General features: G+C 68.1%; 108 protein-coding genes (2 of these 108 cut by a window edge). 56 read left to right on the top strand and 52 right to left on the bottom strand.

Going from position 1 to position 111,697, the window contains the following annotated elements:
• A protein-coding gene (locus tag LGM89_RS29870; RefSeq protein ID WP_226274899.1) for a GNAT family N-acetyltransferase crosses the window boundary here: on the top strand, nt 1-1,079 show its end. Its footprint begins 1,279 nt before the window's first position; 1,079 of the gene's 2,358 nt are visible here — the last part of the coding sequence; its start codon lies off the left edge, out of view; the stop codon is at nt 1,077-1,079.
• A gap of 688 nt (nt 1,080-1,767) precedes the next feature.
• Here the strand turns inward: LGM89_RS29870 and LGM89_RS29865 are convergent.
• Entirely contained in the window at nt 1,768-2,319 is a 552-nt protein-coding gene (locus tag LGM89_RS29865; RefSeq protein WP_039349620.1) for a hypothetical protein, read from the bottom strand.
• 173 nt (nt 2,320-2,492) lie between these two features.
• On the bottom strand, nt 2,493-3,314 hold the full coding sequence (locus LGM89_RS29860; protein ID WP_089496022.1) for an IclR family transcriptional regulator: 822 nt from the start codon (nt 3,312-3,314) through the stop codon (nt 2,493-2,495).
• A gap of 664 nt (nt 3,315-3,978) precedes the next feature.
• Between LGM89_RS29860 and LGM89_RS29855 the strand changes: the two genes are divergently transcribed.
• Nucleotides 3,979-4,827 carry an ureidoglycolate lyase gene (locus tag LGM89_RS29855; RefSeq protein WP_089496023.1) on the top strand — a complete coding sequence of 283 codons (849 nt, stop codon included), beginning with the start codon at nt 3,979-3,981 and terminating at the stop codon, nt 4,825-4,827.
• A 109-nt stretch (nt 4,828-4,936) separates the two neighbouring features.
• On the opposite strand, the gene LGM89_RS29850 is transcribed toward LGM89_RS29855, so the two are convergent.
• Nucleotides 4,937-5,320, bottom strand: coding sequence for a VOC family protein (locus tag LGM89_RS29850; RefSeq protein ID WP_089496024.1), 384 nt, complete (start codon nt 5,318-5,320; stop codon nt 4,937-4,939).
• Between the two features lie 276 nt (nt 5,321-5,596).
• On the opposite strand from LGM89_RS29850, the gene LGM89_RS29845 reads away from it, so the two are divergent.
• A complete protein-coding gene (locus LGM89_RS29845; protein ID WP_226207259.1) occupies nt 5,597-6,217 on the top strand; it encodes a CGNR zinc finger domain-containing protein in 621 nt (206 codons plus the stop codon).
• Nucleotides 6,218-6,252: 35 nt separating this feature from the next.
• On the opposite strand, the gene prpR is transcribed toward LGM89_RS29845, so the two are convergent.
• Nucleotides 6,253-8,235, bottom strand: coding sequence for a propionate catabolism operon regulatory protein PrpR (gene prpR, locus LGM89_RS29840; protein ID WP_089496026.1), 1,983 nt, complete (start codon nt 8,233-8,235; stop codon nt 6,253-6,255).
• 170 nt (nt 8,236-8,405) lie between these two features.
• Here prpR and prpB point away from each other — a divergent pair, with 170 nt between their 5' ends.
• From prpB to LGM89_RS29805, 7 genes are all read left to right on the top strand, one after another.
• Nucleotides 8,406-9,299 carry a methylisocitrate lyase gene (gene prpB / locus LGM89_RS29835; protein WP_039349639.1) on the top strand — a complete coding sequence of 298 codons (894 nt, stop codon included), beginning with the start codon at nt 8,406-8,408 and terminating at the stop codon, nt 9,297-9,299.
• A gap of 165 nt (nt 9,300-9,464) precedes the next feature.
• Nucleotides 9,465-10,637 carry a 2-methylcitrate synthase gene (gene prpC / locus LGM89_RS29830; protein WP_031400290.1) on the top strand — a complete coding sequence of 391 codons (1,173 nt, stop codon included), beginning with the start codon at nt 9,465-9,467 and terminating at the stop codon, nt 10,635-10,637.
• Nucleotides 10,638-10,715: 78 nt separating this feature from the next.
• Nucleotides 10,716-13,310, top strand: a complete 2,595-nt coding sequence (gene acnD / locus LGM89_RS29825; protein ID WP_226274824.1) for a Fe/S-dependent 2-methylisocitrate dehydratase AcnD — start codon at nt 10,716-10,718, stop codon at nt 13,308-13,310.
• Between the two features lie 26 nt (nt 13,311-13,336).
• On the top strand, nt 13,337-14,527 hold the full coding sequence (gene prpF / locus LGM89_RS29820) for a 2-methylaconitate cis-trans isomerase PrpF (protein ID WP_089496028.1): 1,191 nt from the start codon (nt 13,337-13,339) through the stop codon (nt 14,525-14,527).
• 182 nt (nt 14,528-14,709) lie between these two features.
• Nucleotides 14,710-15,762: a CaiB/BaiF CoA transferase family protein gene (locus LGM89_RS29815; RefSeq protein WP_226274823.1), complete on the top strand. Its 1,053-nt coding sequence runs from the start codon at nt 14,710-14,712 to the stop codon at nt 15,760-15,762.
• A 140-nt stretch (nt 15,763-15,902) separates the two neighbouring features.
• Nucleotides 15,903-16,151 (top strand): type II toxin-antitoxin system Phd/YefM family antitoxin, encoded by a 249-nt coding sequence (locus LGM89_RS29810; protein ID WP_226274822.1) that lies wholly within the window; start codon nt 15,903-15,905, stop codon nt 16,149-16,151.
• 22 nt (nt 16,152-16,173) lie between these two features.
• Nucleotides 16,174-16,422, top strand: coding sequence for a type II toxin-antitoxin system RelE family toxin (locus tag LGM89_RS29805; protein WP_226274898.1), 249 nt, complete (start codon nt 16,174-16,176; stop codon nt 16,420-16,422).
• Between the two features lie 116 nt (nt 16,423-16,538).
• Here LGM89_RS29805 and LGM89_RS29800 read toward each other — a convergent pair whose 3' ends face one another.
• Nucleotides 16,539-16,982 carry a PaaI family thioesterase gene (locus LGM89_RS29800; RefSeq protein WP_011353771.1) on the bottom strand — a complete coding sequence of 148 codons (444 nt, stop codon included), beginning with the start codon at nt 16,980-16,982 and terminating at the stop codon, nt 16,539-16,541.
• 270 nt (nt 16,983-17,252) lie between these two features.
• On the opposite strand from LGM89_RS29800, the gene LGM89_RS29795 reads away from it, so the two are divergent.
• A complete protein-coding gene (locus LGM89_RS29795; RefSeq protein ID WP_226274821.1) occupies nt 17,253-18,872 on the top strand; it encodes a methyl-accepting chemotaxis protein in 1,620 nt (539 codons plus the stop codon).
• Here the strand turns inward: LGM89_RS29795 and LGM89_RS29790 are convergent.
• Entirely contained in the window at nt 18,845-19,954 is a 1,110-nt protein-coding gene (locus LGM89_RS29790) for an AGE family epimerase/isomerase (RefSeq protein WP_226274820.1), read from the bottom strand. The genes LGM89_RS29795 and LGM89_RS29790 overlap by 28 nt on opposite strands.
• 114 nt (nt 19,955-20,068) lie before the next feature.
• On the opposite strand from LGM89_RS29790, the gene LGM89_RS29785 reads away from it, so the two are divergent.
• From LGM89_RS29785 to LGM89_RS29770, 4 genes are all read left to right on the top strand, one after another.
• Complete coding sequence (locus tag LGM89_RS29785) at nt 20,069-20,767, top strand: MgtC/SapB family protein (protein WP_226274819.1); 699 nt, start codon at nt 20,069-20,071, stop codon at nt 20,765-20,767.
• A 92-nt stretch (nt 20,768-20,859) separates the two neighbouring features.
• Nucleotides 20,860-22,368 (top strand): flagellar hook-length control protein FliK, encoded by a 1,509-nt coding sequence (locus LGM89_RS29780; protein ID WP_226274818.1) that lies wholly within the window; start codon nt 20,860-20,862, stop codon nt 22,366-22,368.
• A 175-nt stretch (nt 22,369-22,543) separates the two neighbouring features.
• Nucleotides 22,544-22,699 (top strand): hypothetical protein, encoded by a 156-nt coding sequence (locus LGM89_RS29775; RefSeq protein WP_006481665.1) that lies wholly within the window; start codon nt 22,544-22,546, stop codon nt 22,697-22,699.
• 117 nt (nt 22,700-22,816) lie between these two features.
• Complete coding sequence (locus tag LGM89_RS29770; protein WP_226274817.1) at nt 22,817-23,296, top strand: GNAT family N-acetyltransferase; 480 nt, start codon at nt 22,817-22,819, stop codon at nt 23,294-23,296.
• Between the two features lie 315 nt (nt 23,297-23,611).
• On the opposite strand, the gene LGM89_RS29765 is transcribed toward LGM89_RS29770, so the two are convergent.
• The 3 genes from LGM89_RS29765 to LGM89_RS29755 form a co-directional block, all read right to left on the bottom strand.
• Nucleotides 23,612-26,701, bottom strand: coding sequence for a heavy metal translocating P-type ATPase (locus tag LGM89_RS29765; protein WP_226274816.1), 3,090 nt, complete (start codon nt 26,699-26,701; stop codon nt 23,612-23,614).
• Between the two features lie 214 nt (nt 26,702-26,915).
• Nucleotides 26,916-27,239 carry a type II toxin-antitoxin system HicB family antitoxin gene (locus LGM89_RS29760; protein WP_060074480.1) on the bottom strand — a complete coding sequence of 108 codons (324 nt, stop codon included), beginning with the start codon at nt 27,237-27,239 and terminating at the stop codon, nt 26,916-26,918.
• Entirely contained in the window at nt 27,236-27,514 is a 279-nt protein-coding gene (locus tag LGM89_RS29755) for a toxin HicA (protein WP_206124945.1), read from the bottom strand. Before LGM89_RS29755 ends, LGM89_RS29760 begins: the two co-directional genes overlap by 4 nt.
• Before the next feature lie 311 nt (nt 27,515-27,825).
• On the opposite strand from LGM89_RS29755, the gene LGM89_RS29750 reads away from it, so the two are divergent.
• Complete coding sequence (locus LGM89_RS29750) at nt 27,826-29,262, top strand: DUF1254 domain-containing protein (protein ID WP_089496037.1); 1,437 nt, start codon at nt 27,826-27,828, stop codon at nt 29,260-29,262.
• A 148-nt stretch (nt 29,263-29,410) separates the two neighbouring features.
• Nucleotides 29,411-33,214, top strand: coding sequence for a DUF748 domain-containing protein (locus LGM89_RS29745; RefSeq protein ID WP_226274815.1), 3,804 nt, complete (start codon nt 29,411-29,413; stop codon nt 33,212-33,214).
• A gap of 56 nt (nt 33,215-33,270) precedes the next feature.
• Here the strand turns inward: LGM89_RS29745 and LGM89_RS29740 are convergent, their stop codons facing one another.
• Nucleotides 33,271-33,495, bottom strand: a complete 225-nt coding sequence (locus LGM89_RS29740) for a hypothetical protein (RefSeq protein WP_027790361.1) — start codon at nt 33,493-33,495, stop codon at nt 33,271-33,273.
• 316 nt (nt 33,496-33,811) lie between these two features.
• Here LGM89_RS29740 and LGM89_RS29735 point away from each other — a divergent pair, with 316 nt between their 5' ends.
• Entirely contained in the window at nt 33,812-35,488 is a 1,677-nt protein-coding gene (locus LGM89_RS29735) for an alkaline phosphatase family protein (RefSeq protein ID WP_264172691.1), read from the top strand.
• Nucleotides 35,489-35,579: 91 nt separating this feature from the next.
• On the opposite strand, the gene LGM89_RS29730 is transcribed toward LGM89_RS29735, so the two are convergent.
• A complete protein-coding gene (locus tag LGM89_RS29730) occupies nt 35,580-36,476 on the bottom strand; it encodes a LysR substrate-binding domain-containing protein (protein ID WP_226274813.1) in 897 nt (298 codons plus the stop codon).
• A gap of 161 nt (nt 36,477-36,637) precedes the next feature.
• Here LGM89_RS29730 and LGM89_RS29725 point away from each other — a divergent pair, with 161 nt between their 5' ends.
• The 7 genes from LGM89_RS29725 to LGM89_RS29695 all read left to right on the top strand — a co-directional run bounded on the left by LGM89_RS29725 (nt 36,638) and on the right by LGM89_RS29695 (nt 41,881).
• Nucleotides 36,638-37,489, top strand: coding sequence for an ABC transporter permease (locus tag LGM89_RS29725; protein ID WP_226274812.1), 852 nt, complete (start codon nt 36,638-36,640; stop codon nt 37,487-37,489).
• Nucleotides 37,490-37,496: 7 nt separating this feature from the next.
• Entirely contained in the window at nt 37,497-38,540 is a 1,044-nt protein-coding gene (locus tag LGM89_RS29720) for an ABC transporter ATP-binding protein (protein WP_226274811.1), read from the top strand.
• Between the two features lie 26 nt (nt 38,541-38,566).
• Entirely contained in the window at nt 38,567-39,655 is a 1,089-nt protein-coding gene (locus LGM89_RS29715; protein WP_226274810.1) for an extracellular solute-binding protein, read from the top strand.
• Between the two features lie 10 nt (nt 39,656-39,665).
• Nucleotides 39,666-40,499 carry an ABC transporter permease gene (locus tag LGM89_RS29710; protein ID WP_226274809.1) on the top strand — a complete coding sequence of 278 codons (834 nt, stop codon included), beginning with the start codon at nt 39,666-39,668 and terminating at the stop codon, nt 40,497-40,499.
• Nucleotides 40,492-41,025, top strand: coding sequence for a TIGR00725 family protein (locus tag LGM89_RS29705; RefSeq protein ID WP_226207275.1), 534 nt, complete (start codon nt 40,492-40,494; stop codon nt 41,023-41,025). Before LGM89_RS29710 ends, LGM89_RS29705 begins: the two co-directional genes overlap by 8 nt.
• A gap of 122 nt (nt 41,026-41,147) precedes the next feature.
• Entirely contained in the window at nt 41,148-41,342 is a 195-nt protein-coding gene (locus tag LGM89_RS29700; RefSeq protein WP_089459155.1) for a YqaE/Pmp3 family membrane protein, read from the top strand.
• 254 nt (nt 41,343-41,596) lie between these two features.
• Complete coding sequence (locus LGM89_RS29695; protein WP_089459154.1) at nt 41,597-41,881, top strand: helix-turn-helix domain-containing protein; 285 nt, start codon at nt 41,597-41,599, stop codon at nt 41,879-41,881.
• Nucleotides 41,882-41,945: 64 nt separating this feature from the next.
• On the opposite strand, the gene LGM89_RS29690 is transcribed toward LGM89_RS29695, so the two are convergent.
• Nucleotides 41,946-42,851, bottom strand: a complete 906-nt coding sequence (locus LGM89_RS29690; protein ID WP_226274808.1) for a LysR substrate-binding domain-containing protein — start codon at nt 42,849-42,851, stop codon at nt 41,946-41,948.
• A 167-nt stretch (nt 42,852-43,018) separates the two neighbouring features.
• Here LGM89_RS29690 and LGM89_RS29685 point away from each other — a divergent pair, with 167 nt between their 5' ends.
• Nucleotides 43,019-43,630, top strand: coding sequence for a hypothetical protein (locus tag LGM89_RS29685; protein WP_226207277.1), 612 nt, complete (start codon nt 43,019-43,021; stop codon nt 43,628-43,630).
• Nucleotides 43,631-43,805: 175 nt separating this feature from the next.
• On the opposite strand, the gene LGM89_RS29680 is transcribed toward LGM89_RS29685, so the two are convergent.
• The 3 genes from LGM89_RS29680 to LGM89_RS29670 are packed head-to-tail and all read right to left on the bottom strand — an operon-like array spanning nt 43,806 to nt 46,406.
• Entirely contained in the window at nt 43,806-43,985 is a 180-nt protein-coding gene (locus LGM89_RS29680; RefSeq protein ID WP_226274807.1) for a hypothetical protein, read from the bottom strand.
• Nucleotides 43,957-44,964, bottom strand: coding sequence for a cytochrome d ubiquinol oxidase subunit II (gene cydB / locus LGM89_RS29675; protein ID WP_226207278.1), 1,008 nt, complete (start codon nt 44,962-44,964; stop codon nt 43,957-43,959). The genes LGM89_RS29680 and cydB overlap by 29 nt, the downstream gene beginning before the upstream one ends.
• Nucleotides 44,965-44,993: 29 nt before the next feature.
• Nucleotides 44,994-46,406, bottom strand: coding sequence for a cytochrome ubiquinol oxidase subunit I (locus tag LGM89_RS29670; protein WP_089496050.1), 1,413 nt, complete (start codon nt 46,404-46,406; stop codon nt 44,994-44,996).
• 500 nt (nt 46,407-46,906) lie between these two features.
• Here LGM89_RS29670 and LGM89_RS29665 point away from each other — a divergent pair, with 500 nt between their 5' ends.
• From LGM89_RS29665 to ltaE, 3 genes are all read left to right on the top strand, one after another.
• Nucleotides 46,907-47,233: a hypothetical protein gene (locus LGM89_RS29665; protein WP_039364383.1), complete on the top strand. Its 327-nt coding sequence runs from the start codon at nt 46,907-46,909 to the stop codon at nt 47,231-47,233.
• A gap of 13 nt (nt 47,234-47,246) precedes the next feature.
• The gene (locus LGM89_RS29660; protein ID WP_226274806.1) at nt 47,247-47,792 is read left to right on the top strand and encodes a YMGG-like glycine zipper-containing protein; all 546 of its coding nucleotides are present in this window, start codon (nt 47,247-47,249) and stop codon (nt 47,790-47,792) included.
• A 176-nt stretch (nt 47,793-47,968) separates the two neighbouring features.
• Nucleotides 47,969-48,982 (top strand): low-specificity L-threonine aldolase, encoded by a 1,014-nt coding sequence (ltaE, locus tag LGM89_RS29655; RefSeq protein ID WP_226274805.1) that lies wholly within the window; start codon nt 47,969-47,971, stop codon nt 48,980-48,982.
• A 112-nt stretch (nt 48,983-49,094) separates the two neighbouring features.
• Here ltaE and LGM89_RS29650 read toward each other — a convergent pair whose 3' ends face one another.
• A complete protein-coding gene (locus tag LGM89_RS29650) occupies nt 49,095-49,307 on the bottom strand; it encodes a DUF1059 domain-containing protein (RefSeq protein WP_089496053.1) in 213 nt (70 codons plus the stop codon).
• Between the two features lie 150 nt (nt 49,308-49,457).
• Nucleotides 49,458-50,363: an HTH-type transcriptional regulator ArgP gene (locus tag LGM89_RS29645; RefSeq protein ID WP_089433450.1), complete on the bottom strand. Its 906-nt coding sequence runs from the start codon at nt 50,361-50,363 to the stop codon at nt 49,458-49,460.
• A gap of 293 nt (nt 50,364-50,656) precedes the next feature.
• Between LGM89_RS29645 and LGM89_RS29640 the strand changes: the two genes are divergently transcribed.
• The 3 genes from LGM89_RS29640 (at nt 50,657) to LGM89_RS29630 (ending at nt 53,307) form a co-directional block, all read left to right on the top strand.
• Nucleotides 50,657-51,310: a peroxiredoxin gene (locus LGM89_RS29640; protein ID WP_089428890.1), complete on the top strand. Its 654-nt coding sequence runs from the start codon at nt 50,657-50,659 to the stop codon at nt 51,308-51,310.
• Between the two features lie 140 nt (nt 51,311-51,450).
• Nucleotides 51,451-52,521, top strand: coding sequence for a rhodanese-like domain-containing protein (locus LGM89_RS29635; protein ID WP_226207282.1), 1,071 nt, complete (start codon nt 51,451-51,453; stop codon nt 52,519-52,521).
• Between the two features lie 126 nt (nt 52,522-52,647).
• Nucleotides 52,648-53,307, top strand: coding sequence for a glutathione S-transferase family protein (locus LGM89_RS29630; RefSeq protein WP_226274804.1), 660 nt, complete (start codon nt 52,648-52,650; stop codon nt 53,305-53,307).
• A 100-nt stretch (nt 53,308-53,407) separates the two neighbouring features.
• Here the strand turns inward: LGM89_RS29630 and LGM89_RS29625 are convergent, their stop codons facing one another.
• Nucleotides 53,408-54,100, bottom strand: a complete 693-nt coding sequence (locus LGM89_RS29625) for a phosphatase PAP2 family protein (RefSeq protein ID WP_226274803.1) — start codon at nt 54,098-54,100, stop codon at nt 53,408-53,410.
• A gap of 429 nt (nt 54,101-54,529) precedes the next feature.
• A complete protein-coding gene (locus LGM89_RS29620; RefSeq protein ID WP_226274802.1) occupies nt 54,530-55,762 on the bottom strand; it encodes an MFS transporter in 1,233 nt (410 codons plus the stop codon).
• Between the two features lie 101 nt (nt 55,763-55,863).
• Here LGM89_RS29620 and LGM89_RS29615 point away from each other — a divergent pair, with 101 nt between their 5' ends.
• Entirely contained in the window at nt 55,864-56,847 is a 984-nt protein-coding gene (locus LGM89_RS29615; protein ID WP_226274801.1) for a LysR family transcriptional regulator, read from the top strand.
• Nucleotides 56,848-56,900: 53 nt separating this feature from the next.
• Here LGM89_RS29615 and LGM89_RS29610 read toward each other — a convergent pair whose 3' ends face one another.
• Together LGM89_RS29610 and LGM89_RS29605 are read right to left on the bottom strand one after the other, a co-directional pair.
• On the bottom strand, nt 56,901-57,539 hold the full coding sequence (locus tag LGM89_RS29610) for a 2-hydroxychromene-2-carboxylate isomerase (protein ID WP_226274897.1): 639 nt from the start codon (nt 57,537-57,539) through the stop codon (nt 56,901-56,903).
• 141 nt (nt 57,540-57,680) lie between these two features.
• Entirely contained in the window at nt 57,681-58,502 is an 822-nt protein-coding gene (locus LGM89_RS29605) for an IclR family transcriptional regulator (RefSeq protein ID WP_226274800.1), read from the bottom strand.
• Nucleotides 58,503-58,674: 172 nt separating this feature from the next.
• Here LGM89_RS29605 and LGM89_RS29600 point away from each other — a divergent pair, with 172 nt between their 5' ends.
• The 4 genes from LGM89_RS29600 (at nt 58,675) to LGM89_RS29585 (ending at nt 63,460) form a co-directional block, all read left to right on the top strand.
• Nucleotides 58,675-59,661, top strand: coding sequence for a hydroxymethylglutaryl-CoA lyase (locus tag LGM89_RS29600; protein WP_226274799.1), 987 nt, complete (start codon nt 58,675-58,677; stop codon nt 59,659-59,661).
• A complete protein-coding gene (locus LGM89_RS29595; RefSeq protein WP_226274798.1) occupies nt 59,658-60,938 on the top strand; it encodes a CaiB/BaiF CoA transferase family protein in 1,281 nt (426 codons plus the stop codon). Before LGM89_RS29600 ends, LGM89_RS29595 begins: the two co-directional genes overlap by 4 nt.
• A gap of 82 nt (nt 60,939-61,020) precedes the next feature.
• Nucleotides 61,021-62,328 (top strand): MFS transporter, encoded by a 1,308-nt coding sequence (locus LGM89_RS29590; protein ID WP_226274797.1) that lies wholly within the window; start codon nt 61,021-61,023, stop codon nt 62,326-62,328.
• Between the two features lie 7 nt (nt 62,329-62,335).
• Nucleotides 62,336-63,460: an amidohydrolase family protein gene (locus tag LGM89_RS29585; RefSeq protein ID WP_226274896.1), complete on the top strand. Its 1,125-nt coding sequence runs from the start codon at nt 62,336-62,338 to the stop codon at nt 63,458-63,460.
• 28 nt (nt 63,461-63,488) lie between these two features.
• On the opposite strand, the gene LGM89_RS29580 is transcribed toward LGM89_RS29585, so the two are convergent.
• The 3 genes from LGM89_RS29580 to LGM89_RS29570 form a co-directional block, all read right to left on the bottom strand.
• Nucleotides 63,489-63,965 carry an SRPBCC family protein gene (locus tag LGM89_RS29580; protein WP_226207288.1) on the bottom strand — a complete coding sequence of 159 codons (477 nt, stop codon included), beginning with the start codon at nt 63,963-63,965 and terminating at the stop codon, nt 63,489-63,491.
• Nucleotides 63,966-64,089: 124 nt separating this feature from the next.
• Complete coding sequence (locus LGM89_RS29575) at nt 64,090-64,575, bottom strand: SRPBCC family protein (protein ID WP_089459137.1); 486 nt, start codon at nt 64,573-64,575, stop codon at nt 64,090-64,092.
• Nucleotides 64,547-64,912 (bottom strand): ArsR/SmtB family transcription factor, encoded by a 366-nt coding sequence (locus tag LGM89_RS29570; RefSeq protein ID WP_089428903.1) that lies wholly within the window; start codon nt 64,910-64,912, stop codon nt 64,547-64,549. The genes LGM89_RS29575 and LGM89_RS29570 overlap by 29 nt, the downstream gene beginning before the upstream one ends.
• Before the next feature lie 205 nt (nt 64,913-65,117).
• On the opposite strand from LGM89_RS29570, the gene LGM89_RS29565 reads away from it, so the two are divergent.
• The 3 genes from LGM89_RS29565 to LGM89_RS29555 all read left to right on the top strand — a co-directional run bounded on the left by LGM89_RS29565 (nt 65,118) and on the right by LGM89_RS29555 (nt 67,133).
• Nucleotides 65,118-65,648 (top strand): GNAT family N-acetyltransferase, encoded by a 531-nt coding sequence (locus LGM89_RS29565; RefSeq protein ID WP_226274796.1) that lies wholly within the window; start codon nt 65,118-65,120, stop codon nt 65,646-65,648.
• A gap of 11 nt (nt 65,649-65,659) precedes the next feature.
• Nucleotides 65,660-66,445 carry a YhfC family intramembrane metalloprotease gene (locus LGM89_RS29560; protein WP_226274795.1) on the top strand — a complete coding sequence of 262 codons (786 nt, stop codon included), beginning with the start codon at nt 65,660-65,662 and terminating at the stop codon, nt 66,443-66,445.
• Between the two features lie 109 nt (nt 66,446-66,554).
• Nucleotides 66,555-67,133 (top strand): hypothetical protein, encoded by a 579-nt coding sequence (locus LGM89_RS29555; RefSeq protein ID WP_226274794.1) that lies wholly within the window; start codon nt 66,555-66,557, stop codon nt 67,131-67,133.
• Nucleotides 67,134-67,209: 76 nt separating this feature from the next.
• On the opposite strand, the gene LGM89_RS29550 is transcribed toward LGM89_RS29555, so the two are convergent.
• Nucleotides 67,210-67,794 carry a TetR/AcrR family transcriptional regulator gene (locus tag LGM89_RS29550; protein WP_226207291.1) on the bottom strand — a complete coding sequence of 195 codons (585 nt, stop codon included), beginning with the start codon at nt 67,792-67,794 and terminating at the stop codon, nt 67,210-67,212.
• Between the two features lie 341 nt (nt 67,795-68,135).
• Between LGM89_RS29550 and LGM89_RS29545 the strand changes: the two genes are divergently transcribed.
• Nucleotides 68,136-68,840, top strand: coding sequence for an SDR family oxidoreductase (locus tag LGM89_RS29545; RefSeq protein WP_089428908.1), 705 nt, complete (start codon nt 68,136-68,138; stop codon nt 68,838-68,840).
• 64 nt (nt 68,841-68,904) lie between these two features.
• Here LGM89_RS29545 and fabV read toward each other — a convergent pair whose 3' ends face one another.
• Nucleotides 68,905-70,107, bottom strand: a complete 1,203-nt coding sequence (gene fabV / locus LGM89_RS29540; protein WP_226207293.1) for an enoyl-ACP reductase FabV — start codon at nt 70,105-70,107, stop codon at nt 68,905-68,907.
• Between the two features lie 164 nt (nt 70,108-70,271).
• Here fabV and LGM89_RS29535 point away from each other — a divergent pair, with 164 nt between their 5' ends.
• The 6 genes from LGM89_RS29535 to LGM89_RS29510 all read left to right on the top strand — a co-directional run bounded on the left by LGM89_RS29535 (nt 70,272) and on the right by LGM89_RS29510 (nt 75,831).
• Nucleotides 70,272-70,805: a GbsR/MarR family transcriptional regulator gene (locus LGM89_RS29535; RefSeq protein ID WP_011353812.1), complete on the top strand. Its 534-nt coding sequence runs from the start codon at nt 70,272-70,274 to the stop codon at nt 70,803-70,805.
• 87 nt (nt 70,806-70,892) lie between these two features.
• Entirely contained in the window at nt 70,893-72,200 is a 1,308-nt protein-coding gene (locus LGM89_RS29530; RefSeq protein ID WP_226274793.1) for an SDR family oxidoreductase, read from the top strand.
• Nucleotides 72,197-72,667 (top strand): DUF2269 family protein, encoded by a 471-nt coding sequence (locus LGM89_RS29525; RefSeq protein ID WP_089496068.1) that lies wholly within the window; start codon nt 72,197-72,199, stop codon nt 72,665-72,667. Before LGM89_RS29530 ends, LGM89_RS29525 begins: the two co-directional genes overlap by 4 nt.
• A 99-nt stretch (nt 72,668-72,766) precedes the next feature.
• Nucleotides 72,767-73,639, top strand: coding sequence for a thiol-disulfide oxidoreductase DCC family protein (locus tag LGM89_RS29520; RefSeq protein WP_226274792.1), 873 nt, complete (start codon nt 72,767-72,769; stop codon nt 73,637-73,639).
• Nucleotides 73,636-75,135 (top strand): TIGR01777 family oxidoreductase, encoded by a 1,500-nt coding sequence (locus LGM89_RS29515; protein ID WP_226274791.1) that lies wholly within the window; start codon nt 73,636-73,638, stop codon nt 75,133-75,135. The genes LGM89_RS29520 and LGM89_RS29515 overlap by 4 nt, the downstream gene beginning before the upstream one ends.
• Before the next feature lie 72 nt (nt 75,136-75,207).
• Entirely contained in the window at nt 75,208-75,831 is a 624-nt protein-coding gene (locus LGM89_RS29510) for a glutathione S-transferase family protein (protein ID WP_226274790.1), read from the top strand.
• Nucleotides 75,832-75,928: 97 nt separating this feature from the next.
• Here LGM89_RS29510 and LGM89_RS29505 read toward each other — a convergent pair whose 3' ends face one another.
• Together LGM89_RS29505 and LGM89_RS29500 are read right to left on the bottom strand one after the other, a co-directional pair.
• On the bottom strand, nt 75,929-77,329 hold the full coding sequence (locus LGM89_RS29505; RefSeq protein ID WP_226274789.1) for a serine hydrolase domain-containing protein: 1,401 nt from the start codon (nt 77,327-77,329) through the stop codon (nt 75,929-75,931).
• A 192-nt stretch (nt 77,330-77,521) separates the two neighbouring features.
• Nucleotides 77,522-78,697, bottom strand: coding sequence for a hypothetical protein (locus LGM89_RS29500; protein ID WP_226274788.1), 1,176 nt, complete (start codon nt 78,695-78,697; stop codon nt 77,522-77,524).
• Nucleotides 78,698-78,992: 295 nt separating this feature from the next.
• On the opposite strand from LGM89_RS29500, the gene LGM89_RS29495 reads away from it, so the two are divergent.
• From LGM89_RS29495 to LGM89_RS29485, 3 genes are all read left to right on the top strand, one after another.
• Complete coding sequence (locus LGM89_RS29495; protein ID WP_043181059.1) at nt 78,993-79,412, top strand: HIT family protein; 420 nt, start codon at nt 78,993-78,995, stop codon at nt 79,410-79,412.
• Between the two features lie 255 nt (nt 79,413-79,667).
• Complete coding sequence (locus tag LGM89_RS29490) at nt 79,668-79,832, top strand: hypothetical protein (RefSeq protein WP_011353821.1); 165 nt, start codon at nt 79,668-79,670, stop codon at nt 79,830-79,832.
• A gap of 162 nt (nt 79,833-79,994) precedes the next feature.
• On the top strand, nt 79,995-80,654 hold the full coding sequence (locus tag LGM89_RS29485; RefSeq protein WP_089496073.1) for a methyltransferase family protein: 660 nt from the start codon (nt 79,995-79,997) through the stop codon (nt 80,652-80,654).
• Between the two features lie 317 nt (nt 80,655-80,971).
• Here the strand turns inward: LGM89_RS29485 and LGM89_RS29480 are convergent, their stop codons facing one another.
• Complete coding sequence (locus LGM89_RS29480) at nt 80,972-81,112, bottom strand: hypothetical protein (protein ID WP_226207388.1); 141 nt, start codon at nt 81,110-81,112, stop codon at nt 80,972-80,974.
• On the opposite strand from LGM89_RS29480, the gene LGM89_RS29475 reads away from it, so the two are divergent.
• The gene (locus LGM89_RS29475; RefSeq protein WP_226207387.1) at nt 81,072-81,479 is read left to right on the top strand and encodes a hypothetical protein; all 408 of its coding nucleotides are present in this window, start codon (nt 81,072-81,074) and stop codon (nt 81,477-81,479) included. The genes LGM89_RS29480 and LGM89_RS29475 overlap by 41 nt on opposite strands.
• 872 nt (nt 81,480-82,351) lie before the next feature.
• Nucleotides 82,352-83,188, top strand: a complete 837-nt coding sequence (locus LGM89_RS29470) for a bifunctional allantoicase/(S)-ureidoglycine aminohydrolase (RefSeq protein ID WP_226274787.1) — start codon at nt 82,352-82,354, stop codon at nt 83,186-83,188.
• A gap of 204 nt (nt 83,189-83,392) precedes the next feature.
• Here the strand turns inward: LGM89_RS29470 and LGM89_RS29465 are convergent, their stop codons facing one another.
• Nucleotides 83,393-84,460, bottom strand: coding sequence for a zinc ribbon domain-containing protein (locus LGM89_RS29465; protein ID WP_226274895.1), 1,068 nt, complete (start codon nt 84,458-84,460; stop codon nt 83,393-83,395).
• A 157-nt stretch (nt 84,461-84,617) separates the two neighbouring features.
• Nucleotides 84,618-85,412 carry an aminoglycoside phosphotransferase family protein gene (locus tag LGM89_RS29460; RefSeq protein WP_226274786.1) on the bottom strand — a complete coding sequence of 265 codons (795 nt, stop codon included), beginning with the start codon at nt 85,410-85,412 and terminating at the stop codon, nt 84,618-84,620.
• 236 nt (nt 85,413-85,648) lie between these two features.
• Here LGM89_RS29460 and LGM89_RS29455 point away from each other — a divergent pair, with 236 nt between their 5' ends.
• Together LGM89_RS29455 and LGM89_RS29450 are read left to right on the top strand one after the other, a co-directional pair.
• Entirely contained in the window at nt 85,649-87,778 is a 2,130-nt protein-coding gene (locus tag LGM89_RS29455) for a penicillin-binding protein 1A (RefSeq protein ID WP_226274785.1), read from the top strand.
• A gap of 8 nt (nt 87,779-87,786) precedes the next feature.
• Nucleotides 87,787-88,398, top strand: a complete 612-nt coding sequence (locus LGM89_RS29450; RefSeq protein ID WP_226207302.1) for a trimeric intracellular cation channel family protein — start codon at nt 87,787-87,789, stop codon at nt 88,396-88,398.
• Nucleotides 88,399-88,481: 83 nt separating this feature from the next.
• Here the strand turns inward: LGM89_RS29450 and LGM89_RS29445 are convergent, their stop codons facing one another.
• From LGM89_RS29445 to LGM89_RS29400, 10 genes are all read right to left on the bottom strand, one after another.
• A complete protein-coding gene (locus tag LGM89_RS29445) occupies nt 88,482-88,868 on the bottom strand; it encodes a VOC family protein (RefSeq protein WP_226274784.1) in 387 nt (128 codons plus the stop codon).
• A gap of 119 nt (nt 88,869-88,987) precedes the next feature.
• A complete protein-coding gene (locus LGM89_RS29440; RefSeq protein ID WP_226274783.1) occupies nt 88,988-89,809 on the bottom strand; it encodes a heme ABC transporter ATP-binding protein in 822 nt (273 codons plus the stop codon).
• Nucleotides 89,810-89,828: 19 nt separating this feature from the next.
• Nucleotides 89,829-90,917, bottom strand: a complete 1,089-nt coding sequence (locus LGM89_RS29435) for a FecCD family ABC transporter permease (protein ID WP_226274782.1) — start codon at nt 90,915-90,917, stop codon at nt 89,829-89,831.
• A 15-nt stretch (nt 90,918-90,932) separates the two neighbouring features.
• On the bottom strand, nt 90,933-91,850 hold the full coding sequence (locus LGM89_RS29430) for a heme/hemin ABC transporter substrate-binding protein (protein ID WP_226274781.1): 918 nt from the start codon (nt 91,848-91,850) through the stop codon (nt 90,933-90,935).
• A complete protein-coding gene (locus LGM89_RS29425) occupies nt 91,847-92,938 on the bottom strand; it encodes a hemin-degrading factor (RefSeq protein WP_226274780.1) in 1,092 nt (363 codons plus the stop codon). Before LGM89_RS29425 ends, LGM89_RS29430 begins: the two co-directional genes overlap by 4 nt.
• A gap of 49 nt (nt 92,939-92,987) precedes the next feature.
• Nucleotides 92,988-95,255: a TonB-dependent hemoglobin/transferrin/lactoferrin family receptor gene (locus tag LGM89_RS29420; RefSeq protein ID WP_226274779.1), complete on the bottom strand. Its 2,268-nt coding sequence runs from the start codon at nt 95,253-95,255 to the stop codon at nt 92,988-92,990.
• 239 nt (nt 95,256-95,494) lie between these two features.
• On the bottom strand, nt 95,495-95,722 hold the full coding sequence (locus LGM89_RS29415; RefSeq protein ID WP_089429221.1) for a hypothetical protein: 228 nt from the start codon (nt 95,720-95,722) through the stop codon (nt 95,495-95,497).
• A gap of 200 nt (nt 95,723-95,922) precedes the next feature.
• Nucleotides 95,923-96,306, bottom strand: coding sequence for a DUF6232 family protein (locus tag LGM89_RS29410; protein WP_089496084.1), 384 nt, complete (start codon nt 96,304-96,306; stop codon nt 95,923-95,925).
• A gap of 124 nt (nt 96,307-96,430) precedes the next feature.
• Nucleotides 96,431-96,691 carry a DUF2866 domain-containing protein gene (locus tag LGM89_RS29405; RefSeq protein ID WP_011353838.1) on the bottom strand — a complete coding sequence of 87 codons (261 nt, stop codon included), beginning with the start codon at nt 96,689-96,691 and terminating at the stop codon, nt 96,431-96,433.
• Nucleotides 96,692-96,903: 212 nt separating this feature from the next.
• Nucleotides 96,904-98,061, bottom strand: coding sequence for a porin (locus LGM89_RS29400; RefSeq protein WP_089496085.1), 1,158 nt, complete (start codon nt 98,059-98,061; stop codon nt 96,904-96,906).
• Nucleotides 98,062-98,368: 307 nt separating this feature from the next.
• Between LGM89_RS29400 and LGM89_RS29395 the strand changes: the two genes are divergently transcribed.
• Complete coding sequence (locus tag LGM89_RS29395; RefSeq protein ID WP_089428930.1) at nt 98,369-99,175, top strand: MetQ/NlpA family ABC transporter substrate-binding protein; 807 nt, start codon at nt 98,369-98,371, stop codon at nt 99,173-99,175.
• 142 nt (nt 99,176-99,317) lie between these two features.
• On the opposite strand, the gene LGM89_RS29390 is transcribed toward LGM89_RS29395, so the two are convergent.
• The 6 genes from LGM89_RS29390 to LGM89_RS29365 all read right to left on the bottom strand — a co-directional run bounded on the left by LGM89_RS29390 (nt 99,318) and on the right by LGM89_RS29365 (nt 106,214).
• On the bottom strand, nt 99,318-100,433 hold the full coding sequence (locus tag LGM89_RS29390; RefSeq protein ID WP_089496086.1) for a succinylglutamate desuccinylase/aspartoacylase family protein: 1,116 nt from the start codon (nt 100,431-100,433) through the stop codon (nt 99,318-99,320).
• 226 nt (nt 100,434-100,659) lie between these two features.
• Entirely contained in the window at nt 100,660-101,442 is a 783-nt protein-coding gene (locus LGM89_RS29385) for an ABC transporter substrate-binding protein (protein ID WP_089428931.1), read from the bottom strand.
• A gap of 226 nt (nt 101,443-101,668) precedes the next feature.
• On the bottom strand, nt 101,669-102,589 hold the full coding sequence (locus LGM89_RS29380) for a LysR family transcriptional regulator (protein WP_226274778.1): 921 nt from the start codon (nt 102,587-102,589) through the stop codon (nt 101,669-101,671).
• A 221-nt stretch (nt 102,590-102,810) separates the two neighbouring features.
• Complete coding sequence (locus tag LGM89_RS29375; protein ID WP_089441501.1) at nt 102,811-103,404, bottom strand: hypothetical protein; 594 nt, start codon at nt 103,402-103,404, stop codon at nt 102,811-102,813.
• 214 nt (nt 103,405-103,618) lie between these two features.
• Nucleotides 103,619-105,007 carry an NCS2 family permease gene (locus LGM89_RS29370; RefSeq protein ID WP_089459114.1) on the bottom strand — a complete coding sequence of 463 codons (1,389 nt, stop codon included), beginning with the start codon at nt 105,005-105,007 and terminating at the stop codon, nt 103,619-103,621.
• A 529-nt stretch (nt 105,008-105,536) separates the two neighbouring features.
• Nucleotides 105,537-106,214: a TetR family transcriptional regulator gene (locus LGM89_RS29365; RefSeq protein ID WP_226274777.1), complete on the bottom strand. Its 678-nt coding sequence runs from the start codon at nt 106,212-106,214 to the stop codon at nt 105,537-105,539.
• A 48-nt stretch (nt 106,215-106,262) separates the two neighbouring features.
• Between LGM89_RS29365 and LGM89_RS29360 the strand changes: the two genes are divergently transcribed.
• Nucleotides 106,263-106,928, top strand: coding sequence for an O-methyltransferase (locus LGM89_RS29360; protein WP_226207312.1), 666 nt, complete (start codon nt 106,263-106,265; stop codon nt 106,926-106,928).
• Nucleotides 106,929-107,048: 120 nt separating this feature from the next.
• On the opposite strand, the gene LGM89_RS29355 is transcribed toward LGM89_RS29360, so the two are convergent.
• From LGM89_RS29355 to LGM89_RS29335, 5 genes are all read right to left on the bottom strand, one after another.
• Nucleotides 107,049-107,585 carry a DUF3455 domain-containing protein gene (locus LGM89_RS29355; protein ID WP_226274776.1) on the bottom strand — a complete coding sequence of 179 codons (537 nt, stop codon included), beginning with the start codon at nt 107,583-107,585 and terminating at the stop codon, nt 107,049-107,051.
• A 284-nt stretch (nt 107,586-107,869) separates the two neighbouring features.
• Nucleotides 107,870-108,985, bottom strand: coding sequence for an alkene reductase (locus tag LGM89_RS29350; RefSeq protein WP_226274775.1), 1,116 nt, complete (start codon nt 108,983-108,985; stop codon nt 107,870-107,872).
• A 72-nt stretch (nt 108,986-109,057) separates the two neighbouring features.
• Nucleotides 109,058-109,864, bottom strand: a complete 807-nt coding sequence (dkgB, locus tag LGM89_RS29345; protein ID WP_226274774.1) for a 2,5-didehydrogluconate reductase DkgB — start codon at nt 109,862-109,864, stop codon at nt 109,058-109,060.
• 133 nt (nt 109,865-109,997) lie between these two features.
• A complete protein-coding gene (locus tag LGM89_RS29340) occupies nt 109,998-110,957 on the bottom strand; it encodes a TIGR03571 family LLM class oxidoreductase (RefSeq protein ID WP_226274773.1) in 960 nt (319 codons plus the stop codon).
• Between the two features lie 13 nt (nt 110,958-110,970).
• Nucleotides 110,971-111,697, bottom strand: partial view of an MFS transporter gene (locus LGM89_RS29335; RefSeq protein WP_226207319.1) — the 3' portion only. Its footprint extends 476 nt past the window's final position; 727 of the gene's 1,203 nt are visible here — the last part of the coding sequence; its start codon lies beyond the right edge, outside the window; the stop codon is at nt 110,971-110,973.

The raw sequence follows: 111,697 nt of genomic DNA, 5'->3' as shown, positions 1-111,697 counted from the left end.
CGCGTCTCGTCGACTACAACCTCGGGCGGCAACTGCTGATGCAAACGCCCGAGGGTACGCCGCTGCAGCCGGCCGAGTGCGTGGCATCCGCGCAGGCCGATGCGCGCCGGAGGGTCGAAGCCGGCCAGCATGAACTGACCGGCGAAGCCGCGCTGCGCTGGCTGTCTCATTTTGGCCTGCAGGGCGAGCCTGCCGTCGAGCCGGGCGGAAAGAAAGTCGTCGATGTCACCGTCGACATGTACGACGATTCGAACTTCGGCCCGGTGTTTCGCTATGCCGTGCCGCCCGCGGACGGCGTATCGGCGCCGTTCGTCGTCTATGGCCTGCCGCCGCTGAACACCGTGCTTGCCCGCGCGGTGATGGAACGCTCGCCGTATGCGCGCAGCACACCCATCGAGCCGACGCTCGATGCGTTGACGGCGCTGTCGCAGGTCGTCTGCGACGTGCGTGAAGTTGTTGCGATGTCGGTCACGCTGCGCGTGCTGTCCGACCGCGCGCACGTGATCGCGCCGCGCATCACGCTGGCAGCGGGGCGCAGCCGGCTCGCGATCATGCCGTATCCACGCCACCTCGAGCAGACGCTCGAGTGGCGCGGCGAGACGGTGACGATCCGCCCGATCCGACCAGAAGACGAGGCCGCGCACAACGAACTGCTCGGCGCGATGACGCCGGAGGATCTGCGGATGCGTTTCTTCGGCGCGGTGCGCAGCTTCGATCATTCGCAGGTCGCGCGCATGACGCAGATCGATTACGACCGTGAGATGGCCTTCATCGTGTCGTTCACCGATGTGTCGGGCCGCGACCACACGCTCGCGGTGGTGCGCGCGGTGGCCGATCCCGACAACGAGACGGCGGAGTTCGCGATCGCGGTACGACCCGATCAGAAGGGCAAGGGGCTTGGCCGGCTGCTGATGACCCGCATCATCGATTACGCGCGCTCGCGCGGAACCGCCTGGATGATCGGCGAGGCGCTGCGCGAGAACACGGCGATGATCTCGCTGGCGAAGGCGTGCGGGTTTGCGGTGTCGACGACGGAGGAGCCTGGCGTCGTGGGCTTCAGGATGAAGTTGCAGCCGTAGCGTCTGTCGGCGGCCCGACACGCGGAGACGTTGCATGCGGTGGATGTCTCCGGCCTCCCGGCACGTTCGGCATGTTGCCGGTCAGGAATGCAGAGCATTCGAACCTGCGTCGCGATCGAAGCAACCGAGAAAGTGTCGGCGCCTGTTCGCAGCGGAAATATCGACGCGCAAATGGCACCGATCCGGCACCGCGAGACGCGTACCGCTTGCCGCGATATACGCTCCGCGCCGCTGTTTCAGACAAGGTGTCGTCACGCATTTACCGCCGCATTCCACCTTCGAAAATTCGAACTTACCCAAAAGGTGAGACTTTTCGGGAGCTGTCGGTGAGCTTCTCCGGGAAGGTTGGGGTGAGTCGATACGGGAGCGCTTGGTGAGCCGATACAGGAACACTCGGTGAGCCTTCCCGGGAAGGGCCGGTGAGCACCTGCGGGAGCCGCCGGTGAGCCTTTCCGGGGCACATGGGTGAGGATCTGCGGGAAGCGTCGGTGAGGACATCCGGGACGCTTGGGTGAGGGTCTCCAGGAGCCTGGGTGAGCTTATTCGGGAGGGTCAGGTGAGTGCTTGCGGGACGCAAAGGTGAGGCTTTTCGGGAGCGTGCGGATGCACGTCTCCCGCAAGCGCAACGCCGGCCTGGGCCGGCGTTACGCGGGGTGCGGGCACGCATGAACCGTGCCCGTGGCGACATTCAGGCAGCAAGTTTCGACGCTGCGTCGTTCACCTGATCGCGAGAAATCGCGAGTTCCTCGAGGTGCGGATCGGCATAGACGGCGCCGGTTTCGCGCTCGAGGCGGGCGATCGTCAGCGCACAGCGCGCGGTGTCCTTCGGCATTGCGATGAAGCGCTTGACCGATTCGCCGGACGTGAACGCTTCGAACAGCGCGCCGCGCACGTCGTCCGGAAGCGTCTTGGTCCACTGGTACGGCTTGCCGTTGAACGTGATCGACGGCGGCAGCGTGCGCTCCTTCTTGGTCGCCGTGATGAGCCCATAGGTGCGGGCCGCGTCGCCGATCTGTTCGGGCGAGAAGAGTTCGTCGGGCGTGATGTCGAACTGCTCGATGTAGCTCTCGATCGCCTGCATTGCAGCGGTACGATCGTCGCGCTTCTTCTGCGCGCGCGCGACGATATCGCGGAGCTCGTCCGCCTCTTCGGGCGTGATCGTGAAGCTTGCCTGCTTCTGCTGAAGTTCGGAGAAACGCTGGAATTCTTGATCGTTCAGAAGTTTGGCCATGACATCCATCGGACACGACGGCCGCGACAACCGGCCGCCGTAGTTTTTGAGAGGGCCGCTATTTTAGCGTAGCGCCGTGGGGGCACGATATGGCACCGTGCATCGCGCTCCGCAGAGGGGTCGCGCGCAACCGGGGGCAACGCGATAGCGCCGCCGCCGGTGCGCTCCGCCGAGCCTGCGCGTCAGCAGGTCTCGTCGCGGCACATCGACAGATGGGCGGCCGTCTCGCGCACCCCTTCGACGACCGTGTCGACGGACGGCGCCATGTGCGCATCGATCCGGCGCATGTACGGGCAGGTCAGCACCGCGATCGCATGGCCGGACGGCCCGAGGATCGGTGCGGTCAGGTCGGTCACGCCGTACGCCTGACGGCTGTCCTCGCGCAGGTAGCCGTCCTGCCGGATGGACTGGCACGCATACGCGAGTTCCTGCTCGTTCAATGGCGCTTCGCCCTTGACCTTGCGGTGCTCGGCGAGCATGTGCGCGCGCTGCTCGGCACCCTGGAACGCCAGCATCACGCGCCCCGATGCCGTATCGACGAGCCCGACACGCGAGCCGAGCCGGACCGACACGCCCCACGGGCCGGGCCCGTCGACCTGCGCGATCACGAGCAGGTTGCCGCGATCGTAGACGGACAGGTGACACGATTGCTCGGAGGAATCCGCGAAACGCTGCATCGGCGGCAAGGCCTCGGCGATCAGCCGGCTCATCGGCGGATGGCGGTGCGCGAGCGAGAACAGCTTGAGGCTGAGCGTGTAGCGGTCGCCGCCGGTCGAACGCATCACGTAGCGGCGCGCGACGAGGCGTTCGAGCATCCGGTAGATCTCGCTCGCGTTGCGGCCGAGTTCCTTCGTGATTTCGGTGCGGGTGAGGCCTTCTTTCTGCTCCGACAGGAGTTCGAGAATGTCGAGACCCTTGTCGAGCGCGGGTGCGCGATAGCGGTCGATTGCGCCCATCGATTCCCGTGCGTCGCAGCCGGGAAGCAGGTCGTTGGTTGTTTGCATTGTCGGTGTGAAGTTGGGGGATTACTTTCGATCGATTGGCGACGCACGCTGACCGATTCTGCAACACGCTTGTGTCGCGCCCGCGTGTGGCGACGAACGCCATCCGTTTGAGCTTAACAACAAACATTTAGTGTGCAATGCAGCGTCTTTTTACCGATCGTTACCGGATAAGAACGGATCGATTCCCGTTCGGGATGACAGGGAAGCCCCGAATACCCGGTATTCATGACAGGTGGCACCGGTTCAAGGTATTCGAAAGGAAATCGGCCGGTGGCGCTGCCCGCGATGCTGCGCCGCAGCGCCGGCGGGCGCACCAATAGTCGGTATCCGTCACGCGTCATTTCACGGCGCGCGGCCGATGGTACAAAGGCTGGCGGGCCAGCGACGGTGCGGCCGCGCGTGAAGCCGGCCGCTATGGGCCGGACCATGTCGCGGGTGCCGGGCCGTCGTCGCCGATGCGCAGACCGGCGGCCGCCCGTTCGATGCGCGCCATACTTCCGTGCGGCGCCGCGATCGCTGCGCCCGCGCGACCCTCGCGCGTCGACGGCATGCCGGATGCGGCGTCGACGCGCGCAATCGACGATCGACAATCAGTCCGGCGCGCGGCCGCGAATGGCCGCGTCGGCCGGAATCCTGTCCCATTCGACAACAGAGGTTGACCACGATGAAACTGCTTCGCTATGGCCCGTCAGGCCAGGAAAAGCCCGGGATGCTCGACGCGGACGGCCGGATTCGCGACCTGTCCGCGCAGGTGCAGGATCTGTCCGGCGATGTGCTGTCCGACGCAGGTCTCGCGCGGCTGCGCGCGATCGATCCGGCCACGTTGCCGCTGGTGTCGGGCGAGCCGCGCATCGGCGCGTGCGTCGGGCAGGTCGGCAAGTTCATCGGCATCGGCCTGAACTACGCCGATCACGCGGCCGAAGCCGGCATGCCGGTGCCGAAGGAGCCGGTCGTGTTCGGCAAGTGGACGAGCTCGATCTGCGGCCCGAACGACGGCATCGATATCCCGAAGGGCTCGGTCAAGACCGACTGGGAAGTCGAGCTGGGCGTCGTGATCGGTGCGACCTGCAAGGACGTCGACGAAGCGCGCGCGCTCGATTACGTCGCGGGCTACTGCGTCGTCAACGACGTGTCCGAGCGCGAATGGCAGATCGAACGCGGCGGCCAGTGGGACAAGGGCAAGGGCTTCGACACGTTCGGCCCGATCGGTCCGTGGCTCGTCACGCGCGACGAGGTGCCCGATCCGCAGCGTCTCGACCTGTGGCTCGAAATCGACGGACACCGCTATCAGAACGGGAACACCCGCACGATGGTGTTCACCGTCGCGCAGCTGATCGCCTATCTGTCGCGCTGCATGACGCTGCAGCCGGGCGACGTGATCACGACCGGCACGCCGCCGGGCGTCGGCATGGGCATCAAGCCGTCGCCGGTATTCCTGAAGGCCGGCCAGACGGTGCGCCTCGGTGTCGAAGGACTCGGCGAGCAACTGCAGCACACGCGCGACGCGCGATAGCCACGCACCTGGCGATTCCGTCGAACGACCGCCGCCGGCAGTTCGATAGCAAGGGCCCGATTCCGCATGGCGCGGAATCGAGCCCTTGTCTTGGGTGACGCGAGCGCGATTACACGACGTTGTCGAGTTCGCAATGTGCTTCCAGCCGATATCCGTCGGGATCGACGACGAACGCCGCGTAGTAGCCCGGCCCGTAGTGGTCGCGCTTGCCCGGCCCGCCGTTGTCCTGACCGCCGTGCTCGAGTGCGGCGCGGTAGAACGCGTCGACTTCGACGGGCGAAGCGGCCTTGAACGACAGGTGCATCCCCGAGTCGGGATCAGGGGCGACAGGGCGAGGTGCATATTGCAGCCACAACTGCGGCTCGGTTGCGCCGTACCCGATGGATTCGTCGTCGGTATGCAGCCTTTTGTAGCCGAGCGCGCCGAGCGTGCTGTCGTAGAAGGCTCGGCTGCGGCCGACGTGTGCAACGCCGAACGAAAGGTGATCGATCATTTGTGGCTCCTTGGACTGAAGAGGGACGTCAGTACGGCAAGCCTGCTTATAACCACCATGCCAGCCGCTTGTAGCGGAGTGTGCCGAGTGTGCTGTCGTAGAACGCGCGGCTGCGGTTGTTGTGGATAACGCCGGACAAAAGACGATCGATCATCTGTGGCTCCTTGAACTGAGGCGGGTGTCAGTGCAGCAAACCTTTTATAACTACCATGCTGGTTATGTTAGGAAGCGCTCGCGGGCTTGTCAACCGGCATGGTGGTTAGATACGATCCGGGCATGAGCGATACGCAACCTTCCGTCACGATGGACTGCCTGATTCCGGCGCCGCCCGAAACCCTGAGCATCGATTTCGCGAACACGCTGTACTGGCGCGGCAGCGATCCGCCGACGGAAACCTTCGGCACGATGGACGACCTGCTGGCGTGGTGTCGCGACCAGGCAGGCGTGCCGGCCGGCCTTACGCAAGCGTGTCGCGCGCACGGCGAAGAAGAAGGGGAGCCGGCGATGCTCGCGCACGCGCTCGCGTTGCGCGAGGCGCTGTATCGGCTCTTTCTTGCGCAGGCCGAACAGCGCGAGCCGCAGGTGGACGATCTCGCACTGCTCGGCGGCTTCCTGGCGGAAGCGGCGCCGCGTGTCGCGCTGGCACGCGTCGATGGCGGTTATGCGTGGCGGATCGGGGAAGGGGGTGCGACGCTGGCCGGGCTGCTGAGCCCGGTATTGTGGTCGGCGATCGACCTGCTCGGCGGCGCGCGGCTCGCAAAGGTCAAGCGTTGCGCGAACGATGCCTGCCAGTGGCTGTTCATCGACGACAGCAAGAACGGCAGCCGCCGCTGGTGCTCGATGTCGTCGTGCGGCAATCGCGCGAAGGCATACCGCCACTATCACAAGGCCGACTGACGGTCGGCCCGGTCATTGCGCGGCAGCCGCCATATTCATTTCACCGACAACTTCCGCCACAGCGTCGTCTTGCTGATGCCGAGCATCGCGCACGCGCGGTCGCGGTCGCCGCCGCATGCGTCGAGCACCGCGCGGATCTCGTCGGCTTCCGCGCGACGGCGGCGCGCGTGCAGTGTCTGCGCGTCGTCGCTGTCGGCCGCGTCGGGTGGTGCCGCGAACAGCTCGGGTGCGATCGCCTGCAGCGCGTCGGGATCGAGCGCGCCGCACGCGGCGGCCGGATCGCTTTCATCGGCTGCCTCGGCCAGCTCCACCGCGATCCGCTCGATCACGTTCTGCAGTTCGCGCACGTTGCCGGGCCACCGGTAGCGTGCGAGCGCAGCCTGCGTTACGCCGAGCACGCGCGCGGCATCGTCGGAGTCGCGCAGGCGTGCGGCGAGGCGCGGCTCGCGTCGTGCGGCCTGCACGAGCAGCGTGGCCGCGAGTGCGGGGATGTCGGCGGCGCGCTCGCGCAGCGGCGGCAGGCCGACATTCAGGATGTTGAGCCGGTAATAGAGATCCGCGCGGAACGTGCCGGCCTCGACGGCCACGAGCAGCGGACGGTGCGTCGCGGCGATCACGCGCACGTCGATGCGGATCGGCTCGGTCGAGCCGAGGCGGATCACCTCGCGCTCCTGCAGCACGCGCAGCAGCCGGCTCTGCAGCGACGGCGGCATCTCGCCGATCTCGTCGAGAAACAGCGTGCCGCGGTGGGCGGCTTCGAACAGGCCGGTCTTGCCGCCGCGCCGCGCACCGGTGAACGCGCCTTCCTCATAGCCGAACAGCTCGCTCTCGAGCAGCGCCTCCGGAAACGCGCCGCAATTGACCGCGACGAACGGGTAGCTGCGCCGCGCGGACAGCGCGTGCAGGCTTTGCGCGATCATTTCCTTGCCGGTGCCGCTTTCGCCGAGCACGAGCACGGTCGCATCGGACTTCGCGTAGCGGCGCACGAGCTCGCGCACACGCGCCATCGGTACGGATGCACCCACCACGTCGTCGAGCGCGTAGCGCGCGGCGAATTGCTGCGTGGTGGGCTGCGAGCGCAATGCGCGGTCGAGCCGTTCGACCGCGCGCGATTCCTGGAACGTCAGCACGCTGCCCGACGTGACGCCGCGATCGACGAGCGGCCCGCGATGCACGACGTAGCGTACGCCGCGCACGGTCGCGAGCGCGTCGCCGTCCTCGCCGCGCAGCGTGCGCAGCTCGGGCCGCAGGTCGACCAGCGCGCGGCCGACGGCCGCCGCGGGTTCGACCCCGAGCGCCGACGCAAGCCGTTCGTTGATCGCTTCCACGCGGCCGTGTGCGTCGAGCGCGACCACGCCGTCGCGCAGGTGCTGGAGCAGGTTGTCGAGCCGCTGGCGGCGGAACGCCTCGGCATGCGTCGCATACGCGACTTCGAGCGCCGTCTCGACGGCCTTGCGCACCGACGCGTGCGAATACAGGAACACCGCGCCCATGCCGGCGCTGGCCGCGAGGTCGGTGACGAGGCCGGGGCCGACGATCGTCTCGATGCCGCGGTCGTGCAGGTCGTGCACGCAGGCTTCCGCTTCCTGCGCGGACTGATATGACGCAAACTGCACGTCGAGGCCGTATGCGGCGACGAAGCGGCGCACTTCGGGCGGCGTTTCCCCGGCGCTGACGAGCGCGATCCGCGACGCGTCGCGCCGGGCGCGCGCGAGCGCCTGCATCACGTCGAAACCGGTCGGCGACACGACCACCACCGGCACCTGCGCACGCGTCTTCAGGAAGCCGCCGTTCGAGCCGGCCGCGACGATCACGTCGGGCCGCGCGGTGCCGGCCTCGGCGATCGCGCTGAGCGCATCCTCATAGGCGCGCGTCACGATGCGCACGTCGGCGCGTTCGTCGAATTCGCCGGCGATCTCGCGAAACAGGTCGCGCAGGCGGCTGATGCCCATCGCCCAGATGCGCGGGCGCGCCGCGCGATCGGCCGGGCCGACGGGCTTGGTCGAGGAGAGGTCCATGGCGGTCGATTATGCGCGCGCGATTTCATTTTTGAAACATGAAATTGCTAAATTGAAATCGCCGGGCACGTCGACGCCCGTGCCGGATGCTTAAGAATCAGTGGGTTAGCGACGTTGCGCGAGCTGGCCCGGTCCTTGCTGTTGATGGTCGTTCCTTCAGGAGGCCGTTCATGAGCAATACGCATCTTCAGAGCGCCGGCGCGAAATTCCGCGCGGCAGTCGCGGCGGAGCAGCCGCTGCAGGTGGTCGGCGCGATCACCGCCTACGCAGCCAAGATGGCGCAGGCCGTCGGCTTCAAGGCCGTGTACCTGTCGGGTGGCGGCGTCGCCGCGAACTCGCTCGGGATCCCCGACCTCGGCATCAGCACGATGGAAGACGTGCTGATCGACGCGAACCGGATCACCAACGCGACCGACCTGCCGCTGCTGGTCGACATCGATACCGGCTGGGGCGGTGCGTTCAACATCGCGCGCACCGTGCGCTCGTTCATCAAGGCCGGCGTCGCGGCCGTGCACCTGGAAGACCAGGTCGGCCAGAAGCGTTGCGGCCACCGTCCGGGCAAGGAAGTCGTGCCGATCGAGGAAATGGTCGATCGCGTCAAGGCAGCGGTCGATGCGCGCACCGACGACCAGTTCGTGATCATGGCACGCACCGACGCCGCCGCCGCCGAAGGGATCGACTCGGCGATCGAGCGCGCGGTGGCCTACGTCGAAGCCGGCGCGGACATGATTTTCCCGGAAGCGATGAAGACGCTCGACGACTACCGCCGCTTCAAGGCCGCCGTGAAGGTGCCGATCCTCGCGAACCTGACCGAATTCGGCTCGACGCCGCTGTTCACGGTCGACGAGCTGCGCGAGGCGAACGTCGATATCGCGCTGTACTGCTGCGGCGCGTATCGCGCGATGAACAAGGCCGCGCTGAACTTCTACGAGACGGTGCGCCGCGACGGTACGCAGAAGGAAGCCGTGCAGACGATGCAGACGCGTGCCGAGCTGTACGACTTCCTCGGTTATCACGAATACGAGCGCAAGCTCGACGAGCTGTTCGCGCAGGGCAAGAAGTAACGCACCCGCGCGCCGGGACACGATTCCGGACCGCGAAGCATGGGGCCGCACTAGGCGCTGAAGCGCCAAGTCCGGCCGACCGCGAAGCATGGGGCCGCACTAGGCGCTAAAGCGCCAAGTCCGGCCGACAGCCCATACCCCAGATACACATTGGAGAGCAGAAACATGAGCGAGACGAAAGACGCAGCAGCACCGGCCGCCGCAGGCGCATTCAAGCCGAAGAAGTCGGTGGCGCTGTCGGGCGTGACGGCCGGCAACACGGCGCTGTGCACGGTCGGCAAGACCGGCAACGACCTGCACTATCGCGGCTACGACATTCTCGACGTCGCCGAGTCGTGCGAATTCGAGGAAATCGCCCACCTGCTCGTGCACGGCACGCTGCCGAACCTGACCGAACTGGCCGCGTACAAGACGAAGCTGCGCGCGCTGCGCGGCCTGCCGAACGCGCTGAAGGCGGCGCTCGAGCAGATCCCGGCGTCCGCGCACCCGATGGACGTGATGCGCACGGGCGTGTCGGTGCTCGGCACCGTGCTGCCGGAGAAGGACGACCACAACCTGCCGGGCGCGCGCGACATCGCCGACCGCCTGATGGCATCGCTCGGCTCGATGCTGCTGTACTGGTATCACTTCTCGCACAATGGCAAGCGCATCGAGACGGAAACCGACGACGATTCGATCGGCGGCCACTTCCTGCACCTGCTGCACGGCAAGACGCCGTCGAAGTCGTGGGTCGAGGCGATGCACACGTCGCTGATCCTGTACGCGGAGCACGAATTCAACGCGTCGACGTTCACCGGCCGCGTGATCGCGGGCACGGGCTCGGACATCTACTCGGCGATCACCGGCGCGATCGGCGCGCTGCGCGGGCCGAAGCATGGCGGCGCGAACGAAGTCGCGTACGAGATCCAGAGCCGCTACAGCTCGCCGGACGATGCCGAAGCCGACATCCGCCGCCGCGTCGAGAACAAGGAAGTCGTGATCGGCTTCGGCCACCCGGTCTACACGATCTCCGATCCGCGCAACAAGGTGATCAAAGGCGTCGCGCACAAGCTGTCGAAGGAAGCGGGCGACCTGAAGCTGTACAACATCGCCGAGCGCCTCGAATCGGTGATGTGGGAAGCGAAGAAGATGTTCCCGAACCTCGACTGGTTCAGCGCGGTGTCGTATCACATGATGGGCGTGCCGACCGCGATGTTCACGCCGCTGTTCGTGATCTCGCGCACGTCCGGCTGGAGCGCGCACATCATCGAGCAGCGCATCGACAACAAGATCATCCGCCCGAGCGCGAACTACACCGGTCCGGAAGACCTGCAGTTCGTGCCGATCGAAAAGCGCTGACATGCCCACCGCGCACACCGGCCGCCCGCGTGACGGGGGCCGGCGTGCGCCGGACGCCATACCCGAGTTCCCCACACCATGAATACCGCCAACCGCAAACCCCTGCCCGGCACGTCGCTGGACTATTTCGACGCGCGTGCCGCGGTCGAAGCGATCGCGCCCGGCGCCTACGACACGCTGCCGTACACGTCGCGCGTGCTCGCCGAAAACCTCGTGCGCCGCTGCGATCCGGCGATCCTTGCCGATTCGCTGAAGCAGATCATCGAGCGCAAGCGCGAACGTGATTTCCCGTGGTTCCCGGCGCGCGTCGTGTGCCACGACATCCTCGGGCAGACGGCGCTCGTCGATCTCGCCGGCCTGCGCGACGCGATCGCCGACGGCGGCGGCGACCCGGCCAAGGTGAACCCGGTCGTGCCCGTGCAGCTGATCGTCGACCACTCGCTCGCGGTCGAATGCGGCGGCTTCGATCCGGACGCGTTCGCGAAGAACCGCGCGATCGAGGATCGCCGCAACGAGGATCGCTTCCACTTCATCGAGTGGACCAAGAAGGCGTTCGAGAACGTCGACGTGATCCCGCCGGGCAACGGCATCATGCACCAGATCAACCTCGAGAAGATGTCGCCGGTGATCCAGGCGCAAGACGGCGTCGCGTATCCGGACACCTGCGTCGGCACCGACAGCCACACGCCGCACGTCGACGCGCTCGGCGTGATCGCGATCGGCGTCGGCGGCCTCGAAGCCGAGAACGTGATGCTCGGCCGCGCTTCGTGGATGCGCCTGCCCGACATCGTCGGCGTCGAGCTGACCGGCAAGCGCCAGCCCGGCATCACCGCGACCGACGTCGTGCTCGCGCTGACCGAATTCCTGCGCAAGGAAAAGGTGGTCGGCGCGTACCTGGAATTCCGCGGTGAAGGCGCGGCGAGCCTCACGCTCGGCGATCGCGCGACGATCTCGAACATGGCGCCCGAATACGGCGCGACGGCCGCGATGTTCTTCATCGACGGCCAGACGACCGACTACCTGCGCCTCACCGGCCGCAGCGACGAGCAGGTGAAGCTCGTCGAGACCTACGCGAAGGCGGCGGGCCTGTGGGCCGATACGCTGAACAACGCGCAATACGAGCGTACGCTGACGTTCGACCTGTCGAGCGTCGTGCGCAACATGGCCGGCCCGTCGAACCCGCACAAGCGGCTGCCGACGTCCGATCTTGCCGCACGCGGGATCGCCGGCCAGTGGGAAGAGAAGGCGGGCGAGATGCCCGACGGCGCGGTGATCATCGCCGCGATCACGAGCTGCACGAACACCAGCAACCCGCGCAACGTGATTGCCGCGGCCCTGCTCGCCCGCAACGCGAATGCGCGCGGCCTCACGCGCAAGCCGTGGGTGAAGAGCTCGCTCGCGCCCGGCTCGAAGGCGGTCGAGCTGTACCTGGAAGAAGCGAACCTGCTGCCCGAACTCGAGAAACTCGGCTTCGGCATCGTCGCGTTCGCATGCACGACCTGCAATGGGATGTCGGGCGCGCTCGACCCGAAGATCCAGCAGGAGATCGTCGATCGCGACCTGTACGCGACGGCCGTGCTGTCCGGCAACCGCAACTTCGACGGCCGCATCCACCCGTATGCGAAGCAGGCGTTCCTCGCGTCGCCGCCGCTGGTGGTCGCGTACGCGATCGCCGGCACGATCCGCTTCGACATCGAGAAGGACGTGCTCGGCCACGACCAGAACGGCCAGCCTGTCACGCTGAAGGACATCTGGCCGACCGACGAGGAGATCGATGCGATCGTCGCGTCGAGCGTGAAGCCCGAGCAGTTCCGCAAGGTCTACGAACCGATGTTCGCGCGTAGCGCCGATGCGGGCGAGCGTGCGGCACCGCTGTACGACTGGCGTGCGCAGAGCACGTACATCCGCCGTCCGCCGTACTGGGAAGGCGCACTGGCCGGCGAGCGCACGCTGCAGGGGATGCGCCCGCTCGCGGTGCTCGGCGACAACATCACGACCGACCACCTGTCGCCGTCGAACGCGATCCTGCTGGACAGCGCGGCCGGTGAATATCTCGCGAAGATGGGCCTGCCGGAAGAGGACTTCAACTCGTACGCGACGCACCGGGGCGATCACCTGACCGCGCAGCGTGCGACCTTCGCGAACCCGACGCTGATCAACGAGATGGCGATCGTCGACGGCGCGGTGAAGAAGGGCTCGCTCGCGCGCGTCGAGCCGGACGGCAAGGTCATGCGGATGTGGGAGGCGATCGAGACGTACATGAATCGCAAGCAGCCGCTGATCGTGATCGCCGGCGCCGACTACGGCCAGGGCTCGTCGCGCGACTGGGCGGCGAAGGGCGTGCGGCTCGCGGGCGTCGAGGCGATCGCCGCCGAAGGCTTCGAGCGGATCCACCGCACGAACCTGATCGGGATGGGCGTGCTGCCGCTCGAGTTCAAGCCGGGCATGAACCGGACGACGCTCGGCATCGACGGCACCGAGACCTTCGACGTGATTGGCGAGCGCACGCCGCGCGCCGACCTGACGCTCGTGATTCGTCGCAAGAACGGTGAGCGCGTCGAGGTGCCGATGACGTGCCGGCTCGATACGGCCGAGGAAGTGTCGATCTACGAGGCGGGCGGCGTGCTGCAGCGCTTCGCGCAGGACTTCCTCGAATCGTCGCAGGCGGCTTGATCGCGTCACACAGGGATAACGCACACATGGCTCACACTCCTCAAATCAGGATTCCCGCGACCTACATGCGCGGCGGCACCAGCAAGGGCGTGTTCTTCCGGCTGCAGGACCTGCCGGACGCCGCGCAGGCGCCGGGCGCCGCGCGCGACGCGCTGCTGCTGCGCGTGATCGGCAGCCCCGATCCGTACGGCAAGCAGATCGACGGGATGGGCGGCGCGACGTCGTCCACCAGCAAGACGGTGATCGTGTCGAAGAGCGCGCGGCCCGGCCACGACGTCGACTACCTGTTCGGCCAGGTGTCGATCGACAAGGCGTTCGTCGACTGGACCGGCAACTGCGGCAACCTGTCGGCGGCGGTCGGCCCGTTCGCGATCGGCGGCGGGCTCGTCGATCCTTCGCGCGTGCCGCGCGACGGCGTCGCGACCGTGCGGATCTGGCAGGCGAACATCGGCAAGACGATCGTCGCGCATGTGCCGGTGACGAATGGCGCGGTGCAGGAGACGGGCGATTTCGAGCTGGACGGCGTCACGTTCCCGGCGGCCGAAGTGCAGCTCGAGTTCATGGACCCGGCCGCCGAGGAAGAAGGGGCGGGCGGGTCGATGTTCCCGACCGGCAACCTGATCGACGATCTCGCGGTGCCGGGCGTCGGCACGCTGAAGGCGACGATGATCAACGCGGGCATTCCGACGATCTTCGTCGAGGCGGAAGCGATCGGCTATACGGGCACCGAGCTGCAGGACGCGATCAACGGCGATGCGAAGGCGCTCGAGAAGTTCGAGACGATTCGTGCGCACGGCGCGCTGCGCATGGGCCTGATCGACACGCTCGATGAAATCGCGACGCGGCAGCACACGCCGAAGATCGCGTTCGTCGCGAAGCCGGCCGACTACGTCGCCTCGAGCGGCAAGCGCGTGAACGCGGGTGACGTCGACCTGCTGGTGCGCGCGATGTCGATGGGCAAGCTGCACCACGCGATGATGGGCACGGCGGCGGTCGCGATCGGCACGGCCGCGGCGATCCCCGGCACGCTCGTCAACCTGGCGGCGGGCGGCGGCGAACGCAACGCGGTGCGCTTCGGGCATCCGTCGGGCACGCTGCGCGTCGGCGCGGAAGCGCAGCTCGAGAACGGCGAGTGGACCGTCACCAAGGCGATCATGAGCCGCAGTGCGCGCGTGCTGATGGAAGGCTGGGTGAGGGTGCCGGGCGACGCGTTCTGAGCGTGGCCGGTTCCGGCAAGGCAGCCGGAATGCGCGCGGCTCACCCCGATCCCTGCGAAGCGGCCCCCGCGACGCAGGGATTTTTCATTTGACGCGTTGACGCCCGCGTGACGGGGGCGATCCGATGCGAGGCGTATGGCATCGGAGACCGTCGCGATACGCGACACAGACAGGAGAATCGCATGCCGCTCGATGCACCGCTTTCCGGCCTCCACATCGTCGAATTCGAAGGTCTCGGCCCCGGCCCGCTCGCGGGCTGGATGCTCGCCGGGATGGGCGCGCGGATCACGCTGATCGCGCGCCCGTCCGGCCGTACGAGCGCGCCGGACGCGTTGCAGGCCCGCGACGGCGACCTGCTGCGCGAAGGCAAGACGATCGTCGAACTCGACCTGAAGTCGCCGGCCGGCCGCGACGCCGCGCTCGACCTGATCGCGCAGGCCGATGCGCTGATCGAGGGGCTGCGGCCCGGCGTGATGGAGCGGCTCGGCCTCGGGCCCGACGATTGCGCACGCCGCAAGCCGACGCTCGTGTACGGGCGGATGACCGGCTGGGGCCAGCACGGCCCGCTCGCGGCCGCGGCCGGACACGACCTGAACTACGTCGCGCTGACGGGGCTGCTGTCGCTGTCCGCGCCACGCGACGGCCGGCCGGGATTGCCGCCGACCGTCGTCGGCGATGCGGGCGGCGCGCTCGGGCTCGCGTTCGGGATTGTCTGCGCGTTGCTCGACGTGCGCGGCGGTGGCCCCGGGCGCGTGGTCGACGGCGCGATCGTCGACATCGTGTCGATGCTCGGCTCGCTCGCGCTGTGGGCGCGCGCGAACGGGCAGCTCGACGGCGCGCAGCCGAGCCTCTTTCACGATGCGCCGTTCTACGACGTGTATCGCTGCGCGGATGGCGAATGCGTGACGATCGGCGCGCTCGAGCCGCCGTTCTATGCGCTGCTGGTCGAACGGCTCGGGCTGACCGACGTCGATCCGGCGTCGCAGTACGACCGTGCGCGCTGGCCCGCGCTGAAGGTGCGTTTCGCCGACGTGTTCGCGCAGCAGCCTTCCGCGCACTGGCGCGCGCTGCTCGAAGGCACCGATGCGTGTTTTGCGCCGGTGCTGAGCGTGGCCGATGCGGCCGCGCATCCGCACAACGCGGCGCGCGGGATCTATCGGACGGATGAGAACGGCAACGTGCGGGCGCGCGTGGCGCCGCGGTTTCTGCCGCTGGCGGGGGAGGGGGCGGAGTAGACGCGCCGGCATATCGAGGTCGTTGAGCCGGTCGCGATATGCGCTTCACTTCAAGGCTTCGGGAGTGGCTGGCGCCAGTTATGGTGCTAAATTTGGTACCGGATTAGATGCAACGCCATTCTGTAGAAGAGGGAGCCGACATGCCTCAACCCATCCTGGCCAAATTTACCGCGAGCGTTTCCGAGCTGAAGCGGAACCCGATAGGCACGGTCGCGGCGGGAAAGGGTTTCCCGGTCGCGATCCTGAGTCGCAACGAGCCCGCGTTCTATTGCATCCCGGCGAAGACGTGGGAGGCGATGGTCGAACGTCTGGAGGATATCGAAGACAACACACTGGCCGACGAGCGCGCCAATGGGAAAGTCGTCAACGTCAGGCTGAACGACCTTTGAACTTCAATTATTCGAACCTGCGCTGAAGGAGCTGACGAAGCTCGATCGCACCGTTCGCGACCAGTTCAAATCCCGGCTCGCAGAGCGGCTCGAGAATCCTCGAATACCGTCCGCAAAGCTGCAGGGTCATCCGGACCGCTACAAGATCAAGCTGCGCAGCATCGGTTATCGGCTCGTGTACGAAGTGCGCGATTCGGAAGTGCTCGTACTGGTCGTGGCGGTCGGTCGACGCGAGCGCGATGCGGTCTATCTTGCCGCGATGAAGCGTTAGATCCCGATGCGCCGCATGGGGAGCGGCTAGCTTGTCCGCATGTCTGACCGCTCGGCTCGACTACGCGCTCATCGTCTTCTGGAAGGACGGGCGATCTTTCAAGTGCGGAGAACCGCTCACGCCGTTTCCTCCGGCGCATCCGGCATCTTGCCGTCGCCGACGCGGTTGATCGTGCCCTGCGCGATCGCGACGAGCCGCTCGTGGTCGCCGTCGATGACGAACACATGACACTGGCAGGTCGCCTGGTGCCGCCCCGCGTAGACGAGCTTCGCGCGGGCGACGAGCGTGCCGTTCACGGCCGGCCGCAGGTAATTGATCTTGTATTCGGCGGTGATCACGCGCGGGCCGAGCACGAGCGCGCCGGCGAACGTCAGCGCGTTGTCCGCGAGGTAGCTGATGACGCCGCCGTGCACGAAACCGTGCTGCTGCCGCAGTTCCTCACGCACGGGCAGGCACAGCGACACTTCGTTGTCGCCGATATGCATCAGCTCCGTGCCCAGCAGCATGCTGAACGGTTGCGCGCGCAATGCGCCGCGCGCGTGGTCCGTGATGTCGGTCATCGACTTTCCTCGAAATGAGTGCCCGCTTGCGCTGAACTCTAGGAAGGGGGATGCCGATAAGCAAGGAAATTCGTCCGCCTTTCGCGCAATTTCCAGCGTGATGCGACGCGATTATTGCGTCGAATGCCGTAGATTTCCCTGTTTGCGGGGGATTCCGCTGGAATGCGCGGACAACGTGAATTTCGTTGCCGTCCGCACCTAAAGTCCGACGAAGAAATGCCGCTAATGCCGGGGCATTGCCTCATCGTCCGCTTTCCAGGAATCTCCCCCATGTTCGGAAAAATCAAGCTCGCGTCGGGTCTGCTCGGCGTGTTGACCGTGTTTTGCGTCTTCCTGTTCGCGATCGAGGCGCTCGGCTTCTGGGCGCTCAAGTCGACGCGCAGCGGCGTCGACGATTTGTCGAACGTCGCGATCACGCAGGTCGAGGCGGCCAGCCAGGCGACCCAGCAGCTGCTCGACGCGCGCATCAACCTGTCGCGCGCCGGCACGCGGATGGTGCGCGGCGGCCCGAAGCCGGAAGACATCATCCGCCATGCCGGCGCGTCGCTCGCGGAAGCGGACAAGGCGTTCGCCGCGCTGACGGCCGCGCAGCCGGTCGACGATGCCAACCGCGCGCGCGTCGCGGCGCTCACCGAGCGCTATCGCGCGCTGCGCGGCGCGCTCGGCGAACTCGTGCAGTTCCTCGACGCCGACAACATCCAGGCTTTCCTCGACCAGCCGACGCAGAGCATCCAGGACGCCTATATCGCCGAGTTGCGCCGCTTCACCGACTACGGCGGCGCATCGAGCCGCACGGCGCTCGACACCATCGACGGCGGCATGCTCTGGTTCAAGTCGGTCGGCATCGTGCTGCTGGTGGCGATGCTCGTGGCGAGCGCGGCGATCTACGCGGCCGCGCGGCGCGCGGTCGTCGCGCCGCTGGAAGAAGCCGGCCGCCATTTCGAGCGGATCGCGCAGGGCCGGCTCGATGAGGTCGTGCGGGCAGGGGGCGTGTTCGAGATCGACCGGATGCTGCGCGGCCTCGCCACGATGCAGACGAGCATCGCGGGCACCGTGCGCACGGTGCGCCAGGCGTCCGACGCGATCCACCTCGGCGCGGGCGAGATCGCGGGCGGCAACGCCGACCTGTCGGCGCGCACCGGCACGCAGGCCGCGTCGCTCGAGGAAACGGCCGCGAGCATGGAGGAGCTGACGGCGACCGTCCGGCAGAACACCGACAGCGCGCGTGCGGCGAGCGCGCTGGCCGACGCGGCGCTCGAGGCGACGAGCCACGGCGGCGGCGTGGTCGACAGCGTGATCGACCGGATGCGCGGCATCGCGCAGAGCTCGGGGCGGATCGCGGAGATCATCTCCGTGATCGACGGCATCGCGTTCCAGACCAACATCCTTGCGCTGAACGCGGCCGTGGAAGCCGCCCGTGCAGGCGAACAGGGGCGCGGCTTCGCGGTCGTCGCGGGTGAGGTGCGCTCGCTCGCGCAGCGCAGCGCGCAATCGGCGAAGGAGATCAAGGCGCTGATCGAGGATTCGGTCGCGCAGATCAACGGCGGCGCGGAGCTCGTCGAGCGCGCTGGCGATGCGATGCGGACGGTGTCGGCGTCGATCACGCGCGTCGTGCAGACGATGTCCGAGATCACCGCGGCGTCGGTCGAGCAGAGCGTCGGGATCGAGCAGGTAAACCAGGCCGTCACGCAGATGGATCAGCTCACGCAGCAGAACGCGGCGCTGGTGGAGGAGGTCGCGGCGGCGGCCGCGTCGCTGAACGACCAGACCGCGCACCTGATGCAGGCGGTGTCGGTGTTCGAACTGGGCGACGGCCGCGCCGCACGCGGCGAGCACGCGGCGCCGTCGTTCGACGACGCGGGTTACGCGCCGGCCGGCAGCGCCGCGTAGGCGGTCTCGAGGTGGTAGGGCGTCGTCGACGGCATGTCGGCGCGCGCCACCTGCCCGTCCGCCGTCTTGCACTCGAACCAGCCGCGCGGATGCAGGAAGCGCGCGGCGAAGCGTTCGATCTGCCGCGCGAGCGGCGCGGAGGCCGGCGTGCCGCCGTGCGTCGCGAGCGCGCGCAGGTACTCGGTCTGCGCCCAGATCCGCTGCGTGCCGTCGATGCACGCGCCTTGCGCGTCGAGCGCCGCGCAGACGCCGCCCGTCTGCGGATCGACGCCGTATTGCTCCGCGAACACGAATGCGCGCGCCAGCGCGCCGGGGAGCCCGGTCTGCGCGAGCCGCGCGCCGGCCGCATCGACCAGATAGAACCACTCGAACTGATGGCCGGGCTCGAACCGGTTGTCGGCCGCGCCGAGCGGCAGCTCCGCCACGCAGCCGGTTGCCGCATCGACGAACGTGCGCTCGACGGCCTGCGCGGTGCGCGCGAGCGCGTCGTCGAACGCCGCGTCGCCGAATGCGGCCGCCGCCGCGAGCCACGCTTCGGTCAGGTGCATCAGCGGATTCTGCAGCGCCCCGCTGCCGGATGACGAGAAATCGGCGTGGCGCGCCGCGTCGAGCAGCGCGTCGCCGCGGTGCGGCGCGAAGCGGTCCTGAATCAGCGCGGCGGTCTCTTCGGCTGCCTGGCGTGCGGCGGCGTCGCCCGACACCGCATACCACGCGGCGCACGCGAACACGATGAAGGCGTGCGTGTAGAGATCCTTGGTCGTGTCGAGCGGGGCGCCCTGCGCGTCCACGCTGTAGTGCCAGCCGCCGTGGCGCGGATCGCGAAAGTGGCGGCCCAGCGCGTCGAACAGCGTGGCCGCGTGCGTGGTGTCGCCGGCCTGCGCGAACACGAACAGTTGCCGGGCGCAGGCCATGGCGCGATAACGGGTCACGGGCAGCGGCGCGTGGGTGGCCGGATCGACGGCTTCGAACGGCAACTGTAATGTCTGGTCGAACCCTGAACCCCGCCAGATCGGCAAGACGACGTGCGCGAAATGGTGGCGCAGCTGGGCGGCCTGGGCGGAAGCGGAGTCGGAAACGGACATGACGGGGTTGAGCGCTGGGTTCGAAACGTGTCGGCGCGGCCCGGAGGATCGGCGCGACCGGGGCCAAGGATAAAACATTCCGCACGGCCGGCACCAGAAAAGGAGATAAATCGCATGCTGAGCAATCTGGAACTCGTGATGCGGCTCGTCCTCGCGGCGGCGCTGGGCAGCGTCATCGGCTTCGAGCGCGAGCGTCTGTCGTGGGCGGCCGGCCTGCGGACGCACATGCTCGTCTGCGTCGGTTCGACGCTGATCATGATCGTATCGGCGTTCGGGTTCGCCGACGTGCTCGGCAGCAGCGAGCACATCGTGCTCGACCCGTCGCGGATCGCCGCGCAGGTCGTGTCGGGCATCGGCTTCCTCGGCGCGGGCTCGATCCTGCTGCGCGGCGAGATCGTGCGCGGGCTGACGACGGCCGCGAGCCTGTGGTCGGTCGCCGCGATCGGCCTCGCGGTGGGCGGCGGGCTCTACGTCGCATCGATTTCGGCGACGATCATCATCCTGATCATCCTGGCCGGCATCAAGCCGCTGGAGCGGCGCTACTTCACGGTGCGCCAGCGGCGCCAGCTCGCGCTGACGGTCGTGGGCGGCACGCTGAACTTCGATTCGCTGCACGCGGCGCTTGGCCCGGACAGTGCGCGCGTGAAGCAGTTCATCGTGCAGCGCGCCGACGACACGGGCGAGCATGACGAGGTGCGCATCGCGCTTGCGCGGGTGTCGGCACTCGAATACCAGGCGATCTGCGACAAGCTGCGCGCGCTGAAGGGCGTCACGCGTTTCGAAGAGGGCAATGGGTTGTCGGGCGACGAATAGGCGGAATCGGCGATGGGGCATGCGACAATGGCCGACCACCGATTCCGTTCGACATCCGGTTCCGCGCTTGCGGGCCCCGCCATCCGATTTCCATGACCGAATCCGTTTCCTCGCCTCGCTCCCGTTCCCGTTCCAATCGTTCGTCGGCCCGTTCGCGCCCGCGCTCGGCTGCTGCCGCGGGCAGTACGTCAGCAAGGGCGACGGTGCGGTCCGGCAGTGCGCCGGCCGGCGACGCGTCGCGCGACGAACGGACGTTCGACCTGTTCGGCGATCCGGTGCTCGAGCCGGGTGAGCGTGTGCCGGCTACGGCGCGTGACGAAGCGGGCGCGCAAGCCGAGGCTGCGGTCGATGTCGCGGACGATGTGGCGTCCGGGCGGCAGACTGCGCTGGACGGGTTCAGTGCGCCGGATGGGGTGGCCGCAGCAGGACATGTGGAAGCAGCGGAAGGTGCGGTGACGCCTGGAGACGCGACGGTGGCGCATGGCGTTTCGTCGCCTGAAGGTGGTGGTGACGCAAACGTCGACGTCGTACCGGCTTCTGGCGCGGCTGGGATGAAGGCGGTCGATATTCCCCTGGCCGATGGCGTCGCATCGAAGGCCGCCGATGGGCCTGCGAGCGATGGCGCCGCAACGGTGGTGACCAAGTTGCAAGCAACCGATGGTGCTGCGGCGAAGGCGACCGGGTCTCAAGCGGCTGATGGTGAAGTTGAGAAGGCTGTTGTTGCTGCTGCCGCCGTTAAATCCCGCGAAGGGCGGTCCTCCGGTGGTGCCGTGAAGGAACGCCGTGCGTCGTCGGGCGGCAAACGCCGGGCGGCTGCCGGTGCAAGCGACGCGACAACGGAGCAATCCGCGCCGGTCGTGACGAGCGTTGGCACGGTGCCGGAAGCGACCGCGGTGAGCGCGGCGCCGGACGCGGTGTCGACGGTCGAGCCCCAGACGTCGGTGCAGCCGGCCAAGCCGGTGACTGCCGCGAACACGGCGAACACGGCCAACACGGCCAACACGGCCAACACGGCCAACACGGCCAACACGGCCAACACGGCCAACACGGCCAACACGGCCAACACGGCCAACACGGCCAACACGGCCAACACGGCCAACGCCGCGAAGGCCCATGACGCCGCGCCGCGGGTCGACGCCACCGTATCCCCCGTTACGCAGCCGCTGGCTTCCGCTGCCTCCTTTGTCACGAAGCCGTCGGCGGAGCGCACGCAACCGGCCGCGCCGGCCTTCGATCCGGATACGCACCTGCGCCCGCTGACCGACCGGCTGGCCGTCCTGCAGGCCGATGTGGATGGCCTGACGCGCACGGCCGATCGCGAGATGCGCCGCGTCAACCGCCTGCTGCTGGCGTTGGCCGTCGTCGTGCTGGCCGGGCTCGTCGCGCTGGTGATGCAGACGCGGCAGATCGCGCACCTGAAGCAGGACGTCGCCACGAAGCAGCAGCGGATCGATCGCCTCGCGGCCGATCTGTCGACACAGCAGGCAACGCTGATGACGCTCGAGGAGCATCACGAGGCGCTTCTGTCGCAAGTCGACCGGCTTCAGCGCAACGCGAACCGCGAGGCGGCCGTCGCGAAGCGTGCTCGCCGCACGCGTTAATCGTTTCGACCCTATCCCGGCAGCCCGACGGAGCAAGGATCGCCGCTATGTATCGGCGATCCGCCGTCGCCCGGCTGCGGCAAACTGATGCGGTGCGCTGGCAGAGTTAAGGGAAAACCCTTAGAATGGAGTCCATCCAAGGGAAAACCCTAGCCACATCTGTCAGGAGTCTCACATGAGCTTCATCCTCGCCCTGCTGCAAAAGATCGACGACCTTTTTGTGTCCCCGCACCTGCCGCTCGACGCCGAATACTCGTACGCTGCGCGTCGTGCCGAAGCCGAGCGTGTGCGTCGTGCGCACCTTGTTCCGATCGTCCTGTACCGTCGCTGATTCGCTGCCAGCGCGGCGCCTGCCGCACCTGCCTGTCCGCTTTCCGCCGCTGCATCGCGCGCCGGCGCGACCGTCCCGCTACACTGGAAGTCCGATTCCGTACACGGTGACCGGGCCATGCTGCAGATGCGGCCGATGACGGCCAGCGAATTCCACGCGTACCGCACGCGAGCCATCGACGGCTACGCGAGCGATCTCGTTTCATCCGGACAAAATGCGGTCGAAGACGCGGCCAGCCGGGCGCGCGCCTGTTTCGACACGCTGCTGCCGGACGGCCTGCGTACCTCCGGCCAGACCCTCGTCGTGCTCATCGACGGCGCCAGCGGCGACACGGTGGGCGACCTCTGGTACGCGATCGTGCCTGAAGGGCCGAACCGCACGCTGTTCATCTACGACCTCGACATCGCCCCGTCCCGGCGCCGCCAGGGCTGGGCCACGCGTACGCTCGAGGCGCTCGATGCCGAGGCACGCCGGTACGGCGTCACCGAGATCGGGCTGTCGGTGTTCAATCACAACGCGGCAGCCCGCGCGCTGTATCGTGCGTGCGGCTTCGCGCCGATCACGACGACCTTGATCAAGCCAGTCATTTCGGACTGAAGCCACCGGCCGGCGCCGCGTCGTCGTGTGCTGGCGGTTCGCCCCGCCGCGATCGGCCAATGCTGGCCGACCTCACGATCCTTCCTGTTCGCCAAGCGCCAAGCGCCAAGCGCCAAGCGCCAAGCGCCAAGCGCCAAGCGCCAAGCGCCAAGCGCCAAGCGCCAAGCGCCGAACGGCCATCCGGCCGTTCGGCACACGTCACCGGCACACGTCACCGGCACACGTCACCGGCACACGTCACCGGCACACGTCACCGGCACACGTCACCGGCACACGTCACCGGCACACGTCACCAGCGCACGCCACCGCCACACATCACCGCGCGCGCCCCTTCCATCTCCGCAACAGCAACGCGTTGGTCACGACGCTGACGCTCGAGAACGCCATCGCCGCGCCCGCGATCACCGGGTTCAGCCAGCCGAGCGCCGCGAGCGGCACGCCGACCAGGTTGTAGACGAACGCCCAGAACAGGTTCTGCTGGATCTTCCGGTACGTGCGTCGGGAGATGTCGATCGCGTCGGCGACGAGCGCCGGGTCGCCGCGCATCAGCGTGATGCCGGCCGTATGCATCGCGACGTCCGTACCGGTCGCCATCGCGATGCCGACATCGGCCGCGGCGAGCGCGGGCGCATCGTTGATCCCGTCGCCGACCATCGCGACGATCCCGCCGTGCGTGCGCTTCAGCTCGGCGACGACGCGCGCCTTGTCGTCGGGCAGCACCTGCGCATGCACCTCGGCGATCCCGAGCGACGCCGCGACGGCGGCCGCGCTGCCGCGGTTGTCGCCCGTCACGAGTACGCTCGCGACGCCGCGCGCCGACAGCGCCGCGATCGCGTCGCGGGCGCCCGGCTTCACGGTGTCGCCGAAAGCGATCAGCGCGAGCAACGCGCGCGGCGCGTCGGCGCGCATCAGCCACGAGATCGTGTTGCCCGCGCGCTCGAGCTCCGCCGCGCGGGCGTCGAGCGCGGGCGGCACCGCGATGCCGAGCTCGTCGCGCCAGCGCGTGCTGCCGAGCGCGAGCAACTGTCCGCCGACGCGTGCTTCCACGCCGCGTCCGGCCACCGCGCGCGCATCGGCGGCGATGGGCGACGGTACCGCACCGCCGCGTGCGGCCAGTCCGGCATCGTGCGCGGCGACCACGGCGCGCGCGAGCGGATGGTCGCTCTGGCGCTGCACCGCCGCCGCGAGCGCAAGCGCTTCGTCATGCGGCACGTCGATCGCGTCGAACGCGGTCACGGACGGCTTGCCTTCGGTCAGCGTACCGGTCTTGTCGAACGCGATCACGGTCGTGCGCTGCGCGAGTTCGAGCGCCTGCGCATCCTTGATCAGCACGCCGTGCCGGGCCGCGACGCCCGTGCCGGCCATGATCGCGGCGGGCGTCGCGAGGCCGAGCGCGCACGGGCACGCGATGACCAGTACCGCGACCGCGTTGAGGATCGCGGTTTCGGTGCCGGCGCCGGCGATCAGCCAGCCGACCAGCGTCAGCAACGCGATGCCGAGGATCGCCGGCACGAACACCTCGCTCACGCGATCGACGAGCCGCTGGATCGGCGCCTTCTCGGCCTGCGCGGATTCGACGAGGCGGATGATGCGTGCGAGCGTCGTCTCCGCGCCGATCGCGGTGGTTTCGACGACGAGCGCGCCTTCGCCGTTGATCGAGCCGGCCGTGACGGGGTCGCCGTCGTCCTTCGGCACGGGCAGGCTTTCACCGGTGATCAGCGATTCGTCGATGTGCGAGCGGCCCGACACGATCCGGCCGTCGACCGGCACGCGCTCGCCGGGACGGATGCTGACGCGGGTGCCGACGCGGACCTGCGCCAGCGGCACGTCGCGCTCGACGCCGTGCTCGACGACGCGCGCGCGGTCGGGACGCAGCGCGTTCAGCGCGCGGATCGCGTCGGTGGTCTGGCGCTTCGCGCGCGACTCGAGCCACTTGCCGAAGCGCACCAGCGTGACGATGACGGCCGACGCCTCGAAATACAGGTGGCCGGGATGCAGGGGGGCGCGCAGCAGCATCCACAGGCTCAGCCCGTACGCGGCCGACGTGCCGAGCGCGACGAGCAGGTCCATGTTGCCGGTGCGCGCCTTCACCGCATGCCAGGCCGCGCGGTAGAAGCGCGCGCCGTAGCCGAACTGGACGATCGACGCGAGCATGAGCTGGAGCCAGCCGGGCAGCATCAGGTCGATGCCGAACGGCGCGACGAGCATCGGTGCGACAAGGGGCGCGCTCAGCACGGCGGACCAGATCACGAGATCGCGTTCGCGAATCGCTTCGAGGTGCTTGCGGGTGTCCGGGTCTTGCGCGGGGCTGCCCGGTTGCGCGTCAGCCCCGGCGGTGGCGCCGGCCGATGATGCGGCGGAGAGCGACGCGCGGTAGCCGGCCGTGGTGACGGCCGCGATCAACGTCGCGGCGTCGAGCGCGCCGGCGCCGTGCACCGACGCACGCTCGGTCGCGAGGTTGACGGAAGCGCGTGCGACGCCCGGCACGGCGGCCAACGCCTTTTCGACGCGGCCGGCGCAGGATGCGCAGGTCATCCCGCCGATGTCGAGTTCGAGATCGGCGGGGGCGATGGAGGCTGCCGGCGGGATCGCGGCGCCGGCCACCGGTGTCGCGCCATAGCCGGCTTGTTTCACGGCTTCGGCGAGTTGTACGGCGGTCACATCGGGCGCGGCGTCGATGGTGGCCCGTTCGGTCGCGAGATTGACCGACGCGCGCGTGACGCCCGGCACCTTCGCCAGCGCCTTTTCGACGCGCGACACGCAGGACGCGCACGTCATCCCGCCGACCTCGAGTTCGATGCTGGCGGGCGCGGCAGGCAGCGAAGGCGCGAACGCGGCGACGCCGGCCTCCGTTACCGTCGGCGTCGCGCCGTAGCCGGCCTGCTTCACGGTGTCCACCAGTTGCACGGCGGAAACGTTCGCCGCGGCATCGACGGTGGCGCGCTCGGTCGCGAGGTTGACCGACGCGCGCGTGACGCCCGGCACCTTCGCCAGCGCCTTTTCGACGCGCGACACGCACGATGCGCAGGTCATCCCGTCGATCTCGAGTTCGATGGTGGTGCTGTCGGCCGGAAGCGGGTGGCGGGGCGTGGAAGCGGCTGCGGCCATCGGCGCGGGTGAGGCTTCGACAGGATGGGCATGCGGCGTCGCGGCGTCTTCGACCAGCGGGTCGCGCACGGCGGCGCGGTAGCCGGCTGCGTCGACCGCCTCGACGAGTTGCGCGGCGTCGACCGTATCGTGCGCAGTCACCGTCGCCGTGTGCGTGGCGAGGTCGACCGCCGCCTCGACGACGCCCGACACCGCGGCCAGCGCCCGTTGCACGCGGCCCGTACAGCCGCCGCAATGCATGCCGTCGATGCTCAGCTCGATCGTATGCAGCGCTGCGGAGGCAAGTGGTTCAGTCATGTCGGATTCCCTGAATGCGCGGCTCATGCCGCCAATGATCCCAGTATCAACATTCCCACGATGGTAAGGTCAAGCGGTGGATGATGCATGCGATGCAAGGCGGGTGGATCGGCTCAAGGCCATCCCTGATCACAGGGTGCCACGACCCGGAAAAAGCGAACGCCCGGCTTCCACGAGGACGGCCGGGCGTCACGTGCTGCACGCAATCGAACGGTTACGCGCAGAGCTTGGCGCTGGCGAGACGGTTCAGGCTGACGCCCTGTTCGGCGGCCTGGATCACCAGCGCACGGTGAGCTTGCGGCGGGATGCGGACCTTGAATTCACCGCTATAGGTGCGGTCGGCGATCGGTTCGGGCACCTTTTCGCCGTTCGCGGTCATGTCGCGCACGACATCGGCAACGAGCCGGCGGATGCCGGCGAGCGCGCCTTCCGGCGTCGCGTCGAGCCACGAAAGAGACGGGAACTCCGCGCACAGGCCGACGTGCTCCCCGTCCTCCGGGGACCACGTTACGCGGTACGTAAAGTGGTCTTGAGTCATGATTTCTGTTCCTTCAGTCGGTCGATCGCGTCGAGAACCTGCCGCACCTGATAGGCCTTGGCTTTCCCGCGATCGTTCTGGATATTCACTCGAGGATCGCCTTGCCACGGTGTCTTGAAAATGGCGTGGCTCGAACCGGATTGGCGGGCCTGGCCGAAGTGTGCCTCGCAGACCTTGAACAGATCGCCGAATCGCACATTCGCGGGCTCGCGCCTCATTTGTTCGAGGATCTTCCAATCGCTTGCCATGCTGAATGGTGTCAATAGTGACACCATCTGTCAATCCAGATGGCAACTCAATCGCTACTGAGACCGATCCGAAGTCGGCCGACATCGCCTCGATGCCGCCCCAATTTTCCTGGAGATCCGGCGAAACATTTGGGACTGGTCAGCCCGCGGATACGCGCCACCCGCTAATCGGCATATTGGGGGATGCCCTGAGGCGCTATGATACCGGCCTGACATCAGCGCCCACCGTTATGAACCGTAGCGAGACGGTTGTCCGGGCAGGCTGGGGTGCCTTGCTTTCGCCATTCGCAAGTCGAACAAGGCGTTGACTGAAAAGAACGATATTCGGCCAGTAATCGATGATTGAAAACCAGCAGGAATCAGTTTCTCTGCGGCGCGCGTGCGCGTCGCTCGCCATCATGGCGTTGCTAGCGGGGTGCGCGTCGCAACCGGACGCCATCCAGCGGAAAACCGGCTGGATGCGCGCGGAAGTCGCCGACTCCTACGTCTACGCGTATCCGCTCGTGCTGATGGACGTCGCGAAGGAAGCGGCGACGGGCGGCGACGGCGCGCAACCGGGGCAGGCGCCGCTCAACACGCTGCGCCATGCGCAGGCGCTGCCGCCCGTCGGCGCGGTCAACCCGCCGCTGCCGGGCGTCGACACGCTCGACTCGACCGGCTGGCTCGACGTCGCGACCGAACCCGTGATCGTCACGTTGCCCGACACGCGCGGCCGCTACTGGGATGCGCGCGCACTCGACATGTGGACGAACGTGCTGTGGTCGTCGTCGAGCGTGGCCGCACGCGGGGCACGCGGCGGCGCGCGATCGCAAACGATTGCCTTCGCCGCGAAGGACTGGCAGGGCACGCTGCCGAAGGGCGCGGTCCGGATCGACGTCCCGTCGGCCAATGCGTGGCTCGAAGTCCGGCTGCAGACGAGCGGCGGGCGCGACCTCACGAACGTGAAGAAACTGCAGCGCGCGATCCGCGTGGTGCCGCTGTCCGTCTACACGGGCGCGGCGCGCGGCGCGTCGGTCGCGGTGCATGCGGGCAGCGCACCGTCCGAAGCGGTGGGCGGCGGCACGCCGGCCGAGCAGGTGGCCGCACTCGATCCGAAGGCGTTCTTCACGCGCTTCGCGCAGGCGCTGCAGGACAACCCGGCGCCGGCCGACGATGCGCACGCACAGGCACTGCTCGGCGACATCGGCGTGTCGGCCGGCTATCCGGTGCTGTGGACGGGCGACCGCCTCGCGGCCGCGACGGCCGGCGTCGCCGAGGCGCGCGCGCGGCTCTCGACCCCGCCGTCGAACCTGCTGAACGCGAACGGCTGGAGCTGGATCGGCGATACGGCCGGCAAGTACGGCCAGGACTACACGCTGCGCGCGTACGCGGCCTACACGCAGTTCGGCACCGCGACGCGCGACGACGAAACGCTCGCGGTCGTCCGCGTCGACAGCGACGGGCATCCGCTGAACGGCGCGAACCGCTACGTGCTGCATTTCGCGCCGGGCGCGCTGCCGCCGGTGCGTGCGTTCTGGACGCTGACGCCCTATTCGACCAACGGCGCGCTGCCCGACGTCGGGTCGGCGCGCCGTTCGCTCGGCGATCGCGACCGCCTGCGCCGCAACCACGACGGCTCGATCGACATCGTCGTGTCGGCGTCGCCGGGCGGCACGCAGGCGGCCAACTGGCTGCCGGCGCCGCGCGCCGATTTCGCACTCGCGCTGCGCCTGTACGCGCCGAAGCCGCAGGCGAGCGACGGGTCGTGGATGCCGCCCGTCGTCGTCCGGAAATGAACGGATGACCGGCGGCGCTGTCCGACCGGCGGGCGCGACGGCGCCCGAACCTCGTCCCGTCCCCTCCTGAGCCTATACTTTCGGGATAGCGTGCGCGGCCGCCCGGTTCTCCGGCGCGGCCCGGCATTCCATCCCGAGGCATTCAAGCATGGCAAGCGCAGACAAAGAAACCGTACCCTCCACCCTCCATGCCCTCGGTGGCGTTGCACGTTCGCGCCGGGCCCGGCGCATCGGCATCGGCCTGCTGATCTTCATCGTTTTATTCGGACTGCTCGGGTTCTTCGCGGCGCCGCCGCTGATCCGCCATATCGCCGAACAGCAGTTGAGCAAGCAGCTCGACCGGCCCGCCACGATCCAGCGCATCGCGCTGAACCCCTACACGCTGAACCTCGAAGCCGACGGCATCCATCTCGGCGACAAAGGCGGCCAGGGCGACTTCATCGACATCGCGAAGCTCGTCGTGCGGCCGTCGTGGTCGTCGCTGTTTCGCGGCGCGCCGATCGTCAATGAAATCCGCCTCGACTCGCCGCGCTTTCATATCGTTCGCTACGACGCCCAACGCTTCAACTTCACCGACCTGATCGAGAAGTTCTCGACGCCGTCGCCGAAACCCGAAAGCAAGCCGACGCAGTTCTCGGTGTCGAACATCCAGGTCAACAACGGCCGGATCGATTTCGACGACCGTCTGCTGAACGAACAGCACGTCGTCGACAACTGGACGCTCGGCATTCCGTACATCGCGACGCTGGCCTCGAAGACCGACATCTTCGTCGAGCCGAAGCTGCGCGCCCGCTTCGACGGCAGCCCGATCGCGATCGACGGCAAGACCAAGCCGTTCGCGCAGTCGCGCGAATCGGAGATCGCGCTGAAATTCGACGGCCTCGACGTGCCGAAGCTGATCTCGTACGTGCCGGCGAAGCTGCCGGTGGCCGTGACGAGCGGCCTCTTGAGCAGCGACCTCGCGGTCAATTTCGTGATGAGCGGCGAGACGCCCGCGCTGCGCGTGTCGGGCACCGTCGACCTGAAGGACGCGAAGGTGACGGACCATGCGTCCGCGCCGCTGTTCGCCGCGCGCGGCGTGCACGTCGCGGCGGCCAGCCTCGAACCGCTGCGCAACGCGATGCATTTCGACGAAATCCGGATCGACCAGCCGGTGGTCGACCTGTCGCGCGACAAGCAGGGCGTGCTGAACGTCGAGAAGCTCGCCGGGCAGCCGGCAGCCGCATCGAAGCCCGCCGAAGGCAAGCCGGCGGCGTCGGGGGCCGCCGCCGCTTCCGCCGCTGCCGCAGCCACCGCCAGCGGCGCGAATGTCGAAGCTGCAACGAAGGAGGCGCCGCCGCTCGACCTGACGATCCGCCATTTCGCGATCGACGGCGGCACGGTCAACGTCGACGACCGCGTGCCGGCGACGCCGACCGCGCTGTCGCTCACGAAGCTCGCCGCGACGCTCGACGGCTTCACGATGCAGGGCAAGACGCCCGCGAAATACACGCTGTCGACGTCGCTGTCGCGCGGCGGCGACGTGACGGCCGAAGGCGCGTTCAATCTCGCGGAGAAGCAGGTCGAGAGCAAGCTGACGGTCGCCGCGCTCGCGCTGCCGGCGTTGCAGCCGTACCTCGGCGAGGCGACGCGGGCGCGCGTGCTCGACGGCACGCTCGGCGCGACCGTCAACGCGAAGGCCGACTGGGGCAAGACGCCGCTCGCCGCGCAGGTTGCCGACAGCACGGTCAGCCTGAAGTCGCTGAAGATCGCGACACCCGATGCGAAGGCGCCCGCGATCGTGCTGCCCGACGCGCACGCGAAGATCGCGAAGGTCGACGTGGCCACGCGCATCGCGGAGATCGCCAGCGTCGACGTCAGCGGGCTCGCGCTCGACGTGCAGCGCCTGAAGGACGGCAAGATCGACCTCGCGGCGCTGGCCGAACCCGCGCAGGCCGCGGTGCCGAAGCGCACGGTCGCGCGCAAGGCCGAGGCCGCCGCGCCGTCGTGGCATTACCGGATCGACGCGCTGAACGTGAAGGATTCCGCCGCGAACTTCACCGACCTGTCGACGCCGCGCCCGGTGAAGCTGGCGATCAAGCCGCTGGACCTGGCGGTGCAGAAGATCAGCGACGACCTGACCAGGCCGCTGCCCGTGCAACTGAAGGCGACGCTGAACCGCAAGGGTTCGCTGAACGTGACGGGCGACGTGACCGCGCAGCCGCTGAAGCTCGGCCTGAAGATCAACGGCAACCGCCTCGACGCGGCCGCGTTCGAGCCGTACTTCGGCAGCGCGCTGAACGCGACGATCGCCAGTGCGCTGCTCAACGCGCAGGGCAACCTGACGTTCGCGCAGGTGAAGGGCGCGCCGCGCGCGACCTATCGCGGCGATGTCGCGCTGGTCGACGTACGGATGCTCGACAAGGCGACCTCCGACCCGTTCGCGGGCTGGCGCTCGCTCGCGCTGACGAACCTGAAGGCGAACTACGACGAGAAGGGCACCGACGTCGATGCCGCGCGCGTGACGTTCTCGAACTTCTACGGCCGCGTGCTGCTCGACGCGCAGGGGCGGTTGAACCTGAAGGACGTGGTCGCGAAGGAAACGGGCCCCGCGCAGTCGCTCACGCGTGACGCGAGCAAGGGCGAGCCGGTGCCGTTGTCGCCGGGCGTGACGCCGCCGGCCGCCGCCCAGGCCGCGTCGGCCGCGGCCGCGCAGCAGGCGTTGGCACCGGCCGCCGCCTCGGCGACGGTGGTCGTGAAGGCCGCGCCGCCGCCGCAGAACCCGGTGCGCATGCATTTCGGCGAATTGCTGCTGCAGAACGGCCGCGTGACGTACACCGACAACTTCATCAAGCCGAACTACACGGCGAACCTCGTCGCGATCAAGGGCACGGTCGGCGCGTTCGGCACGGATTCGACGACGTCCGCGCCGGTCGACGTCGCCGCGAACCTCGCGGGCAACGGGCCGATCTCGATCAAGGGTTCGGTGAACCCGCTGATCGAGAAGCCGGCGCTCGACCTCACCGCGACCGCGCACGACATCGAGCTGACCAACCTGACGCCGTATTCCGCGAAGTACGCGGGCTACCCGATCACGAAGGGCAAGCTCAACGTCGACCTGCATTACGAACTGGCGAACGACCAGTTGAAGGCGAACAACCACATCTTCATCGACCAGCTCACGTTCGGCGACCATGTGGAGAACGACACGGCGACCCGGCTGCCGGTGAAGCTCGCGATCTCGCTGCTGAAGAACACGCGCGGCCAGATCGACGTGAACCTGCCGGTGTCGGGCTCGCTGTCGAATCCGGAGTTCAGCGTCGGCGGGCTGATCTGGCGCGCGGTGCTGAACCTGATCGCGAAGGCCGTCACGTCGCCGTTCTCGCTGCTCGCGCATGCGTTCGGCGGCGGCGGCGAGGATCTCGGCTACGTCGAATTCGCGCCGGGCTCGTACCAGCTCGACGACGCGCAGCAGAAGAAGCTCGACACCGTCGTGAAGATGCTGACCGAGAAGCCGTCGATCCGCCTCGACCTGATCGGCCGCGTCGATCCGGCGAAGGACACGTCGGGGCTCGGCGACGCGTACGTCGATCGGCTCGTGCGCCAGCAGAAGCTGAAGGACGTGGTCGGGCAGGGCGAGAGCATCGACCCGATGTCGGTGAAGGTCGAGCCGGCCGAGTACAGCAAGTACCTGACGCGCGCGTACAAGGCCGCCGACTTCAAGAAGCCGCGCAACGTGATCGGCCTGCAGAAGACGCTGCCCGACGCCGACATGAAAAAGGCGCTCGCCGAGCACGCGCCGGCCGACGACAACGCGCTGCGTGCGCTCGCGCAGCAGCGCGCGCAGGCCGTGCGTCAATACCTCGACGGGAAGATCGATTCGAGCCGCGTGTTCGTCGTCGCGCCGAAGCTCGATGCGAAGGGCATCGAGGACAAGGGCGCGACGACCCGCGTCGACTTCGGCCTGCAGTAAGCAGGCCATCCGCCGCCGCGTCCGTTCATCCGTTCGGGCGCGGCGGCGCGTTTCCTTCAGCGCGCGGCGATCGCCGGTTCCTCGCGCTTGCCCAGTTCCTTCTTGGCAGCCAGCGGCAGACGCGCGTCGTCCCACTGCGCCAGCCATTCGACTTCCTTCGCGGTGAACACCTGTCCGTAGTTGCGCAACGCGTACTGCAACGCGTCGACGACATGGTGGCGAATGATTTCGGGGGTGCGTGCATCGTCCAGCACGAACCGGAGGGCTTCCAGGGTCGACATACTCGTGCTCCGGGTCAGGGAAAACCCTTTATCACACGCCAATAGTCGCGCGCCAAGCCGGAAAAAAATCGTGCGGCCGATGACGTTGCCGGCGGTTTGACCGATGCACCGGTGTAGTGCCGGCAGGTGAGCGCGCCCGTCGCAATGTGCGCCAGGTCACCTTGCTTTGCGAATGATTCGCGTCACTTGCGATTGGTTACGTTTGATAGAAAACAGAAAGCCCCGCTTCATGCGAGCGACCCACGGCGCAGCCATAGTCTTGCGCGCCTGATGGCAAGTCACGCAGTTCAACGTCAATCGAAGAGGTGGGGTGATCATGTCTTTCCTTGGTAAGCAGCGGAAGGTGGTGGCGATGGTGGCGAGCGCGCTGGCGCTCGCCGGTGCGGGTGCGCACGCCGCGCAGCAGGACGACGACAGTCACGGCGAGGATCGCGGCCACGCGAGCCGTGTCGTGAAGCACGTGCTGCTGATCAGCGTCGACGGCCTGCACGAGCAGGATCTCGCGCGCTGCATCGGCGCGAACACGTGCCCGAACCTCGCGGTGCTCGCGCAGCACGGCGTGACGTACACGAATGCCTACACGCCGGGCCTGTCGGATTCGTTTCCGGGCCTCGCCGCGCTCGTGACGGGCGGCTCGCCGAAGACGGCCGGCCTGTTCTACGATGTGTCGTACGACCGCAACCTGTACGCGCCGGGCGACACGAGCTGCTCGGGCAAGCAGGGCTGGAACGTCGTGTTCGACGAGACGACCGGCATCGACGCCCAGAACGGCGGCGCGCTGGTCCACCTGAACGGCGGCGGCGCGTTCAACCCGCAGGCGATCCCGAACGCGAAGGTCAACGGCAAGTGCGTGCCGGTCTATCCGCACAACTACGTGAAGACCAACACCGTGTTCGAGGCCGTGAAGGCCGGCATCCCGAACGCGACCACCGCGTGGGCCGACAAGCACGCGTGGGGCTACGACTGGCTGAACGGGCCGTCGGGCACCGGCGTCGACGATCTGATGCGCACCGAGATCAACTCGATCGACCCGGTGACGAAGACGGACTACACCGACGTCTATTCGCATACCGCGCAGTTCGACAACCTGCACGTGCAGGCGCTGATCAACCAGATCAACGGCCGTGACTCGACGGGCACGAAGAGCGCGCCGGTGCCGACGCTGTTCGGCGGCAACTTCCAGACGCTCAGCGTCGCGCAGAAGGCGCCGGTTGCGAAGGGCGGCGGCTATCTCGATGCGAACTTCACGCCGAACGGCCAGGTCGCGAACGCGATCACGTACGTCGACAACTCGATCGGCCATATCGTCGCGGCGCTGAAGCAGGCGAACCTGTATGCGTCGACGGCCGTGATCGTCACGGCGAAGCATGGCCAGTCGCCGACCGATCGCACGAAGCTCGTGAAGAACGGCGACACGCTGACGAAGCTGCTCGAAGCGAACAATTACATCGACCCGAACGGCAACTTCGGCCAGAACAACACGAAGACGGGCAACCTGAACGACGGCTCCGGCCTGGTCGACACGGGCTTCGTGCAGACCGACGACGTCGGCCTGATCTGGCTGCGCGACCGCAATCAGCGCACGGCCGTGGTGCAGACGCTGAAGGCGAACCTCAGCTGCAACGCGCCGGGGATCTGCGCGGACGGCTCGCAGGCGTACATCCTGTATGGCGCGGCGCTCGCCGAGCGCTTCGGCGATCCGGCCAACGGCCGCACGCCGGACATCATCGTCCAGCCGAATCCGGGCGTGATCTACACGTCGAGCACGAAGAAGGACGAGGAGCACGGCGGCAACGCGCCGGACGACAGCCACCTCGGCCTGCTCGTGTCGTACCCGGGCCTGCATCGCGCACGCACGGTGACCGACACGGTCGGCACGAAGCAGGTCGCGCCGACGATCCTCGGGCTGCTCGGTGCGAACCCGCGCCTGCTGCATGCGGTGGTGGCCGAGAACACCGGCGTGCTGCCGGGGCTCGGTATCGATCGGCACTGACGACGGCTGCCGGACACCGCTGCCCGGCGGTGTCCGGTACGGCGGGACGCGCGGTCGAGCGCGTCCCGCCGCGTGACGCATGCGGGCCGGCTTACGCCGGCGCGCATTCGTCCAGCATCCATGCCCTGAAGTGCCGCAACGCTTCGCTCGTCTCGAGGCGCTCCGGCGCGTAGCACAGGTAGTGCCCCTGCGCGTCGACCTCGACGGGCGCATCGAACGGTTCGACGAGCGTGCCGGCCGCGAGATTGTCCGCGATCAGGAAACGCGGCACGAGCGCGAGCCCGAGTCCCGCCTGCGCGGCCTGGATCAGCACCGAATACTGTTCGAAGCGCGGCCCGGCGAGCGCATTCATCTGCGTCGCGCGATGGCGTTCCGCCCAGGCGGACCACGCGATTTCCGCCTGCTCGTGCACGAGGCGCGGCGCCGTGACGGCGTCGGCGGGCGTGCGCAACGCGTGCCGCTCGCCGAATTCGCGCGTACAGACCGGCACGAAGGTTCGCCCGTCCAGGTAATCGCTTCGCACCCCTTCCCATGCCCCGTCGCCGTAGCGGATCGCCGCGTCGAGCCCGAACGGAAAGATGTCGCCGTGCGCGAGATGGCGGCGAAAGCTCAGCGTGACGCCGGGCGCGACAGCCAGGAAACGCGAGAGCCGCGGTACGAGCCACTTGGTCGTAAACGTCGGCACGCTGGCGATCGTCAGCAGGTCGCCGTTTTCGCGCGCGCTCAGCAGTTCGATCGACGCGTTGCCGATCTCGCGCAGCGGGCCGGCGACGCGTGCGTGGTACACCTGTCCGGCACGCGTGAGCACGAGGCTGCGCCCCTCGCGGGCGAACAGCTTCACGCCGAACAGCGCCTCGAGATTCGCGATCTGCCGGCTGACCGCGCTGGGCGTCAGGCCCAGTTCGCGGGCCGCGTAGGAGAAATTCAGATACTTCGCAGAACAGGTGAATGCGTGCAGTTCCGAGACGTTCGGATACAGGTGCTTCATCGCGACTATTCCTTCGGCGCACAGATCGATGCGGGCTTTGTACGTTTTTTTCATGACGATGCCATGTCGGATCCGCACACTGCGGGCATCCAGAAAACGCGTGACAGCCCCGCCCGGTGGGCGTTGCGCGGTGTCTTCGTCTCTTGTCCGCGAGTGTTTTCATGCCTGCGTCTACCGCCCCGGCCCTGGCCGATGGTGTTCCGATTTCGCGTAACAGGCCGGTGCGCCCGCGTGCCGGACGCTTCCTGCTGCACGCGCTCGTCGCGGTGTTCGGGCTCTACCTGTTGCTGCCGATCGCGCTGCTGCTGATCGGCTCGGTCGGCCAGTCGTGGACCAACACGCTGCTGCCGACCGGCTTCACCTGGCACTGGTTCGCCGATCTCGCCGGAAATCGCAGCTTCACCCGCGCATTCGGCGTGAGCCTGACGGTGGCGCTGGAGTGTTGCGCGCTGAACGCCGCGGTCGGCCTGCCGCTCGCGTATGCGCTGCATCACCGTGCGCAGGCCGGGCGCGGCATGGCGACGCGCATCGTGATGCTGATGCCGGTGGCCGTGCCCGCGCTGACGCTCGGCTTCGGCTATATCGCGATCTTCAGCGGCGACACGCTGCCATGGCTCGGCACGCTGCCGCTGATGATCGGGGCCCACGCGGTGCTGACGCTGCCGTACCTGCTGCAGACGCTGCTCAGCGATCTGCGCCACCTCGGGCTCGCGCGCCTCGAGGCCTGCGCGGCGACGCTCGGCGCGACGCCGCTGCGCCAGTTCGTCACGATCGTGCTGCCGAACCTGCGGCATAGCCTGTTTTCGGGGCTCGTGATGGTGGCCGCGCTGTCGATCGGCGAATTCCAGATCTCGAACCTGATCGCTGGCTTTCGCTATCGCAACTATCCGGTCGTGCTGCTGCAGGCGTTCTACGGCGCGTCGGGGATGGCGTGTGCGGCGACCGTCGTGCTGCTCGTCCTCGCCGTGCTCGCGACGCTCGTATCGGTCGGCACCGTGCAACGTATGAAGTGAGTCCGTCATGAGTCTCGAGTTCGAACACGTCAGTTTCCAGTACCCCGGCGCGCGACACGGCGTCGACGACGTCACGCTGTCCGCCGCGCAAGGCGAGCTGCTCGCGGTGATGGGGCGCAGCGGCTCCGGCAAGTCCACGCTGCTGCGGCTCGCGGCCGGCCTGCTCGACGGCGGCAGCGGCCGCATCGCGATCGGCGGCGTCGACATGGCCGGCGTGCCGGTGTGGCGGCGCGAGGTCGGCATGGTGTTCCAGCACTACGCACTGTTCCCGAACCTGTCGGTGGCGGACAACGTCGCGTACGGGCTGAAAATGCGCGGCGTCACGGCCGATGCGCGGCGGCAGCGTGCGCGTGACATGCTCGAGCGGGTCGGCCTGGCGGCGCATGCGGAACGCGGCATCGCGATGCTGTCCGGCGGGCAGCAACAGCGCGTCGCGCTCGCGCGTGCGCTCGTGATCGAGCCGAAGCTGCTGCTGCTCGACGAGCCGCTGGCGGCGCTCGATGCCGGCATCCGCCATCAGCTGCGCGACGAGATTCGCGCGCTGCAGCGCGCGTGCGGCGCGACGACGCTGCTCGTCACGCACGACCAGGACGAGGCGCTGAGCATGGCCGACCGCGTCGCGATCGTCGACGGCGGGCGCGTCCTGCAGGTCGGCGCGCCGCGCGACCTGTACGAGCGGCCTGTGTCCGCGCGGGTCGCGCGCTTCGTCGGGCATTCGACGCTGCTGCGCGGCCGCGTGACCGCGCCCGACACGGTCGACGTGCGGTTCGCGACGCTGCGCGTCGAGACCGGCGCGCACCGGCCGGGCGCCGAGGTCGAGGTGCTGGTGCGGCCCGAGCACGTGGAGGCCGATCCGCCGGCGCACGGCGTGAACTGCATCGACGGCGCGCCGGGCGACGTGCGCTACTTCGGCGCGACGCAACGCTACGACTTCATTCCCGCCGGCTCGGCCGACCCGCTGCTGTGCGAAGGCCGCGTGCCGGCCAGCCGGCGGATCGCGATCGACCCGCGCCATCTGCTCGTGCTGCCGGCCGCGCCGGCCGCGCAATGACCCCTTTCATTCAACGGAGATCCCCGATGCTTGCAGGCCACCCTCTTGTGAAGACCCTACGCGCCGGCGTGCTGGCGCTCTGCACGTTCGCGGCGCTGGCTGCCGTGCCGGCGCACGCCGCGCCGCTGTATCCGGGCGAGGACGCGCTGTATGCGAAGGCCGCCGACGAAGGGCTCGTCGTCTCGTTCGACACGGGCCCCGAATGGGCCAACTGGAAGGCGCTGTTCGCCGAGTTCCGCAAGCGCTATCCGAAGGTCGAGATCACCTACAACGACATCGGCTCGGCCGCGACCGTGGTGTCGCTCGACAAGTCGCGCCGCCGTCCGCAGGCCGATACCGCGTACTACTTCGCCGCGTCGGCGCTCGACGCCGAAAGCAAGGATGTCGTCGCGCCGTTCAAGCCGGTCAACTTCGACAAGCTGCCGGACGTGTTTCGCTCGGCGGACGGCCGCTGGTTCGCGGTGCACTCGCTGAACATCGCGTTCCTCGTCAACCGCAAGCTCGTGAAGGACGTGCCGCAGCGCTGGTCCGACCTGCTGAAGCCGGCGTATCGCAACGCGGTCGTCTATCTCGACCCGCGTTCGACCGGGCAGGGGCAGGTCGCCGTGTTCGCGGCCGCGTATGCGAACGGCGGCAGCGTCGAGAACCCGAAGCCCGGCACGGAATTCTTCGGCAAGCTGAAGCGCGCGGGCAACGTGCTGCGCGTCGAAGGCACGACGCCTTACGCGAAGTTCGTGAAGGGCGAGATCCCGATCCTGATCGGCTACGAGAACGACGGCCTGAAGGCGAAGTACGTCGACGGCATGGGTGACGCGGCCGACGTCGTGATTCCGCAGGACGGCAGCGTATCGGCGCCGTATGCGATGAGCCTCGTGAAGAACGGCCCGAACCCGTCCGCCGCGCAGCTCTGGCTCAACCTGGTGATGAGCGACGCCGGTCAGGCGCTGTTCGCGCAGGGCTTCGTGCGGCCGGCCGTGCCCGGCACGCCGGTCGCGCCGGATGTCGCGGCGAAGCTGCCGAAGGCGCCGCAGGTGCGTCCGCTCGACGTGGCGAAGGCGGCCGCACGCAAGGCCGAGATCGACCAGCTCTGGTCGCAAGCGACGCTCGGTCAGTAAGGGGCACACGATGCAGACCTCCCTGGCGGAACGCGGTGTGCTGCGCCGCTTCGGCGCGGTGCCGGCGGCGGTATTGCTGGCGGTGTGCTTCGCGCTGCCGCTCGCCGCGCTCGTCGGCTCGGCGTTCACGGACGGCGGCCGTGCGTTCGGCGTGGTGCTGCACGATCCGCTCGTCGCCGATGCGATCGCGCATTCGCTGGCGCTGGCGGTGGGCGCCGGCACGCTGTCGGTCGGCATCGGCGTGCCGGTCGCGTTCGCGCTGGCGGGGCAGTCGCCTGCCCGCCGCCACTGGTCGCTCGCGCTGCTCGGCGTGCCGCTCGCGTTCTCCGGGCTCGTGATCGCGTACGGCTTCATCCTCGCGTTCGGCCGCGCGGGCTTCGTCACCACGCTCGCGGCGTCGCTGGGCGCGGACCCGACCGTGCTCGGCGGCGCGATCTACACGATGCCGGGGCTGGCGGTCGCGTATGCGTATTACCTGATCCCGCGGGTCGCGCTGATGATCTACCCGGCGCTCGCGAATCTCGACCGGCGGCCGCTCGAGGCGGCACTGACGCTCGGCGCGCGCCCGTGGCGTGCGTGGCTCGACGTCGCGTGGCGCGAACTGTGGCCGTCGGTCGCGTCCGCGTGGTGCCTCGTCACGGCGATCGCGCTCGGCACCTACGGCACGGCGCTCGCGCTGGCCGGCACGCAGATCAACATCCTGCCGCTGCTGATGTATCTGAAGCTGTCGGACGGGCAAACCGATTTCTCGCAGGCGGCGGTGCTGTCGATCGTGCTGACGGCGATCTGCACCTGCGTTCTTGCGTTGGGAGAAGGCCTTGTACGGCAACGACGTCATGGATGAGTGGTCGGAAGCGGCGTGCGACGCGCTGGCGCAACTCGCGCAACGGCAGCGCGGCGCGCGGCGGCATCGCATGCCGGTCGGCGTGATCGGTCCGCGCGAGGCGACCGACGAACAGATGCGGGTCGCGCAGCGGATCGCGCACGCGCTCGCGGCGGCGGGTGTCGCCATCGTCGGCGGGGGCAAGCAGGGCGTGATGGAGGCGGCCGCGCGCGGCGTGCATGCGGCCGGCGGGTGCGCGATCGGGTTGCTGCCGGAAGACGATGCGACGCTCGCGAATCCCTACCTGAGCGTCGCGCTGCCGACCGGGCTCGGCATCACGCGCAACGCACTGGTCGCGCGTGCGTCGCTGTGCCTGATCGCGGTCGGCGGCGGGCTCGGCACGCTGTCCGAGATCGCGCTCGGGTTGCAGTGGGGCAAGCCGGTGTTCGCGATTTGCGACGCGCCGCGCGTGGCGGGCGCCGAATGCTTCGACGAAGCGGATCCGCTCGTGGCGCGGGTCGCGCGGTGGCTGGCCGACGCGGCTTAGGTCGATGGGATGAGGTTGAGGCTTCTCGTCCGGGGATCGCCGGCAGCGGACTTGAAATGGCGCGGGCAACTCGCCATATTGGCGATGCATGAACCTTCAACGACGCCTCGAAAGGAGTCCAGATGCGCCTTTTGCTTGCCCTGCTGTTGCCGTGGTTCCAGTTCTTCACGATCGGCCGCCCGATCGCCGGGATCATCTGCCTGATCCTGCAACTCACGATCGTCGGCTGGCTGCCGGCCGCGATCTGGTCGGTGTATGCGCTGAGCCAGTACAAGACCGATCGGAAGATCGAGGCGGCGCTGCGCGAGCGGCGATAGGTCGTTGAACGAGAATCCGAGCGCTTTCAGCACTGCCTGAAGTAACGGCAAGGATTCATGTTTCGGCAGAAATCTACATAAGTTGTATGTGCTATTCGTTGCAATTTGTATAGATTTCCAACGAAATGACGGTATTTCCAATAATTGACGACTTCTGATTTCAAGCTGGAGCACGATGTCCATGCCTTTCTGAAGCCGGGGCTCGAGCGGCTGGCGCGTGAGCGGGATGCGTTGCGCTAGGCACGGGTGACGCAATGGACAAACGCTATAACGCGCTGCCGCTTCCCGAACAGCTTTCGCTCCGACGACAAGCGATCGAAGACGTGCTCGCGCATCCCGAGTGGTCGTTGCGCGAATCGGTACGTCATCTGAAGAAGGCGATGCGGCTGACCAGCGCGGAAATGGCCAAGCTCGCCGGTGTGTCGACGAAGACGATTCAGGATATCGAGCAAGGCCGCAGCGACGGGACGGTACAGACGATGAACCGCATCTTCGGCATGCTGGGATTGAAGCTCGGTGTGGTGCGACAGAACGCCTAGCTGGACGTGACGGTGCAGCCGCCTTGGGCTGCTTCATCGGTTCCTGCTTTCTACCCCTCGCCGGCTATCCCGGCGGCGCCCCCTCCAGCGCCTCCGCCCGCGCGAACAGCCAGTCGACGAACGTGCGCAGCGACGGATCGTCGTCGTCGCGATACAGGCAATGAAACGGCGGCGCTTCCAGGTGGACTTCCGGAAACAGCGCGACGAGCCGCCCTTGCTCGATGTCGTCGCGCACCACTGCACGCGGCGCGAGGCACACGCCGAGCCCGCTTGCCGCAGCCTTGATCATCAGGAAGAACTCGCGATAGAACGGCCCGCGCAGCGTCTCGGTGACGACCGAGCCCGCCTGGTGGAACCAGTATTGCCACGCCTGCGGCAAACCCGCGTAATGCAGCAGCGGCGCGCTGCGCAGGTCGGCCGGCGTGCGCGCCTGGTCGAGCACCGGGTGGCCCGGCGCGCACACCGGCACCGCGACGGTCGCGAGCAGCGGCCGCGACACGAACCCCTTGCGGCGCAGCTCCGGTGTATAGCGACGAACCACGATGTCGCAGGTTTCGTCGAACTGGTCGCGCTCGTTGTCGGGCGTCGTGACGAGTTGCACGTCGATGTCCGGATGGTCGGCATGGAACGCAGCCAGTTGCGTGAGCAACCATCCGTGCGCGAACGAGACGGACGTGTTGATCCGCACCGGATGGCCGCCGCCGGGTTCGAACATCTGCCCCGTCGCCTGAGCGAGCCGGCCGAGGCAGCTCGCGACGTCGACGAGGTAATGCCGCGCGCGTGGCGTGAGCCGCAACGAGCGTCCGTCGCGCTCGAACAGCTTCTGCCCGAAGAACGATTCGAGCACGCGGATCTGCTGCGCGACCGCGCTCTGGGTCACGTTCAGCTCGTCGGCGGCGAGGGTGAGGCTCTGCAGGCGGCCGGCAGCTTCGAAGCTGCGCAGCGCGTTCAGGGGCGGCAATCGGCGCATCGTGAGATCGCGAAGAAAAGCTACACAGTGGGTCAAAAAATGTCGTTTGTGGCGGTCGGGGCGTGTCCCTATGATGGCGCCGACAGGAGAACACCGCGATGACGATCATAGCGCCACCCGATTGCCGATCAACCGTAATTCGCCGCCGACTTCGCGCCCGGCGCGCGATGCGTCGCGAGGCAGCGGTGCCGCCGGCGCGCGGCCGCGGCGCGCTGGCGCTCGCCTGTGCCGGGCTGCTCGCGCTACTGGCCGGATGTGCGTCGAAGCCGGAGAACGAACGCCAGATCGGCAGCGGGGGATCGCTGGTGCGCTACAGCTCGAGCCAGACCGAAGTCGACCTGTCCGAAAGCGAGCAGCAGACGCTGCGCATGATGACCGATCGCCGCTATGCCGGTGCGACGCAGGGGCGCGCACTCGACGCGGTGGCCGGCGTGCTGCGCGCGCAGGGTTATGCGCCGGTGACGGTCGATCGCGATTCGGGGCTGATCGAGGGTGGGCGCAGCGGTACGCTGATTCCGAAGTGGCGGCAACTGCTGCGCGGCGCGCTGAAGGCGCGCATCGGCGGCTTGCCCGCGAAGCCGGATCACGAGCGGATTGCCGCCGTCGTCACGGTTCGCGTGACGGCGACACACGACGCGATCGTGCGTGCGCGATTCGACCGCACGGTATGGGACAGCAACGGCGACTCGCGGATGAAGACCATCGTCGAGCCCGATTACTACCAGACCTTCTTCAGCGCGATGGACAAGGCGATGTGCACGACGTCGTGCGAGCGGTGAGCGGCACGCAGGTGCCGGCGCCGGGAGCGCAAGGGGGAGCGGGAGCGGAGTGCGCGCCGCCGCCCGGAGAATGGCCACGGATGCTGGCGCGTCGCCCGGTGCATCCGGCCGAAGCGGCAGCCGTCGACGAGAAAACGGCTGCCCGGATCGTCGCTCGACCCGGCAGCCGCTTCGCCTACTTCACCGCAAACAGCGTCAGGTTCATGAAGATCTTGAACGCATAGCCGAGCGTGACGGCGCCGAGCACGCCGCCCGCCCACAGGACGACGAACCACATCCAGCCGCGCATGCGCGGCTTCGGCGCAGCGGGCTGGCGATCGGCGGAATCAGTGGTGGTAGTAATGCTGGTCTTCATGGCGCACCTTGCCTCGGAATACCCAGTAACCCATCGTCGTGTAGGCGATGATGATCGGGAGGATAACCGCTGCGCCGACCAGCGTGAAGGTCTGGCTGGAACGCGGTGCCGCGGCTTCCCAGATCGTCATCGTCTGGGGAATCGCATACGGGAACAGCGTGACGAGCAGGCCGACGTAGCCGAGCAGCACGAGCGCCAGCGCGAGCACGAACGGCGTCATGTCGTGCCGGGCGCGCACCGCGCGGCGCATCCATACCGCGCACGCGGCGACCAGGAACGGCACCGGCAGCAGGCGCCAGAACAGCCCCGAGTCGAACCAGCGCTGCGCGATGGCCGGATCCTGCAGCGGCGTCCACAGGCTGACGACCGCGATGAAGCCGAGCAGCACGACCGTCAGCGGCCACACGACGCGATGCAGGCGCCGCTGCAGGTCGCCTTCCGTCTTCGCGACGAGCCAGCAGCAGCCGAGCAGCGCATAGGTCACGATCAGGCCGAGGCCGGTCAGCAGGCTGAACGGCGTGAGCCAGTCGAAGGGGTCGCCCGCGAATACGCCGTCCTTCACGTTGATGCCTTGAAGGAACGCGCCGAGCGCGATCCCCTGGAAGAACGTCGCGCCGGCCGAGCCGCCGATGAACGCGAGATCCCACAGCTGCTTCGTGCGCCGCGCCTTCGCGCGGATCTCGAACGACACGCCGCGGAAGATCAGGCACACCAGCATGAAGATCAGCGGCAGGTACAGCGCCGACAGCACGGTCGAATAGACGACCGGAAACACCGCGAACAGCCCGGCGCCGCCGAGCACGAGCCACGTCTCGTTGCCGTCCCACACGGGTGCGACGGTGTTCATCATCAGGTCGCGTTCCTTCTCGTCCGGGAAGAACGGGAAGACGATGCCGATGCCGAGGTCGAAGCCGTCGAGCACGACGTACATGAAGAGCCCTAATGCGATGATCGCGGCCCAGATTACGGTGACGTCCATAGTTTTCTCGTATGCGAAATGGGGTGGGCTCAGACGGTCTCGAGCGGCTCGTCGACGGCCGACATCGGGCGGCGCGCGGTGTGGTCGGGGCGCGTGTCGGGCGTGTCGTCGTGCTTCACGTCGGGCAGCGCGGGGCCGGCCTTCATCAGCTTCAGCATGTAGTACACGCCGGTGCCGAACACGAGGAAGTACACGATCACGAACGTCATCATCGACAGGCTGACCTGCTGCACCGACAGCGGCGACACCGCATGCGCGGTGCGCATCACGCCATACACGACCCACGGCTGGCGGCCCGCTTCGGTCGTCACCCAGCCCGCGAGCAGCGACACGAAGCCGGTCGGGCCCATCACGAGCGCGAAGCGCTGGAACCACTTCGATTCATACAGGCGGCCGCGGCGGCGCAGGAACCACGCGAGCGCGGCGAGGCCGATCATCGCGAAGCCGAGGCCGACCATGATGCGGAAGCTCCAGAACACGACCGTCGAATTCGGGCGATCTTCCGGCGGGAATTCCTTCAGGCCGCGGATCTCCCCGTCCCAGCTGTGCGTGAGGATCAGGCTGCCGAGGTGCGGCACCTTCACCGCGTAGCGGGTCGTTTCCGCCTTCATGTCAGGGATGCCGAACAGGTTGAGCGCGGTACCGCCCTTTTCCGTTTCCCACAGCCCTTCGATCGCGGCGATCTTCGCGGGCTGGTGCTTCAGCGTGTTGATGCCGTGCTGGTCGCCGATCAGGGCCTGCAGCGGCGCGAGTACCAGCAGCAGCCACAGCGCCATCGAGAACATCTTCTTCACGCCCTTGTCGCGGCGGCCCTTCAGCAGGTGCCAGGCGCCGGTCGCGGCCACCACGAGCGCGGCGACGATGAACGCGGCGATCGCCATGTGGAACAGGCGGTACGGGAACGACGGGTTGAAGATGATCGCGAACCAGTCGGTCGGCACGACGCGGCCGTCGACGATCTCGAAGCCCTGCGGCGTCTGCATCCAGCTGTTCGACGCGAGAATCCAGAACGTCGAGATCAGCGTGCCGATCGCGACCATCAGCGTCGCGCCGAAGTGCGCGCGCGGGCTCACGCGGTTCCAGCCGAACAGCATGATGCCGAGGAAGCCGGCCTCGAGGAAGAACGCGGTCATGACCTCGTACATCAGCAGCGGCCCGGTGACGGCGCCGGCGAAGCTCGAGAAGCCCGACCAGTTCGTGCCGAACTGGTAGCTCATCACGACGCCGGAGACGACGCCCATCCCGAACGCGACCGCGAAGATCTTCGACCAGAACAGGCAGAGGGTTTTGTAGTACTGCTTGCCGGTTTTCAGCCAGCGATATTCGAGCACGGCGATGAAGCTGGCGAGGCCGATGCTCAGCGCCGGAAAGACGATGTGAAAGGAGACGGTGAACGCGAATTGCAGGCGGGCCAGATCGAGGGCCGAAAGAGCGGTGTCCATACCAGTTGACCGAGGCTGACGATACCCGCCGGCGGGTGCCGGCGGACCCCGGCGGACGGGCGTCGGGGTTGGCTGGAGTATGGGCCGCGATGTTGCACCGCGAAATGCGCCAACTCGTCGCAGATGTCCAGCCCGTCGCGCGCATTTCCTGGGTAAATCGTTGATTCGTATCAAGAAGGCTGCTTGCGGCGCGCGCGGCCGCGGCGTGGCGGTCTGACGCACGTGCGGCAATATGGCGCGTCGCGTCATCGGAACGGTTCGAGGCGGATGCAAATGCCGCGTGACGCCCCGCATCACGGCGCCCGCGCGGCCGAACCGTTTCAGTGCGTTATCGCGTAACGCAAGCGGTCGTGCCGGCGGGCCGCGGCCGATGGGGTCTGTCACATGGGTAACGCCGCGCAACATGGGCGCGCCGGCCCGTAATGGATGACGGATCGCGCGCGGCGTAGCGTTCGGGATGTCGGGTTCGCATCGACGAACCGCCAGCCGGAGAACGTGACGTGAATGGATTGAAGCTCGCACTGGGCGCGGTGGCCGCAGTGGCGATCGCGACGGGCGGCGTGGCGCATGCCGCTCGGGTCGGAGTCTATATCGGCCCCGGCTACCCGTATTACTACCCCGTCGTCCCCGCGCCTTACTACTACCCGCCGCCCGTCGTTGCCGTGCCCGTCGATCCGGGGCCGCCGCCCGAGTACGTCGAGAAGGGCCAGCCGCAGGACGAAGGCGACGCGAACCTCTGGTACTACTGCGACGCGTCGAAGCATTACTACCCGTATGTGAAGACCTGCAAGTCGGGCTGGCGATCGGTGCCGGCGCGGCCGCAGTGACGGAGGCGCGACGATGAAATCCGTATTTCGACCGCTGCGCGTGCCGGCCGCGCTGGCGCTGGCCGGCCTGCTCGGCGCGTGCGCATACATGCCGACCGGGCCGAGCGTGATGGCGCTGCCGGGCACCGGCAAGTCGTTCGACCAGTTCCGCGCCGACGATGCGAACTGCCGTCAATACGCGTTCCAGCAATCGGGCGGCGTGAGCGCCGGGCAGGCGTCGACCGCGAGTGCGGTCGGCAGCGCGGCCGTCGGCACCGCACTGGGTGCGGCGGCCGGCGCGGCGTTCAACGGCGGCACGGGTGCGGCCGTCGGCGCGGGCGCGGGGCTGCTCGCGGGCAGCGTGGTCGGCGCCGGTGCCGCGCAAGGCTCGGCCTACGACATCCAGCGCCGCTACGACTATGGCTACCTGCAATGCATGTACGCGACCGGCAACCGCGTGCCGGTGCCGGGCGGGATGAGCGGCGGCGGTGGTTATGGCGGGGGCGGATACGGCGGTGCGCCGCGCGCGGCGCCGCCGATGCCGCCGGCGGGCGTTCAACCGCCGCCGCCGCGCTACTGACGGCGGCCCGGGCGGCGTCGTACGGCATGGCGCGCACGTGCGCCGGGTGCGCCAGACGCGCCGTGCGCGCATCGACCGTCGATACGCACACGCTGCATGAATTGCGTACACTCTGAGTCTCGTTTCGGCAGGGCCGGGCGCATCGGTTCCGGTCCGCGTTTACCCAGGACTCAGCGATGATCGATTTACGCAGCGATACCGTGACACGTCCGAGCCAGGCAATGCTGGCCGCGATGACTGCCGCCGAAACCGGCGACGACGTATGGGGTGACGACCCGACCGTGCTGCGCCTGCAGGCGGTGACGGCCGAGCGGGCCGGCAAGGAAGCCGGCCTGTTCTTCCCGAGCGGCACGCAGAGCAACCTGGCCGCGCTGATGGCCCATTGCGAGCGCGGCGACGAATACATCGTCGGCCAGCTCGCGCACACCTACAAGTACGAAGGCGGCGGCGCGGCCGTGCTCGGCAGCATCCAGCCGCAGCCGATCGAGAACGCACCGGACGGCACGCTGCCGCTCGCGAAGATCGCCGCGGCGATCAAGCCGCTCGACAACCACTTCGCCCGCACGCGCCTGCTCGCGCTCGAAAACACGATCGGCGGCCAGGTTTTGCCGGCAGGCTACGTGCAGGAAGCCACCGCGTTCGCGCGCAGCCGCGGGTTGTCGCTGCACCTCGACGGCGCACGCGTATGCAACGCGGCCGTCGCGTCGGGGCGTTCGATCGCCGAGCTGGGCGCGCCGTTCGACAGCGTGTCGATCTGCTTCTCGAAAGGGCTCGGCGCGCCGGTCGGCTCGGTGCTGGTCGGCAACCGTGCGCTGATCGAGCGCGCGCAGCGCTGGCGCAAGGTGCTCGGCGGCGGGATGCGGCAGTCGGGCATTCTCGCGGCGGCCTGCCTGTATGCGCTCGACCACAATGTCGAGCGGCTCGCGGACGATCACGCGAATGCCGCGCATCTCGCCGAAGGCCTCGCGCGGATCGACACCGTGAAGGTGCTGTCGCACGCGACGAACATGGTGTTCGCGCAATTCCCCGAAGCCGATTGCGCGCCGCTCGAGGCGTGGCTCAAGGAACGCGGGATTCTCACGCAGATGCTGTACGCGTCGCGCTTCGTCACGCACTGCGACGTATCGCGCGCGGACATCGATACGTTCATCGACGCGGTCGGTGCGTATTTCGCGCAACGCCGCGCGTAAGGGGGAATGCGCCGGCCGGCGGGGACGCCGGCCCGATGGCGCGAAGCAGGGGGCGGAGAGGCGACGGGGGCGATGGGGCAACCCGTCTGTCGATATCAGGCGAGCCGGCGGATCATGCTTGCCGGGGTGCATCGGCGGGCGGTGTGCCGTCGCGGAACAGCGCTTGCAGTTGCGTGCGCAGTTCGGCGCTGTCGGTGTGCTGGTGCACCTGGACCGCATGCTGCACGGCGGCCTCCAGCAGTTCGTTGTCGGAGTCGGCGGAAATCGCGACTGAGCAATTCGTCGCGCTGGGAAACTCGCGGCAATCGATGTAGCGGCGAGACATGACGTTCTCCTTGCGGGAAAGGGCGCGGCCGGATAGGCGTGATCGGCCGCGCGGCGCGTTCGCGAGGCCGATGGAAAAAGTATAGGCGGCGCGGCGGGGTTTCTCGCCTTCAGGTATACCGCACACCGCGGACTGTGGCGATGGCGGTGCTTACGGCAGCGGCGCAAGCAGCCGCCGCGCCGCTTCGACGACCCGCTCGGACAACGACGCCATCGTCGGCGACTGCACGGTCCACGCGTGCCAGTACAGCGTGACGTCGGTCGGATGCGCGGGCGCGAGATCGACGAGCCCCTGCGTGTCGAGCGGTGCACTGCCGATCAGCGGCTCCGGCACCATCGCGTAGCCGAGCCCGTGCCGCACCGCCGCGAAATGTGAATGGGTTCCCGGCACGTAGTGGCACGGGTACGCGCCGTCGGGCAACCCGAACTTCTCCTTCAGGAACGACGACTGCAGCGTATCGCGCCGTGAATACGCGACGACGGGCGCCTTGCGCGCGCTCGTGCGGTTCAGCCCGCGCGGAAACCAGCGCACCGCGAACGCGGCGGCCGCGAGCAGCCGGTAGCGCATCGTGCCGAGCGGCGTCGCGAGGCAGCCGCGCATCGGCTTCGGCTCGGTCGTCACGCAGCCCACCGCCATCCCGCTTTCGAGCAGCGCGAACGTGTGATCCTGATCTTCGACGATCAGCTCGAAGAGGATGCGCTCGCCCGCGAGCACGGATGTCAGCGCCGGCAGAAACCACGTGCCGAGGCTGTCGGAATTGAGCGCGATCGTGACCGAGATCGGCGATTCGCGCTCGGTCGCGAGCGTGCTTTGCAGGTCGGCCTGCAGCAGCGCGACGCGGCGCAGGTGCTGCAGCACGCGCTGCCCGGCCACCGTCGGGCGGCACGGCCGCGTGCGCAGCACCAGCGGCGTGCCGAGGCTCGCTTCCAGCGCGCGGACCCGCTGCGTGACGGCGGACGCGGTCACGTGCAGGCGCACGGCGGCCTGCTCGAAGCTGCCCGTGTCGGCGACGGCCAGCAGCGCGGCGGCCTGCTTCGGATCGATCGTCATCGACATGTCGGCGGGATTCCTGTGAACGTAAGACGAGAACAGCCGGTAGTGTAAGTCAGTGCGTACCGGCGGCCGGGGGCGGCGCGAGGTTCTGCCGCACCGCATTCATCGTCGGAATCGGCCGCGGCACGCATGCATACCGCACGCCGCATGCCGGTGGCGCGCGCATTTTGAACTAGGCTATATGAACGCGCGGCGCCCGGCATGTGCCATGCCGGCCCTTCGCGCGCGGACGATCGCGCGTCGCGCGCAAGCCGCGGCGCGGGCGTCGTGACGATACCCACTTGATGGAGACGAACATGTCGATTCGACTAGGCGAGGACGCGCCCGATTTCACCGCGGAGACCACCGAGGGAACGATCCGCTTTCATGAATGGATCGGCGACCACTGGGCGATCCTGTTTTCCCATCCGAAGGATTTCACGCCGGTGTGCACGACCGAACTCGGCTACATGGCCGGGCTCAAGCCGGAATTCGACAAGCGCAACACGAAGATCATCGGGCTGTCGATCGATCCGGTCAGCGATCACCGGAAGTGGGTGGCGGATATCGCCGAAACGCAGGGTCACGCGGTCAACTATCCGCTGATTGGCGACGACGAGCTGAAGGTCGCGAAGCTGTACGACATGATTCATCCGAATGCGAGCGGCGGCCCGCGCACGGCGGTTGACAACGCGACGGTTCGCTCGGTCTTCATCATCGGGCCGGACAAGAAGGTCAAGGCGATGCTCGTCTATCCGATGAGCGCGGGGCGCAACTTCGACGAGGTGCTGCGCCTGCTCGACGCGCTGCAGCTCAACGCGAAGCATACGGTGGCGACGCCGGTGAACTGGAAGCCCGGCGACGATGTCATCATTCCGACGTCGGTGTCGGACGATGCGGCGAAGCAGAAGTACCCGGACGGCTTCCGGACGTTGAAGCCGTACCTGCGCTACGTGACCCAGCCGCGTTGACCGCACCGTGCCGGCCGGATGCCGGCGATGCCGGACCACGACGGGGCGGCCCGCGCGACAGCGACAGTCGCGGCGCGGGCCGGACGACAGCATCAGGTACGCATCGAACAAGCTTCAACCAGCGACGGAGCGACTTCGCGATGATCTTCCGGCAACTCTTCGACCCGCAATCGTCGACGTACACGTACCTGCTTGCCGACAGCGCGTCGCGCGAAGCGGTGCTGATCGATCCCGTGTTCGAGCAGGTGCGCCGCGACGCGGCGCTGCTCGACGAGCTCGGGCTGCGGCTCGTCGCGACCGTCGACACGCACGTGCATGCCGATCACGTGACGGGCGCGTGGCTGCTGAAGCAGCGCACGGGCAGCACGATCGCGATCTCGGCCGCGAGCGGCGCGCAAGGCGCCGACCGCTACCTGAACGACGGCGACCGCTGCGCGTTCGGCGCGCGCTACCTGACCGTGCGCGCGACGCCCGGCCACACGAGCGGCTGCATCAGCCTCGTGCTCGACGACGAATCGATGGCGTTCACCGGCGATTGCCTGCTGATCCGCGGCACGGGCCGCACCGATTTCCAGCAGGGCGACCCGCGCGCGCTGTATCGCGCGGTGCACGGCCGGCTTTTCACGCTGCCGGCCGCGTGCCTGCTGTATCCGGCGCACGACTATCGCGGGCTCACGGTGACGAGCGTCGGTGAGGAGCGGCGCTTCAATCCGCGTCTCGGCGGCGACCTGAGCGAAGACGATTTCGCGGGCTACATGCGCAACCTCGGGCTCGCGCATCCGCGCCAGATCGACGTCGCGGTGCCGGCGAACCTGCAGTGCGGCGTCGCCGCGAACGCGCCCGATGTGCAGGCCGCGCCCGACTGGGCGCCGCTCGTCTATACGTTCGCCGGGTTCTGGGAAATCGATCCGCAATGGCTCGAGGATCATCTGCCGGCGGTGCAGGTCGTCGACGTGCGCGAGCCGGACGAATTCGCCGGCCCGCTCGGCCACCTGCCCGGCGCGACGCCGATTCCGCTCGGCGAACTGGCCGCGCGCGCCGGCGAGATCGCGCGCGACCGGCCGGTCGTGACCGTGTGCCGGGCCGGCGGGCGCTCCGCGCAGGCGACCGTCATTCTGCTGAAGGCCGGTTTCGACACGGTGGCGAATCTCGGTGGCGGGATGTTGCGCTGGCGTGCCGAAGGGCGCGTCGTGATGGACGGCCGGTCGTAACGCCCCCACTCGCACGACAAAATAAATGCCGACTCGCTGTCGAAACGGCCGCGTGCCGTTCGTCGTCAAGGTATCCGATCATGTGGCGCCGCATCACGCGGCGCCGAAACCCTGAGAGACCGCACGATGATGCCCACGCTCTACGCCCATCCCTTTTCGTCCTACTGCCAGAAGGTGCTGACCGCGCTGTACGAGAACGGCACGCCGTTCGCGTATCGCGTGCTCGCGCACGACGATCCGAAGCCGATGCAGGAGCTGGCCGCGCTGTGGCCGCTGAAGCGCTTTCCGGTGCTCGTCGATGCCGGCCGCATGGTGATCGAGGCGTCGATCATCATCGAGTATCTCGGCCTGAATCATCCGGGCCCCGTGCGCCTGCTGCCCGACGATCCGCACGCGGCGCTCGAGGTGCGGACGATGGATCGTTTCTTCGACAACTACGTGTCGACGCCGCAGCAGAAGGTCGTGTTCGACGCGCTGCGGCCGGAGGCCGAGCGCGATGCGCGCGGGGTGGCCGATGCGCGGGCGATGCTGGAGACGTCGTACGCGTGGCTGGACAAGAAGATGGCCGATCGCGAATGGGCGGCCGGCGACCGCTTCAGCCTCGCCGATTGCGGCGCGGCGCCGTTCCTGTTCTACGCGGACTGGACGCACCGGATCGATCCGTCGTTCGCGAACGTACTGGCGTATCGCCGGCGTCTGCTGGCGCGGCCGTCGTTCGCGCGCGCGGTCGACGAGGCGCGGCCGTTTCGCCCGTTCTTTCCGCTGGGTGCGCCTGATCGCGACTGATCGGCGCGGGCGACGCGCGGCGCGCCGCCACTGCGCATGGCCGGCAGCGCGTGCCGGGGCGGCGGAACGTCAGCAGCGGCAGCATCGCGGCGTCTCCCCGTCACATCGTGTGGGTGGCTGACTGCGCGAGCGTCAGCAGTTCGTCGAACTGCGTGATCAGCTCGAAGCACAGCAGGAACGCGAGCGTATAGGCCGGCGCGGGAAAGCGCTTGATCATCGCGAGCACCTGCGGCGCGAAGCGCGAACGGATCGCATCGCGCGTCAGCAGCCACGCGAGCGCGATGCCGATCGCGGCGCCCGCGATCAGGTCGGTCGGGTAGTGAAAGCCGAGATACGCGCGCGGCACGCAGATGAACACGACCGCATACAGCAGCGCGAACACGCCGACGCGGCGCGCGATGATGAAGATGCCGGTGGCGATCGCCATCCACAGCATCGCGTGATCGCTCGGAAACGAACTCCATGCCTGCAGCGTGGCCGCGCGGAGCCCCGCCGACGGAAAGTGCAGGTGCAGGTCGGGGTTGTAGATCGGCCGTACGCGGAACGGCAGCACCTGCGCGAGCAGCCGGCCGAACGCGAGCGCGAGGAGCCCGCTCGCGATCGTCGCGACGACCCGCTCGCGTTGCCGCTCGCGGTTCGGGCCGGGCTGGAACCACAGCCAGCACAGCACGGGAATGAGCACGAAGCCCTTGAACGTGTACAGGCCCGCGATCACGCGGATCGCGTGATTCATCAGCGGGCCGAACGTGATGTGGGTGAGGAAGGTCTGGATCGGGGTGTCGAAATCGTTCATGTTCTGTGCGACCCGGGCGGACGCTCAGCGCATGACATGCGGCCGGCAGGATCGAAAAGCGCGCTCGTACCGGAGCGCAACGGGGGGCAAGTATGTCACCCGATATTTCGAAGAAAATGCGAAAAAATACCGGGAATCCCCTGATAAAACGGGGCTTTGCGGTGGGGCCGGATGGGCGAGCGCCACGTGGCGGGGCGCATCGAATCGTCCGACGTTTTCGCATCGATGCACACGGCCGCCGGAAAAATAATCGGTTGAACTGGACATTCGTTCGAGCGGGTGCGGACCGTGCGCGGAATGGGAGCTTTTCGTGCCGAATGCGCACGAATCGGCCGGGCTGCGCCGCGTCATGCGTGCGGCGATCGAAAATAAAAGAAAAGGCGGGCAAGCCCTGTGGGCCTGCCCGCCTTGGGCGTGCGATGCGGAATTTCAGTGGCGCCAGATCCGCACGGCGAGCGCGGCGAGCGACGTCACGACGGCCAGCCCGGTCACCGCATTCCAGCCTAGTTGCGCGAGCAACAAACTGCCGATCGCGGCGCCGGCCGCCATCCCGATGAACATGCCGACGAACAGCACCGCGTTGAGGCGGCTGCGCGACGCGGGGTCGATCCGGTAGACGATCGCCTGGTGCGCGATCAGCGTGGCCTGCACGCCGAGATCGAAGCCGATCGTCGCGACCGCGAGCAGCACCAGCTGGGCATGCGCCGACATCAACGGTGCGGCGGCCATCGACGCGAACGACACCGTCGCGATACCGATGCCGATGCGCGTGACGCGTTCGGGGCCGTGATGGTCGGCCAGGCGCCCGGCAATCGGCGCGGCCAGCGCACCAGCCGCACCTGCGAGCCCGAACGCGCCCGCGGCCGCGCTGCCGAGGTGGAACGGTGCGCCGTGCAGCATCACCGCGAGCGTCGACCAGAACGCGCTGAACCCGACGGCCAGCAGCCCCTGCGCGAGCGCGGCGCGGCGCAGCGCCGGATGCTGGCGCCACAACTGGCCGAGCGACCCGATCAGTGCGCGATACGGCAGGCGCGTGGTCGGCTCGAAGTGCGGCAGCCCGCGCGCGGCCACGACGCCGATCACGGCGACGCTGACGGCCGCGAGCGCGAACATCGCGCGCCAGCCGGCCGTTTCGGCGACGAACCCGGCCACGACCCGCGACAGCAGGATGCCGAGCAGCAGCCCCGTCATCACCGTGCCGACGATGCGGCCGCGATGCGCGTCGTGCGCGAGCGTCGCGGCGGCCGGCACGACGTCCTGCGCCATCGTCGCCGCGAGGCCAATCGCGAAGCTCGTCGCGAGCAGCAGCCCGAGCGACGGCGCGATGGCGGCGAGCAGCAGCGCGACGACCAGCGTCGCGGCCTTGGTCACGATCACGCGACGGCGGTCGAAACGGTCGCCGAGCGGCGCGAGCAGCAGGATGCCGAGCGCATAGCCGAGTTGCGTGAGCGTCGGCACGAAGCCGATCGCCCGTGCCGACGCGCCGAGATCGGGCCCGAGCGCGCCGAGCATCGGCTGCGCGTAGTAGAGCGGCGCGACCGCGAGGCCGGCGGCGGCCGCGAGCAGCAGCACGAGCCGGCGATCGGGCATCGAATGGGCGGCCGGGTGGGCCGGGGCGTGAGCGGCGCGGGGCGCGGCATCGAGACGGGACGGGGTGGACATGGCGTGCATCCTGGTTGCGATGAAGGAATGGACGCGAGTGTGGCGGCATGCGGCCGGCCACGGTAGTGCCGCCCTGTGCAGATTTGTTATACGCTTCACGAATGACCGAAAAATCTCCGTTCTCTCCCGCTGCTGGCGGGTCTGCGCGCATTCAGGCGGTGCCGGTGGACGGCGCCGGCTATCGTTTCGAGCTGATGGAAACCTTCGTACGCATAGTCGAAGCCGGCAGCCTGTCGGCCGCGGCCGCGCAACTGCATACGACCCAGCCGACGATCAGCCGGCGGCTGCAGGCGCTCGAGCGCTCGCTCGGCATGCGGCTCCTGCAGCGGACCACGCACACGATGCGGCTGACCGTCGACGGCGAGCGCTGCTTCAAGCGCGCGAAGGAACTGCTGGCGAACTGGGCGGCGTTCGAGGCCGATCTGCGCGGCGCGCAAGAGGAGCCGGACGGGCTGTTGCGGGTCGCGGTGCCGCACGCGTTCGGCCAGGAGCGTTTCGTCGAGCCGCTCGCGCGGTTCCTGCGCGACTATCCGCGCGTGTCGGTCGAGTGGCTGCTGCAGGACGAGGTGCGGGATTTCGTCGGCAGCGGCATCGATTGCGCGATCCAGGTGGGGGAGCCGACCGATCCGGCCGTGGTCGCGATCCGGCTCTCGAAGGTGCCGCGCTTCGTGGTCGCCGCGCCGTCCGTGCTGAACGGCGCCGACGTGCCGGCCGACCCCGATGCGCTCGCCGCGCTGCCGTGGCTCGCGCTGCGCACGTATTACCGCACGGAGCTGGCGCTCACGCATTCGGTCACGGGCGAGACGCGCCGCATTGCGATGCGCCCGCGCATCACCACCGCGAACCTGTACGCGCTGCGCAGTGCGGCGCTGCTGGGGGTGGGGGCGTGCGTCGGCTCGTCATGGATGCTGGCCGATCACCTCGCGCGCGGCGAGCTCGTGCACCTCGCGCCCGAGTGGCAGGCCGCGCCGCTGCCCGTCTACCTGACCTACCCGCATGCGCAGTTCTATCCGTCGCGGCTCGTGCGATTCGCCGCGATGATGCGCGAGGCCGTGCCGGGGCTCGTCGAAGGGCGCGATACCTGACCTCCGACGCGGGATGTGCCGCAAGCGGAGGGCGGCGGGCGGCCGCAGCGGCTTCAGCCGCGCCGGATCCCTTCGGGCAGCGCGCTGATGCGGCGCACCTCGGGCGAATCGAGCCACGCGCGCGACGTCGCGCAGTCGGCGAACATGTCGGTCGCATCCTCGCCCCAGAACAGGTCGCCGTCGAGTGCGAAGGTCGGCACGCCGAATACGCCGTGCGCGATCGCATCGTCGGTGTTCGCGCGCAGCGCGTCCTTCACCGGCTGGGCGTCGACGGCCGTCACGCCTTCCGGAAAGCCGACCGCTTCGCACAGCGCGGCGAAACCTTCCGGCGTCGACACGTCCTGGCCGTCGCGCCAGATATGCCGGAAGATCCGCCGGATCGCGTCGGGAGAATTGCCCATCGCGATCGCGAGGCGCAGCGGCTTGATCGGATTGAACGGGTGCGCGGGCGGCATCCGGAACGCAATGCCGAGCTTGCCCGCGCGATATTGCGCGTGGCGATAGGTGAAGACGCGTTTCGCCGCGATCTCGGCCGGCGCTTTCTGGCCCCAGTGCGCGAGCAGTGCGCCGAGCACGATGGGCTTCGGCTCGAACGCGGCGGCGGCCGGCAACCGGTCGAATTGCTCCTGCTGCAGGTAGGCGAACGGCGAAACGAAATCGAAATACCAGGTGGCGGTGCGCGCGGCATTCATGGTGGCGGCCCTCAAGCGTGTCCGGTTGGCGGTGGCTCGCGCGGCACGCCCGCAGGCGGCGCGCGATGCATGCATCGGCGGCCAGTGTCGCACGCAGCCGCCTTTTGCGCAGTGGCGTGGCCAGGCGCGCGCCGCTGCCGGTTATGACGCCGCGTCGCCGTGGCCGGCTGGCGATGCGAGCCGCGCGAGGCTGTCGCGCACGGCCGCTGCGTCGTAGCGTGCGCCTGAGCCGCCGAGCGCGACGGTCGCCTTCTGTGCGAGCGGCAACAGCATCGCGAGCGCCGCCGCCATGGCCGGTGCGTCGGCGAGCCGCGATTTCGGGCCCGATACGGTCAGCGCGCCGACACACTCGCCGGCCGCCCCGAACACGGGCGCGGATGCCGACGCCGTCTCCGGGTCGCGCTCGCCGTACGACGCGGCCCACAGCTGTTCGCGCACGTCGTGCCATTGCGCATCCTGCATGTCGGTAAACGCCAGCAGCACCTTCCCGGACGCGCCCTGGCGCACCGGAAACTCCTCGCCGACCCGAATCGACACGCGCACCGCACGGGCGGGCTCGACCCGGTACAGCACCGAGCGCATGTCGCCCTGGCGCACGTAGAACGACGCCGTTTCGCCGAGTTCGCGGCTGAGCGTCTCGAGCAGCGGCTCGACCACCGGGCCGACCCGGAACGAACGCTGATACAGCGCCGCGAGCCGCAGCGGCTCGTGTCCGATCGCGTACTGGCCGTCGTCGAGCTTGCGCATGAAGCCGCCATGTTCGAGCGCCGTGAGCAGGCGCAGGATCGTGCTCTTGTACAGCCCAGTGCGGCGCGACAGCTCCGCGAGCGACAGCCGGTCGTCGGTCTGCCCGAACGCACGGAGGATCGCGAACGCGCGATCGAGCACGGCGACGCCGCTGGACGCTTCTTCGACCGGTGAATCGGGCTCGCTGCCGGCGTGATCGGTTTGAGTCTTGGGCACTCCCTGCTTCCTTCTGAGGACGATCGATCGACTATATCGTTCTGTCTGACAGAACTCAAGTTCCAAAAAATCGCAATCTCACGGGTATACCCCGCTTACCGCCCATTCAACGCGCGCATAGAGTTCTATCAAACAGAACGATGTTCTTTCAGATAGAACGATGGGGTGTCAAATGAGCGTTTCCGAATATCCGAAGGTGCTGGTCAGCGAGGTCGGGCCGCGCGACGGCCTGCAGAGCATCCAGGCCGTGATGCCGACGGCCGGCAAGCTGCGCTGGATCACCGCGCTGGCCGTGGCCGGCCTGCGCGAGATCGAGGTCGGCTCGTTCGTGCCGGCGAAGCTGTTGCCGCAGATGGCCGATGTGCGCGAAGTCGTCGCGCACGCGCTGGCGATTCCCGGGCTGCACGTCGCCGCGCTCGCGCCGAACCTGCGCGGCGCCGAGGGCGCATTCGAGGCCGGCGTGCACAAGCTGACGCTGCCGGTCTCGGTGACGGAAGCGCATTCGCTGGCGAACATCCGCAAGACGCCCGCGCAGATGATCGACGAGGTGCGTGCGATCGTCGCGCTGCGCAATGAGCGGTTTCCGTCGGTGCAGATCGAGGCGGGCGTGTCGGTCGCGTTCGGCTGCACGATCGCGGGCGCAGTGAGCGACGACGAGACGATCGCGATGGCGGCGGCGATGGCCGAATGCGGCGTCGACGAGATCGGGCTGTCCGACACGAGCGGCTATGCGAATCCGGCGCAGGTGCGCCGGCTGTTCCTGCGGCTGCAGCGCGAAGTCGGCGACAAGGCCGGCGGCGCGCATTTCCACAACACGCGCGGGCAGGGGCTCGCGAACGTGGTCGCGGCGCTCGACGCGGGCGTGACCACGATCGACGCGAGCCAGGGCGGCCTCGGCGGTTGCCCGTATGCGCCGGGCGCGACCGGCAACATCGTCACCGAGGATCTCGTGTTCCTGCTCGAGGCGATGGGATTCGACACCGGTATCGACGTCGACGCGCTGCTCGCCGCGCGCGCGATCCTGCACGCGGCGCTGCCGGCCGAGGCGCTATACGGCCATGTGCCGGACGCCGGGTTGCCGAAGGGCTTCCGTTACGCGGACGGCCGCGCTCCGAGCGCGGTGCAACCGGAAGGATGCCTGACGGGAGTCGCGCAATGAACGACCAACAACCGGCTTCGACGCTGCCGTACGCAGGCACGCGCGTGATCGAGATGACGCACATGGTGATGGGCCCGACCTGCGGGATGCTGCTCGCCGATCTCGGCGCGGAGGTCATCAAGATCGAACCGATCGCGGGCGACAGCACGCGCGCGCTGCGCGGTTCCGGCGCGGGCTTCTTCGGGATGTTCAACCGCAACAAGAAGAGCCTTGCCGTCGACGTGAAGGATCCGCGCGGGCTGGAGATCGTGCTGCGGCTCGTGGCGACCGCGGACGTGTTCAGCGAGAACTTCAAGAGCGGCACGATGGACCGGCTCGGCCTCGGCTATCCGGCGCTCTTCTCGCTGAATCCGCGCCTCGTGTACGTGTCGCACAAGGGCTTCCTGCCGGGGCCGTACGAGCATCGCACCGCGCTCGACGAAGTGGTGCAGATGATGGGCGGCCTCGCATACATGACGGGCCCGGAAGGGCGGCCGTTGCGCGCGGGGGCGAGCGTGAACGACATCATGGGCGGCATGTTCGGCGCGATCGGCGCGATGGCCGCGCTCGCGCAGCGCGAACGCACCGGCCGCGGCCAGCAGGTGCAGAGTTCGCTGTTCGAGAACAACGTGTTCCTCGTCGCGCAGCACATGATGCAGTTCGCGGTGACCGGGCAGGCCGCATCGCCGATGCCGAGCCGGATTTCCGCGTGGGCCGTCTACGACGTGTTTTCAGTCAAGGATGACGAACAGATCTTTCTCGCGGTCGTATCGGACACGCAGTGGGCGCTGTTCTGCGACGCGTTCGGCCTGGCCGCGCTGAAGGACGATCCGCGCCTCGCGACCAACAACCTGCGCGTGCAGGCGCGCGACTGGCTGCTGCCCGAGTTGCGCGCGCGGCTCGCGCCGCATTCGGCCGCGGAGATCGGCGCGATCTTCGAATCGAACGGCCTGCCGTACGCGCCGATCACGAAACCGCAGGACCTGTTCGACGATCCGCACCTGCTCGCCACGGGCGGCCTCGAGGCCGTGACGCTGCCGGCCGACGCGAGCAGCGCCGGGCGGCCGGTCGACACCCGCACCGCGCTGCTGCCGCTGACGCTTGCCGGCGAACGCCTGCGGCTGCGCACGGCGCCGCCCGCACTCGGCCAGGACACGCGCGCGCTGCTCGGCGAGCTCGGCTACACGCCGGACGATGCGCGTGCGCTGATCGAAGCCGGCGTCGTCGCGGGCCAGCAGGGCGCGGACGACGCGGCGCCGGGCGGCGCGCCGTCACCGAACGAACTGGCGAGCGCGTAGCGCGGCCGCGATTCACCGAACGAACAAAGGCGTCCCGGCCGTGCCACGCACGGGCGCGGCCGCCCCCTCCACGGAGACAACCATGACATCCGCTTCCCCGGCACTGGCCGACGATCGCGAGACCGACGCGTCGCTCGAGCAACGGGCCGTGCGCAAGGCCGCGTGGCGCTTCATTCCGCTGCTCGCGCTCGCGTACTTCTTCAACTATCTGGACCGCACGAGCGTCGGCTTCGCGGCGCTGACGATGAACCGCGATCTCGGGCTGACCGCGACGCAGTTCGGCTGGGGCGCGGGGATCATGTTCGCCGGCTACTGCTTGTTCGAGGTGCCGAGCAATCTCGCGCTGTACCGTTTCGGCGCGCGGCGCTGGCTTGCCCGCATCATGATCACGTGGGGGCTGATGGCGGCTGCGACCGCGCTCGCGACCGGGCCGACGAGTTTCTACGCGATCCGGCTGCTGCTCGGCATCGGCGAAGCCGGATTCTTTCCGGGCGTGATCTTCTTCCTTGCCGTGTGGTTTCCGGCGAGCTACCGCACGCGCGTGCTGGCGTGGTTCACCGTGTCGACGCCGCTGTCGTCGCTGATCGGCGGTCCGTTGTCGACGTGGCTGCTGCAGCTCGACGGCGTGCTCGGGCTGGCCGGCTGGAAGTGGATGTTCATCGTCGAAGGGCTGCCGGCGTGCGCGCTCGGTTTTCTCGTGCTGAAGCTGCTGTCCGATTCGCCGGCGCATGCCGCGTGGCTGTCCGACGACGAGCGGGCGGCGCTGCAGCGTGCGTTCGAGCGCGACGGCGCGGCCGCCGGCCGCAAGAAGCGCTTCGGCGTCGCGCTGCGCGACGTGCGCATGTACCTGCTCGCGCTGATCTCGTTCGGCTTCACGATGGGTTCCTACGGGATCGGCATCTGGCTGCCGCAGATGCTGAAGGCGCACGGCATGTCGACGATGCAGACGGGCTGGCTGTCCGCGGTGCCGTACTTCTTCGCGACCATCGCGCTGCTGTGGTGGGCGAAGCGCGTGGACCGGCGCGGCGGCCCGGTCGCGAACCTGGCGATCGGGCTGTTCATCGGCGCGGTGGCGCTCGGCGTGTCGACGCACTTCCTGACGCTCGGGCCGGCACTCGTCGGCATCACGCTTGCGCTGATCGGCACGATCGCCGGCCGCACGATCTTCTACACGCTGCCGTCGCGCTTCCTGTCCGGCCAGGCCGCGGCCGGCGGGCTCGCGCTGATCAACTCGATCGGCGCGCTCGGCGGCTTCGCGGGCCCTTATCTCGTCGGCTACCTGAAGGACAGCTTCGGCACCTTTACCGCCGGCATGCTCGGCCTCGCGATCGTGCCGGCGATCACGACGCTGCTCACGCTGTCGTTGTATGCGTTCGACCGGAGCGAATGACATGGATATGACGATGTCGATCAAGCGACGCCGGCTGCTCGGCGCGGCCGCCGCCTCGCTCGCGCTGCCCGCGTTCACGGGGACGCGCGCGGCCACCCAGGAAGGAGTTTCCCGCATGACGACGCAAAGCAACTATCTCGCGGTCCGCCCCGACTGGCTCGCGTCGGCGCTCGAACCCGCGCTCGAGCCCGACCTGCCGATCGTCGACGCGCATCATCATTTCTATGAGCGGCCGGGCTGGATCTATATGCTCGACGACTATCTGCAGGATGCGCGCTCGTGCCACAACATCCAGGCGTCCGTCTACATGCAGGCGCAGACGCGCTATCGCGACTCGGGCCCGGCCGAACTGAAACCGGTGGGCGAGACGGCCTACGTCGCCGGCGTGACCGAACCGCTGCAGCACGGCCCGGTGGCGGTCGCGAAAGGCATCGTCGGCCACGCGGACCTGCGTCTCGGCGAACGCGTGCGCGAGGTGCTCGAAGCGCATCTCGAAGCCGGTCGCGGGCGCTTCCGCGGCGTTCGTCACCTGACGACCTGGGACGCCGATTCGACGCTCGCCAATCCGCTGTCGGCGGTGCCGCGCGGGCTGCTGCTCGATCCCGCGTACCGGGCGGGCGTCGCCCAGCTCGCGCCGCTCGGGCTGTCGTATGACGCGTGGCTGTTCTTTCCGCAACTGCCCGAACTGTTCGAACTGGCGAAGGCGAACCCCGACACGCGCGTCATCGTCAATCACTGCGGCGGTGTCGTGCGGATCGCCAGTTATGCCGACAAGCGGCCGGAGGTGTTCGCGCGCTGGTCGGCGTCGATGCGCACGCTCGCGCAACTGCCGAACGTGTACGTGAAGGTCGGCGGGCTCGGGATGCGCATCAACGGTTTCGATTTCGAGAAGGGCGAACGGCCGCCGTCTTCCGCGCAACTCGCCGACACGTGGAAGCCGTGGATGATGACCTGCATCGACGCGTTCGGCCCCGGACGCTGCATGTTCGAGAGCAATTTCCCGGTCGACAAGGGCTCGTATTCGTTCGTGAACGGCTGGAATGCGTTCAAGCGGCTGACCGCGCAGGCGAGCCCTGACGAGCGCGACGCGCTGTTCCGCGGCACGGTCACGCGCGCTTACCGGCTCGGCTGACGCGCGCCGCGACGGGTCCGGCGCTTGCTTACCCGGCCTCCACCAGCGCCGCGAGCCGCGCCAGCGCCATCTGCCAGCCCGTTTCGTTATCGGCGGCCGGCACGCCCGGCGGCACCCCGTCGTGCACCGCGTCCACGCGCGTGCCGCCCGCTTCGTCGGACAGCGTGATCGTGATCGTCATGGCGCCGCGCAGCATCGGGTCGTCGGTTTCGAACACGTCGATCTCGACGATCTGCTCGTCCGGCACGAGCGTGACGAAGCGGCCGTGATAGGTATCGGTGCGCGCGGTGGTCTTGCCGGTGCCGGCCGACGACGCGTCGTAGCTCAGCGATACCCGCAGCGCACCGCCTTCGCGCGCGTCGTACGCATGCACGCGGCAGGTCATGCCGTCGGGCACCTTCCATTGCTCGACCGCGTGCGGATCGAGCAAGGCGCGGTAGACGCGGCCGCGCGGGGCGTTCAGGTGCCGGCTGACCCGGGTCGAATGCGTGTGCGTATGCAACATGTGGCCTCCCGCGGCGTGCGCACGACGGTGCACGCCGGCGGCCGGCGTGTCGTCGTGCTTCCTTCAGGAATCCTAGGCGCGCGAGCGGCGGCATGCAATGACCGCACACGCGGCCGCGGTCGGCTCAGCGCAATGCGGCCGCGAATTCGTCGAGCTGCGTGATGCAGGTGTTCCAGCCCTCGAAGAAGCCGAGCGCTTCGTGGCGCTCGCGCGTGGCGGCGTCCGGATGCATCACGCGCGCCTCGTAACGGCTGCCCGCATCGTCGTCGGCCATCGTGATGATCGCGGTGAAGCCCATCCACGGCGCCTGCGGCCGCCAGCCGCCCGTGAGCATCGACGTGAACGCGATGCGCGATTCCGGCACGATCTCGAGGAAGCAGCCGGGATTGTCGCTGGTGCCGCCATCGGGGCCGCGCATGTAGGTGTGGAAGGCGCCGCCCGGCCGCAGGTCGAACGCGCGCACTTCGGTGGTCCACGGTTTCGGGCACCACCATTGCTTCAGCAGTTCGGGGTCGGTCCATGCACGCCACAGCGCGTGGCGCGGCGCACGCAGCGTGCGCGTGATGACGAGATCGTGGGCTTCAACGGGGTCGACGGGGCTGGCTGACATCTTGCTCCTCCTGGTGACGGCGTTCGACGAATTCGACGAGACGATCGGATCGGGCTTCCCACAGCGCACGCTGCTCGGCGAGCCATGCCTCGGCTTCGGTCAGCCGGCTGCCGACCAGCGTGCAGGTGCGCGAGCGGCCGGCCTTGCGGGTCTGGACGAGACCGCTGCGCTCGAGCACGGCGACGTGCTTCATGAACGACGGCAGCGCCATGTCGAACGGTTCGGCCAGCGCGGAGACGGTCCGTTCGCCGTGGCCGAGCATGCTGACGATCGCGCAGCGCGTCGGATCGGCGAGGGCGTGGAAAACGTCGCTGATGCCGGGTTGAAAGTTAGCCATGTGGCTAAGTATAGGGGAGGCGAACGGCGATGCAACGGAAATTTTCGTCGCGTAGGATGATGGGGCGGTAACACGCGCCGACCGGGTGCGGGGTTGCCGAGCGCCTGCCGCCGTCGCGCGAGCCGCGACGGCAGGCCGGTGTTTCCTTCCCATCCGGACGCACGCCGAACCCGCGTGTGCGACCCAACTGACTACCGGAGTTGGCATGACCGAATCCGTTACCGTCCGCCGCGTCGGCGCGGACGAAGCGAAGCGCTGTGTCGAAGCACTGGCCGACGTGCTGATCGATTGCGTCGAGGGCGGCGCGTCCGTCAGCTTCATGTTGCCGATCGAGCGGGCGACCGCCGTCGCGTTCTGGACGAACGTCGCCGACGGCGTCGCGAACGGCGAGCGCATCCTGCTCGTTGCCGAGGACGCGGCCGGCCGGATCGTCGGCACCGTGCAGGTCGTGACCGCGCAGCAAGAGAACCAGCCGCATCGCGCCGATATCTCGAAGATGCTCGTGGCGCGGCACGCGCGCCGGCAGGGCATCGCCGCGCGGCTGATGGCGGCGGCCGATGCGGCCGCTCGCGACGCGGGCAAGACCGTGCTCGTGCTCGACACCGTGACGGGCGGCGACGCCGAGCGGCTGTACGAGCGGGCCGGCTGGCAGCGTGTCGGTGTCGTGCCGAACTATGCGCTGATGCCCGACGGCACGCTCTGCGCGACGACGTATTTCCACAAGCAGCTCGGGTAACGGCATTCGTCATGCATCCCGTCGCCCCGTTGCTCCTGTTCGTCACACTCGCGGCGGGTGTCGTGGCGCTGACCGCGCCGGTGTTGCTCGCGGTCGCATGGCGGCGCCGCACGCAGGTGCCGTTGCGGGTGTTTTTCTACGGGATGCTGACCTTTTTCGTGTTTCAGCCGGTGCTGCGCCTGTCGTGGCAGGTGCCGTTGTTCCACTGGCTCGCGCACGATCCCCGCTGGCACCTGACGATGCTCGTGTTCGCGGCGCTGACGGCTGGCATCTTCGAGGAGTGCGGGCGCTGGGTCGCTTTCCGGTATCTGCTGCCGAAGCGACATGATGCGCCGACGGCCGTGATGCTCGGGCTCGGGCACGGCGGGCTGGAAGCGATGCTGTTGGTCGGCGTCGGATTCATCGCGCTCGCTGCCGCCTACCTGCTCGCGCGAGCAGGCGTCGTGGTGCCTGAAGGTGCGCAGTCGCTGATCGGGTCGCAGTTCTCCGGCATGACACTCGCGTCGCCGTTACTCGCGCTGTTCGAGCGTGTGAGCGCCATGGCCGCGCACGTGGGGCTGTCGCTGATCGTGCTGCAGGCATTCGTCCGCGGCACGAAGCGCTGGCTCGCGTATGCGATCGCGTTTCATTTCCTGTTCGACCTCGCCGCCGTACTGCTGACGCGGTACTGGCATGTCGATACCGTGCTGGTCGAGGTGCTCCTGTTCGTGTGCGGTGTCGCGCTTCTGTGGCTGGGTGTTCGCTGGAGCCGCCGGATGACGGGTGCCGGCGAGGCCAGCACGGGGCCTGTTGCCTGATTGGCAAGGCGCCGTTCGAGAATCGAGCAGGGCCGCGGACATCGCCGGTCCGATATATTCACGCAGGAAGACTTCAGCAGAACGAGAACGCCCCGGAACCACCGCCCCGATGAAACGCTCCCATGTCGCTTTCGCCCTCACGGGCCTGCTCGTCGCGCTGCCGATTGCCGCGTATGCGCTCGTCAAGCCGTTGCGCGTCGTCGCGCCCGCGCTGGTCCCCGGTGTGTCGTGCCCGAGCGCCGATATCTGCACGGACGATGCCGCGAAGCTCGGCGACGCGCGGCAGCTCTATCGCGACGGCTATGCGCGCGCGGCGGCGGCCGTCGGTGCATTCCAGGCGGCGCCGCGCGTCGTGTTCTGCTCGACGCGAGCGTGCGCCGATGCGTTCGGCTTGGGCCAACGCGCGGCGCTGACGCTCGGGAATTTCGGCGTGGTGATCGCACCGCGCGGCTGGCAGACCTACTTTCTCGCGCACGAGCTGATCCATCACCGGCAGGCCGAAGTGCTCGGCAACCTGGCCGTCGCGACCCGGCCGCGCTGGCTGATCGAAGGGATGGCGTATTCGCTCAGCGACGATCCGCGCCATCCGCTGGCGGAGCCGTTCGAAGCGTGGCGCACGCGTTTTGCCGCCTGGAATGCGGCGCGCGGCGCACAGCCGCTGTGGGATGCCGCACGGGCGGTCGAATAGCGCGGCAAGACGTTGAAATATCACCGCGCACGCCGACACGCCGCACAGGTCGACGCAGCATGACGTTTGGGCGCGGCTATGCCGGTGCGCCCGGATCGTCGCGCCCGGCGGTGAGCGTCTCCCTCCCGGCGGCGAGGATCTCGTCGGCCAGCGCCGGATCGGTGCCGGCGATCGCGCGCGACAGCACGAGCGCGCCGACCATCTGGCTGAAGACCGCGACCGCATCGCGACGCGTCTGCGCCGACGTCGCGCCTTCCGTGGCCACCATCCGTTCCAGCCGATCGAGGTAGGTGGCGAGGCCGTGCGCATAGCATGCACGCGCCGCGTCGGTCAGGCGCGGCGCATCGCCCGCGAAACCGGACAGCGGGCATCCGGCCTCGACGTTGTCGCGATGCGCGGCCGACAGATACAACGCCACCTGCGCGTCGAGACTGCCGGCGTTCGGCGAATCCGCGCGGTCCTGCATCGCCTTTTCCATCACCTCGGCCACCAGCGCGTCTTTCGACTTGAAGTGGTTGTAGAAGCCGCCCTGCGTGAAGCCGGCTTCCTTCATCAGCTCCGTGAGCCCGACCGCGTCGACGCCGCGCGCGCGGAACAGCCGCTCGGCGGCCGCGACGATCGCGCTCCGGTTCTCGGCAGCCTGCTGTCTTGACACGCCCATAGATCCCTCCCTGATTTTGTCGATCGCGTCGATTGGAAAACACAATGGCGATCACCATTGACATGCCCGAGGGGCGAGAACACAATGCACCGCAAAGACGATGGTGATCGACATTGACATCGAGTGTAGCCGACTCGGCGGCGGGCGCAAAGCCGCGGCCGGCACACCGGATGGCAAGCGGTCGGGGTCTTGGGCGCCGCCGGGTCACGGGCAGCCGGCGGCTCGCCGTCTGTCGGCGGCGGCGCCACGGTTCGGTAAGCAAGGGCAGGCTGGTTTTCCACCGGATCTCAGGCGCGCGGCGAGCCGGCGCGCATGCGATTCATCATGCGAAAGGAACGAACATGAAGATCGAAGGTGCAGTGGTGTTCATCACGGGCGCAAACCGCGGGCTCGGGCTCGAGTTCGCGAAGCAGGCACTGGCGAGAGGGGCGCGCAAGGTCTATGCGGCGGCGCGCGATCCGGCCACCGTGACGCTGCCGGGCGTCGTGCCGGTGAAGCTCGACGTGACCGATCCGGCAGCCGTCGCCGCGGCGGCCGATGCCGCCCGCGACGTCACGCTGCTGATCAACAACGCGGGCATTGCGCGGCTCGGCAGCCTGACCGACGACGGCGCGCCCGACGCGTTGCGCGATCACTTCGAAACCAACGTGTTCGGGATGCTGGCGATGTCGCGCGCGTTCGCGGGCAGCCTCGCCGGGAATGGCGGCGGCGCGATCCTGAACATCCTGTCGGTCGCGAGCTGGGTGAACCGGCCGATCCTGGCGGGCTACGGCGTGTCGAAATCGGCTGCGTGGGCACTGACCAACGGGCTGCGCCATTCGCTGCGCGAGCAGCACACGCAGGTCGTCGGGCTGCATGCCGGCTTCATCGACACCGACCTGACGGCCGGCCTCGACGTGCCGAAGGCGACGCCGGCCGACGTCGTGCGCCAGGCATACGAAGCGATCGAGGCGGGAGAGGAGGAAGTGTCGACCGACGAGTTCACGCGGCAGGTGAAGGCCACGCTGTCGTCGGGCGTTTATCTGGAAGAACCGGCGCCGCGTTGAAGCCGCCGGTATCCCGAGCCCGCTGCCCCGGCTGCGCGTGCAGCGGGGGCGGCGGGCCGTACCGTCAGACGGTGGTGTCGATGATGCCCGGGATCTTCACGTCGGGGTTCACGTCCGCGTCGTAGTCGACGCCGGCGATCTCGAAGCCGAACAGCCGCAGGAACTCGGTCTTGTAGCCGGTGAAGTCGGTCAGCTCGTACAGGTTCTCGTTCGTCACGTGGTTCCACTGCGCGACGACCTTCGCCTGCACCTGCGGATCGAGCTCCTTGTAGTCCGCGCGCAGGCGGCCTTCTTCGTCGACGTGCGGCTTCGTGCCATACAGGCTGTCCTTGAACAGGCCGTACACCTGCTCGATGCAGCCTTCGTGCGTGCCGGCTTCCTTCATCGTCTTGAACAGCAGCGACAGGTACAGCGGCATCATCGGGATCGCCGAGCTGGCCTGCGTGACGACCGCCTTCAGCACCGACACGCGCGCGTCGCCGCCATGCGCGGCGAGCTTGTCGCGGATCGACAGCACTTTCTTGTCGAGATCCTTCTTCGCTTCGCCGATCGAGCCGTTCCAGTAGATGTCGTGCGTGATCTGCTCGCCGAGATACGTGAACGCGGTGGTCTTCGCGCCGTCGGCCAGCACGCCGGCTTCATCGAGCGCGTCGATCCACATCTGCCAGTCCTCGCCGCCCATCACGGCGACGGTGCCGTCGATCTCTTCCTGCGTCGCCGGCTCCAGCGTGACGTCGCGGATCACTTCCTTGTCGGTGTCGAGGCCGCGGAACGTGACCGTCTTGCCGATCGGCTTGAGCGTCGAGCTGATGGTTTCGCCCGTCTTCGGATGCGTGCGGCGCGGTGCCGCGAGGCTGTAGACGACGAGATCGACCTTGCCGAGATCCTGCTTGATGGTGTCGATCGTGACCTGCTTGACCTTGTCGGAGAATGCGTCGCCGTTGATGCTGCGCGCATAGCGCCCCTTTTCGGCGGCGAATTTCTCGAACGCGGCGGTGTTGTACCAACCGGCCGTGCCCGGCTTCGTCTCGCTGCCGGCACGCTCGAAGAACACGCCAAGCGTGTCCGCGTCGGCGCCGAAGGCGGCCGAGATCCGGGCGGCGAGGCCGTAGCCGGTCGACGCGCCGATCACGAGCACCTTTTTCGGGCCGTTGGCGATCGGGCCGTGCGAAGTCACGTAGTCGATCTGTTCCTTGACGTTGGCTTCGCAGCCGACCGGATGAGTCGTCACGCAGATGAAGCCACGCACGCGCGGTTTGATGATCATGGAAACCTCTACTCTAGTCAGAAAGGCTGGGACGGCCTGAATTCGGAAAATCCCGCGCATTGTAAAGGAAGCGGCCGATCGCGGGCGGACGCTTCCGGAACCGGGCGGCTCGTCCAGTTATTTCTCTCTTGACAGAAATAACTGAAATGCCTAAATTTCACGTCATGGAACTCACACCGATTGCCGAACGATTCATTCTCCACTGGGGCGAAATGGGCTCGCGGTGGGGCGTCAACCGCACCGTCTCGCAGATCCACGCGCTGCTCTATCTGGCCGGCCGGCCGATCGCGGCTGACGAGATCGCCGAGACGCTCAACGTGGCGCGCTCCAACGTCAGCACGAGCCTGAAGGAGCTTCAGGCGTGGCGGCTGGCGAAAGTCGTGCACGTGCTGGGCGACCGCCGCGACCACTTCGAGACGTCGACCGACATCTGGGAACTGTTCAAGCTGATCGTCGAAGGGCGGCGGCAGCGCGAGATCGAGCCGACGCTCACGGTGCTGCGCGACTGCCTGACGAATCCCGAGATCGCGAACGAGAGCCGTGAGACCGAGCAACGCATCCGCGACACGCTGCAGTTCGTCGAGACGCTCACGACCTGGTCGGACGAGATGCTGCGGCTCAAGCCCGATACGCTGATGAAGGCGCTCGGCATCGGCGCGAAGATCAGCCAGACGGTCAGGCGCAAGCCGTCGAAGTAAGCAGGACACGCGGTGCGGGCAGCCAGCCCGCTTTTTTGGGGTCGTTATTTCTGTCTGTACAGAAATAACTGTAAATATAGGATGAAAATGGACACCGTCTTGCCGTCGACCTGCCCGCCTGGCCGCACCGGGGCGCGCAGCATGACCGTGCTCGTGTGCGGGGCGAACGGCTTCATCGGGCGGGCACTGTGCGCGCGGCTCGAAGCCGGCGGCCATCGCGTGCTGCGCGGCGTGCGTCAGGCGGCCGGCCCGTCCGACGTCGCGATCGACTTCGCGAAGGACGTCGACCCCGACGCGTGGCTCGCGCGGCTGGAAGGCGTCGACGTAGTGATCAATGCGGTCGGCCTCCTTGCCGATCAGCGCGGCGCGACGCTCGACGCCGTGCATCGCGCCGCGCCGTGCGCGCTCTTCACCGCGTGCTGCCGCGCAGGCGTGCGGCGCGTGATCCAGATTTCGGCGCTCGGCGTCGAGCGTGGCGATACGCGCTACTTCGCGAGCAAGGTCGCGGCCGACCGCTTCCTGCAGACGCTGCCGATCGACTTCCGGATCGTGCGTCCCGCGCTCGTCTACGGCACGGACGGCGCGTCGGCGCGGTTTTTCCGGATGCTCGCGAGCCTGCCGGTGCAGGTCCTGCCGGCGGGCGGCCATCAGCGGCTGCGCCCCGTGCACGTCGACGATCTCGCCGAAGTCGTCGCGCGGTGCGTCGATGCGCCGGCGGCCGGCCGCCCGGTGATCGACGTGGTCGGCACCGACGAAGTCGAATACCGCGAGATGCTGGCCCGCTACCGCGCCGCGCTGGGGTTTCCGCCGGCCGCTCGCATTGCATTGCCGGGTCCGTTGGCCGGTGTGGCGGCCGTGCTGCTCGGCACGCTGCCGGGCGCGATCTTCACGCGCGATACGTGGACGATGCTGCGTGGCGGGAACACCGGCGATCCGGCCGCCGCCACGGCGATGCTTGGCCGGCCGCCGCGCGGGATCGACGGCTTCATCGGCGCGGAAGCCGCCGCGCTGCGTCGCGACGCGCTCGCGATGTGGCGTCGCCCGCTGTTGCGCGGCGCGCTGGCGATCGTGTGGATCTGGACGGCCATCGCCAGCGCGTTCATCCATCCGCTGCACGCGAGCCTCGCGCTGCTTGCACCCGCGCACCTGACGGGGCTGCCCGCGCTGCTCGCGCTCTACGCGGCCAGCGCGCTGGACTTCGCGTTCGGCGTCGCAACCGTCGTCGCGCCGTCACGCCGCCTGTGGGTCGCGCAAGCCGCGCTGATCGTCGCGTATTCGGCGGTCATCGCGGTCACGATGCCGGGCCTGCTCGCCGAACCGTTCGGCCCCGTGCTCAAGAACGTGCCGATTCTCGCGATCCTGTTGATCCTTTTTTCAGAAGAAGAACAACCATGAATACCTATCTCGTCATCAAGGCGCTTCACATCCTGTCCTCGGTGCTGCTGGTTGGCACGGGGTTCGGCACCGCGTTCTACCTGTTCTTCGCGAACCGCACGCGCTCGGTGCCCGCCATTGCGGCCGTGTCGCGGCTCGTGGTGCGCGCGGACTGGTGGTTCACGACCCCGGCCGTGATCTTCCAGCCGGCATCGGGCCTGTGGCTCGCGCATACGGCCGGCTGGCCGTGGGATACGCCGTGGCTCATGGCGTCGATCGTGCTGTACGCGATCGCCGGCGTGTGCTGGCTGCCGGTCGTGTGGCTGCAGGTCGAACTGGCCGCGATGGCGAAGCTCGCTCATGCGAGCGGCGAGGCCGCGCTGCCGGAACGCTACTGGCTTTACGCGAAGCGCTGGGAACTGCTCGGCTATCCGGCGTTCTTCGCAATGCTGACCGTCTACTTCCTGATGGTGCTCAAGCCGATGTAAGTGTGCCGGTGCCGCTGAACAGAAGCAGCGGTTCGGCACAGCGGAAAGCAGTCGATCGATTCATGAGGCATGCGACAGAAAAAAGAAGGAATGCGAATCATGGACTCAAGTGAACTGGTGCTGTACTTCGACGGACGATGTCCGTTATGCGTGGCGGAGATCAAGCGTCTCGGGGCCCGCGACGCGCGACGCCGGCTGGCTTTCGTCGATATCGCCGAGCCGGGTTTCGATCCCGCGCCGCTGGGCGTCGACCTGCCCGCGCTGAACCGCGAATTGCACGCGCGTTTGCCCGACGGACGCATGCTGACCGGCGTGGACAGCATCCTGGCCGCCCAGGCGCTGACCGGCCGTCGCTGGGTCGTCCGGTTGCTGCGCGTGCCGGCCGTGCGCGGTGCGTTGGCGCTGCTATATCGCCGCTTTGCGCGCAACCGGCATGCGGTATCGCGCTGGCTCGGCTATCGCGCCGAAGCGCCGTGCGACGGAGCGGCGTGCGGTAGCTGTCGCGACCGTGCTGCCGCACCCACGGCGGATCGTCCGGCCGGTGACGCTGCGCGCCGCCTCGTGGTGACCTGGATGTACTGCGCCGCGATCGCACATCTGCTCGTCGGCATTGCCGTTCCGTGGGTTGCCGGCGCACCGTGGCTCGACGCGTATCACCGCGTCATCGAACTGCATTTCTGGGCGAAAGCGGCACCCGACGCGGCGCGTGCGCAGCAGATCTGGTGGATGTCGCTGATGGGCGCGACGGTGCAATGCGCGTCGGTCTGGATGCTGGCGCTCGTCCACCTCGGCAACAGGTTGCAGAAACGGGAAGTGTGGGGATGGCTGCTGGCCGGCCTGCTGATCTGGGCGCCGCAGGACATGCTGTTTTCATTGCAGGCCCAGGTATCGGGCCACGTGGCGATCGACGCGGCGGCACTCGTCGCGATGGTGTCGCCGCTTGTCTGGCTTTGGAGGAGGGACGCGGTATGAACACCTTGCCTGCTTACGACTGGGCGCTCAACCTGCTGATCGTGCAGGGCGCGATGGGCGCATTCGATACGCTTTATCACCACGAACTCACGCAGGATCTGCCGCACAGCCCGCGCGCGCGGCTCGAGCTGGGAATTCATGCGGTGCGTTCCGTGCTTTACGGCCTCGTGTTCGCATCGATCGCGAACGTCGCCTTTCACGGCGCGTGGGTCGCGGCCCTCGCGGCGGTGGTGGTCGTCGAGATAGTGCTGACGCTGTGGGATTTCGTCGTCGAGGACCAGAGCCGCAAGCTGCCGGCGACCGAGCGCATGCTGCACACGCTGCTGGCCGTCAACGGCGGCGCGCTGTTCGGAATGATCGCGATGCAGCTGGCCACGTGGGCGCACGAGCCGACCGCGCTGCAGGCGCTCGATCTCGGTTGGCGCGGCTGGGTGCTGAGCCTCTTTGCCGTCGGTGTGACGATTTCGGGAATCCGCGACGGAATCGCGGCCTGCCGGATCGCGCGACGCGAGCCGGTCGTCAATCCGTTCGCGGGGCAGCCGCCGGGGAATGTGCTCGTCACTGGCGGGACCGGCTTCATCGGCGAAACCCTCGTGAACCATCTGCTCGATGCTGGGCATGCGGTCACGTTGCTGGCGCGCGATCCGCTGCGCGCGGCCTACGCGTTTCACGGCCGCGTGCGCAGCGTCACGTCCGTCGAGCAGTTGCAGCCGCACGAGCGTTTCGACACGGTCATCAATCTCGCGGGCGCGCCGGTGCTCGGTGCACGCTGGAGCAAGCGCCGGCAGGCGGTGCTGCTCGCGAGCCGCGTCGGCGTGACGGAATCGCTGATGCGCTGGGTCGAGACCGCCGAGGTCAAGCCGCGCACGTGGATCCAGGCATCGGCGATCGGTTACTACGGCGTGCGTCCTTCGGACGAGCGGCTCGATGAAAGCAGCAGCGCCGGCTCCGGCTTCATGTCGGCGCTGTGCCGGCAGTGGGAGCAGTCGGCACAACCGCTCGAGCGTCATGGCGTTCGTTCGGTGGTGCTGCGGCTGGGCGTCGTGTTCGGTCCCGGCGGCGCGCTGCGCCCGATGCTGCTCCCGCATTACTTCGGGATGGGCGGACGATTCGGTGATGGCACGCAGGTGATGAGCTGGATCCACCGGGACGACGTGCTGCGGATCATCGCGCGTGCGATGGCGAACCCTGGCATGCACGGCGTCTACAACGCGGTCGCACCCGCGCCATTGACCCAGCGCGAGTTCGTGCAGGTCGTGTCGAAAGTGCTGCATCGCGCGACCTGGCTGCACGTGCCGGCCGCGCCGCTGCGGGTCGCGATGGGCGAGATGGCCGAGCTGCTGCTGGACGGCCAGCGCGTGATGCCGGCACGCCTGCATCAGGACGGATTCATGTTCCGGTTCCCGACGGCCGAGCACGCGCTGCGTGACCTGACGAATCGCCCGCACGCGGATTTTCCGCGTGCGGCCTGTCGTTTGCCCCGCGGTCGCGTATAAACTCGGCGTGAACGCGTTCGGCGCGTGTCGTGCGTCCCGGGCGCTCCGCATCCGACCTCACAAGGAGACTGCATGCTGCACATCCTCGGCAAGATCCCGTCCATCAACGTTCGCAAGGTGCTGTGGCTGTGCACCGAGCTGAACCTGCCGTTCGAACAGGAAGACTGGGGCGCGGGCTTCCGCACGACCCACGATCCGGCCTATCTCGCGCTGAATCCGAACGGTCTCGTGCCCGTCATCAAGGACGACGATTTCGTGCTCTGGGAATCGAACACGATCATCCGCTACCTCGCGAACCGCTACGGCGGCGATGCACTGTATCCGGCCGAGCCGCAGGCGCGCGCGCGGGTCGATCAATGGATCGACTGGCAGGGCGCGGACCTGAACCGCTCGTGGGTCGGCGCGTTCCTCGGCCTCGTGCGCAAATCGCCCGATCACCAGGATCCGGCCGGCATCGCGCAGTCGATCGTGGGCTGGACGAAGCACATGCAGGTGCTGAACGCGCAGCTCGAAGCGACCGGCGCGTACGTGGCCGGCAACGGCTTCACGCTCGCGGACATTCCGATCGGCCTGTCGGTGAACCGCTGGTTCGGCACGCCGTTCGAGCATCCGGATTTCCCGGCGGTGTCGCGCTATATCGAACGTCTCGCGACGCGCGAAGGCTTCCAGAAATACGCGGGCAGCGCGAACCCGTGATGCTTCGCAGGTAGTGTGCGGTGTGGCGATGTGGCGGCGTGGCAAGCGCCACCGCGTTCGCGTCACGACCGATATGCACGGGCCCTCGGGCCCGCTTTCATGCGCCGGGCGCCGGCACCGCGTCGAGCACGCGCGCGAGAAACGCCTCGTGATTCCACGCGGATTCCGGCCGCGACAGCCCGAGCCGCACGACCACCAGCTGCCGGCTCGGCACCACGCTCACGAACTGGCCTTCATGGCCGACCGCATGAAACGCGTCGGCCGGCATCGCGACCGCATGCGGATCGCGATCGTTGAACGGCTCCGGCACCTTGACCCACAGCTGCGCGCCATACTCCTGTCGCTCCGACTGCGGCGTCGTGCGCGTCAGGTAGCGCACCCAGCCTTCCGGCAGCAGCCGCTGCCCGTCCCACACGCCATCCTGCAGCAGCAGTTGCCCGAAGCGCGCCCAGTCGCGTGCGCTCGCATACATGTACGACGGGCTGACGAGCGTGCCGGACGCATCGGGCTCGAACACCGCGCTGCGCATCCCGAGCGGCGCGAACAGCGCGCGGTGCGGTAACGCGAGGTAGTCGCCGTCGCTGCCGCCCAGTGCCTCGCGCATCACGCGCGCGAGGATCGCGCTCGTGCCGCTCGAGTAGGACCACTGCGCGCCGGGCGCCGCGGCGAGCGGCTTCGCCGACGCGAAACGCGCGGTATCGGGCTGCGCGTACAGCATCAATGCGACGTCGGACAGCGGGTCGTCGTAGTCCTCGTTGAATTGCAGGCCGCTCGTCATGCGCAGCAGCTCGTCGAGCGTGATGGCGGCGCGCGGATCGCCGCCGCCGCGCCATTCGGGCAGCAGCGCCGACGCATCGGGCGACAGCTTGTGCTGCGCGACGAGCGTGCCGACCAGTGCGGCCGTGACGGTCTTCGTCATCGACCAGCCGGGTAGCGGCGTGTCGGCCGTGAAGCCGGGCGCATAGCGTTCGGCGATCACCTGGCCGCGCCACATCACGACGACCGCGCGCGTGCGCCGCGGCCGCGCCGGATCGGGCTCGTCGAACGCGCGGTCGAGCGCGGTCTGCAGCTTCTGCGCGTCGATGCCGGCCGGCAGCGTGACCGGTGCCGGCTGGGTGGACGGCGGGTCGGGGAGAGGCGGCAGCGCGGCCGGCAACGCGCCGGGCGACGGCCCGAGCGCGAGCGTGCAGCCGAGCCCGGGCCGGAAGTCGGCTTCGCGTTCGGCGAAGCCGGCGAAGGTCGCCGTCGCGCGATGATGATCGGGGTCGATCGACGGGTGTACCAGTTTCAGCAGCGGATGCACGCCGGCCATGATGTCGACGTCGATCACGGACGCGGCCGGGCGGCCCGACACGTACACGCCGGAACACAGTGCCTTCGCCGCATAGCCGGTCGCGATCGGCGCGAGCCGGGACAACATATGGCCCGTGTAGCCGACCGCGGCGACGACGGCGAGCGCGACGCCGCGCAGGATCAGCTTCTTGAAGGGGATCGTCATGCGCGAGCGTCCTCGATTGTCGGCAGGCGGAACCTGAACCGGCAGTGTCGCAGGTTCGGGCCGGCGGTGGCAATCGCGGGTGGGTGCGACGCCGGGCGGCGCCGACCGCGCGCAAGGTGCCCGGCGTGTGTGACTCGCATGTGTCGATCGTCTGGAGCGAACGGGCCGCATGCGGCCCGTCCAGGCGGCGCGTTACTGCGCGTTGTTGTGGTCGGAGCGCAGGGTCCAGACCGTCGCGGTATTCGTGTTGTCGTCGACGGCTGCGAATTCCAGCTGGCCTTTGCTGCCGTGCCCGAACGCGAGGCCGAACGCGGCCCCCGGCACGGTGTCGACCTGCATTTGCGCGACGAAGCGCCCGTCCACCGTGAATTCGACGATCTCGCTCGGCTGCTGCGGGTCGGCGTTGACCGCATCGCCGTTCGCGGTCACGAGATGGCCGTTCGGCGCGAGCGCCAGCGCGAGCGGGCCGTGCAGGTGTGCCACGTCGAAGTAGATCATCCGTCCGACGCCGCCGTTGCGATTCGTCGACGCCGCGTTCTGGATCGCGAACACGGCGTTGTCGCCGGTGGACGCGACATACAGCACGTCGATGTTCGGGTCGTAAGCGAGGCCAGTCGGGCCGACGACGAGTGCACTGGGATCGGTTCGATTCACGTAGCCCGACGCGATGACGCGCGAGCCCGGCAGCATCGTGACGCCGTTGTCGCCGATCGCGAGTTCGATGCGCGAGACCGTCCCGTTCAGCACGTTCGACACGAACGCGGTCACGCGCTGGCCGCGATCGATCACGGTCATGTCCCACGGCCCGTCGAGCAGCGCCGCACTGCTGAGTTGCGTGACGAGATTGCCTTGCGGACCGATGACGAGCAGCGACCCTGGCGGCACGACGGTCTTGCCGTCCGGCGCCGGGACGTTGCCGACCAGCACGAAGCCGCTGCGCAGCACCGCGAGCGCGGTCGTCAGGCCGAGATTGCTGCCCTGGAAGAAGGCCGCCGGCGTCTTGCCGGGCGACAGCTTCACGATCGTCGTGCCGGTGCCTTGCGTGTTCGACGCCGCGTTGAAGTTGGACACGACGACGTCGCCGGGTTTCAGCGTGCTCCAGCTCGGCACGCCGCGCGGCACGAACGCGATGCCGTACGGATTGACATCGCCGTTGGCGGGCACGGTCGACGCGGTAAACGATGGAATCGGCAAGATGATGTCGCTGCCGCCGGCCCAGGCGAACGCCGACGACAACGCGACCAGCCCGGCGCCGCATGCCGCGCGGCATAGCGAGTGCGCAAGCGTGCGCCGGACGCGCGCGACGACCGGCGGATCAACCGCAAGGACGGGCGTGGCGGGGGAACGACAGGAGGGGAGAGGGTCCATGGCATGACTCCGGTTGATGATCGCGAGCAGTCATCCCGGCTGCCGGCCTGCGCAGCCGACGGGTGTCCGGCGCAGGTTCGCGATCGTGCTGTTGCCGCGTGAACCCACGCTCGAAACAAACGGATGGCGACGGCCGGATATTCCATTCCGTTACCGATGCTGCAGGCGAGCCGGCGGCCATTGTTCGCCGCAAGGGCGATGCGGCCTGACAAGTTGAAATCCGACCGGCCGTCGGCCGATAATCGTCCGGCATCGCTTTCTCCCTCTCCCAGTCCAACCGTTATCGGAAAACGCCATGTCCTACGACAACAACAACCCGTTCGCCAAGATCCTGCGCGGCGAACTGCCGTGCGTGAAAGTCGCGGAAGACGACGCGACCCTCGCGATCATGGATCTGATGCCGCAGGCCGACGGCCACGTGCTCGTGATCCCGAAGGAGCCGGCCGCGCAGATCTTCGAGTTGTCCGGCGACGCCGCCGCGGCCGGCATTCGCATGACGCAGCGCGTCGCGGCGGCGGTGCGCGCGGCGCTCGAACCGGACGGTGTATTCATCGGCCAGTTCAACGGCGCGGCCGCCGGCCAGACGGTGCCGCATGTGCACTTCCACGTGATTCCGCGCTGGGAAGGCGCCGAGTTGCGGATGCATGCGCGCGAGATCGCCGACGCGGCGACGCTCGAAGCGCTCGCGCAGCGCATTCGCGCGCGTTTCGTGTAACGCGTCGATTGCACGCGGCGACGGCACGGCATCGCGTACCGGCCCGCCGCCGTGCCAACGCCTGTTTCAGCGGTCATGCGAGGTAACACGTGTAACCGCCGACGAAACTCGGCCAGGCCCACCCGGCGCTAGACTCCGCGCATTGCTTCACCGAGCGACAGGAAGGGCGGATCGCCTCTTCGTGCCGGCCGCCGCCCTTCACGGCGGCACGGCTTTCGCGAGGTGCCATTCGTCTTTCGCGCCGGGAATCGAGCCATGACCAGACTTCTCATCACGCTTGCCCTGATCGGCGGCCTGTCCGGCTGCTACGTCGCGCCGCCGTACGGCTACGCGCCCGCGCCGGCCTACTACGGCTATGCGCCGGCGTATTACGCGCCGCCCGTCAGCGTCGGGATCGGCGGCAACTTCCGCATCCGCTGATCCGGCATCGGGCGCAAGTGCTGGCCGCATCGGTCAGCGCCGACGCGTGGCGCCGGGGACTCGCGCGGATTCTCGTATCGCATGACGGCGGTGCGCTGCGCGGCGTGCGCGCGCTTCCTATACTTCACAGGAAAGCGCATTCCGCGTTTCTGTGAGGCAGCCATGGCAGTCACCCGCAAGATCGCAGTCGCGTCGGCCCTCTCCACGCTCGTCTATCTCGGGCTCGCGGTGCTCGGCAGCGGCGGGTTCGCGGCCTTTTTCTCGCATCCACAGCTGACCGTCGTCGTCGTCGCGACGCTCGCGATGGCCGTCGCCGCGCTGTTCACCGAAGGCAACCTCAGCAGCGGCGAGCGCGAGAACCGCGACAACCGCTGGGTGCTCGCGGCGTTCGGGGTGAGCGGGTTCCTGCTCGCATACCTGCCCGCGCTGACCGACCGGCTCGACTTCTGGACTTTCGGCGGCGAGGCGGTGCGCTGGATCGGCGTCGTGTTGTACATCGTGGGCGGTGTGCTGCGCATCTGGCCCGTATTCGTGCTCGGCAAGCGCTTCAGCGGGCTCGTCGCGATCCAGCCGGGCCATACGCTCGTGACCGACGGCATCTACCGCCGCATCCGCAATCCGAGCTATCTCGGCCTGGTCGTCAATTCGGTCGGGTGGGCGCTGGCATTCCGCTCGGGAGTCGGCTTGCTGCTGGTCGTGCTGACGATGGTGCCGCTCGTCGCGCGTATTCGCTCCGAAGAGGCGCTGCTGCGCGAGCAATTCGGCGCCGAATACGACGCGTATTGCGCGCGGACCTGGCGTCTGCTGCCGGGCGTGTACTGACCCTCTTCATTTCTTCCGCGCCGCCGTTTCAGGCGCCGCCCACGATTCGTTCCCGATGTGTTGCCACGTGTGTCGCAAACGTGCGACGCCGCCTATCGCCGGCCTGTCGTTCCGCACGGCCGAGCCCTCGGCGAAGCCAATGCTGGCGCGGGTTTGCGGGCATTCGGGTGCAGCCGTTCGAACGCGCTTATTCGTAAACAACTTGTTACCAGAATGTCCACGGCAAGGATGCGGGACCGGTGCTATTCTTCGCCGCAAGCTCAATGAAATGAATTGGTCCGCGGTTCGGCACAATGCCTGACACGACGTCGATCGATTCAGATCGTCGTACCGAGCGGACCTTCAATAACCAGATTGCGAACAAGGAAGAATACGGGAATGTGGAAGAAAATCGCCCCCGCTCTCGTCGTCGCCGCTTTGACCGGCGCGACTGCACTGCCGGCCATGGCAGGTGACATGAACAACGCGCTTGGCGGCGCGCTCGGCGGGGTAGCCGGCGCAGCGGTCGGCGGTGCGCTCGGCGGCAGCACGGGCTCGGTGATCGGCGGCGCCATCGGCGGCGGCGCGGGTGGCGCGGTGACGTCGAACCGTCACGAGCGCACCGGCGCGATCATCGGCGGCGCCCTCGGCGGCGGCGCAGGTACCGCGGCAGGCAACGCGATGGGCGGCCGCACGGGCGGCCTGCTGGGTGCGGCGGTCGGCGGCGGCGCCGGCGCGGCGCTCGGCGGCAACATGTCGCGCAGCTCGTACGAGCGCGATTACGGTGGTCGCGGCGATCGTGGCTACCGCCACCGCAAGCATCACCATCACCGCGACTGGGACTGATCGTCGCTGGCGCGGCTCGGTGCGTGAACCGCGCACCGGCGCGCCGACGGCGTCGGCACCCGACGCGAGATTCGGCCCGGCAGCCTGCCGGGCCGTCATCGCCGGCCAGACCGGCGAATACCTTCCGGCTCCCTCAGCCGCGGCCAGATGCCCGATCGACGGGCATGCAAGTTTCCCTCCTCGCTGTATTTCCCCGCTTTCCGACTCCATCGACTCTCGTGACTGAATGCGTCCGAGTAACGCCGATACCATTCGCGTTCCATTCGATTCCCGTTGGCCCCCGTTCTGCGGCCTGACGGCGGCTCATGACTGGCGCGGTGCGGCTTGCTGCCGTGCGCACGTCGGCGCGATCCAGTCTGCGTAACCGGATGTGTCGCGCACCGCGTGTGTCGCGACAGCGGCTGCGGCTTTTCATCTGTCCGGTAGCGTCCGGGCGAACATGCACGTAGCCCCGTCCGTCAGGATTTCCCTGATAGCCAGAGCGTCGTTTCGCGCGTCCTCACCGCGTATCGCGGCTGCCGGCTAGTAGTGGGAAATCGAATGCAATCCATCGCAACATTTAATTGGTCGATTGCGAACGACTTCGCTATCGTCGGCGATGCTCGCGTACGGCATCGCACCGTGCCGCTGGCCGCGCCTCGCCGCATGATCGCGAGCGCCACGGCCCGGTCGCCGGCCCCACAAGCATGGGCCGCCGCGTCCGAAGAACCGGACGAACCCGTCGCGAAGCCTGGCCGACCGAACGAAGGCGCATGCGCCTTCAAGCCACCCCGGCAACGATGTCCCGCCGCCGCATGCGTGCCCCACGCGCGTACGTGCCGCCCGATGCCGTTGGCACCCGGGGCCGGACCAACCCATTGCCTGGATGCACTATGTCTAAGACAACGTATTACGCGCCGCACGGCGGCCACCCGCCGCAGACCGATCTGCTGACCGATCGCGCGATGTTCACCGAGGCGTACGCGGTGATCCCGAAGGGTGTGATGCGCGACATCGTCACGAGCTGGCTGCCGTTCTGGACGAACACGCGCCTGTGGGTGATCGCCCGCCCGCTGTCGGGTTTCGCGGAAACCTTCTCGCAGTACATCGTCGAAGTGAACCCGGGCGGCGGCAGCGACAAGCCCGAGCAGGACAAGAACGCCGAAGCCGTGCTGTTCGTCGTCGAAGGCGAGGCCGAGCTGATGCTGCAAGGCACGAAGCACGTGCTGAAGCCGGGCGGCTACGCGTTCATTCCGCCGGGCGCGGACTGGACGCTGCACAACGTCAGCGATGCCGCGGTGCGTTTCCACTGGGTGCGCAAGCACTATCAGGCCGTCGACGGCATTCCGCTGCCGGAAGCCTTCGTGACCAACGAGCAGGACGTCGAGCCGATCCCGATGCCGGGCACCAACGGCGCATGGGTGACGACGCGCTTCGTCGACATGAGCGACATGCGCCACGACATGCACGTGAACATCGTGACGTTCGAGCCGGGCGGCGTGATTCCGTTCGCTGAAACGCACGTGATGGAGCACGGGTTGTATGTGCTCGAAGGGAAGGCTGTTTATCGGCTGAACCAGGATTGGGTCGAGGTCGAAGCCGGTGACTTCATGTGGTTGCGTGCTTTCTGCCCGCAGGCGTGCTATTCGGGTGGGCCTGGGCGTTTCCGTTACCTGCTGTACAAGGATGTGAACCGTCACATGAACCTGTTGCTGAATCCGGCGCGGTAAGGGTCGTTCAGGCAGTTGGATGTGAAAGCCCGCCGGCGGATGCCGGCGGGCTTTTTTTCGGCTTCTTCGTGGGTTTCCGGGGGAGCCGTTTGACGCCCCGTTTCCGACGGTCGAGTGGCCGCGGTTCCAACGGCAGATGTCAGCTGCGGATTCAACCCGGCATCAACGGAATCCAGCCGGTGCGTGTTGCGAACACACCGACCGTCAGTCGGATGCCGCCGGCGACTCATTACCCTGCGTCGCGCCACATTGATGGCAATGGGGGAAGAAGAAGAAATTCCGGCCACCGCATCCGCATACGTTGAAGAGCCTCAATCCGCAATGCACGCAGAACGTGGAGTCGTCGCCGCCGAGATTCCATTGTTTGTCGCAGGACGGGCAGCGCTTTTTTTCGAGTGAGCGAACGGCCTTTTCGTATCCGATCGTGCGCGCACGTTCTCCCTGATCCTGCTGCAATTCGAGCCGCTTGCGTTCGGCATAGCGCTGAAAGGCCTTCATCATGTAAAGGCCGGCGAACACCGTGAGCGCAATGCCGACCAGGACCCGGACATAGCCGCCAAAATTCGGCAAGTACGGAACCAGTTCGATGAAAAATGCGCTCAGTGAAAACAGGCCGAAGCCATACACGAAAGGCCAGTAGCGCATCTTGCGATAGCGCACGAACAACCAGATCGCGATCAGCAGAATCGGCAGCGTGAGCGCAAGCCGCAGTCCGAACACCTGCAACTCGTAATGCCGGTCCGCTTTTTCGAAGCGCTGTTGGGCTGCCGCGTCCGCGTCGGCGATTTGCGTGTCGACTTGAGTCTGCTGCGACGCCAGGGCCCGTTGCTGGTCGCCGATCGCATCGATCTGATGCTGCCAGTTGACGACCACGGCCTGGAGCGAATCCAGCTTGCGAGTTCTCGCCAGAATGTCCGGATCCCTCGCGCCGTCTCCCGTCACCGAGCGGGTTGCCAGCCAGTTGCGGAAACTTTCCTTCTCGGCCGCGTACTCCTTCGCGGCGCGTCCGCGAGCCACCTCCATTGCGTCGGCCTTCTCGGCAAGCGCGTCGTGCCGTGCCTGCAGATCGCGTCGGGCTGCATCCAGCCGCGCCTTCAATGGCGCATCCGCGAATTGCTCGACGACGGGCGGCCCGCCCCTCGGAGCGAAGGCCATGTCGCGAATCACGAGACTGCCGAGCATGTTCAGAAAGACAGCGAAGATGATCGCAATTACCCACGAGGCGAGCCGCAGGAGACGTGCCGGACTGGTCAGGCCATCGCTGGAAGTCATCATTGTTTTGCCTTTGTTGGAATGGTTATATAAGCGGGCTTGATTGTCGACGATTCCCGCACCCTTGTCGAACGTCCCCTCCTGGCCGGGAGCCGTCGGTCTTCCCGCGTTCCCCGGGAATTCATGATGAACCCGTTTTCACGGGCGATGCGTGTGGCTACAGGCCGAGCGCAGCCGCCGCGAGCGTCGCGACCTGCAGCCGTGTATCGGGCGACAGGCCGTCTTCGATCAGCCACACGGCCGACAAACCCGACCACGCGAGAATCCACTGCAGCAACCGGCGCCTATCGAGCCGTGCAGCATCGGCCACGACCATGACACGCTGTTCGAACCGCACCGGATCGACCGCAACGTCGTGTGAAGGATTGCAGAACAGGTTCGCGTAGTCGAATGCGCGATCGCCGCGCAGCCCTTTTGGATCGATCGCACGCCAGCCGCGATCGCCGAAATGGAGAATGTTGCCGTGATGGATGTCGCCGTGCAGGACGACTTCGTCGACGGGCGGCCCGTCCAGCAGCTGGCGCGCGACCGTTCCCGAGCAACGAAGCACGACACTGGCTGACGCGTCGGACAGCAGCGCCTGAAACCAGTCATGCAGCGGCACGACCGAAGGCGGCTCCGAAGCACGATACGCATGCAGCCGCGCGACGACATCGCACGCGATGCGCATCGCATCGTCGTCATGCCCCGATGCCGAAAAGCCGGCCAGCGTCGGTTCCGGCTGCGCCCGTTCGAGCAGAATCGCATCGCCGTCGTGCAGCCACACCTGCGCGGCGCCTTGCCCGTTCCACCAGGTCATCAGTGCATTACCGCGACGTTCTTCGTCGCAGGTAGCGACTTTCAACATCGCCGGCCGCGATTGCCAGACGACGGGCAACAGGCCGCCGCTAGCGGTCAGGATCGGGCCGCCGTCAGGAACGAGGCCCCACAGGCCAAGGTATCGATCGAACATCACACGATGCTACCGCCGAACCGGCTCGCGCGCAGCACGGTTCGTCCAACGATGCGTCACGCGGTCGCAGATACGACGTGAACGGCCCGGCGCACTTTCCTAAATAAAATTTAGCCAGCCAAACTTTGGCTAAAGAATGTTCCGGTTTCGTGCCATCCCTTCGACAATGCGCGCCTTTCGTGACCGTCGGTGCCTCTCGCGCACCGGCCGTCGCAGCATCGAAGAAGGAGCCCGACATGACCGACCACACCGCATCCCCGCCGCCGCCATCGGCGCCACCGCCACGCCGTCGCCGTATGTGGCGCACGCTCGCGGGCGCGCTGCTCGGCCTGACGGTCGCCTGCGCGGGCATCGGCGCATGGACGATCCAGCGGATCTGGACACAATTGCCGTCCGTCGAGCACCTCGCCGTGTACCGTCCCGCGCTGCCGCTGCGGATCTTCTCGCGCGACGGCGACCTGCTGGCCGAATACGGCGTCGAGCGGCGCGAATTCGTGCCGCTCGAACGCATCCCGCCGCTGATGCGGCAGGCGCTGCTCGCGGCCGAGGACGCGAAGTTCTACCAGCACGGCGCGGTCGATTTCAACGGCCTCGCGCGCGCGACGTTCGCGAACGTCGTGACGGGGCAGCCGGGGCAGGGCGGCAGCACGATCACGATGCAGGTCGCGCGCAACTTCTACCTGACGCGCGACAAGGTGCTGAGCCGCAAGCTCGCCGAGATCCTGATGGCGACCAAGCTCGAACGCGAATACAGCAAGGACAAGCTGCTCGAGCTGTACATGAACGAGATCTATCTGGGCGAGCGCGCGTACGGTTTCGCGGCGGCCGCGAACGTCTATTTCGGCAAGCCGCTCGACGCGCTGAGCGCGGGCGAGGCGGCCGTGCTCGCGGGGCTGCCGAAGGCACCGTCCGCGTTCAACCCGGTCGTCAATCCGGCACGCGCGACCGCGCGCCGCAACTACGTGCTCGGCCGCATGCATGCGCTCGGCCAGCTCGACGACCCGACGTATCACGCGGCCGTCGCCGCACCGATCGCGCTGGCCACCACGCCGCCGCCGGGGATCATCGCGGCGCCGTACGTCGCCGAGCGCGCGCGCCGGATGATGGTCGAGCGTTTCCACGACGATGCCTATACGCTCGGCCTCGACGTGACGACGACGATCTCGATGCGCGACCAGCGCGCGGCCGAATCGTCGCTCGCCCGCACGCTGAGCCGCCAGCCGCGCGCGCAGCGCGATGCGCGCAACGGGCTCGAGGGCGCACTGGTGTCGCTCGACGCGGCAACGGGCGACATGCTCGCGCTCGTCGGTGGCGCGGATTTCAACCGCAACGTGTTCGACCATGCGCTGCAGGCATATCGCCAGCCGGGGTCGAGCTTCAAGCCGTTCGTCTATTCGGCGGCGCTGGAAAAGGGCTACTTCCCGGGCGTGCTCGTCGACGATACGCAGCGCACGCTCACGCATGAGGAAACCGGCGCACGGCCATGGCGCCCGCGCAATTTCGCCAACAACTACGAGGGCTTCATTCCGGTGCGGCGCGGGCTCATGCGCTCGAAGAACCTGGTGGCGGTCAGCCTGATGCAGGCCACCGACGCGCGCTACGTGCAGCAGCACGCGGTGCACTTCGGCTTCGACGCGCAGCGCAACCCGGCGTCGCTGCCGCTCGCGCTCGGCGCGGGCGCCGTGACGCCGCTCGAACTCGCAAGCGCGTACAGCGTGTTCGCGAACGGCGGCACGCGGATGGAGCCGCGCCTGATCCTGTCGGTGAAGCAGCGTCACGGCGGCGCGATGTACGAGGCGACGGCGCCGTCGGGTGAGCGCGTCGTATCGGCGCGCAATGCGTTCGTGATGGACAGCATGCTGCGTGACGTCGTGAAGTCCGGCACCGCGCGCGGCGCGCTCGCGCTGCGCCGCGACGACGCGGCCGGCAAGACGGGCACGTCGAACGGGTCGAAGGACGTGTGGTTCGCCGGCTACTCGTCGGGCGTCGTCGCCGTCGCGTGGCTCGGCTACGACACGCCGCGCCCGATGGGGCGTGCGACCGGCGCGTCGCTGGCGCTGCCGGTCTGGCTCGACTACATGAAGACGGCCGTCGACGGGCGTACGCCGGTCGAGGCGACGCCGCCGCAGGACGTCGCGCTCGTCGACGGCGACTTCGTCTATGCCGAATACACGCGCGGCACGTGCACGGCCGACGTGCCGTCCTACATCCGCAGCCGCTTCGCGTGCGGCGGGGCGGCGGCAGCGGCGGTGGCTGGTGCGTCCGACGTGCGGGGCGACAACGGCAAGCCCATCGAATCGACACCTGCCGCGGTCGATGCGGCCGAGCGCGAACGCGTGCTCGACCTGTTCCGGACGGATGACTGACGCGCACCATGCATACGCTTTATTTGATTGCAATCGTCGCGGAAGCGATGTCGGGGGCGCTGATGGGCATGCGCCGCGGGATGGACCGCTTCGGGCTCGCGCTCGTCGGTGCGGTGACGGCGCTCGGCGGCGGCACCGTGCGCGACGTGCTGCTCGGCCACTATCCGCTCGGCTGGATCGCGCATCCCGAGTACCTGGTGATCACGCTCGTCGCGGCGACCGCCGCGTCGTGGGTCGCACGGCATGTCACGCGAATGAAGACGCTGTTCGTCACCGTCGATGCGATCGGCCTCGCGGCGTTCACGATCATCGGCTGCGACGTCGGCGCGTCGACGGGCACCGCGCCGATCATCGTCGTGCTGGCCGGCGCGATCACGGGTGTCTGCGGCGGGATGCTGCGCGACCTGCTGTGTAACGAGATGCCGCTGATCCTGCGCGAGGAGCTGTATGCGAGCGTCGCGTTCGTCACGGGCGGGCTCTATGTCGGGATGCAGCATCTGGGCGTCGATGCGGGCATCGCGACGGTCGTCGCGCTGGCGGCCGGCTTCTCGATGCGGATGCTCGCCGTGCGGCTCGGGTGGAAGATGCGGACGTTCGGCGCGGCGGATCTCGAGCATTGAGCGGGGGCGCGCCGGTCGCGCGGCGCTGGGCGACGGCGATGCCGGCCGGGGCGTTTGAGTGAGCGCCCAGTCCGAACGGAACGTCAGTCGGCCTGCATCACCTGGAAGACGTTGCCTTCCGGATCGACGCCGTCGTACATCGTGTACGCGAACCCGTCGTAGCGCTTGAGATCGCGCACCGTCACGCCGCTGCCGGCCAGCCGGTCGCGATGCGTGCCGATGTCCTGGCCGATCGAGAACACGAACTTCACGTGGCTGGTTTCCGCGCGCGCTTCCGTGTGAGCCGACACCGCGTGGCGGAACGCCGGGCCGGCGAGATGCAGCGCAAGCTCGATGGCGCCTGCGCCGAGCACGACCCACTCGTTTTCGATTTCCTCGATGACGGGTAGATCGAAATACCGTTGGTAGAACGTCTTCAGTGTTGCGACGTCCTGGGCGTACAGGATGATGCGGGTCATCGGAAGCGGCACGTGGGTCTCCTCGAAGGGGATTCGCGAAGCGCGAATGATGCGTCGTGACAGTCGTTGCCATCGTTCAAGCAGGACATCGCGCGACGCAACGCTCATGCGACCTGCGGCACACGCCCGCGCTACGCCGGCACCATCACCGGCGGCGCACCGTCGCCGGTTTCCACCATCTTCACCGCGAATCCGTAGCACCGCGCGATATGGGCCGGCGTCATCACGTCGCGCGGCGTGCCGTGCGCGACGATCGTACCGTCGGCGAGCATCGCGATCGTATCCGCATGCCGCGCGGCGAGGTTCGGGTCGTGCACGATCGCGAGCACGCCGAGCTGCCATTCGCTGGCAACGGCGCGCACGGTTTCGAGCAGGCGGTGCTGATGTGCGAGATCGAGCGCGGCGGTCGGCTCGTCGAGCAGCAGGTAGCGCGGGCCGCTCTCCATCGCATCGTCGTCCGGCCACAGCTGCGCGAGTACACGGGCGAACTGCACGCGCGCGAGTTCGCCGCCCGACAGCGTCGTGACATCGCGACCAACGAGTGCATCGGCGCCCGCGCGTTCGAGCGCGCACCATGCGATGTCGCGATCGCGATGCGACGTCGCACCGCTGCGCCGCGCATGCGGATAGCGGCCGAGCAGCACGATTTCGTCGACGCTGAACGGGAACGCCGGCTGCGCGGCCTGCGGCAGCACCGCGCGCAGGCACGCGAGCCGCGGTGCGTCGATGCGTGCGAGCGGTTCCCCGTTCAGCGTGATGTCGCCGGTCACGCGCACGCCGTTCGGCGCGACGCCGCCGGTCAGTTCGCCGGCGAAGGTCTTCAGCAACGTGCTCTTGCCCGCGCCGTTGCGGCCGAGCAGCGCGGTCACGCGGCCGGGTTCGATCGACAGCGACAGGTTGCGCAGGATCGCGTTGTGTCGACGGGCGACGTCGAGGTGATGGGCGGTCAGCATGGTCGTCGTGACAGAAGGGTTAGCCGCCGAGCGCGCCGCGGCTCTTCCACAGCAGCGCGAGAAAGAACGGTGCGCCGAGCAGTGCGGTCAGCACACCGAGCGGAATTTCGGCGGGCGCGGCAACCGTGCGCGCGGCGAGATCGGCGGCGAGCGTCAGCAGCGCGCCGAGCAGCGCGGCACCGGGCAGCACGACGCGCTGGTCGGGGCCGCACGCGAGCCGCACGCAATGCGGCGCGACGAGCCCGATGAAGCCGATGATGCCCGCGCACGACACCAGCGCGCCGACCGCGAGCGCGACCGCGACGAGCACGCGCCGCTTCAGCCGCTGCACGGGCACGCCGAGGTGCAGCGCCTCGGTTTCGCCGAGCTGCAACGCATTCAGCGCGTCGCGTTCACGCGCGAGCAGCATGCAGCCGATCGCGACGCACGGCGCGACGGCCGCCAGCGCGGACCATTGCGCGCCGCCGAGGCTGCCGAGGCTCCAGAAGGTCAGCGAGCGCAATTGCGCATCGTCGGCGACGAACGTGAGGAGCCCGATCGCCGCGCCGACCAGCGCGTTGATCGCGATGCCGGCGAGCAGCAGCAGCGGCAGCGCGAGCCGCCCGCGCGACGCGGCGAGCCGGTAGACGAGCGTGGCAACCGCGAGCGCACCCGCGAACGCGGCGACGGGCAACGCGGCCGCGCTTACGTGCGCGGCAAAGAGCGCGGGGCCGAGCACGATCATCGTCGTCGCGCCGAGCGCGGCGCCGCTCGACACGCCGACGAGCCCCGGATCGGCGAGCGGGTTGCGGAACAGCGCCTGCATCGCGGCGCCGGTCGCGCCGAAGCCGCCGCCGACCAGCAACGCGAGCGCGACGCGCGGCGCGCGGATGTCGAACAGCACCGCGCGCGCCTGCTGCGCGGCCGCATCGCCGGTCAGCGCGGCCCAGGCTTCCGCGAGCGGAATGCGATAGGCGCCGACGCACAGCGCGACGACGGACATCGCGCATACGAGGCAGGCGAGCGCGGCCAGCGCGAACGGGGCGAAACGGCGCGACGTGCCGATGCGCGCGGCACCGGCGCTTGACGCGGGCGACGATGCGGGGAAAGGCGAAGCGTGAGCGGGCATCGGGGCAGTCCGGAATCAGGCGAGCGCATCCGACAGGCGTCGGTGCAGGGTCGTGACGGCGAGCGGCAGGCGCGGGCCGAAGCCGAGCAGGAACAGCGCGTCGAGCGCCACCACGCGCTGCGCGCGGCCGGCCGGCGTCGCGCCGAAGCCGGGCGTCGCGAGCAGCGCGGCGCGGCCGCCGACGGCCGCGAGCCCTTCGTCGGAGATCAGCACGACGTCGGGCGCGGCGGCGGCCAGCGCCTCGGTCGTCAGCGGCTTGTAGTGATCGAAGCCCTGCATCGCGTTGCGCGCGCCCGCGTAGCGGATCATCGCGTCGGCGGCCGTGCGCTGGCCGGCGACGAGCGCCTGGTTGCCGGTATGGTTCAGCACGAACAGCACGCGCGGCGGCTGCGCGCCGCCGGGCGCACGGGCGGCGACCGCCTCGCGCGCGGCCTGCCAGTCGCGGTCGAAACGTTGCAGCAGCGCGGTGCCCGCGTCGCGCACGTCGAGCGCCTGCGCGACGCCGGTGATCTTCGCGCGCACCGATTCGACGTCGTGACGTTCATCGAACGTCGTGACGGCAACGCCGGCGTTCTTGACTTGCGCGATCGCGGTGGGCGGGCCGGCTTCGGCCGATGCGAGCACGAGATCGGGCCGCAGCGACAGCAGCCCCTCGGCCGACAGCGCGCGCTGGTAGCCGACCTTCGGCAGCCGCTTCGCGGCGTCGGGGTACGTGCAGGTCGTGTCGGCGCCGACGAGCCGGTAGCGCGGCGTTTCCGCGCCGCCGAGCGCGAACGCAGTTTCCGCGAGTGCGCCGCCGATCACGACCACGCGTTTCGGTGCGGCCTGCGCACCCTGGGCGAGCACGCTGCCGGGCAGCGCGCCCACGAGCGCGCCGGCCGCCGCGCTCGCCAGCACCGCGCGGCGGCGCGGATCGAACGGTCGCGCGCTCACCGCGCGCCTCCGCGTGCCGCGGCCGGCAGCGTCGCGACGAGCGCGCGCCAGTCGTCGCGTTCGACCTTGCCGGGCTTGCGCTCGCCGAACAGCAGCGCGACGTGGTCGCCCTGCCGGTCGAACAGTTCGAGCGACGTGACGATGCCGTCGCTCGTCGGCTTCTTCACGACCCACGCGGCGGCGATCAGGTCTTCGCGCACGTGCAGGTTGAAGCCCGGGTCGAGCACGTTGATCCACGCGCCGACCTCGCGCACGTTCGCGACGGGGCCGGTATGGATCTGGATCATCCCCGCGTTGCCGACGAACACCATGATCGGCTGGCCGCTCCGAGCGGCCTGCTGGAGCACGTGCCGCAGCGCATGCGTGGTTTCGACCGGATACGCGTATTGCGGATCGGCGAGCCGCAGCGCCTGCATGCGGCTCACGCCGAAGCGCTGCGTGATGCCGAAGAACTGGTGTGTGTCGGTCATCGCGTCCCACGCGGCGCGGAAGCCCGCGACGTCGATCTCGGTGTCGGCGCGCTCGGGCGTTTTCGGCGCGGCGGGCGCAACCTCGAGGCCCGGCTCTTGCAACGGCGCACGCCAGCGCTCGACGAACGCGTCGTACGCGGCGTGGTCGCTGTGCGCGCGCAGGTAGACCTTGTGGATCGCATGACCCTGCGCGTCGAAGAACTGCAGGCTCTTCAGCGGGCCGTGCGCGGTCTCGTCGCGCACCGCGAATGCCGATACCCAATGACGATAGAAGATGCGCAAGTCGATATCGCCGAGCGCGAGGCCGACGGGACCGTCGTGGCTCATCTGCGCGTATTCGCCATCCTTTTCGTGGACGGCCGTGTCGTTGCGCGTGAGCGCCATCACGCGGCCGAGGCGCGGCATTTCCTCGAACATCGCCGGAAAGCGCGCGTCGAGCCGCACGACGTGCTCGCCGACGAACGCGGCGAGCGCCTCGCCTTCGCTGACGCCGAGCGCCTGCGCGACGTCGCGGTTGCGCAGCTGGCGCTCGGTCTTGAGCTGGATGAACGCGTCGCGCAGCGCGGCGGCTGCGCGGGCCGGCGTGGCCGGTTGACCGGGAAGGGCGGATTGCATCATGTCGGACTCCTTCAAGTAACGGTTGGGGTGGCAGCGCGGGCGGCGCGCATCAGAAATCCACTTTCATGCTGACGGCGACCGTGCGACCGGACGACGTATACGCATCGAGCACCTGCGAATCGGCTGCGATGCCGCGCACGTCCGACCAGTTCCAGTACTTGCGGTCGAACAGGTTGCGGATGCCGATCGTCGCGCTCACGTGCTTGTTGAAGCGGTAGCCGCCGCGCAGGTCGACGACGAACGACGACGGCGGCGCGAAGCACGCCTTGTTCGAGCAGTCGGACTTGTCGATGTCCTTGTCGCGTTTCGCGGCCTGGAACAGCAGGTCGGTCTGCACGTACCAGCGCTCGGTCGGCTCGTAGCGCACGCCGAACACGGCCGAGAACGGGTTGACGGTGTTCAGCGGCTGGCTGGCCGCGCCGTCGTTCTGCGTCGAGCCCTTCGTGAACGCCATCGCCGTCTTCAGCGTGATGCCGTTCGGCATCACCCATTCGGCGCGGCCTTCGAGGCCATGAATGCGTGCGTCGGCGAAGTTCACGTACTGGAACACGAACGGATCGGTTGGTCGGCCGCTGCCGGCGATCGTCGTGCGCGAGATGAAGTTGCGGTAGCGGCCCGTGAACGCGGCGGCGCTGTAGCGCACGACGCCGTAGCCGGTGCCGGCCTTGCCGCGCAGGCCGGCTTCGAACGTGTCGCTCGTCTCGGGCTTCAGGTTCGGATTGCCGATCGACGTGTAGCCGTACACCGGGTTCGAGAAGCTGCTGTTCACCTGGTCGGGCGTCGGCGCGCGGAAGCCGTGCGCGTACTGCACGTACGGAATGACCGCGGGCGTGATCTCGTAGAGCACGGCGACACGCGGCGACAGTTCGTTCGCGCTCGTCGATACCGCCTTGCCGGTGAACAGCGGATCGTTGGCGGTCGGGCTCAGCCGGTACGTGTCGAAGCGCAGGCCCGGCGTGACGAGCAGGCGGCCGTAGCCGATCTGGTCCTGCACGAACGCGCCGAACAGCGTGTAGTCGGTGTCGGGGAACGCCTTGTTCGGGAACGCCTCGCCGACGCCCGGCACCGTGCCGTCGCGCAGGTTCGTCACGCGCGACACGCTGCCGTCGACGCCGTAAAGCAGCTTGTGCGCGAACGGGCCGGTCGCGAAGCCGCTTTCGGCGAACGCGGAGCCGCCGAACGTGCGCTCCTTGTACTGGTTGTCGCGCGAACGCGAAGCCGCCCGGCCGCGCGTCTCGAACGCGTACTGGTCCTGCTTCGCGTCCTGGTAGTAGAACTGCACGTGCGCGGTCTGGAACCAGCGGAACGCATCGTCGCGGAAATCGTAGTCGACGCTGAAGCGGTTGCGCTCGAGCCGGTCGTAGGTCGTGAGGCCGAGCGTGGTCGGCGGGCTGATCGCCGACAGCACGTCGGTGCTCACGCGCCGCTGCACCGTTTCGGCGGTGAACTTGATCGTGTCGCGCGTGGTGGGCGTCAGCACGAGCTTGCCGAGCAGCGATTCCGAATAGACGTCCTGCGGGTTCGACGTGGTGCGCAGCGTGCTCGCCGAGTTGTTGCTGCCGCGCGTGTCGACCTCGTGGCCGCGCCGGCCGTCGGCGATGATCATCCCCTGCACGCGATCGTTGCCGCCCGCGGCCGACACGGTCGCACCGACGCTGCGGTCGGCCGAGTCGTAGCTCGGCCGGAACGAGAAGTAATAGGGTTTGTGGTAGATCGACAGCAGGTCGCGCGGATCCTTCGTGATGAAGTTCACTGCGCCGGTCAGACCGTCGCTGCCGTATAGCGCCGAAGCCGGCCCGCGCAGGATCTCGATGCGCTTGAGCGTGTCGAGATCGGCGTAGTCGCCGCGCCCCGCTTCGAGCGGGCCGAACGAAAACGCGTTCGGCAGGCGGATGCCGTCTTCCATCAGCAGCACGCGATTGCCTTCGAGGCCGCGGATGTTGATGCTCGAATCGCCGTCGCGGCCGCCGCCGAGCGCGGCGCTGCCGGGCCGGTACGCGGTGCGGCGCACGGTGACGCCCGGCTCGTAGCGCAGCGCGTCCTTGATGTTGGTGGCTTGCTGTTCTTCCAGATCCTCGTCGGTGATCACCGCCACGGACGCCGCCGTGCGGCTCGCGGCCGTGGCGGTGCGGTTGGCCGTGACGGTGACGGGATCGAGCAGCGCCGCATCGCCGCGCGTGGACGCGGCGACGAGGAGGGCGGCAGGCGGGTTGGCGCCTTGCGGCGTCGAATCGGCGTGAGCCGTGGCGGCGGACAGGCCGAACGCGCCGAACAGCGCGGCACAGATCGGCCGCCGCGCCAGCGTATAGCAATGCACAGGTGGTCTCCCATTGATGATGACAAGCCCGAAGGCTGGCTGGGTGACGCGTTCACCTGGCTGGCCCGCCCGCGCACGGAAGGCGGCGAGCGGCGAATTGAAAGGCAACTGATAATTTTGCCAGTGTAAATGAGAATTATTATCAATACAAGAAAGGAAAGCGGCTCGCGTGGGTGAGCGCTTACCTGTGCGGCTCGGGTGAGCCGCGGCGGGAAATTCGGGAAAAACGCGGGCGCTGGCTAGGCCAGCGCTTCGATGCGGATCAGCAGGTTGCGCGCATGCGTGATGAACGCGTCGTGCGTCGCGCGATCGCCGTGGCTTTCGAGGCCTGCCTGCTCGGCGAACGCGATCTGTTCGGTGTAGAGGTCGACGAGCGCTCGGCGTGTGTCAGGGGGAAGCGCGCGGATCATCGACACGATCAGCAGTTCCTGCGCGCGAAGCGTGCCGGACAGCGTCTGGACGTTCATGCTGGCCTCCATCGGACGATGCGGCGGCGAGCCGCTCTTTCCATACTAGGCGGTCGGCGGTCGCAGCGCAGGCGCGGTGTTGGCGACGAGGCGGCGGAATGCGATTCGACGCGGTAATCGACGCTGCCGTTGCGCGGCGCGAAACGCGCCACGCGTGCCCAGAACACCGCGAATCGAAGCGTGCAGGGAAGCGAACGGAATCAGCCGGCCGCTTTCGTCGCCTGCGCATCGCGCACGACCTGCGCGACGCGTTCGACGAACTCGACGTCGACGCTCGACAGCGCTTCGCGCTTGCCGTCGGGCATCTCCACCATCAGGCGATACGTGACGTCCTGCGTGGCCCAGGCGAGATAGCCGACGACGGCGAGCATCACGCCGACGACGAGCGCGGCGCTCGATCCGGCGATGCCGCCTGCGACGGCGACGGCCGCGCCGATCAGCGAGATCAGCGACGGCACGAGGCGGTTCTTCGGAATCTTGACGACATCGACCTGGCGGATGTCACGGAGTGCGAATACCTGCCCGGCGGCCGACAGGCCGTTGCGCGTGATCATCACGCCACGTTCGTTGAATGCGTTTTCCATCGTGTGTTGCGTGGACGAAAACGCGCAGCGTAGCAGGTTTCGTTGCGGCATCAAACGAGACCGACTGCCGCACGATGGGTGCGGCGCGGGTGAAACCGGGCAAGCGGATGGAGCGGGTAGGCGTTCAGAACTGCAGGCGGCCGTCGCCGTAAAGCCGGCCCGGCACGTGCGAGGCGACGACCTCGGCGATCTCTTCGTCGGTCGATTCGGCCGGCACGATCTGGCGCCGCGCGGGCGCGTCGAGATGCATCGTCCATTCGACGAGGCGATACGGCCGGCCCCACGGGCGCTGCATTTCGACCGATACGCGGCAGCTCTGGACCGGCATCGAGTGTTGGCACGTCAGAATCGCGTGCAGATGGCTGAAAACGGTATCTTCGATCATCATGGCCTCCGATCCTGTCTTGTCTTGTGGGCAATCGATGGCGGCGCCGTCGGCGGTTCAAAAAAAAAGCCGCCGATGTTCAGGCGGCCAACAGGGGGGGTGAGAGCATCCTCTCAGCCCAGAATTAAGCGAAACTTAAAAGCCCATAAAAAAGCGCCCCGCGTGGAGCGGGGCGCTTCTTGCCGTCGTGATCCGCGTGTTAAGCGGATGCTTTAGAACTTGTGACGGATACCGATACGTGCGGCGATCTGGTTCTTCGAACCCGTGCCCGACGTATTGAAGTAGCTCGTGCTCGAGCCGATCTGCGCTTGCACGCCCTTGCCCGACGCTTGCTGGTACACGACCAGGCCGTACACGTCCGTACGCTTGCTGAGTGCGTAGTCGGCGATACCGTTGACCTGGTTCCAGTGCCACGAGTTGCCGCTCTGCGTGGCGTTCGTGTACGTGTAGCCGAGGCCGCCCGACAGCGCCGGCGTGAAGGCGTACTTCGCGCCTGCTTCATACGCGTTGTAGAACGTGCCGCCCGCGCCCGACACGGTCGAGAACTGCGTACGCGTCCACAGCAGCCATGCCGTTGCCGGGCCCCAGACGTAGCGGCCACCGACGCCGTACGTACGCAGGTCGCGGACGTTGCCCGTTGCGATATTCGCGATCGTCGTCGAGAAAGCCGGCGTCGACTGGCTCGGGAAGCGGATGTCCGTGTACGCTGCGCCCAGCGAGAACGGGCCGTTCGCGTAGTTCAGGCCGAAGCTGTATGCGCGCGACGAGCCTGCCGTCGTCGTCGTGCCCGTCGTCGTCGCCGGTGCGCCTGCGAAGTCCGTCGAGTTCGAGAAGCCGTACAACGCGCCGAACGTGAAGCCCGAGTAGTTCGCGCTCTGGAACTTCACGGCGTTGTTGATGCGGCTCGACGTGAGCTGGTCGAGGTCGTTCACGTGGTACGCGTAGTTACCCGCGACCGTGTTGCCGCCCGTCGAGTAGTTCGAGCCGAGGATGTCGGTCGAGAACGAGTACTGGCGGCCGAACGTGACCGTGCCGTATTGCGACTGGCTTAGGCCGACGTAAGCCTGGCGGCCGAAGATCGCGCCACCCTGGCCGAGCGTGCCGTTACCGCTGTTGAAGCCGTTTTCGAGCACGAAGATCGCCTTCAGGCCGCCACCGAGGTCTTCGGTGCCGCGCAGGCCCCAACGGCTGCCCTGGGCAACGCCGTCGTCGTACTTGAACAGCTTGCCCGTACCGCCGTTGGCGGTCTTGCTGTGGTTCACGTAGCTGATACCGGCATCGATGACGCCGTACAGGGTCACGCTGCTTTGTGCGTGCGCCGTGCCGGCCGTTGCTGCCAGAGCGGCGATGGTCAACAGTTTCTTGTTCAAAGGGTTCTCCGAGCGAATAAATGGCGTGTCCAGTTGCGGTTCCGGCGCTCTCTATGGGCGCTTTCACGGACCGGCGGCAACTTTATCGAGGGGCCACGTAATGAATATGACAGCGACTGTCATATGAAGAATCTGTGGCGTCGATGCGACACCGAATTCTGCCCGGTTGTATAGCCGGTGGTTATACCGATTCAGACTGAGATTCGACCGGAATCAGGAATATGCACATGAAATAAGCTTGGTTGGCGGCGTTCCGGCCCCATGCCACGATCCGTGTTCCAACAAACGACACGGGACAGAGGACACCATGCGACGTTCATTCCTGACCGGCCTCGGCGCACTCGCCGCCGCGCTGGCATTCGCGGCGCCCGGCGCGCACGCCGACCCGCAAACGCTGAAAATCGGCACGATGAGCGGCCCCGACGCCCAGATCTGGACCGAGGTGACGAAGGTCGCGGCGCGCGAAGGTCTCGCGATCAAGGTCATCGAATTCAACGACTACGTGCAGCCGAACGCGGCGCTCGATTCCGGCGATCTGGACGCGAACGGCTTCCAGCACCAGCCGTTCCTCGACAGCCAGATCAAGCAGCGCGGCTACAAGATCGTCAACGTCGGGCTCACGTACACGGCGCCGATGGGTTTCTACTCGAAGAAGCTCAAGTCGCTCAAGGACTTGCCGGTGGGCGCGAAGGTCGGGATCCAGAACGATCCGTCGAACGGCAACCGCGCGCTGTTGCTGCTGCAGAAGTACGGGGTGATCAAGCTGAAGCCGGGCGTCGGCGCGAACGGCGTGAATGCGACGCCGCTCGACATCGCCGAGAACCCGAAGAAGATCAAGATCGTCGAGCTCGATTCCGCGCAGCTGCCGCGCGCGCTGCCTGACGTCGATGCCGCGTCGATCAACACCGACTATGCGGTGAAGGCCGGGCTCACGCCGGTGAAGGATGCGATCGCGATCGAGGATCTGCGCGGGCCGTACGCGAACCTGATCGCGGTGCGCGCGCAGGACAAGGACAAGCCGTGGGTGAAGAAGCTCGTCGCGGCCTATGAATCGGACGACGTGCGCAAGTTCATCGACCAGAAGTTCGGCGGCGCGATCATCCCGGCGTTCTGAACGTTTTCACGTACCGGATGGCCGAAGATCGACGATCCGGAAAGCCAATCGCCCGCGCAAGCGGGCGATTTCGTTGGTGCGGGCGGGTATGCGCGATACGTGCGCGCCGTGCTCCGGCGCGCACACCGGCCGCTCTGGCCGCTCAGGCCGACAGCAGCGAACCCGTGCGGATCGCGGTCGCGCCGGCAATCCGCGCGACTTCCATGCCGGCTGTGGCGAAGCGCACGATCTGGCGCGCGTACAGCACGCCCGACACGCTGCTCTTCAGCGTGACGACGCGATCGGTCAGCGGATCGACGATGTCGGCCACGGCCTGGCCGGCCTCGATCATCACGCCGACCGGCGTGCGGAACACGATCACGCCCGACACCGGCGCGACGAGCGGATCGGTGCCCGCGAGCGGCGTGGCCGGATGCGCGAGCGGCGGCAGCGGCGCCGGCGTGCCGTCGACGACCCCACGCTCGGTCAGGTATTCGACGATCGCCTGTGCGTCCTTTTCGGCGAACTCGTACGACACGTCGCGCTCGCTGCGCAGCTCGATCGTGACGGAAATCGCGCCGTTCGGGATCGGGAAGCGGTCGCCGAAGCGGCTGCGCAGATCCGACCAGCAGAAGCTGTGGATCTCGTCGAACGGGTTGCCGACCGAATTCAGCGCGAGCAGCGACGCCTGCGCGTCGAGGTAGCGCGACAGCGGCTCGACGTCCGGCCACAGATCGGGATTCGTGTAGAGGTGCATCACCGCATCGCTGTCGCAGTGCAGGTCGAGCACGATATCGGCGTCGAACGACAGCTTCTGCAGCGCGAGGCGTTGCGAGTCGAGCTCGGTGCGCGGCTTCTGCTCGTCGAGCGCTTCGCGCATCGCGGCGCGCACGGCGACGAGGTTGTGCTGCGCGTCGTGGGTCAGGCGGTGTTCGACGCGCGGCAGCACGAGCGCCGCGAGATCGTAGAAATTGCGGTTGAAGTTCTGCATCGAGCCGAGCTCGAAGCGGCCGAGGTGATCGCCGAACACGTGTTGCGACAGGCCGATCGGGTTCGGCACCGGCACGATGACGACTTCGCCGCGCAGCTTGCCGGCCGTCTCGAGCGCGGCGATCTTGCGGCGCAGCAGCGTGGCGACCAGCATGCCGGGCAGTTCGTCCGCGTGCAGCGAAGACTGGATATAGACCTTCTTGCCGCCGCGCGGGCCGTAGTGAAAGCTCGTGATCTGGCGTTCGGTACCGACGGCGGGGGAAATCAGCGGATGGGTCTGCGTTTGCATGATGGGGGAGTGCGGCGCAGCCGCGAATGATCCGGTGTGCGTGGAAGATCGATTGTACGTTGCCTTCCTCGCCGCCATCAAACCGGCGCCAGAACACGCCGTTTCCCTTTGAGAATCATCAGGTTGGGGCGGAAAAAATAACGCTGCCGGCACGGCCCGCGCAAAAAAAACGGGCTCCTTGCGGAGCCCGTTCGTGCCGAAGCGAAGCGTGCGCTTGCCGGGCGGATTACTTGCCGTAGACGTCGAAATCGAAGTACTTCTTCGCGATCTTGTCGTACGTGCCGTCCTTGCGCATGCCGGCGATCGCGCCGTCGATCTTCGCCTTCAGGTCGGTGTCTTCCTTGCGCAGGCCGATGCCGGCGCCGTTGCCGAGCGTCTTCGGATCGTCGATGTCCTTGCCGGCGAAATCGAAGTTCGCGCCGCGCGGGGTCTTCAGGAAGCCGATTTCAGCTTGCACCGCGTCCTGCAGCGCGCCGTCCAGGCGGCCAGAGATCAGGTCGGCGTAGACCTGGTCCTGGTTCTGGTAAGGCACGACGTTCACGCCCTTCGAGGCCCAGTACGTCTTCGCATAGGTTTCCTGGATCGTGCCCTGCTCGACGCCGACCGACTTGCCCTTCAGCGATTCGGCCGTCGGCATCAGGCCGGTGCCCTTCTTCGTGACGAGGCGCGTCGGCGTGTTGAACAGCTTCGCCGAGAAGGCGATCTGTTCCTGACGCGCCGGCGTCATCGACATCGACGACAGCACGCCGTCGAACTTGCGGGCCTTCAGCGCCGGAATCATCCCGTCGAAGTCGTTTTCGATCCACACGCACTTCGCGTTCATGCGGCGGCAGATTTCGTTGCCGAGGTCGACGTCGAAACCCACAACCTTGCCGTCGGCGCCTTTCGATTCGAAAGGCGGGTAGCTTGCGTCGACGCCGAACCGCACGGTCGTCCAGTCCTTCGCATACGCGGTGCCTGCCGATACGGCGAGCAGGGCTACGGTCACAGCCGCAAGAATCTTTTTCACTCGGTGACTCCTCGTTTTGTTCGATGGGTGCGCGGTTGTGCCGCGCCGTAAGCCTTCGGCCCGGCGCGGCTTCGCGACAGGCTGTCCGTTTCGCCCACCCGATGCGGGCGCGCGACGTGCGGAAGATTATCAAGACAAAATACCGGCAGGGCGCCTAGGACAAGCCCCGATACCGGGCCCGGCGGCGGCGCATGAGGGGCGCCGCCGTTTCAGACACAGGAACGATTCAGCCGAGCGTTTCGTTGACCGCGCGCTGCAGGCACGTGACGAATTGCGTGACGGCGGGCGTGGGCAGCAGGTCGCGCCGCGCGATGATCGACAGGTCGAAGCGCGGCATGGCTTCGTCGAGTTCCGCCGTGCGGATGCCCAGCGGCGCGACCATCGCGGCGAGCGGGCGCGTGAAGCAGCCAATCACGTCCGAGCGCGCGACGAGCCCGAGCGTCACCGCGAACGACATCGGCGAGCGCAGCAAACGTTTGGGCAGCGGCAGCCCGTGCGCCTCGAACATCCCGACCATCACACTGTGCGGAAACTGCTCGGCGCCCACGGTGACGATCCACTCGGCATCGAGCAATTCCTCTAACCGGCGCGCATGCGCAAGCGGGTGGCCTTCGCGCATCACGATGGTGAATTCGGTCGACAGCAGCGGCAATTGCGTGAAATCGCGGTCGAGCGCGGGCACGTGGTGCATCGCAGCGATGTCGAGCGTGCCGTTGCGCAACTGCGCGAGCGCGTCGGGCACCGTCACTTCCTCGAGATGCAGGCTCACGTTCGGCATCGACTGGCGGAACGCCGTCACCGCGTGCGGCAGCGCGGTCAGCGCGATCGACGGCATCGTGCCGACCGCCACGCGCCCCGACATCTCGCCTTTCACCTGCTCGACGGCCTCGACCGTGCGGCGGATATCGCCGAGCAGTTGCTCGGCGCGCGGCAGCAGCGCATGGCCGCACGCGGTCAGCTCGACGCCGCGCACGCTGCGCGCGAGCAGTTCCGCGTTGAGCGCCGTTTCGAGCTCGCGGATCGTATGCGTGACCGCGGGCTGCGTGACGCCGAGTTCGCGCGCGGCGGCGCGCAGGCTCTTGTGATGCGCGGCGGAGACGAACGCCTGGAGCTGCGCGAGGTTCAGGGGGTTGCGGATGCGGGTCATCGATCGGGTCCGGTTGGCGCGATGCTGTGGCGGGCGATGGGTTGAAGCGGAATTTGATGGCAATCCTGACGGTTGCGTGCGCATGGGTTTACGGCGCCGTGGCTCGGGCAGGCGACAGGTGCGGTCGAGGCCGCGATGGCGCTCGTCGCCGGGCGGGTCGTGATCAAGCCGTTTTGATGCGGGTAGCCTGCACGTGCCGCAATCGCAGGTGCGGCGACGCCCTACGCCAGCGCCATTTCGACAGCCGTCAGCGTGCGGCGTCGAATCCAGCCGCTCGCCATCCGGATCGCGAGCCAGTACGGCATGAACAGCAGCCGCGTGCGGGCGGTCGGGCAATGCACGAAGGTTTCGGTGCGCAGCAGGTGCGCACCCGACGCGAGCCCGACGACTTCGAAGCGGAGCACCAGCTTCGCATCGCGCGGATCGTCGTGCCGCACGAACGCCGCCGCGTCGGCGATCTTCAGCACGCCGAGGTCCGGGCGCCAGAAGCGGCCGACGAGGCCAAGCGACAGCGACGTTTCGTCGCGATGCAGCGGCGTGAACGCATGGAGGCCGAAGCGTTCGCGTTCGACGCGTGTGGCGCCGGAGCGCAGCGACGCGGCAACGGCTGCCGGGAATTCGCGGACGTTGAGCAGCGCGTCGACGATCGGATCCGTGCGCATGTCGAGCGTGGCGACCGTGTCGATGATGCGCGCCGGCGCCGCATCGATCGGCTTCGATTCGTGCACTTCGTGGAAGCCGAACGACGGGATGAACGGCGGCTTGCGCGCCGACGTCCGGGTGCTCGATTCGGAAACGATGCCGAGCGCGTTCATGGGGGCCCCCAAAGGCAAAGCCCGATCGTAGCACCGGGGGCGGATTCGCGCCGCACCGTTTCCGCGATGCGCGCCGCACTGCGCCCCATCAACAAAAAAAGCCTGGAAACTTGCGTTCCCAGGCTCGGAGACCATCAACGATGATGGTGGAGGAGACGATGTCGTCCCGATGCGCGCCGTCCTTCTGCCGGCGACGTCGCGCACGATTCGCTGGTCAGATCGCCCAGCCGCCGAGATAGAACGTGACGAGCACGGCCGCGATGAGCACGGTGCCGACGTTGAGCTTGCGGAATTCGCCGCTGGCGATGCGGCCGATCACGAGCGTCGAGAAGCCGAGCATGATGCCCGTCACGATGTTCGCGGTCAGCACGATGAACACCGCGCACACGAGGCCCGACATCGCGTCGACCATGTCGTCCATGTGCAGCTTGCTCACGCTGCCGAGCATCAGCAGGCCGACGTACATCAGTGCCGGTGCGGTGGCGTACGACGGCACGAGGCCCGCGAGCGGCGAGAAGAACATCACGACGAGGAACAGCAGGCCGACCACGGCGGCCGCGAGGCCCGTCTTCGCGCCGGCGGCCACGCCGACGCTCGACTCGATGTAGGCTGCCGCCGGCGCACCGCCGAGGAAGCCGGAGAAGATCGAGCTGAGCGAATCGGCGGTCAGCGCACGGCCGCCGTTGATGATGCGGCCGTTCTCGTCGAGCTGGCCGGCCTGGCCCGCGACCGCGCGGATCGTGCCGGTCGCGTCGAACACGGCGGTCATCACCAGCGCCAGCACGCTCGGCAGCACGGCCATCGACAGCGCGCCCTTGATGTCCATCGCACCGATCAGCGACGCATGGCCCGGTGCGCTCAGCGACGGCAGCGCGAAGATGCCGTGGTATTTCACGCTCGGATCGAAGATCAGCCCGAAGATCGAGATCGCGATTACGACGAGCAGGATGCCGCCCGGCACGCGACGCTTCTCGAGGCCGAAGATCGCGGCGAGGCCGATGATCGACATGATGACCGGGAACGCGGTGATCTGGCCGAGCGAGACCGGCAGGCCGGCGCCCGGGTTCTTGATCACGAGGCCGACGTCGTTCGATGCGATCAGCAGCAGGAACAGGCCGATGCCGATCCCGGTGCCGTGCGCGACGCCCGCGGGCAGGTTGCGCAGGATCCACGAACGCACGCCGGTCACCGAGATGCCGGTAAACACGAGGCCCATCAGGAACACGGCGCCGAGCGCGACCGTCGGCGACAGCCCCTTGCCGAGCACGAGGCCGAACGCGGTGAACGCGGTCAGCGAGATCGCGCAGCCGATCGCGATCGGCAGCTTCGCCCACAGGCCCATCAGCAGCGAACCGAACGCGGTCGTGAGGCAGACCGCGACGAACACGGCGCTCGTGTCGAAGCCGGCCTTGCCGAACATGCCGGGCACGACGAACACGGAATAGACCATCGCGAGGAAGGTCGTGACGCCGGCAATGATCTCGCGGCGCTGCGTGCTGCCGCGCGACGAAATGTCGAAGTACCGGTCGATGACTCCCTTGGTGCCAAAGTCAGTTTCTTCCGCGCCGACGCCGACCGTCGGCTGCACCGGGGTATCACTCATGAGCTTGCTCCTTTATCAGCATGCTGAAACGGCCCGTAGCGAACCGTCGTCAGGGTGTCTCGTATCTAGTTGGGATTGTCGGCAACGTCGTGGGGACGAATGACGCGTGATCCGTGTCGTTCCGTGCGAATCGAAACGATCGCGTGGGTGTCGCGTCGTGCGACGCGTTGTGGTGTCGACCCCGTCACGTGTGCTTTGCCGTAGCGAAGGTTAGGCGAACCGCCCATCACGTCCCATTGGGGGAAGAGCATGCAGCGCATGTCTCAGCGCTTATATCGGCGTGCAACGGGGCTCCGTCGCGTCGACCCACGTGTATACGCCTAGTTCGAATCCGTTAAGGCGATTATTTGAATGCAGGGTCGACGGACAAGGGGGAAGCGGGGGATGCATCGAGAATTACGAATGTCTTTCATGGTGGCCGGGCAGGCCGGTGGAAGCAGGGGCCGGTGGCGGGATCCGCCGCCGCGCGCAACCTGCATTCGGACGATGGCGCCGTCGCGCAGGGGCGGTTTTCGTCGTCGCCTCGGCCTCAATTGTGCGCGAGATGGTTGAGGTAGGCGCGGAACATGTCGGCCATCGCGTTCGCATACGCGTCGATTTCATCGGGCGAGCGCTCGCTTTCCGAAAACGCCTTGCCGGCCGCGGTGAGCGTGGTGGTGATCAGGTCGCAGGCCAGTTCGCGCGTGGCGTCCGGTGCGTCGGGCAGCGCCTCGCGCATGAACGCCTGGAAGATGCGGTTGCCGGCCGCCTTCGCTTCGTGTGCCTCGGGCGCGTCGCGATAGAGCGGCGCGGCGTCGTCGAGCGCGATGCGCATCCGCGCCTCGTCGCATTCCGAACGGATGAACGCGCGAACGGCCGTACGCAGCCGCTCGGGCGGTGTCCGGTTCACGTCCTCCAGCATCCCGCGCAGCATCTCGGCCGTCTGCCGCCACTCTTCATGCTGCAGCCGGAACAGCACGGCCGCCTTGTTCGGGAAGTACTGGTACAGCGAGCCGACGCTCACGCCGGCGCGCTCGGCGACGCGCGCCATCGTGAAGCGCTGCGCGCCTTCGCTCGCCAAAACCTGAACAGCGGCCTGGAGGACGGCCTCGACGAGCTGGGTCGAGCGAGCCTGCCGAGGCTGCTTGCGCGTGGCAATCCGGGCGTTCGGGCGGTCGGTCATGCGTGGCTGGCCAATGCGAATAGTAAAACCTGAATAGTTCGTCATATTCTAACCAGGTGCACCGACGCACTCAACCTGAACCCGGAGATACGCATGACCACCCTGACGCTCGACCCGCTGGCCTCGCTGCTGGCACGCCTGTTCGACGAAGCCGACGCCTCGTCGCCCGCGACGAGCCCGGACTTCGCCAGCCTGTCGCGCGACGAGCAGGCGCGGCTGATGCGCAGCAAGACCGACTACACCGACTTGTATGCGCGCCTGAAGGACTATCCGCTCGCGGTGTCGCGCGAGACCGGCACGCTGCTGTACATGCTCGCGCGCAGCGGCGGCGCGCGGTCGATCGTCGAATTCGGCACGTCGTTCGGCATTTCGACGCTACATCTCGCGGCTGCGCTGCGCGACAACGGCGGCGGCCGGCTGATCACCAGCGAATTCGAGCCGTCGAAGGTCGTGCGGGCGCGGGCGAACCTGGCGGCAGCCGGGCTGGCCGATCTCGTCGAGATTCGCGAGGGCGATGCGCTGCGTACGCTGGCCGCCGATCTGCCGGATTCGGTCGACCTGCTGCTGCTCGACGGTGCGAAGGCGCTGTATCCGGAGGTGCTCGCACTCGTCGAGCAGCGGTTGCGGCCCGGCGCGTTCGTCGTTGCCGACAATGCCGATTTCAGCCCCGACTATCTCGCTTACGTGCGCTCGCCGGAGAACGGCTATCTGTCGGTGTCGTTCGGCGGCGATGTCGAGTTGTCGATGCGGATCGGCTGAGCTTCACGGACGCTGAACGACGGCAGGCATCCGACCGTCAAGAATAGGATAACTGATCAATGTGATGAGAAAGTCGGACAATACCGCAGCGGCGCCCGGCGCGTCGGGCGCCGTCGCGCGTTATTTCAGGAACACGTAGCGCGCGAAATACGGGAAGCGGCCGACCGCATGCTCGGTCGAACACGCTGCATCCGGCGGCATGCCGCCTGCGGTATCGAGCCGCTGCACGAAGCGCACGCCGGCGAGCGTGCCGGCCGCGGCCTTCGCGTCCGTTGCGTCCGGCGTCGCGGCGAGCAGGAGTTGCGGAATGCTGCCCGGGCGTGCGCTCGGCGCTTCCGCGAGTTTCTTGCCGGTGATGCGGCTACCGTCGAGCGCTTCCCATGACGGCCCCGTGCCGTGCCGGACGACGAGCGTGCCGCTCGCGTCGAACAGCATCGCTTCCGGGTGCTGGAACACCCACGCGAGCTTGTGTCCGGCATCGTAGTCGCACGTGTAGACCTGTAGGCCAGCCGCGGTCGTCGACAGCACGGGCGTGGCCGGCTGCGGCGGCGCGAGGCCGGCGGCGTCGTCGGCGCGGGCGGACGACGCGCAGAAGGCGAGTGCAACGCAGGCCGCGGCGGCCGGCAGCATGGGGCGTTTCGGGAAGCGGCTTCGCATGGCGAGGCATCCTTTCAGGGCGGGTGACGGGTATTCGTCGACGAACCCGTAAACGCTAGACGCCAATTGCACCGGCTGCAATGCGCAAATGGCAATCGTGCCGATAGCCGTTGCGATTGCGTGCGGCCCCGGATGCGCGGCCGTGGGTTGACGCGGCCGCGCCTGCCCGATTCAACCTCAATCCGGGCCAACCGGCGTCGGTGCCTGCGTGGCCGCGAACGGCAGGATCGCGGCGAGCGCGAGCAGGCCGAGCGTTGCTTTCATGTGTCGCCCCAGCGGGTGCGTCAGGCCGCGGCTTGTGCCAGCGTCGGGTAGTCGGTCAGCCCGCGCTCGCCGCCGCCGAACAGCGTGTTGCGGTCGTGCGGTGTGAGCGCGGCACCGGTGCGCAACCGCTCAGGCAGGTCGGGGTTCGCGACGAACGGGCGGCCGAACGCGACGAGGTCGGCCCAGCCGGCGGCGATCGCTTCGCGTGCGCGCTCGGCGGTGTACGCGCCGGCGTAGATCAGCACGCCCGGGAACGCGGCGCGCAGTTGCCGCTTGAATTCGACCGGCATCAGCGGCGCGTCGTCCCAGTCGGCTTCCGCGATGTGCAGGTAACCGACGCCGAGTTCGCCGAGCAGCGTTGCAGCGGCGAGGTAGGTCGTTTCCGGATCGTCGTCGACGCAACCGTTCAGCGTCGTCAGCGGCGCGAGGCGGATGCCGACGCGCGATGCGTCGCCCGTGCCGTCGATCAGCGCCTGCGTGACGTCGCGCAGGAAGCGCAGCCGGTTTTCGAGCGAACCGCCGTACGCGTCGGTGCGCGTGTTGGCATTCGAGTCGATGAACTGGTTCACGAGATAGCCGTTCGCGCCGTGCAGCTCGACGCCGTCGAAGCCGGCCTCGATCGCGTGGCGCGCGGCGGCGCGGTATTGATCGACGATCTCGCGGATCTCGTCGAGCGTCAGCGCGCGCGGTTCGGACGCCTGCACGAAGCCTGGCGTGCTGCCGTCTTCACCCGCGATGAACACGTTCACGCCTGTCGCCTGGAGCGGCGACGACGACACCGGCTGCCGGCCACCGAGCAGGCTCGTATGGCTCAGCCGGCCGACGTGCCACAGCTGCGCGAAGATCCGGCCGTGCGCGGCATGCACGGCGTCCGTCACCTTGCGCCAGCCGGCCACCTGCGACGGCGTGTGAATGCCGGGCGTCCATGCGTAGCCCTTGCCGAGCGGCGCGATATAGGTGCCTTCGCTGACGATCAGGCCCGCGCTCGCGCGCTGCGCGTAGTACGCGGCCATCAGTTCGTTGGCTTCGTCGCCGGGCTGGCTGGCGCGCGAACGTGTCATCGGCGGCATCACGATGCGGTTCGGCAGCGTCAGCGCGCCGAGTTGCAGCGGTTGGAAAAGCGGGTCCTGGGTCATGGTGTTGATGTCCTGTCGGTGCCGCGGCCCGCGGGCCGCGGTGAATCAAAGGGTGAGTGGCGGGTGGCGCGTTCAGTCCCACGTCGGCGCGAGGCCGGCCGGGTCGACTTCGCGGCCGTTGCGTTCGAGCGCGGCGATCTGCGCCATGTCTTCGTCGGTCAGGCGCAGCGTCTGCGCGAGCAGGTTGCTCGCGAGGTTCTCGCGCTTCGTCGACGACGGGATCACCGAGTAGCCGAGCTGCAACGCCCACGCGAGCGCGACCTGGGCGGGCGTCGCGTCGTGACGCCGCGCGATCGCGCCGATCACCGGATCGCCGAGCACCTTGCCGTACGCGAGCGTCATGTACGACGTGACGTGGATGCCTTCGGCGTTCAGGAATTCGACGAGCTTGCGGTTCTGCAGGTACGGGCTCAGCTCGATCTGGTTCGTCGCGATCGCGTCCTTGCCGACGGCCGCGATCGCTTCCTTCGTCAGGGCGATGTTGAAGTTCGAGATGCCGATCCGGCGCGTGAGGCCCTGCGCTTTCGCATCGGCGAGCGCGGTCATGAACGTGTCGAGCGCGACGCCGTTGTCGGGGGCCGGCCAGTGGATCAGCGTCAGGTCGACATGGTCGGTGCGCAGCTTGCGCAGGCTTTCCTCGAGGCTTGGCACGAGCTTGTCCGGCGCGTAGTGGTCGACCCAGATCTTGGTCGTGAGGAACAGCGCGTCGCGATGCACGCCCGACGCGGCGATCGCTTCGCCGACTTCGGCTTCATTGCCGTAGATCTGCGCGGTGTCGATCGCGCGGTAGCCGACTTCGAGGCCGTTGCGCACCGAGTCGATGACGACCTGGCCTTGCAGGCGGAACGTACCGAGGCCGAATGCGGGAATCTTGCTCATCAGGTGCTCCTGGGAGAGTGGAACGGGTTTGCCATGGAAGTCATTCTGGCGTGTTGGATTGGTGAGATAAACGCCGTTGCCGGTCAAAAATATTTGATCTGAAATCAAGTATCGGGAGTGGGTTGGGACGATGTCATGCAGCGCGCGTCCGTGCGTTTTCATCCGCGTGGAACACCGGCAGTACCTCTGCCGCGATCTCGGCCAGCGTCTCGTCGAGCGGACGCAGGTTGCGGCGGAAATGCAGGCCGATGTGCTGCACGCCCGCGTCGCGCATGGCCGCCAGCTCCCCGACGAGCGCGAGACGCCCCGCGCGGGCGCCGAAGCGGTGACGCTGCAGCGGCGCGTGCGGGTCGTCCGCGAGATCGAGGTGGATGAAGCTCACGTACGGCTTGTCGCCGGCCACCGCGCGCCAGTTCGCGGCGCGCTGCCGGTGGTCGTCCGGTGTGCCGGGGTACGCGAGGCAGCCGTCCATGTGTTCGCCGATCCACGCGGGCGTTTGCTGCGCGAGACCCGCGACGAGCAGCGGCAGCGGCGCACGCGCGGCGGGCAGCACGTCGAGGCCGGGCGGCAGATGCCCGCGCGCGCCGTCGCGCAGCAGCGCGATCTGGTCGCGGAAATTCGCGCCGCGCGATGCGAAGTCGCGGCCGAACAGCGGATATTCGACGGGCCGGTCGCCGCTGGCGACGCCGAGCAGCAGGCGGCCGCCGCTCAGTTCCTGGATCGACGCGGCCGATTTCAGCGTGAGCAGCGGCTCGCGCAGCGGCAGCACGACGGCCGCCGTGCCGAGCAGGATGTCGTTCGTGATGCCGGCGAGGTAGCCGAGATACGAGAAGGTTTCGAACACCTGCGCGGCGTCGCCGAACGCGGGGTCGTACACCGGCACGTCGCGCACCCAGAGCGCACGGAAGCCGAGCCTGTCGGCCCGTTGTGCGAGCGTCGCGTGGCGCGCGAGGTCGGGGACGCCGGGGTAGCGACGGTCGTGCTGGCGCTTCGCGTTGCCGGCCGGCGACCAGTCGTTGTCGAGCGGCAGTTCGAGGCCGATGCTGAAGCTGCCGTCTGCGAGTGTGTCGAGTGCCGTGAGTGAAGTGGACATGGTCGGGCTCCGTTCAGTGCGCGAGCTGGACGGGTTCCGCCGTGCGTTCCGGCAGGCCTGCGCTGCGGTCGAGGCGACCGCTCAGTGCGGTGAGCGCGAATGCGCCGAGCGTGACGGCTGCCGCGATCCACGGCGTATGGCCGAGGCCGACGTGCGCGACGATCACGCCGCCGAGTGCCGAGCCGCCCGCGACGCCGAGGTTGAACGCGGCGATGTTGAAGCCGGATGCGACGTCGGTGGCGTCAGGCGCGAAGTGCCGTGCCTGCTTCACGACGTACACCTGCAGGCCCGGCACGTTGCCGAATGCCACCGCGCCCCACGCGAGCATCGTCAGCACGGCGAGCCATTTGACGTGGATCGTGAAGGTGAGCGCGAGCAGCACGATCGCGAGCAGCAGGAAGATCCGCTTGAGCGCCTTCACGGGGCCGACGGCGTCCGCGAGCTTGCCGCCCCACACGTTGCCGAACGCGACCGACATGCCGTAGCCGACGAGCACGAGGCTCACTTGCGACGGTGTGAAGCCGGCGATCTGCTCGAGCAGCGGGGCCATGTACGTGAACGCGATCAGCGAGCCGCCGTAGCCGACGGCCGTCATCGCATAGACCAGCAGCAGGCGCGGCTGCGCGAGCACGCGGAACTGGCGGGCGAGCGGCGCGGGCGCCGTTTGCGGCAAGCCGCGCGGCACGAAGGCCACCGCGCCGACGAACGCGACGAGGCCGAACAGCGCGACGACCAGGAAC

This window comes from Burkholderia sp. AU31624 (assembly GCF_020420065.1).
Lineage (GTDB): Bacteria > Pseudomonadota > Gammaproteobacteria > Burkholderiales > Burkholderiaceae > Burkholderia.
The sequence above is the reverse complement of the archived record's forward strand: the minus strand, read 5'-3'. Positions and strand labels throughout refer to the sequence as shown.

What these genes read in the sequence shown, in the direction of transcription:
- LGM89_RS29390 (WP_089496086.1), bottom strand. Translation starts at nt 100,433, where the DNA reads ATGCAAACGCAGACCCATCCGCTGATTTCCCCCGCCGTCGGTACCGAA.
- LGM89_RS29555 (WP_226274794.1), top strand. Translation starts at nt 66,555, where the DNA reads ATGAAACGCTCCCATGTCGCTTTCGCCCTCACGGGCCTGCTCGTCGCG.
- LGM89_RS29735 (WP_264172691.1), top strand. Translation starts at nt 33,812, where the DNA reads ATGTCTTTCCTTGGTAAGCAGCGGAAGGTGGTGGCGATGGTGGCGAGC.
- LGM89_RS29510 (WP_226274790.1), top strand. Translation starts at nt 75,208, where the DNA reads ATGCTGCACATCCTCGGCAAGATCCCGTCCATCAACGTTCGCAAGGTG.
- LGM89_RS29410 (WP_089496084.1), bottom strand. Translation starts at nt 96,306, where the DNA reads ATGGAAAACGCATTCAACGAACGTGGCGTGATGATCACGCGCAACGGC.
- LGM89_RS29645 (WP_089433450.1), bottom strand. Translation starts at nt 50,363, where the DNA reads ATGTCGATGACGATCGATCCGAAGCAGGCCGCCGCGCTGCTGGCCGTC.
- LGM89_RS29770 (WP_226274817.1), top strand. Translation starts at nt 22,817, where the DNA reads ATGCTGCAGATGCGGCCGATGACGGCCAGCGAATTCCACGCGTACCGC.
- LGM89_RS29535 (WP_011353812.1), top strand. Translation starts at nt 70,272, where the DNA reads ATGGAACTCACACCGATTGCCGAACGATTCATTCTCCACTGGGGCGAA.
- LGM89_RS29715 (WP_226274810.1), top strand. Translation starts at nt 38,567, where the DNA reads ATGCTTGCAGGCCACCCTCTTGTGAAGACCCTACGCGCCGGCGTGCTG.
- LGM89_RS29350 (WP_226274775.1), bottom strand. Translation starts at nt 108,985, where the DNA reads ATGACCCAGGACCCGCTTTTCCAACCGCTGCAACTCGGCGCGCTGACG.
- LGM89_RS29405 (WP_011353838.1), bottom strand. Translation starts at nt 96,691, where the DNA reads ATGATCGAAGATACCGTTTTCAGCCATCTGCACGCGATTCTGACGTGC.
- LGM89_RS29755 (WP_206124945.1), bottom strand. Translation starts at nt 27,514, where the DNA reads ATGGTGTCACTATTGACACCATTCAGCATGGCAAGCGATTGGAAGATC.
- LGM89_RS29620 (WP_226274802.1), bottom strand. Translation starts at nt 55,762, where the DNA reads ATGTCCACCCCGTCCCGTCTCGATGCCGCGCCCCGCGCCGCTCACGCC.
- LGM89_RS29705 (WP_226207275.1), top strand. Translation starts at nt 40,492, where the DNA reads ATGGATGAGTGGTCGGAAGCGGCGTGCGACGCGCTGGCGCAACTCGCG.
- LGM89_RS29450 (WP_226207302.1), top strand. Translation starts at nt 87,787, where the DNA reads ATGCATACGCTTTATTTGATTGCAATCGTCGCGGAAGCGATGTCGGGG.
- LGM89_RS29365 (WP_226274777.1), bottom strand. Translation starts at nt 106,214, where the DNA reads ATGACGAACTATTCAGGTTTTACTATTCGCATTGGCCAGCCACGCATG.
- LGM89_RS29775 (WP_006481665.1), top strand. Translation starts at nt 22,544, where the DNA reads ATGAGCTTCATCCTCGCCCTGCTGCAAAAGATCGACGACCTTTTTGTG.
- LGM89_RS29575 (WP_089459137.1), bottom strand. Translation starts at nt 64,575, where the DNA reads ATGTCAGCCAGCCCCGTCGACCCCGTTGAAGCCCACGATCTCGTCATC.
- LGM89_RS29710 (WP_226274809.1), top strand. Translation starts at nt 39,666, where the DNA reads ATGCAGACCTCCCTGGCGGAACGCGGTGTGCTGCGCCGCTTCGGCGCG.
- LGM89_RS29760 (WP_060074480.1), bottom strand. Translation starts at nt 27,239, where the DNA reads ATGACTCAAGACCACTTTACGTACCGCGTAACGTGGTCCCCGGAGGAC.
- LGM89_RS29515 (WP_226274791.1), top strand. Translation starts at nt 73,636, where the DNA reads ATGAACACCTTGCCTGCTTACGACTGGGCGCTCAACCTGCTGATCGTG.
- LGM89_RS29780 (WP_226274818.1), top strand. Translation starts at nt 20,860, where the DNA reads ATGACCGAATCCGTTTCCTCGCCTCGCTCCCGTTCCCGTTCCAATCGT.
- LGM89_RS29375 (WP_089441501.1), bottom strand. Translation starts at nt 103,404, where the DNA reads ATGAACGCGCTCGGCATCGTTTCCGAATCGAGCACCCGGACGTCGGCG.
- LGM89_RS29595 (WP_226274798.1), top strand. Translation starts at nt 59,658, where the DNA reads ATGAACGACCAACAACCGGCTTCGACGCTGCCGTACGCAGGCACGCGC.
- LGM89_RS29865 (WP_039349620.1), bottom strand. Translation starts at nt 2,319, where the DNA reads ATGGATGTCATGGCCAAACTTCTGAACGATCAAGAATTCCAGCGTTTC.
- LGM89_RS29480 (WP_226207388.1), bottom strand. Translation starts at nt 81,112, where the DNA reads ATGTCACCTGCCATGGCCGGCAGTGCAGTCGCGCCGGTCAAAGCGGCG.
- ltaE (WP_226274805.1), top strand. Translation starts at nt 47,969, where the DNA reads ATGATCGATTTACGCAGCGATACCGTGACACGTCCGAGCCAGGCAATG.
- LGM89_RS29455 (WP_226274785.1), top strand. Translation starts at nt 85,649, where the DNA reads ATGACCGACCACACCGCATCCCCGCCGCCGCCATCGGCGCCACCGCCA.
- LGM89_RS29855 (WP_089496023.1), top strand. Translation starts at nt 3,979, where the DNA reads ATGAAACTGCTTCGCTATGGCCCGTCAGGCCAGGAAAAGCCCGGGATG.
- LGM89_RS29470 (WP_226274787.1), top strand. Translation starts at nt 82,352, where the DNA reads ATGTCTAAGACAACGTATTACGCGCCGCACGGCGGCCACCCGCCGCAG.
- LGM89_RS29810 (WP_226274822.1), top strand. Translation starts at nt 15,903, where the DNA reads ATGCCTCAACCCATCCTGGCCAAATTTACCGCGAGCGTTTCCGAGCTG.
- LGM89_RS29570 (WP_089428903.1), bottom strand. Translation starts at nt 64,912, where the DNA reads ATGGCTAACTTTCAACCCGGCATCAGCGACGTTTTCCACGCCCTCGCC.
- prpB (WP_039349639.1), top strand. Translation starts at nt 8,406, where the DNA reads ATGAGCAATACGCATCTTCAGAGCGCCGGCGCGAAATTCCGCGCGGCA.
- LGM89_RS29530 (WP_226274793.1), top strand. Translation starts at nt 70,893, where the DNA reads ATGGACACCGTCTTGCCGTCGACCTGCCCGCCTGGCCGCACCGGGGCG.
- LGM89_RS29615 (WP_226274801.1), top strand. Translation starts at nt 55,864, where the DNA reads ATGACCGAAAAATCTCCGTTCTCTCCCGCTGCTGGCGGGTCTGCGCGC.
- fabV (WP_226207293.1), bottom strand. Translation starts at nt 70,107, where the DNA reads ATGATCATCAAACCGCGCGTGCGTGGCTTCATCTGCGTGACGACTCAT.
- LGM89_RS29440 (WP_226274783.1), bottom strand. Translation starts at nt 89,809, where the DNA reads ATGCTGACCGCCCATCACCTCGACGTCGCCCGTCGACACAACGCGATC.
- LGM89_RS29380 (WP_226274778.1), bottom strand. Translation starts at nt 102,589, where the DNA reads ATGACCCGCATCCGCAACCCCCTGAACCTCGCGCAGCTCCAGGCGTTC.
- LGM89_RS29520 (WP_226274792.1), top strand. Translation starts at nt 72,767, where the DNA reads ATGGACTCAAGTGAACTGGTGCTGTACTTCGACGGACGATGTCCGTTA.
- LGM89_RS29660 (WP_226274806.1), top strand. Translation starts at nt 47,247, where the DNA reads ATGAAATCCGTATTTCGACCGCTGCGCGTGCCGGCCGCGCTGGCGCTG.
- LGM89_RS29525 (WP_089496068.1), top strand. Translation starts at nt 72,197, where the DNA reads ATGAATACCTATCTCGTCATCAAGGCGCTTCACATCCTGTCCTCGGTG.
- LGM89_RS29585 (WP_226274896.1), top strand. Translation starts at nt 62,336, where the DNA reads ATGACGATGTCGATCAAGCGACGCCGGCTGCTCGGCGCGGCCGCCGCC.
- LGM89_RS29560 (WP_226274795.1), top strand. Translation starts at nt 65,660, where the DNA reads ATGCATCCCGTCGCCCCGTTGCTCCTGTTCGTCACACTCGCGGCGGGT.
- LGM89_RS29725 (WP_226274812.1), top strand. Translation starts at nt 36,638, where the DNA reads ATGCCTGCGTCTACCGCCCCGGCCCTGGCCGATGGTGTTCCGATTTCG.
- LGM89_RS29370 (WP_089459114.1), bottom strand. Translation starts at nt 105,007, where the DNA reads ATGAGTGATACCCCGGTGCAGCCGACGGTCGGCGTCGGCGCGGAAGAA.
- cydB (WP_226207278.1), bottom strand. Translation starts at nt 44,964, where the DNA reads ATGGACGTCACCGTAATCTGGGCCGCGATCATCGCATTAGGGCTCTTC.
- LGM89_RS29465 (WP_226274895.1), bottom strand. Translation starts at nt 84,460, where the DNA reads ATGACTTCCAGCGATGGCCTGACCAGTCCGGCACGTCTCCTGCGGCTC.
- LGM89_RS29590 (WP_226274797.1), top strand. Translation starts at nt 61,021, where the DNA reads ATGACATCCGCTTCCCCGGCACTGGCCGACGATCGCGAGACCGACGCG.
- LGM89_RS29815 (WP_226274823.1), top strand. Translation starts at nt 14,710, where the DNA reads ATGCCGCTCGATGCACCGCTTTCCGGCCTCCACATCGTCGAATTCGAA.
- LGM89_RS29355 (WP_226274776.1), bottom strand. Translation starts at nt 107,585, where the DNA reads ATGCGAAGCCGCTTCCCGAAACGCCCCATGCTGCCGGCCGCCGCGGCC.
- LGM89_RS29745 (WP_226274815.1), top strand. Translation starts at nt 29,411, where the DNA reads ATGGCAAGCGCAGACAAAGAAACCGTACCCTCCACCCTCCATGCCCTC.
- prpR (WP_089496026.1), bottom strand. Translation starts at nt 8,235, where the DNA reads ATGGACCTCTCCTCGACCAAGCCCGTCGGCCCGGCCGATCGCGCGGCG.
- LGM89_RS29650 (WP_089496053.1), bottom strand. Translation starts at nt 49,307, where the DNA reads ATGTCTCGCCGCTACATCGATTGCCGCGAGTTTCCCAGCGCGACGAAT.
- LGM89_RS29690 (WP_226274808.1), bottom strand. Translation starts at nt 42,851, where the DNA reads ATGCGCCGATTGCCGCCCCTGAACGCGCTGCGCAGCTTCGAAGCTGCC.
- LGM89_RS29765 (WP_226274816.1), bottom strand. Translation starts at nt 26,701, where the DNA reads ATGACTGAACCACTTGCCTCCGCAGCGCTGCATACGATCGAGCTGAGC.
- LGM89_RS29750 (WP_089496037.1), top strand. Translation starts at nt 27,826, where the DNA reads ATGATTGAAAACCAGCAGGAATCAGTTTCTCTGCGGCGCGCGTGCGCG.
- LGM89_RS29635 (WP_226207282.1), top strand. Translation starts at nt 51,451, where the DNA reads ATGATCTTCCGGCAACTCTTCGACCCGCAATCGTCGACGTACACGTAC.
- prpF (WP_089496028.1), top strand. Translation starts at nt 13,337, where the DNA reads ATGGCTCACACTCCTCAAATCAGGATTCCCGCGACCTACATGCGCGGC.
- LGM89_RS29435 (WP_226274782.1), bottom strand. Translation starts at nt 90,917, where the DNA reads ATGCCCGCTCACGCTTCGCCTTTCCCCGCATCGTCGCCCGCGTCAAGC.
- LGM89_RS29490 (WP_011353821.1), top strand. Translation starts at nt 79,668, where the DNA reads ATGACCAGACTTCTCATCACGCTTGCCCTGATCGGCGGCCTGTCCGGC.
- LGM89_RS29550 (WP_226207291.1), bottom strand. Translation starts at nt 67,794, where the DNA reads ATGGGCGTGTCAAGACAGCAGGCTGCCGAGAACCGGAGCGCGATCGTC.
- LGM89_RS29630 (WP_226274804.1), top strand. Translation starts at nt 52,648, where the DNA reads ATGATGCCCACGCTCTACGCCCATCCCTTTTCGTCCTACTGCCAGAAG.
- dkgB (WP_226274774.1), bottom strand. Translation starts at nt 109,864, where the DNA reads ATGAGCAAGATTCCCGCATTCGGCCTCGGTACGTTCCGCCTGCAAGGC.
- LGM89_RS29360 (WP_226207312.1), top strand. Translation starts at nt 106,263, where the DNA reads ATGACCACCCTGACGCTCGACCCGCTGGCCTCGCTGCTGGCACGCCTG.
- LGM89_RS29720 (WP_226274811.1), top strand. Translation starts at nt 37,497, where the DNA reads ATGAGTCTCGAGTTCGAACACGTCAGTTTCCAGTACCCCGGCGCGCGA.
- LGM89_RS29640 (WP_089428890.1), top strand. Translation starts at nt 50,657, where the DNA reads ATGTCGATTCGACTAGGCGAGGACGCGCCCGATTTCACCGCGGAGACC.
- LGM89_RS29580 (WP_226207288.1), bottom strand. Translation starts at nt 63,965, where the DNA reads ATGTTGCATACGCACACGCATTCGACCCGGGTCAGCCGGCACCTGAAC.
- LGM89_RS29800 (WP_011353771.1), bottom strand. Translation starts at nt 16,982, where the DNA reads ATGACCGACATCACGGACCACGCGCGCGGCGCATTGCGCGCGCAACCG.
- LGM89_RS29565 (WP_226274796.1), top strand. Translation starts at nt 65,118, where the DNA reads ATGACCGAATCCGTTACCGTCCGCCGCGTCGGCGCGGACGAAGCGAAG.
- LGM89_RS29485 (WP_089496073.1), top strand. Translation starts at nt 79,995, where the DNA reads ATGGCAGTCACCCGCAAGATCGCAGTCGCGTCGGCCCTCTCCACGCTC.
- LGM89_RS29340 (WP_226274773.1), bottom strand. Translation starts at nt 110,957, where the DNA reads ATGTCCACTTCACTCACGGCACTCGACACACTCGCAGACGGCAGCTTC.
- LGM89_RS29700 (WP_089459155.1), top strand. Translation starts at nt 41,148, where the DNA reads ATGCGCCTTTTGCTTGCCCTGCTGTTGCCGTGGTTCCAGTTCTTCACG.
- LGM89_RS29790 (WP_226274820.1), bottom strand. Translation starts at nt 19,954, where the DNA reads ATGTCCGTTTCCGACTCCGCTTCCGCCCAGGCCGCCCAGCTGCGCCAC.
- LGM89_RS29500 (WP_226274788.1), bottom strand. Translation starts at nt 78,697, where the DNA reads ATGGACCCTCTCCCCTCCTGTCGTTCCCCCGCCACGCCCGTCCTTGCG.
- LGM89_RS29415 (WP_089429221.1), bottom strand. Translation starts at nt 95,722, where the DNA reads ATGAACGTCCAGACGCTGTCCGGCACGCTTCGCGCGCAGGAACTGCTG.
- acnD (WP_226274824.1), top strand. Translation starts at nt 10,716, where the DNA reads ATGAATACCGCCAACCGCAAACCCCTGCCCGGCACGTCGCTGGACTAT.
- LGM89_RS29845 (WP_226207259.1), top strand. Translation starts at nt 5,597, where the DNA reads ATGAGCGATACGCAACCTTCCGTCACGATGGACTGCCTGATTCCGGCG.
- LGM89_RS29785 (WP_226274819.1), top strand. Translation starts at nt 20,069, where the DNA reads ATGCTGAGCAATCTGGAACTCGTGATGCGGCTCGTCCTCGCGGCGGCG.
- LGM89_RS29680 (WP_226274807.1), bottom strand. Translation starts at nt 43,985, where the DNA reads ATGAAGACCAGCATTACTACCACCACTGATTCCGCCGATCGCCAGCCC.
- LGM89_RS29505 (WP_226274789.1), bottom strand. Translation starts at nt 77,329, where the DNA reads ATGACGATCCCCTTCAAGAAGCTGATCCTGCGCGGCGTCGCGCTCGCC.
- LGM89_RS29730 (WP_226274813.1), bottom strand. Translation starts at nt 36,476, where the DNA reads ATGAAGCACCTGTATCCGAACGTCTCGGAACTGCACGCATTCACCTGT.
- LGM89_RS29600 (WP_226274799.1), top strand. Translation starts at nt 58,675, where the DNA reads ATGAGCGTTTCCGAATATCCGAAGGTGCTGGTCAGCGAGGTCGGGCCG.
- LGM89_RS29850 (WP_089496024.1), bottom strand. Translation starts at nt 5,320, where the DNA reads ATGATCGATCACCTTTCGTTCGGCGTTGCACACGTCGGCCGCAGCCGA.
- LGM89_RS29460 (WP_226274786.1), bottom strand. Translation starts at nt 85,412, where the DNA reads ATGTTCGATCGATACCTTGGCCTGTGGGGCCTCGTTCCTGACGGCGGC.
- LGM89_RS29495 (WP_043181059.1), top strand. Translation starts at nt 78,993, where the DNA reads ATGTCCTACGACAACAACAACCCGTTCGCCAAGATCCTGCGCGGCGAA.
- LGM89_RS29685 (WP_226207277.1), top strand. Translation starts at nt 43,019, where the DNA reads ATGCGTCGCGAGGCAGCGGTGCCGCCGGCGCGCGGCCGCGGCGCGCTG.
- LGM89_RS29860 (WP_089496022.1), bottom strand. Translation starts at nt 3,314, where the DNA reads ATGCAAACAACCAACGACCTGCTTCCCGGCTGCGACGCACGGGAATCG.
- LGM89_RS29740 (WP_027790361.1), bottom strand. Translation starts at nt 33,495, where the DNA reads ATGTCGACCCTGGAAGCCCTCCGGTTCGTGCTGGACGATGCACGCACC.
- LGM89_RS29610 (WP_226274897.1), bottom strand. Translation starts at nt 57,539, where the DNA reads ATGAATGCCGCGCGCACCGCCACCTGGTATTTCGATTTCGTTTCGCCG.
- prpC (WP_031400290.1), top strand. Translation starts at nt 9,465, where the DNA reads ATGAGCGAGACGAAAGACGCAGCAGCACCGGCCGCCGCAGGCGCATTC.
- LGM89_RS29795 (WP_226274821.1), top strand. Translation starts at nt 17,253, where the DNA reads ATGTTCGGAAAAATCAAGCTCGCGTCGGGTCTGCTCGGCGTGTTGACC.
- LGM89_RS29625 (WP_226274803.1), bottom strand. Translation starts at nt 54,100, where the DNA reads ATGAACGATTTCGACACCCCGATCCAGACCTTCCTCACCCACATCACG.
- LGM89_RS29425 (WP_226274780.1), bottom strand. Translation starts at nt 92,938, where the DNA reads ATGATGCAATCCGCCCTTCCCGGTCAACCGGCCACGCCGGCCCGCGCA.
- LGM89_RS29695 (WP_089459154.1), top strand. Translation starts at nt 41,597, where the DNA reads ATGGACAAACGCTATAACGCGCTGCCGCTTCCCGAACAGCTTTCGCTC.
- LGM89_RS29670 (WP_089496050.1), bottom strand. Translation starts at nt 46,406, where the DNA reads ATGGACACCGCTCTTTCGGCCCTCGATCTGGCCCGCCTGCAATTCGCG.
- LGM89_RS29545 (WP_089428908.1), top strand. Translation starts at nt 68,136, where the DNA reads ATGAAGATCGAAGGTGCAGTGGTGTTCATCACGGGCGCAAACCGCGGG.
- LGM89_RS29395 (WP_089428930.1), top strand. Translation starts at nt 98,369, where the DNA reads ATGCGACGTTCATTCCTGACCGGCCTCGGCGCACTCGCCGCCGCGCTG.